The following is a 115,343-nucleotide window of genomic DNA, read 5'->3' on the forward strand; positions in this document are numbered from 1 at the left end:
CATATATTCATTTGCCCCTTCATTATAAATTCCATTGATTCGTTTAAATCGTTTGTATATCTGCATAAGAATACATTATCCTTTCAGTATTTTGCCGAACTCTTTGAATGGATATTCTCTTTTTAGTAATTCTACTTGCTCGACATAACATGTTAAATTTTTTTTGTTGATTAAACCTTTATAAACGCGTTTGTTAACCAAAATTAAATTAGGCTGAATTAAACAAAAGGAGCGACTGAAAATACCCTTCTAAAATAAAGTGACACTTGAATCAGTGGTTCTTTTACAGGCAGCCGCTTTCACTTAATTTTGAGGTGGTGTCTTATGCCCACAAATAGCGGGATAAATATGACCACACACCCATTCCTTTCAATACAGGCTTGTAAATCTAGATATGTAACCATCCATAAAAAGGAATATTACATAGGCTAAGTCTAACATTACATTTTTAAAGTGAGGGGAATAAGCTTATGCACCAATATTGGTATTTGAATTCAAATGGAAACGGGGAGCAATATAATAACCAAATTTCAATGTCATCATTATATTCACAACCTCAAATAATTAAAGCTCAGGGAATGGATGGTCTGAAGGTTCCTGAGAATTGGAGTTGTCGAGTCTATCCATTTGGTTGGGATTCACCAGCCAATTATACGGGTTTCAATCCCGAGCCCCCTCCCTTCTCTTTAGGTCAGCCAATCCATTATGCAGGGATGATGCCCCATGGATATCCTGCTAATTGGGCTCCATTACAAGGTCATGCAGGTTTTAATTTTCAAAAACCTCCCCTCCCCTGGGCTCAACCATTCAATCATACAGGGATGTTCGCACAAGGTCATCTTGCCGCTTTACTATCGCCGCCAGCCAAGCCTTTTCATTTTAATACCAATAATAACTGGGGTATTTTGGGGAATTCTCCAGGATGGGGAGGACAGATAAGTCCCATGGGATGGGGGAATAACGGAGGTAACGGTCAGCCAGGAATGCTTGGAAACTTATTGACAGTAGGAAAAGGCACCATGAATGGAATCGGGATGCTTAGTAGTCTAATCGGTATGGGAAAATTCTTCTTTTAGTTAATTAGAACGGGAGGATAGGTCCATAGCTCAAACATGCCCCCTCAATGTATTTATTGTACGCTTCCCATACTCCCTCCAAGTTCGTTCCCTCTCCTTTCAAATTATAAAAACATCTATTACCTTGTATGTGATAACTTGATAGAGGTGTGGTGACATCAACAAAACGCAAATTTCATCCGATAAGCAAAACGCTACAAAAAAAACCGGTTCCTTTACGAAAGAACCGGTTTTTTGTAGCGTTTATTTATTTGAAAAGTATTCAAATCTTTTTTCACTAGTTAACACTTTGAACACGGCCAATTTGTCCATCTTGTAATCGAACTTTAATTCCGTACGGATGTGTTTCACTATGCGTCAAAATGTCTTTCACAACACCACTTACAGTTTTACTATAGTCATTATCCAATTGAATAACTACATGTGAACCAACTGAAATTTGTGATCTTGTTGGTTTCCCACCTGTTGCTTGTGTTGTTTTTTCTTGTTTTTGTGTTCTCTCTTGTTGTATAGACTGTTGTTGCTGAGTCTTCTGCTTTTCTTGTTTACGTTTTTCTTCTACTCTTTGTTGCTCTTCTTGCTTACGTTTTTCTTCCTCTGCTCTTTGTTGCTCTTCTTGCTTACGTTTTTCTTCCTCTGCTCTTTGTTGCTCTTCTTGCTTACGCTTCTCTTCTTCTACTCTTTGTTGTTCTTCTTGTTTACGCTTTTCTTCCTCTACTCTTTGTTGTTCCTCTTGTTTACGCTTTTCTTCCTCTGCTCTTTGTTGCTCTTCTTGCTTACGTTTTTCTTCCTCCGCTACTTTTTTATCTTCATCTATTTTTTGCTCATCCTCTGCTACTTTTAATTTTTCTTCATCACCTTTACAAGCACTTAAAGCCATTACACACAAGCTCATAAGTACACATAATAACAATTTCTTTAACATTAAAAAAATCCTCCTATATATACATTACAAATTAATAACTTTCATAGCATAACAAAAATATATGTATTTATTTGTCAAAATTTGTCGTAAATATTTAATTTCTACTAAAAGACTGACACTACAATAAAAGCGGAAATTATTATATCGATTCGTGCACAGGAATTACGTTCGTTTGCTAGTCAATTAAACTTAATTAATGAAATACAAAGAAAAACCTTCATCTTATGTATAAAAGGATCTTTCAATTAAAGATCCTTTTATATCGCTCATTCAACTAAATAAATTGGTTAATTGCATAACGCTTTTCTAACTTTCCTTGCGAAGCTTAGCGGATCATCAACGTCTTCGATATTAACGTAAATTAAATTCGGCTCATCACATAACCACTCATTGTGTATAGACGAAACGATTATTCCTTGTTTAATAATTGTAGCAACAAACCCATTGACTTCTCTTTGCAAGAGCGCTACCCTGCCTAAACATAATGCTCGTCCAGTTTTATTATCTCGTGATTCGAATGAGAAGGAAGTTGTTACTCTAAAACGTTTTCCTAAGATAGTTGCTTGTATTTCATCCCGATTTATTGTAGCCACGCATTTTCCACCGGCGAACCCTTCTTGGCCACCTATAATTCTCGCAAACTGTTGACAGATTAATTCATCATAAAACGCCATACCTTGAATCATCCCCCCTTTTACTGTTAGGTTATGAATGAATACTTAGGTCTGAAACGGTAATGAATCTATTCTATTACAAAAAATATTATCGAAATCTAACGAAGTCTATTATATGGTAAGGCATTTTTAGAGAGCACAAAAAAACACCCTAAGGTGCCATCCTCCGACTTGAGAATCATATCTATGTATGGAGAAATTTAGAAAAGAGAAGGTTCTAACTATAATTTATAGAGCTCTTATACCATGAATTACTTACATACATATTTCCTTATTTACTCGAAGAAGAATCCCGTTATATTACTTTCTGATCAGTCTCGTTAAAGCCATCCCAATAAATCCAGCACCCATCCCTATTAGCCATCCAGCATGAGTATCACCTAATATAGATCCCACTCCTCCGCCAAGAAACATGCAGCCAACAAATACTAATCCTCCAATTCCCCAATTCGGCCTTTCCATAATTCAATCACATCCTTTCAATAAAACATATGCTTTTAGCTATCTAAACTTTCTTGCATAGGATGGTTAATTTTTTTGCTTAAGTTTAGTACTTTCAGGGAATTCATAAGATGCGAAGATTGAACCCTTTGAATGAATTACAGAAGGAGAATTTCATTTTTTCATATTAAATAACTTAAGAATGTGTTCCACAATTTATGACTCACCCCACCGCCATCCAGCTCAGAAAAGAAAGCAAAAACGAAAATTATATGCATCATTGACTACTGTTAATGAGACGTTATGTTAACCTCACATGAAGATCCTATTCATCCAAATTTACACAAAGTTGTCCTTGCTGATGGTACAATTAAAATTATGGAGGGATATTATGGGAATTTTTTTGTAATAACACTACTTCTTATAAACGGCACTGCAATATTCTTATTTTTCTTGTCTGTTTCACCAAAAATTAAGGCTAAAAACCTATCTTCAATAATGATCTGTTTAGGGATAAATCTAATCATAAGTCCAGCGGCTTTTCTTATAGGTGGGATAGCTGATTATGCAGGTGTAGCGGCTAATTATGGGGCTTATTTTGCGGGTGAGTCGGCAACAGCCCCTCCTCTAGTTAGTCGTGCACTTTATTTTTTGGGAGGATTTCTCTTTATTCAGGGAATTCCACTGCTCATACTACTTGCAGCTTTTTGGAAGTTTGCTAGAGCAAAGAAAATAAAACAAGTATAGAAGGATGAGTGGATGCTTTTTAGAGTAGGGATCCGCTTTTTTTTCGCTACCAATAATAGGATTTCATGTCATACAATGGAGTTAATATTAGAAAACTGTGAGGATGATTAACGTTGATGAAATTTGTAATTAGTTATGCTGCAAGTCTGTTTGCTTTTATTTTTGGATGGTTCTTGATTTCATATATTTCTCATCCTAGCTTTATTCACCCGAACGTTGTATTAGGATTCATTAAAACGATCGTCACTTATGGTAGTATACCGGCTCTTGTAGCCTGTCTAATTGGGGAAGTGTTATATAGGAAAATCAAACGATGTAGAGAATTTCAATTTGGAATTCCTGTATTTATAGGACAAGCAGTTATCTATACACTTATACCATTTCTTTTTCTTTTTCCTTTTAATTTTCCCCATTTCTTTGATTTCGTTGCACCTGTTATTATGGGGGCCTTATCTTTTTATTTAGTACGTAGAAAAATATAATTAACTTCAAGAGTGTGACAGAAAGAAGCCGGAGTGAGTAAAACCACACTGTATAACCATACAGAACTCAAAGAACGCATCAATTCTTGCGAAATCAACAAGAAAAATTATTTGTGGACTCTAGGTTTAAATAAAACGAGAACAATCAAAATGCCTTCATTGCTTCTCTTAAAAGAAGAATTGAAAAGAGAGAGAAAAAAGAATAAAGGGCTTGAAGAAAAAAATAAGTAATTGCGTGAAAAAGAAAATGTAAAACTTACTGATTACTTCATGAAGTTATAAAATTAGGACCGTACATATTAGACATATCTAAAATGTACGGTCCTTTTGTTTACTAGTCGTTCACTTATCTAACCTAAAGATAAGTATGTGGTCCTTTTACAAATTGAATTTCTTTTTAAGCTTCTTATATTTTCTATACGAACGTCTAACAATGTTTAACATAAAATACGGTATTTTAATAGGGAAAGGAAAATTATAAATGAAAGGCAAATAAAATATAAAATATGCCTTTTCTAGGTCTCTCCACTTACTATCTTCTTTTGTTTTTAAGAAATCAGATACATCGACTACATATCCCCTTCCGTTTTCCATCATCACATTTTTCCCGTGAACGTCACAAGGAGTTAATCCTTGTTCCCTTGCATACTCTAAAGCTTCATTGATATCAAAGATCACCTGCTTAGGAATTTTAATCCCCTTATGAAGGGCATCGTATAAAGTAATTTCTTTTAAACGTTTCAATACTATGAAATTTTCTCCTTTATATATAAGCTTCGAATAAGAAGGATGGTTTCCAATTCTTCGGTATACTTCTGATTCTTTTTCAATTCCTTCTCCTTCTCGTGCGTAAACTTTCACTACCCAATCTTTGTATTCTTTGTGCATAAATACTGCGGCATAATTACCTATCCCTAAACACTTCCAAAGTCTAGGAATATCTTTAACTACTACAGGCTCAAATTCATCCTCACTTCTTATGCTTACCTCTTTTAATAATTCATCCTTTATCAATCTCACAAAACTGTTTATACTCATCATTTCCACTCCGGTTTTGCTAAAAGGGGCCCACCCACATTTTAACGAAAATATACACTAAGTGAATTTTAGCATAAAATGAGTCATCTTTTTTCTTAAAATAAAAAGATGACTCGTTTTATTTGAACTGTTGAATACTTAATATTTATTCCACTATTCATAGCCAAAAACCGTACAACATAAAAATATCCCCAACTATTTTTACGTATTTTCATTTTTTCAGAGGCAGCCGTATAAGAGCTTTTCTTAGTGCAAGTTCTCTTCGTTCATTGGTCATGCAAATCCATGTTTCCCCATAAGCATAACCTAACTTTTCATCTGGATCGGCAAAACAAAATGATCCTCCTGCGCCTGGGTGACAAAAAGAATTTTCACTTCCATAAAAATTATGATTCAGGGATGTCTGCTTTCAAATCGGATGCTTAGTACTCTATTTTATAATCTAAAACATTGTTTATGTTGTTAACACCACATGTCTATAAACCTAACAAAAAAGGTTTCCTCAAAACGTTAAAAATGAACCTCGGTGCTGTACAAAACACAAAATTATCGTTCTGGGGGTATTTACTTTTCTTAGCTTGATAGCGATATGGTAGGGCCCTATATTTGACTCTTTTTCTACACCTAGATATTCTAGAGTTCGTTCTAACATAAGTGCAGCCTGTTGACGTGTGAGTGTGCCATATGGCGTAAACTTAGTAGCTGAAACACCTCCGATAATTCCTGTATCGTATAGGGCTTGTACATCATAATACCGGCTGCGAACGTATTTACATCAAGAAGATTAATGGAGCAAATGATGATTGCCCTGAATTAGTATGATAGCTGTTTTTGCAGAGTTTGAGCGTGATATTATTCGTTGAAATTCTCTTCTTAAAGATAATACGTAAATACAAACAAAACCAGCAAAACACCGTTCCTATGTCGTACTGGTTTTGTTGAAGTCCATCTTGAATTGTAGCTAGTTCAACGTAATTGCAAATTCTGAATTCGGTGCCCCAGCAATTACAACCGTTCCATTCTTCGGCAGTTTTACTTTGTTATTGCCGCTCACGATGGTAAAGTTGACGCATACTCCATTCTCATCATACACCGCGAACGCACCCTTCGATGGCAATGTCACGGTCATCATTTTTCCTACTGCCGCTTGCGGGATCGTAAACCATTTAGCATGCCCATTTGCTTGCAGCGTAACTTTGGATGATTGGCCAGCATCGAGTGGTTTTACGTTGGCTCCACTTACGTATAACAACCCGGCCATTTCCATATATTCATTACCGCCTTCTGTATAGAAATGCGTTTCCATCGTATCACGGCCATTCATCACGGGGATCTGGAGCTGATGCGTCGCGATGTTCGGACCTGTAATTTTTCTGCCCTCCCAATAGCCCGCCAGGCCTTCCTTACGAGTAATTTGTGTGGTAATAAGTTTCGGTTGTACGAGATATTCAATAGAACTAAATTTCTCATTCACCAGATAGAACTTGACACCTTCCCGCTTCGCCCATGCGGCAGCGGTTTTCTTCGATAGCACATTGTCTTCTAGTTTCTCGGCTAAATAGTGAGTCATCGCACCTTGCCCTAAGTCTGGTGTCGATTTATATGTGCTCTCCCTCAAATAAGTTCTTCCATTCTTCTCGGTGACAAAGTTGAGCTTAGAAGTACCCTTCTCATTAATAAAGCTTCCATCCGCAGTATATACATATTTTTCTTCTCGATTAGATGGTAAGAACAGTTCTCCATTCTTCGTAATTTCAATTTTGAAATGAGTTTCGCTATTGCCATAAAAGCCCGCTTTCTTTGCCACGTCTTGAGGCATCTTGACCTTGACCGGCTTGCCAAAAGATTTGTTCGGCTTGATGTTCTTAATTGTACCCTTCTCTTTAAGCACGGCGAGCAGCAATTCTGTTGCCAGCAGTTGATTTGTAGAGCTTCGTCCACCGGATGACAACACAGCCGCTGCCATTTTCTGTTCTGGAAGCACAACCAGTATAGCATGTTGCAGTGCCGTGTCGCCGCCTTTAGCCAAGCCTCTTATCCCATATTCACTGAATGGGTATAGTTTCACACTATCCCAGCCAAGACCATAGTTAAAAATATTATCTCCATCCCCCGGCCACATTCCTTTTTTATATTCCTCTTGCTCCATCGCCTTGACTACCTTATCAGAGAGGATCCCTTTTCCCTGTCCCATAAATAATTGTGAGAATCGTACCATATCTTCTGCTGTGGAAGAGACCCCTCCCGTACCAATCACATTCACCGATTCAATTGGAAGCTGCCCTTGGTACGCCGGAAAATAAAGTCCAGCCCGCTTTTCGTCTCTCCATTTGTCCTGTGGCGTTTTTGTATGATTCATCTTTAAGGGTTCTGTAAACCGTTGATGTAGAAATTCGGTAAAGCTCATACCGCTGACTCTTTCCACCAAAATTTCGGCCAGCGTAAAGCCATCGTTGCAGTATACCGAGAACGCACCAGGGTCTGCTTTCAGGCTCTGGTTGGACAATTGCTGCAACAAGAAATCATGGGAATAGGTATCATTATCGTTAAATAAAAATGCATTACTTAACGTGGAACCTTGCAAGCCGGAGGAGTGATTCAACAACATACGCGGAGTAATGCGTTTGTACCGCCCATCTTTCATCTTAAAATCAGGAACATATTTGACCACAGGAGCATCCAAATCGACTTTTCCTTCGTCGACCAATTTCATTACAGCCGCTGTTGCATACATTTTACTGACTGAACCAATCCCGTATAGAGTATCTTTGGTTAGTGGCTGTTCCCCTTCCATATCGTTCTTTCCAGCCTGCCCCGACAAAGTAAGCTTGCCATTATCAATTAGCGCATACTGCACGCTAGTCGTCCCATGGGACTTCGTGAGTAGCGCAGCCTTCTCTGCTGCAAATTTCTTCAGCTCTTGGCTAGCTACTTCTGCGTTAGATACAACTGTAGTCTTACTGTCAGAAAATGCTTTCGCCCCTGTTGGTAGAATCATAGTTAGCGCTAATGTAGCGGCTAATACACCAGTTAGTTTATTTTTCATGAGGGAATTGCCTCCTTAGATAAGTAATCAATTTCATCATTTATTTGTTTAACTATGAAAATATGATAAAAATTATCCGTTCTTTCTTTTGGCCTACTTGCTAAATTCAGCAAGTAAAATATTTTTAAAAGGATCAGGACTATCAGCTTTAAGGCTGTTCAAATTCACGGCCAATGTATGCTTGCCTCCAAGTGTGCCCCCAGCAAAAGTTAAAAATCCAGGAATGGTTCCTCCATGCCCCCATATCGATACACCATTTGAAAGCTTCATTTTGAAAATTCCAAGCCCGGAATCGCCAAGTTCATCTATTCCTGTAGGGACTGTTGTAAGCATTTGCTTTAGTTCCTGTTCTTTCAGTAATTTACCCCCAAGTAAATAAGAGAAGAATTTGTTTAAATCATCAGCTGTAGAAATCATATCTCCGGCCGAGCTCCCCATACTTGGGTTATAATCAGTAACATCTTTTGGCTCACTTGCTCTGTCTAATTGGATATATCCACGGGCATGTTTGGTTCCTGGAATAACGCTTGAATTTCCGGGTAAGAATGTATTCGATAATTCAAGTGGTTCAATAATTCGATTTTCAATTTCTTCCGCATAGCTGTTACCAGTTACTTTTTCAATAAGAATCCCTAGTAATACGTATCCTGTATTTGAATACGACCAGCTCTTTCCTGGAGCAAAATCTGGAGGCATGGATATTCCCATCTTTACTAATTCTTCAGCAGTATAAGATTTTTTTGTATCCATGATATTAAAATCCTTTGACCCTGTGTAATTAGCGATACCACTTGTGTGGTTCAATAATTGCCGGATAGTAATCTGTTTATCATCATATCCATTTCCTTGAATGACACTAGGCAACCATTTTTCAATAGAATCGTCTAGATTCAAGCGGTTTTCTCCTGCTAATTGAAGTATAACTGTTGCAGTGAACGTCTTTGTCAAGCTGCCAATTCGGAATCGAAAATCTGTTTTCATTGGTTTCTTGGTACTTAGATCCGCTACCCCAGCTGCATAACTCCATGTTTTTCCACCCTTAGAAACTTTAGCAAGTATCCCTGGATATCCAAGTTTCAATGTATCCCACATTGCCTCTTTGACGGAATTTTGATCTCTTTGGTTGCTTGTTTGTAACGAACTAGATACATTTTGAATAGACTCCGCTTTTACACTTGAGGTTGGTGTTGTATAAAACAGGGAACCTCCAGCTACTAAAAGGGCAAGACTTGCAAATGTAATTTGACTACGTGTTTTCATTGGGCATTCCTCTCCTCTATTCATATTGTATAGGTGGTTTCTTGCTATTTCGTATTAACCACACAGCTATCATCTCCACCAAAGAAAAAAAGTCAACATTGAATTCGTAATCATCTTCATAATTATTATTTTTACAAACGCCATTCTGTCCTGGATAAATCCCTCTTTTTCTACATATATGTTAACCACATAAATTACTTCTTTTCCTTGAAACAGTCTTGTTACTGGTCTGTTTTTCATATATAAGTCATATCTGTTCCGCCTTTCACGCCTCTTTATATTTTTATCATACACAATGAAAATTTCTTTTTTCTTACCCATTTCTTACAAATTACTTACTTTCAAAATCGCTTTTATAATAGGATAGAAGGAGCATCTGTGCCGGAAAGTTCAGTAAATATATTAATCAAAAAGAAACACAGAAGTTTTTACTTCTGTGTTTCTTTTTTCCATCCTTTTAAATATTAAGATTCGATTTACCCTTAACAGGATGTATTCTGGCTCTTTTCTAATGTAATTTTTCTTCTTGCAATACAAAACAAATGACATTGTGCTGCATGAAACACTCCTAACGTTGTTAAAATCACTTGTTTTTAAGTCAAAATTTATTTAACTTAGGGCGGATACTCCATATCCATCAGCTTAAGAAAAATAAACTACCTTCTCAAAGTAACTACCTGTAGAAAAAGAAAATGTTCATTTAGGAGATATATTAATACCTTAGCTTGATAGTAATGTGGTGCTACCCCACATCCATCAACTTAAGGAGAATAAACGCCACCAAAACAAAAAAGCCCCAAATTTGTCTTGAAAATAAGTTGGGGCTTTTGAACCAGAAAAGTATATTTTTAACTATGAAAACTACGATAAATTTCTTCCTTTTTTCCTACTTGCTAAATTCAGCAAGTAAAATATTTTTAAAAGGATTAGGACTATCAGTTCTACCCAAACTATTCCAATTGACGACCAACGTATGCTTGCCTCCAAGTTTACCTCCAACAAGAGTAGTAAATCCTAGAATGCCACCTGTGTGTCCCCATATCGAGACACCGCTTGGAAGCTTAGTTTCATAGATTCCAAGACCATATCCATCGATTCCTTCTTTTCCTGTAGGAACTGTAGTAAGCATTTGTTTTAGTTGCTGTTCTTTCAGTAATTTGCCACCGAGCAAGTAAGAGAAGAATTTGTTTAAGTCGTCAGCAGTAGAAATCATATCTCCAGCAGAGCTACCTGCACTTGGGTTATAATAAGTAACGTCTTTTAGCTCACTTGCTCTGTCTGGTTGGTCATATCCACGGGCATGGTTGGTGCCTGGAATAACACTTGAATTCCCAGGTAGGAATGTATTCGACAATTCAAGTGGCTCAATAATCCGATTTTCAATCTCTTCCGCATAGCTGTTTTTGGTTACTTTTTCAATAAGCATACCCAGTAATACGTATCCTGTGTTTGAATAAGACCAGCCCTTTCCTGGTTCAAAGTCTGGGGGGAGAGAAATCCCCATCTTCACTAACTCTTCAGCCGTATACGATTTTTTTGTATCCGTAAAATCAGCGTCTTTTGACCTTGAGTATTCAGCGATACCACTTGTATGGTTCAATATATGCCGGATAGTAATCTTGTTACCATCATATCCATTTCCTTGAATGACACCAGGCAACCAGTCTTCGATGTAGTCGTTTAGATTCAGGCGATTCTCTCCAGCTAATTGAAGTACAACTGTTGCAGTGAACGTCTTCGTCACACTCCCAATGCGAAAGCGAAAATCTGTTTTCATCGGTTTCTTGGTTCTCAGATCCGCTATTCCAGCGGCATACCCCCACGTTTTTCCACCCTCAGAAGTTTTAGCAAGTATCCCTGGGTATCCAAGTTGCAATGTATCCCGCATTGCTTGCTTGACGGAAGTACGATCTCGTTGAGTATTTGTTTGTAACGAACTAGATACATTTTGCGTGGGCTCTGCTTTTACAATTGAGGTTGGTGTTGTATATAACAGGGAACTTCCAGCTATTAAAAGGGCCAGACTTGCACATGTAATTTGACTACGTATTTTCATAAGGCATTCCTCTCCTCTATTCATATTGTATAAGTGTTTGCCTACTGTTCCTTACTTCCTGACAAGACTTAGGGAAAGGCCCTCACGCATATAGATAAAGCCCCAGTACAAAGGTATCTATCAATACCAACAATTTGAGCCATTTAAATCTCCATCCCTCCTATAACAAAATTATTCAAAGGTATGAAAGCATATTATGTACCCTTAGTTATTGTTAGGATTAACACAACATGAGACATAACCCCAAACCATATTTTACTTTATTTATCCATAATATGTATTGAGAAAGAATGTAATTTCGAATCCTTTCCGTAACCCAACTATTGATCGTTTTTTCACCTATTATAATTAGTTATTTAGAATTTCATAATAAAAAACTGTAAAAAAATAACGAGTCCCTTAACGTACAGGAAGCGGTTGAAAAATATGTCTATACGCACAATTTTCTTTTTTTGATATGGTGACCCCATCGCAATCAAGCTAAGGTTTTGAAGTACCTACTAAATGAAATTTTTCTTTCTCTACAGTTAGTTATTCTGAGAAGTCAGTTCATTTTTTTGTTTTAGGGGTGTTTACTTTTCTTAAGTTGATGGGTATGGGTGGGACCCCAAACAGTGCAATTTTATTTCAAAGACACAACGATCTTACTACACACTTTTTATTTATCCCACACTCTCATCTGCTAGTATTACTATTTTTTATTACTAATGTTGCCGTTTCACTCGGATGGCTAAGAGGAAAATGATGGCCATATGGAACAAAATCAACCTTACCAAGATGCGATGGAGCAGAATAGCCTCTGTCATAATCCCCCCAAATAATGTGAAGATTATACTTTGTTATTTCATTGAAATCACCTTGATCGTTTTTAAGTAGTAAACTGTTAAGCTGAACCGTAGTATTTAAAATTCTAGGAGAAGTAAAACTGTTAATTATTTTTTCAATATAATGTCCAGGGATGCTCTCCGTACTTTCAAACAAACCATTACTTAATAAATAACGCTCTATCAAATTAGCAGTTGCCAATTTTAATGTCCATTTGTTCATAAATCGAGGAACATTTAGCGATTTAGCATTTTTTTTAGCAACAGGTGGCTGAAGTAAAGTGATTGAATATTTCTTATCTATGTACTCTTGTACCAATGCTTCCAGAAGAATAAACGCACCGAATGAATGGCCAATTAGATGTGCACCATTAGTAGCTTTCTCCAATAACTTTTTCACTACATTCAAATAGATATCTAGAAGATTTTTCTCTCGTTTAAAAGGAGAACGTCCCAAACCTGGAAGATCCAAGATCCATACAGGTTGACCAGTTTTTTCATGAAGCTCTTGTGCTAAAGGAAATAAATCCTCTCCATCACTCAATAAACCATGTAATAAAATAAACGGTTTACCCTCTCCTTGTAATTGGTAAAGGGTAGTGTTATCGCATAATGTTCGTTTAAATAAATGATTATGCTGGCCATTTTGATACATCATTCGATAATCCAGATCAGCTACTACGGCAGGGAAAAATTTCATTACACTCGTCTTCTTAAACCAATCTCCTCCCATAATTTTTTTCGCTGAAACATTTGAAAATTTTCGTTTTGTAATAAAATTTAGTCCATCAGAAGGAATTTTTGTTATTTTACTTACTCCACTATTCATAATTGCTTTCATAAGTGGCATTGGGACAGAGATTTTTGGTGCCCTCATATTCATACTTTCCGACATAATACTTAATAATTCAGCAATGTTCTGATCGTGCTGTTTGTCTTCAACAAGTGTAAATGTTTGAATAGTCGGTTGCTCCAATCTGAAAACCTGCACAATAAACTTCGCAAGCTCATCGTTTGAAATAAGTGGTAACCTATATCCCTTACCTCCAGGAATCACTGGCATGAGCCCTCTTCGCATACTCATCACAAGCAAACCTAATCCTGCTATCTGCTCTGTACTCCCTGTTTTACTACTACCTACTACAGTTGGCGGATTAATTACAGAAAGCGGATAACCTACTGCTGATGCCTGGTGACGGATATAAAGATCTGCTAAAAATTTTGTTCTCTCATATGGATTTTTTATTTTCAAATAATTGTTTCCTTCTTTAAACACATCAATTGCAATCTTGCTATTTTTATCATCAAAGGGACTCATATAACCTACAACATGAATAAATTGTTGCAAGCCCTTCAATTGATGAATACTTTTAGCTAATTCACTAATATGTTTGGCACCATTTAAAAATACGGACGCTGCATCTTTACTTGTCACTTGAATATCCATGGGGCCTCCTGCGTGAATAATCACATCCGTTTTCAATATCCTCTCCTTATCTTCAGCACTTAGGCCTAAATCTATTTTCGTCAAATCACCTTCAATAAAGTGCATAACTGCCTTTTTTAAGATGCCTCTTTCTTGAAAAATGCGTGTTGCTTTACTTTTCGACCTCACTAAAAGAAGAATTTTAACATCCTCTTTGGCTAATTCTTTCACTAATTGCTTTCCAATAAAGCCTGTTCCACCAATTAAAAATACTGTTCTCATATAAAATCTCCTTTTTAGTACTATTTAGTACTAATTTGATGTAAAAAAAAAGCTTCTTTTATCGAAGCAAGTTTAAAAAATCATCTGCTGTTTTCGTGATTACAGTTGCATCCTTCAATGTTTCTGAAATAAATAACGCTCCTTCAAGATTTGTAATAAAAAGTGATGCAACCTCATCAATATTAATCGTATTTCTGAATTCCCCATTCTCTACCCCTTGTTTAATTAATAGAGAAACTTTCTTTTGTAATTCTGTAAAAAAAAGACCTATTTTTTCTTTTATTTGCGTGGCCTGTGTAGGACTTTGAATATAAAGAGTAATAAATGGACAGCTCCCCTTATACTCTCTCGACTGAACTCCTTGTGATAATTGCTTTAAAAACAGTTGGATACGATCTTCAACTAAAAATTGGTTCTGAGAAAGTACGTCATCAATTGCAGATTGATACATTTCAATCCAATAATCAACGACCCCTTCTAATAATACTTCCTTATTAGAAAAGTGATAATACACATTAGACTTTGAAACTTTGCTTACACGTACTAATTCATCCATACTTGTATAAGCAAACCCTTTTTCTAAAAATAATGTTGCAGCTACTTCAATCACACGTTTTTGATTCATTAATTTTACCTTTGTCATAACTAGAACTATATAGTACTAATTTAAATGTTGCAAGTATTTATGTTAATTTAGAAAAAAGTTTGATTAAAAAAGTTCCACTAACATTGATTTTACTGCAAAAAATTCTTATTTTGAATAAAGTTGAACTGAACCCCGAAATTGTTAATTCACTATCGTCTAATAGGGGGCACCATACATGCCCATCAACTTAAGAAAAAGAAATTCCCCCAAAACGAAAAAATGAGCTGCTTCTCAGAATAACTATCTGTAGAGATAGAAAATTTTAATTTAAGAGGATATGAAAATATTAGCTTGATGGTGATGGGGTACCGCCAGAATTTCGGAAAAAACAACACTAAGAGTATACAAGATTTTATACAGTTTTTTGGTTAATCCAATAACAGACAAGAAACCTAAAACCGCGGCAGGATAGAAATGTATAAGAAAATGCATAGATCCATAGAACAAAAAAAAGACGATTCCCTTGTGAAATTAGGGATTCGTCTTTTTCTTCGCTACCGATAACAAGTATTGTGTAAATAAGCTGTCCATATGGGCAGCTTATTTTATTTTTGCTTAGCCTGAATTTTTTCAAATATACGATATTTTATTTGTCGATATTTTTTTAATCTTCTTTATCGATTTCTATTGTACCTGTTCTAGCACTAACCTTTAAAATATTTAACAAATTATCAGGTGTCTTAATTTCCATTTCATATTCAAATGTAGATTGTGCTAAGTTGTCATCTTCTAATTCGAATTCTTTTTTCACATTAATAATTTCTCCCTTTGTATGAGCTAAAGAAATTTCACGAACTTGTTTCTCTGTGTAGTTTTCATTCTTTTTCGCATAATTGTAACCCATACCATAATATCCACCAACAATAGCAATACCACTTACTAAAATAGCAATTACACTTATCATTATTTTCTTTTTATGTTTTAACATTTTCATCCACTCCTTCATGATTAATCATCTATTCCAAATCTTGTTTCAAGTGCATTTTCTGCTTGCTCTAATTGATCTTCCAATATATCGTGTTCTCTTTCTTGCGTTTCATATTGTTCAACAGTTATCGTTCCAGCGTGATAATCTGCTTCTAGCTGATTATCAGATAGATCTATCTTGTCATCTAATTGATCAATTTCTTTTTTTGCTGCTAAGTACGTATTTAAGTTTTCTTCTTTTGCTCCAACTGGTTTCGTGTTATTTGCCTTTTCAACGATAGATGTGACTTCGTTTTTGAAATCTTGTATTTGCTTCGTGTCATTCGTAGCAGGCCCTGTTTTGTTTGGTTCTTGTTGTAGTTGAGCACTTTCTTTTTGCAATGTATCATTTTCCACTTTCAGTTGTTGTACTTCTGTATTGTTATCAGCTTGAGTAGAACAAGCTGTTAAGAATAAACAAGACATTGCTCCAATCAACATCCACTTTCTCATTCTGTTTTCCTCCCTTTACATGTGCACCTTATCCTTGCCTTTATATTACTGAACAAACATTAAAGGAAGATTAATGTACAAAAAAATAAAATGATATAATTAAATAGTTTCTAATCTTTCTTTAATGTTTTGGAATTATACTGATACATATTAATAAGAAGAAAAGGAGAATGTTAATGCGAGTTCTTATTGTCGAAGATGAACAAGACTTACAAAATATATTAGTAAAACGATTAAATGCAGAACATTATAGTGTCGATGCATGCGGGAATGGCGAAGATGCCTTGGATTATATAAATATGGCTACGTACGATTTGATTGTGCTTGACATTATGATTCCTGGAATAGATGGTTTACAAGTATTACAAAGATTACGCGCGGATAATCATACAACTCCTGTCTTGCTTCTTACAGCTAAAGATACAATTGATGATCGCGTAACAGGACTCGACTTAGGTGCGGATGATTATTTAGTAAAGCCGTTTGCTTTTGATGAACTGTTAGCAAGAATTCGAGTGTTAATGCGAAGAAATACAGGAAACACATCTAATGTGTTTGAAATCGCTGACCTAGTGGTAGATTGCAATATGCATAAAGTAACAAGAGGAGATCAGATTATCACTCTTTCCAGTAAAGAATTTGCTATTTTAGAATATATGATTCGTAATAAAGAAGTTGTGCTCACACGAGATAAAATTGAGCAACATGTGTGGAATTACGACTATGAAGGTGGCTCGAATATTATTGATGTTTACGTCCGCTATCTTCGTAAAAAAATTGATAGCCAGTTTGAAACGAAGTTAATTCATACAGTACGAGGAACTGGTTACGTATTGCGAGTAGAATCATGAAAAGACTATCAATCAAAATGAGAGTAACCCTGTGGTATACAGGGCTAATTGTAATTATTATGGCACTCGTGTTAGCTTTTATTTTAACTTCTTCAGATAAAGTTTTGCTTTTTAATATGAAAGATCAATTGAAGAGTACAGTAAAAGAAAGTATTGAAGATATCGAATATAAGCATGGACAATTAAAGATGGACGATGATTTTGAACCCATAGAAGATGGAGTAAATATCATCATTTATAATAAACAAGGTGAGCTGCTGGCAGGAAATAGTCCAACAAGCTTTAATAAAAAGATATCGCTTAAATCCGATGAAATACAAACCATTAAAGACGGTAATAAAGAATGGATAGTCTATGATTTTCTCCATAATGCAGGCGGCGATGAGCAAGTCTGGGTTCGTGGAATAATGACTATGAACCAATTATCATCAACGATGAATACGCTTATTGTGGTAACACTCATCTCATTTCCATTACTTATTCTCATTGCCGCAGTGGGAGGATATTTTATTACGCAAAGAGCGTTTCGACCTGTACAACAAATGAGTGATTCAGCTAGTAAAATTGGTGATGGTAAAGACCTTTCGAAGAGAATTCATTTACAAGGTTCACCGAAAGACGAAATGTATCATTTAGCACAAACCTTTGACAAAATGTTTGAGCGATTAGAGACATCATTTGAAAGTGAAAAACAATTTACATCTGACGCATCTCATGAATTAAGAACACCAACATCTGTTATTATTTCGCAATGCGAATACGCTTTATCACAGAGGAATAATCCGAAAGAAATGGAAGAATCGTTAGAAGTAATTTTAAAGCAATCACGTAAAATGTCCACGCTTCTATCCCAACTCTTATTATTAGCAAGAGCTGACCAAGGAAACCATAATACTTTCCAATTTGAATGTATCAATATGAGTGAATTAACGGAAATCGTTGTAGAAGAGCTTTCATTAATGGTTCAAGAAGCTTCGATTGATATCACAACTCATATAGAGGAAGACTTGTTTATGAAAGCAGATCAAACATTGATGATGCGTTTATTAATGAATTTACTAACGAATGCGATTGCTTATAGCAAAGCGAACGGCACTGTGCATATGCAACTGTTCCGTGATGAAACCAACATAATAGGTAAAGTCTCCGATAATGGCATAGGCATCAGCGAGCAACATATTACGAAAATATGGGACCGCTTCTATCGAGTTGACGCGGCACGAACATCTTCAAACATCGGAAATACAGGTTTAGGATTGTCGATGGTAAAATGGATTGTCGAACTACACGGAGGAGAAATTACAGTTGAAAGTAAATTAGGAGAAGGCAGTACTTTTACCTTTAAACTACCAATTGAAAAACGAGCATAATGTATGAATGTTTATAGCTCCAGAATAAAGATTCTTCAATCCTTATATAAAAGTAACCGACGCATTTTAAACAGCATTGATTTTATCATTTTTGACAACCCGTTCTGTTAAGTTGATATGCATATGGAAAAGATATCGAAATAAAACCCCAGAAATCCAAAGGTCTCTGGGGTTTTATTATATATTTAGCTCTTTTTGCTTTTTGTTTTGTTTATGTTTATGCAGCAATTTTCGGCTTATGAGAGAAATCAGTAATAAGATCAGTATTAGTACGAAAAGTTGCATAAATGATAAATCAAAATATTTAGCACCTGTAACAATTAAAAGTGTAGAAATCGTACCTTTTACAATGAAAAAAATAATAATCCATAATCCGCCTTTTTTCCAGTTCATTTTTATATTACCCTTTCCTACGTTTAAATTCTTAAATGGGACACCTTATTAAAAATCTATTATATTAATAAAAAAGTCATGTCTAATTAAATGCAATGATTACATAATAAGTGAAAATGATATTCAATGTCAATTTTATTGACTGTTTGAATATCTGTTTCTTCACTTCAACCTCTTCCTACTTTGTTTCTTACAGGCAATGAACTCTTGTTTCCAAACAAAAAACACCTCCATTGAATTTACATACTTCGCATGCGAATTCAAGAGGTGTTTTTTCATATACCATCAAGTAAAATTTCCTGCCTTATTTCTTGATACGTACCTATTTTCTAGTACACAATAACTGGATCATACGTGTTCAAACTATCATATACAGTTTTTGCAACGTTAGGCAGAAGGTTTACACACCCACCTGATCCCCCTGTTAAATAAGCATTATTTCCCCAGTCTTTTCGCCAGCCTGCATCATGGAATCCTTGACCACTATTTGTGAATGGAACCCAGTAATCTACTTTAACTGCATAATCAGCTTTCCCTACTGCGCTTCCTTTCAGCGTGTATGGTGTTCGTTTATATAGAACGTACCACACACCTGGTGATGTATCTTCACTCGTGCTATGTTTACCCGTTACTACATTTGTTGTGACGACTAATTTCCCATCTTTATAAATCCAAATTTGCTGATCTGCAATGGAAACTTCTGCATATGTATCTCCGATGCCATTATTCGATGTTGTTTTATAGCCGATTCCTTCCTTCTCCCAACCATTCCCGTGAATATTAGAAGCAGAAAGCGATTTTTCGCCTTTCTCAAAGGCTTGTTGAACTTGTTTTGTTTCTTTTTCCACATCTAGTGCCCAGCCGTATCCTTGTCCTTTTACTGATATAACCGAACCCGAATGTGTTTTAAAAGCGAAGTCTTTATGTAATGTAGATTTAGCCTTATTAATTTCAGCAACCTTATTTTTAATGTCGCTCGCATCGATTGTCACTTTCATATCCTTTGACATAGAGGCATTTTGAATTAAATCTTTCGCTTTTAATGAGTACACTTCATCCTGCACTTTATAATCAACAGACTGCTGAAGAAGATTTTGTAATGCTTTCTCTTCTTTTTTGATAATCGGATCGTCTTCTTTAATAGGCTGTATGTATGTAGACTTTAGATGAATTTCGCTTTTATGCTTCTGCTTGTCGTAATCTTTTAGTAGATTCTTAACGTCATACTGTTTTCCATCAACGCTCTTCGAAATAACAACTTTTCCTTGTTCGAGCTTCGCCATAGCATCTTGAGGCGCTTTTAATTTTTCATTCATAGAAACAAGCTTTTCTTCTACAAGTTTTTTCATCGTTTCACTACGATACTGATCCGCTTCTTTCGGTAGCAATGAATAATCTTTGTCCTTTGCGGAAGGGAAAAATGTCCACTGGCTTTTTAATAGTTTCTTAACCTGTGGCAAATCGTTTTCTGTCAGTTCCGTTTTTGTATCTTGTTCATCTAAAATTTGTTGTTGATCAATATAGACTTTATTTGCTAGTCCCGATGTTTTTAACTTCTGTATTGCCTGATCAGCGCTCAAACCACCGACTTTTGTATCGTTAATCGTAACATTCGAATTGAAGTGAGTTGCCTGATAATAACTCATTCCTCCAATAAGAAGTGCAATTACACCGCCACCCGCAGCGATTAGCTTCCAATTTGTAAAACGTTTTCTCGATCTTACCCGTTTTTTCTCAACTTCTTCCACAGATTCATTTACTGTATTGTTGTTCATCAATCTTTCCCCCGTATACATAAACGTCAATTGATTTTAAACCAAAACCATTGATTAGTGTACCTTATTTTCCCTGAAATTTCATTGTTTTTTACCAGTTTCATCTAACTTTAATCGATTAAAGTTAGATTTTTTAATAGAAAGATATATAAAGATGGTAGATAAAGTGAAAAAAGGACCATATCAATCGAGTTATTACGCCCCCCTCGCATTTCCCTAATGTTAAAGGGTAATCCTCTCTATAAATATTTTAACCTAGTGAAATAATTTTGAGAAGTTTCAAGTTAGAGGAAGGCAACATAGAATGCCTTTTATTTGTGAATAATTTAATGTCGCATATTTTATAAATTTAAATGTAAACTATGCTTCCCACATTTCACCAGGTTTCACAACCTCTACTATCGGCCTAACGAATTTCACCTTATGACCTTATCATCAACAATTTCAAGTTTCTTTAAAACTATTATATATGTTTGTACCACGCTTTATTAATACGATTAATCTTTTCAGGTGTTGAATTTTCAGACTCATTCTTTGGTGTAATCCTAGTATTAGAACATCCTGCAATAGCGAGACAGTATGTAACCAATAAAACTAATAATATTAATTTCTTCAAATAGCCACTCCTATATAAGGAAAATATTATATTGAGAAAATTAAACATAACATCGAATCTTTGTAAAAACAATATATTTCCTAGTATTATTATGTAATGGCGGATTAATGCACACCTTAAGGTTCATTAATCCGCTTATAAGCGTAGAACCTCATGCTCATCAAGTAAATGTTCAATTTACATTTTATCCGATTCTCAATGTTTATTCCAATATAAAAAAATAGCTATTTTTGTTGAAAACTAAGTGTCTCCCAAAATGATAAATACGAATTGAATTCCTATAACCATATATATTTATTCAGCTAACTTCTCCCCTGTAACAATCCGAAATAAAGTAGCTGCATGTTTTCCTTCTAATTGAGCGTACAGATGATTCCCCGACTTAATTTCCAATTTCTCCTTATTAGTACTTACCCAAATTTGATACAACACAGCTTTCGCCTCTATTTTCGGATTTTTAAATTGAAAAATAAAGTGATAAGCCGCTGGATGAGACATTTCCACTTTTTTATTTTCAAAATTAATATCATTTAATATTTTCTTTACTTGCAACACTTCATTATTATCTGTCACTACCTTAAAATCTTTATATTCATTATCACCAATATGTTTTTGCACTTGAATTCTTTGATCTTCATTTCCTACTATATTTGAACAGCCGGTTACTATGAATATACATATGGTAATAAAAACTAGAGACAAATTTCTAACTCTCATATTCATCAACCTCTTTTCAATACAAAATATCTCACATTGTAAAATAAAGGTAATTATTTTGCGCTTAGAAATATAAATAATAAAGAGAAAGGAGTGTCGTTCTATGCAGTTACAAACATACACTTGGAAAAGTTATATGTTTCTCATTGTAAGTATATTCGTTACTATTAATCTCTTTCTCTTCGCACCTATTTTAGACAGAGTTGGAGTAGAATATGTCGTGCCTTTCGCCTACTTCATATTAGCTTCCGCTGTTATAGCGATCATCTCTTTTTGTAGCCGAGCTGAGAAGAAAATTTTAGCGATTATCGGTTTATGTTTTACTCTATTTAACACAGCGATCATTTTATTTTTCCTTTGGTTTGGTTACCACTTCACTTAAGTGAAATATAAATACACTCCATAAGTCACAAATAAAATTAGTAAAATAGCAATGCCGAGTACCGTGTATATAATCCATTGTAAGTTCGAACTCATATACTCCCTCCTCTTGCCTCCTAACAATTCCAGTATATAACAAAAAGCATTGGATACCCAATGCTTTTTCATACTTACGCAAATAAAGACGTATTCGCATATAAAGCTGGTGAACCACCTGAATGTACGAATAAAATGTTGTCTTCTTTATTAAATGTACCTTTTTTAATTAAGTCGATTAATCCCGCTACCGCTTTCCCTGTATACACTGGATCCAGTAAAATACCTTCTGTTTTCGCAAGTAATTGAACTGCTTCCACCATTTCTGGCGTTGGTAACGCGTAACCTGGTCCTACATATTCATCAAAGCATGTAACAGCTTCGCGCGGGATAAAGTTCGGAATACCAACGTGAGCTGAAGTTTCCTCTACAAGTTTTGCTACTTTCTCTTCTTGTACTGCTTTTCCTCTACTTACGTTGATTCCAATTACAGGAATGTGACTTTGTGTTCCAGCAAAACCAGTAATTAAACCAGCGTGCATACCAGCGCTACCGCTTACGCAAACGACTGTACTGAAATCAATTCCTTGGTCAAATGATTGTGCCATAATTTCTTGCGCACAAGCAACGTATCCCATTGCACCAGTAGGATTTGATCCACCAACTGGTATGACATATGGTGTATTACCTTTTTCACTAACTTCTTTCGCTACTTTATGCATCTCTTCCATAAGATCTGCCCCGTTTGGTACAACAATTACATTTTCAGCACCTAGTAAATGATATAAGAAATAGTTTCCGTTAAAGTCTGGCTTCTCTTCTGGCTCAAGCCCTTCTTCTAATACAAGGATACATTTCATTTTTTCTTTTACCGCAGCTGCCAGTGTTAGACGGCAATGGTTTGACTGAATACCACCAGCTGTAATTAACGTATCTGCACCTTTTGCCTGTGCATCCGCAACTAGAAACTCTAACTTTCTCGTCTTATTACCACCAGCTGTTAAACCAAGTAAATCATCTCGTTTAAAATAAATAGTCGGCCCACCAAGTGCTTCAGAAAAATTGTTTAATTTTTCAATTGGTGTATATGACTCTGTATATTTTTTTCTCGGGAATTTAGCTAAATTCATAAATAACGCTCCTTTTGTACTTTTTTCACAATGTATGTAACGATACTATTATTACATGTAAAAATGATGAAGTCATCTTTCCGGGTGAAAAATGTGTTGGAATTCGGTGTTGGTGAATGAAATTGTATTAACACTTCGGCTCTTAATACGATACATGAAATTTATATCGGCGCAACTCGAATTATATCAGCGATTTTTCAAATATATCAACTTACCGAAAAGAACAAACAACACCAAAAGGCACACTCGATGAAAAGTGGGCCCTCTTCCAATCACTTATTTGCCGAAAATCGAAGAAGCTGCGTTAATCCTGGTTCTACATTCATTTCGCCTTTATGGCGTACGTATACAGTCTTGTTCCCATCAAATTTTGGAGGGTTCGCTTTACTGTATGTGTACCACTCATTCGTTCCTTCTACATTGTACTCCATATACTCTGTTGCACCGACAATTACATTTTTACTATCATCAGCTGTTACATCTGGCGCCATTTGTGCAACTTTCGAATCACTAATTAATAATTTTTTTATATCCTTATCACGTTTGTAATCGTAAGCTGTTACCATTACATCGTTACCATATGCTTTCACTTGTAATCCTTGTTTAAATGAATAGCCATCAGGAGCAGTCTTCTCTCCGCCATTTGGCCCAGCCGACATCCAGCCCGTTTCAATCCCGCCTGTATTTACAACAGTAAATCCTTTATTATCTCCGCCTGTAATTTTCTTTTTACCGGCCCAGTCTGGTAGGTTTAAATCCCAATGCGTGTGGCTTGTGAAGAAAACAACTTGCGGATAGTCTTTTAATATATCGTACAACTTATCAACGTTTAAATAATCTTGTAAATACGGATTTTGTCTTGATCCAGATACTGTATCAGGTAAAACGTGATGAGAGAAAATGAAAATCGGCTTATTTTTATCTTTTTGGCTATATTCTTCTAAATTTTGTTTTAACCAACCTAATTGCTCATCACTCATAAATACTTCATCCCACATTTTTGAATCGTGGTATTTCATATATTTTTCAGTTCCTAAAAATAAAAGCGGATAACCGTCTAATTCTTTTTTATGATATACCTTTTCTTGCCCGCTAAATTGTAAGTAGCGGTTGAATAGCGTTTCTTCCGTTACACCATTTGGCCATGTACTTTGAGAGAGCTTCCCATCAGCTGTCCATTTACCAGCATAAAACTCATGATTCCCAACAGTTGACCATATATTCTCTGGATGCTTATTTTTGTTTAACACACGCTTCACATCATCATATTGTGACTGTTGTCCCGTTGGCGTTATATCCCCATTCATAATAAGCGCTCTAGAAAGTGGTGTCACTTTTTTCATATCTTTTAATACGTGATCAAAATCCCCCAAATCCCCTTGAATATCACTAATAACGTTAAAAGTGGTAGCTGATTTTCGAACTTGTTCTTTCCCTTCCGCATGTGCTGAAAACGTCGGTAATAATGCCGTCATAACTGCTAACGAAGCAACTGTCTTTTTCATACAAATTCTCCCCCTAATCATAGAATGTATAAACTGACATGTTCTGCTTTCTCTAAGGTGCTTGTCCAATTCACATTATAAGGAGGGATTGTAAAGATAGATGACGTTAAAAGTTAAGTGTTTCTTAAGAGATTTTGTCGTTTTTTGCAAACCACAATTAGCGATTCACGCCAATCTAGCTTTCTAGCCTTTAACATTACATACATGTAAATTTTGATGTTAAATCTTTTAGTCTCATACGTTGTTTTTTATTACTTCTAATTTTCGGGAAAAATCCACTAATTAATAATGTTATAATCCATACCATTATTAGAATAAAGTTTATTGTATTACCGGAATTCAAGCTGAAAACTCTCCACAAATAGGCAGCAGAAAAAACGAGAATAGCAGTAATAATAAGTAAAAATGTCCTAACTACTAATCCGATGTAGGGTTTCTTCTCTTGCTTAAAAATGAAAGTTCTTCTACCTTTGTACAATCTAATTACAAATAGCAGCAAATATACACTAAGTGTGGCTCCAATAACAATTGATGTAATGGAATTGCTTTTTCTCTGCTCAGCTAGAGAGAAGTAACTTTCAGGTAATTTTCCAGTTTCATATTCCATCCATGCGTGGTAAATATCCTGTCGTAAATCTATACCACCTTCACCATTTGTAAGGATTACCAATCCATCTTTTGTATTAGGAATGAAACCATAAAAAGAGTGCCAGCCTCGATTGTCACCAGAATGATAAATTAATTCCCATTGATTAGATATTTTTTTTTCAAATATACCTAAACCATTCTCCCCTAATACTGGCTTTTGCATTTCCTCAACACGTTCACTTTTGATGACACCATTCCCTTTATTATTTGCATCCATGCTTGCAAGTATTAATGTCATCATATCCGTAACATTTGTCTTGAGACCTGCAGCAGCTTGTTCAGTAAATTGGTAACTAGGAAGTTCCTCTCCAAAATATCCATAAGCTTTCGAAAGGTTATAGTTTTCAGGACGTTGTAAGAATGAACTAGATTTCATTCCTAAAGGTTTCATAATTTGTTCTTCCATATAACGATTAAACGGTATTCCGGTAACCTCTTCAATTACAAGTTGTAAAATTGTATATCCGCCACCAGAGTAAATTGTTTCTGAACCTGGTTTATTGGTAACCTCCACTGGTTCATTAAGCCATCCTTTTCCAGACAGAGACTCCTCGATAGAATTAAGATTTTTCACTGGTACAACCCCAAGGTATCCTTTATGTGCAGACAGTCCTGCTGTATGACTTAATAATCTTCTTATCGTAACTTCATTATTATTAAACTCTGAATTAGGTAATTTCCATTTGGTCAGATATTTTCCAACGGGATCATCTAGTGATAAACGACCTTCATCTACAAGATGTAGGATTCCCCACGCTGTAAGGCTTTTAGATATGGAACCAGCTTGAAACAAAGTATCATCACTCACCGCTTTTTTTGTCTTTTTATCTACATAACCGTAGTTTAGTGTATAAGCAATACGCCCCTCATGTACAATCCCTATTGCAATCCCTGGTACCTCATAATTCCCCTGCCATTTTGGTACCTGTTCATCCAACTTTTTTTTGAAATCCTCTATACTCCTATCAGTCAACATACCCGATTCTGCCCTCATCACATTTGTAAAACACGCTTCATTCGTAATAAATATGCAAATAATTAAACATAGAATACTTTTGCATATTATCGATGCTTTTTGCCTATTCTTCATTTGTTCCACCCCTTTTTTCAGAATATTCTACCCATCAATCAGAGTATCCCATTCTAATATCCCGTTCTATCGATTTTTATTACTTAACCTTACATAATTGTAATAAAAATCAAAGATTTACATGCTTAGGGGTTTTACTGTTCTTTATTCAAGGGCAGGAAATTTAATAAAAAAAGACACAGAGATTTCTCCCCATGCCTACTAATCCTCTACCTCTTCACCGCATGCACATAATGCACCGTCTCAAAAGCTTCTAAATAATCATTTCGTCCTTCAAAGTATAACTTATCAATATCCTCTGGTGATAAGTGCTCATAAATGAGTAAGCCCGCCTTCTCTAATAGTGCTTCCATTTCTGTATAAGAAAAACACGATTTCATCGGTTCTCCGCCTACTGCAGCAATTTTCACCATATTTTCAACTCGATTGGACAGTCCTTTTTCCGTAAATAAATTTTCATCCGGATAATCAAAAACGATAGAACTTCCCTCTGGAACCATCGCAAATAAACGTTCTATTAAACTAGATAGTTCCTCTTTCGTTAAATAGTACGTAACACCTAATAGGCTAAAAAACGTCTTTTTATTTTCAAATCCTTCATTTACTAATGTTTGCTTCGAGAAATCTTTAGTGAAATCCATCGAAACAAAATGAAGATTGTTTGGAATTTCATACTTTGCTTCTTTCACTCTTTGTATTTTAAACGCTTGCGTAGAAGGATGATCCACTTCAAATATTTCTATTTTATTCTCTAACTCTCGGTGTCTAAAACTAAATGTGTCTAAGCCAGCACCGAGTATGACGTGTTGTTTTGCGCCTAATGTAATTTCATGTAGTAATACTCTTTCACAATATGCCGCGCGTGCCAAAGGTGTTGGTGATAATTGAACTTGTGTAATCCATTTTAATATTTCTTGTGGATTGTCTTGAAACTGCTGTGCAATGTCTGTATTGAAAAAATGTATCCCTTGAACCATATTCGTTTCAATATCGTTACGTTCTTTTGGTGAAATGAAATCTTTAGCTACATAATCATCAAAGATTTTAGGACGATCAAATTCACTATGATACGCTCTTCCGAAAGCTGATACTAGCGACGTTACACTCGCTTCACCTTTTTTCACGCACATACACTCCTTCATTTTTACAACAAAAATAGGGTTCCCCTGGCCAGGAGAACCCTATTATACACTTTATTTATATATTGGTAAATTATAGCATAAATAAGTTTTTTTGTCAAGTTTCTAGCCTGCTATCAAACCAACAATTTGTATATTCTCTGGCAGGAAAATTGTCGATTCACACAGAATGTTCCAAATTATAACAATACATATGGAGGCCAATATGAAACGATTAGTCATTATTACCGTAGGAAAAACACACAGCGGAAAAACTACATTTGCTAAAGAACTAGAAAAAGAGTTACCCAACTCTTTCGTTATGGATCAAGATAACCAAGCTGAATTTATCAACACACATTACGAAAAATTACAGCCGGATGAAGGCACTAATACATTTAAGCACGGTCTTTCGAAATTCATTGTTGATTATGCAAAAGAACATACGAGTTTACACCTTATTATTTGCAACTCAAATAGAAGTCGAAACGGCAGGATGTATTTACTCAATGAATTGTTTCAGAAAGATGACTATGTACGCATACTCGTTCATTTTGATATTCCAGATGATGTCCTTTACGAAAGAGTAGCTCGAAGCACGCGAAGTACAAATATTTTTAGAGGTGATTATTCTAGTTTCAAAGAAGTACTCGATCGACAACATTCTGAATCACTTCACGAAGATGTGGTAGATCCTATAGAAAACGAGGCTGATTATTTGTTTGTTATTCGCAATAGCAAGGATATAAACTCTACTATAGAAGAAATTGTGCATCTTGCTAAAGATTTGTCCCCTACCCAAAAATAAGAGACTATAAAAATTACATAATCATAGATTATTATGCAAATACTTCCTCTAGACATCGTACATGGTATATAATGATAAGATAATCTACTTCTATATGCTCAATTTTACACAAAACAGCTCATGCATATGAAAGAAAAGAGGTACAATAATATGAAAACAAAACAAACAATTGCTGCGTCTACACTAGCTTTAGCAATGATTGCTGGCGCAAACTCTGCTCATGCGGAAGTAACTGATGCTACTCCTCAGCAAAGTACGGGAGATCGATTAGCTGAAATTAAGCAACATAGACAAGAGTTAGATGCGAAATTGCAGCAGCACAAAGAAAACGTGGATCAAACATTGAATGAACTTAACCAAGTTAAGGAAAATGTTGATACGAAGGTTAATGAACTACATGAGCGTAAACAAGTTGCTGATGAAAAAATTAACGAAATGAAACAACGTAAACAAGAGTTAGATGCAAAACTTCAGCAAGACAAGCAAATCGCCGAAGATAAAATCGCTGAAATTAAAGAGCATAAAAAACAAGTAGAAGACAAAGTTGCTGAAGTTAAAGAACATAAGCAAAATATCGATAATAAGGTTAATGAGATTAAAGAACATAAACAAACTGTCGATGAAAAAGTGAATGAAATTAAGCAACATAAAGAAAATATCGATCAAAAGGTTAATGAACTTAAGGAAGTTAAAAAACAGGTAGATGAAAAATTAGCTGAGTTAAAGAAAGCAAAACAAACTGCTGAGGACAAACTTGCTGAGCTAAAAGAAAATAAGCCGAATACTGGGAACACGTTAGAGGAACTTAAGAAAATTAAAGGCAATTTAGATAGTCTTTCCGCTAACTTAGAACTAGCTAAACAAGATGTAAAAAACAAACTTGCTGAATTACAAAAAGCTAGAGAAGATTTACTAAATAAAATTAACGAAATAAAACAAGCGAAACAAACTGTTTCAGACGATTTAACAAAGAAAAAACAAGACTTAGATATTAAAATCAACGACTTTAAACATACTGAGAAAAAAATTGATGACAAATTAGCTGAGGTACATACAACGAAGCAAAATGTCGATAACAAAATTAATGAAGTATCTCAATCGAAACAAACAGAAACAAAGACTGGTACTACAAATGTAGACAATAATACTAGAGAACTTCCTAACGCCGGTAGTGAGCAATCAAATAATATGGCTTTAGGTATGTTATCTGTATTAGGCGGCGTTTTATTAGTAACACGAAATAAAATTAAAGCGTTATTCTCAAAGTAAAGCAATTATACCTATTTTAAAATAATTATACGAAAGACAACCGCACATTTATGTGTGATTGTCTTTTTTCTTTATATTAACTTCCCATCTCTAAGCGTCAATATACGATCACATACATCAAGCATTCTTTCATCATGCGTAATCATAATTGCTGCTTTTTGGCTCTCTTTCACTTCACGTTTCATCATTTCAACGACTTCACGTGCGCGTTTTGAGTCTAAACTTGCTGTTGGTTCATCCGCTAATATTAAGTCGGGGTTGTTCATAAACGCACGAGCGATTGCTACCCTTTGTTTTTCCCCGCCAGATAGTTGATTTGGATAATGATTTTTTCTTTCTCCTAATCCAAATGCCGCTAATAAATGATCCGCACGCTTTTCTGAGTCTTGTTTGTTTTCTTTTTTTAGCTTTGCAATATAAAGCAATTGTTCTTTAACATTTAAATATGGAACAAGATTTGCAAACTGGAAAATGAAGCCGATTTTTTTCAAACGAATGTCTGTCATTTCCTTTTCTGATAACTGTGTAATATTTTGCTCACGAATGTAAATATCCCCTTTTGAAGGTGATAATAATGCACCCGCGATTGATAATAACGTACTTTTCCCTGATCCAGAAGGACCAACGATTCCGATAAATTCTCCAGCTTTCACATCAAGCGACATCGGATGAAGGGCTGTTACTTCCGTATTCCCTTCTCCGTACACTTTACTTACTTTGTCTAATTTCAATAATGAAGTCATTACATCCCGCCTCCAATTGCTTCTAATGCATCAACTTTTAATACTTGGTATAACGAAATAAGTGTTCCTAAAATACTAATTACGATAAAGATTGCTGCATATTGTGCAATCATCGGTGTTGTTAATAAGAACGGCATACCTGCTGGTAAAATTTGTTCTAATCCTTGTACAAGGACAATACTAATTACCATCGCAACGACTGATAAGAATAACGCCTGCACGACTAAGCTATTTGCTAAATAAGAATTCTTTGTACCGATTGCTTTTAATACACCTAATTGTTGTGTTTTTTGCAGTGTAATGACGTAGAAGAATACACCGATTAGTAACGCAGCGATAACAAGTAAGAACGCAATGATCATCGTTAATGTTCCTTGCTCTTCTTTAAATCCTGGAATACTTTGTAATACTTCTTTTTTGTCGATAACATGTGCATTTTTAATTTCTTTATCTGTATGCAGCGCAATTGCACTATAATCTTTTTGGTTTGGTTGTGAAATAGAGCCCCATACGTCTTCATTTACATACACGACTGGTGTATGGCTAAACATTTGGGCTTTCGTAAATCCAACGATTGTAAATTCTTTCTTTGAAACAGGATCAATAATTGTATCGCCAATATCGATTCCTTTTTCTTTAATTGATTCATCAGCAACCATTTCGTTATTTGCTGTACCTAATTTCTTACCTTTTACAATTTTCGGTTCTAAAAATGAATCACGTTCACTGGAGAAAATAGCAACATCCACTTTTTTCGAACTATCTTTCTTTTCATACGTTGAAACTTTCACACGAAACGGAACGGCCTCTTTCTCGCCTACTTGATTTACTACGTTATCTACATCATCTTTCTTAATTTGTGAACGAAGTAATTTATTTTCCGCATCATCTGCTAAAACAAACTTGTTTGTCTCCATATTTTGAATCGATGAAGCATTATCATATGATAGTCCATTTGCTAATCCTGAAATAACAAGAACTAAAAATGATAATAACACCATAATCAGTCCGATTAATCCGTATCTTAATTTTGATTGTTTCAATTCACGCAGAGCTAAAAACATTTCGCTCGCTCCTTCCTCTTTTTTTCTATGCACTAATCATAAAAAAGAAATATGAACGGAATATGAACAGAAGATTACAGAGGGAAAGATTTAATTTTCAGAAAGTATTGAAAATAACTAGAATCCTTGATACAATTCAGTCAAATAATCTTGACCGAGTAATTTTATTTAAGGAGTTGATCATTTTGAAGCCCATGTTAACACTCACTACTTATAGCCAACTAAAAGCAATAAGCGATCCACTACGTGTCGAAATGATGATGCGTCTATGCGAACGTCCTTATACAGGACAACTACTATCTGAGAAATTCGGCATTCCAAGGGCGAAAATTCATTATCATTTAAAAGAATTAGAAAAGAATGGTTTTATAGAAATTGTTTATACAGAAGAAAAGAATGGCATCATTCAAAAGTTTTATCAATCTGTCGCTAAAGGCTTCACCCCTGCCGCGAACCTATTACCTCATTTAGAAATATTAAGCGAATCCGGTCGCCAAATCTTTTTACAAATGACGGAAATGACGAAAAGCCATATTCTCGCTGCACCTGAAGAAGCTTTTACATTACGGAAAATCAGCGAAGATCCAGCTGAGTGGAATTACGTTTCATCTTGCTGGGAGTTTGATGCTACGCCAGAACAATTTCAAGTGTGGGTGAAAAAGTTTTATGAAGTGATGTCTGAATTAAACGAGATCACAAAAGATGCAGATAAGGATCCAAATAGTAAATCTTATTACATTTCTACTACTGCACTACAAATCGACGAACGAGCGATGCAGCGCTTTGTGAAAAAAGAAGAAAAATCGTAATACGATTTTTTTTACATAAACGGTCAAATTTATTTTACCGAATAAATTTATTATAAAGGAGTAGATTAAATGGACATATTGAAAAACCGGAATTTCCTCTTATTGTTTTTAGGGAGAATTTTTACAAACATAGGAGATAGTTTGTATTATGTAGCGGCGATGTGGCTCGTATATAAACTGAGTGGTAATCCTTTTTATTCTGGATTGGCTGGTTTCCTTACATTATTACCTTCTGCACTTCAATTTCTTACCGGTCCATTCGTTGATAGATGGTCAATCAAAAACACCCTCGTCATTACACAAGTTTTGCAATGTATTCTTATATTAATCATTCCTATTACACACTACTTCGACCTATTAACTGTTCAACTACTACTCATCATTATGCCCATCGTAGCCTTTATCGAACAATTCACCTATCCCGCACAATCAAAAGCTTTACCACTTCTATTGAATAAAACACAATTATTAAAAGGAAATTCACTCTTTTCATTTGCATATCAAGGCATTGATTTAATTTGCACGACGCTTTCTGGCATATTAGTAGCACTACTTGGCGCAATCACTTTATATGTAATCGACTCTTTCACATTCGCGATTACTGCCCTTTTGTTCTTTTCATTGAAAATGCCAAAGCAAGCGGAAAACAATACATCACTTTCAACTAAACAATATTTCTCTGATTTAAAAGAAGGCTTTTCGATCGTCTTCCGTTCATTAATGGGCGCCTTCTTAATCGGTTCAGTTGTCGCTAATTTTTCAATCGGTATGACAATGGCGATACTCCCTTCTTACGCTGATTCTGTTGGAGGCGTGAAATCATATGGCTTCTTCTTAGCTGCTATATCAGCAGGTAGTCTCATCGGTGCATTATTCAGTTCATGGGTTGGCAAACGTAATGTTGGCCGTGTCTCCATTATTAGCTTTGCGACTGGCGCTATCTTTTGGTTTCTCTCTACGATTGTACCGTTTCAATGGCTATCTATTCTCTTATTCGGCCTAGCTTGGATACCAATCGGTGCCACCAACATATTATTTGCGACAATTAGTCAAATTGCAATTCCAAATCAATATCTTGGACGCATTAACTCAGTCATGCGAAGTATGGGCACAATTGCTATGCCGTTCGGTTCTTTAATTGGCGGATACACCGCAAATGTATTTAGTAGCCAACTCATTTTTGCGCTCGCTAGCATCGGTATTTTATTTATTTCTCTCATATGGCTGCTTCATCCGAAATTACGAGCATTGCCGAAAGCTGATGAAATTACAGCGGATACTTTTGGAGTTCATTTTAGGGAAGAGCGCGGGAAAGGTACAGCTTTATAGCAGGAACAAACATAACCCCGTTCTAGATTTGGGACGGGGTTAAAATGTAGTTATTTAATTTTGGATGTAAAATACTTCACTAAAAATATAACAATAGCACCAACTAAAACGTTCAATTAACGATTTGATGGCCAAGACCCCTGCATTTTCCTTAATTGAATAATTTGGCCTGTATGATAAGCATTATGAAGCATGATGTCCAGTAATTTCTTCTCAAGTGAATTTTGTTCAAGCTCTTTTTCGGAAATTGCGCTCAATACCTGTCTTAAATTACGCTGAGCATTTTCAGAACGTTCAACGACTTCCTTCCATTCCGTGTCATCATTAGATTGCTTAGTAAGATAAAAAGTGTCATTACCGTCAAGATTATGTGTCCATTCACGGCCTTCCAAGTTTGCAGCAAGCCTCTCTTTGTAATAAATGAGATGATTAACGCTCTCCCAAATGGTATTCGTTGCCTCACCATATGGTTTCCACATAGCCTGTTCGGCTGTAAGTCCTTCTATAGCATGTTTAAACGGTGCATACCAACTCTCTTTATCGAATGTTGAATCTAGTACGTTTAATAACAAGTCAATTCGTTTCAAAGTAATTTCCTCCCTACACGGTTCAAGTTTTAATACAATCCTTATAACTCTGTAGAGATTCTACATGTTTAAATAAACTTCCTCCTGAGCTCACTCCACAAACTCGTCCGATTATGTAATGAAAATGACTCACATTTTTTCACTTTACACGTATACTAGAAACCAAAAAAGAAGAGGCCCTTCCGTAGCAGCCTCTTTCATCTATTTCGGAAGCTCCACCTGAACAGTAGTCCCTTCCCCTTTCGTACTATACACTGAAACGTTTCCGTTATGCAGTTCTACAATCTTCTGTACAATCGATAATCCTAAACCGCTACCTTCTACGTTTCTTGCTCTTGCTGTATCTACTTTGTAAAAACGATCAAATATACGATCCATTTCTTCTTTTTCCATACCAATTCCGTTGTCTGATATATAGATCATCACACTTGATTCTAATTCTTCTACAACAAATTCAATCGTTCCGCCGTCGTTTGAAAACTTAATACTATTCGTAAAGATGTTACTCCATACTTGATGAAGTAAGTTTTCATCGCCTTGTATTGTAATGTCTGGCACATCAAATTCAACAGCGATATCTTTTTCACGCCATTTCCATTCGAGCATAAAAATGACGTCTTTAATTTGCTTCTGCAGATTAAATTCTTTTATTTGCAATACTTTCTCTTCTTTGTCTAAAGAAGCGAGCGTAAGTAACTGTTTACATAAACTAGACATTCGCTTACTTTCGCCCTCAATAATTTGTAAGTAATGGTTTCTTTCTTCTTCACTCATCTTTTCTGTTTGCAATGTTTTCGAAAAACCTTGTATGGATGAAAGTGGCGATTGAAATTCATGTGAAACGTTCGAAACGAATTCTTGTCTCATTTCATCTAACTCTTTTATACTTTTCGTCATCTTTTGGAAGCTTGTAGATAACGTACCAATTTCATCTTTTCGTTTTACATCTAATTCAATTTCATATTTACCACTCGCAATTTTTTGCGTAGCCCTCGTGAACTTACGAATTGGGCGAATGATATACCCTGCTGCAATCGCAATAAAAATAATACTTAATAAAACGATAAACCCTAGTAATACCGCTAGAAAAATTCGCATCTCACCAAATTGTTGCTGAATGTCAGGACGAATGAATAAAGCGTACTGTTTATCACCATGTTTTACCGGCACACCGACACTATTAATTAATTCATTATCGAAAAACCCCGTAATAAAGAGGCGTGTTGGATATGTAGAAACGCCGTTAAACGTTTCCCCTTGCAATACTTTACGAACGGTGTCATCACTAATTGTCGTCTTACGAAACGCATTGCCAATACGCTTTCCGTTCTTTTGATCATCGACAATATAAATTTCATATCCTAATTTCGCGATAGACTGTAAGTACGCCTCTTGATTTTCTTCACTTTGCTTTTCATATAACGATTTTACTTCTTCCGCATACATTAAAATCTTTTCACTATTGTACGGTTTTAACTTCACTTGATAGTATACATTTGTTAATAAAAAACCGATAATACTGCTAAGTAGCATGATTCCAACCGTCATAAAAACAAATCTAGAGTATAATGATTTCATCTTATTTCAACTCCAACTTATAACCGAGTCCGCGTACTGTCGTAATTTGAAAATCATCCGTTCGTTTTGAGAAACGATCTCTCAGTCGCTTCACATGAACATCAACTGTTCGTTCGTCCCCTTCAAAATCCATTCCCCATACTAATTCAATTAATTCTTCTCTTGAAAATGTCCTTCCCGGATAACTAGCAAGTTGTGATAATAACTCAAATTCCTTTAATGGAAGCAGAATCGTTTGACCATTACACTTTACTTCGATACCTTTACGATCAATTGTTGTTCCATGAAGTGTAATAATATCAGCACTCAGCATTTGATAACGACGCAGTAATGCCTTCATACGGAAAATGACTTCAGCTGGTTCAAATGGCTTTACAATATAATCGTCCGTACCAGAAATGAATCCTTTTTCTTTATCAACTAACTGATCTTTCGCAGTTAATAAAATAACCGGTATATCATGATACTTCCGGATTTCTTCACATAACGTATAGCCATCAACAAACGGCATCATAATGTCTACTATCGCAAGGTGAATATTCTCTTTCTCTAATACGTCTTGTGCTACCTTTCCATCTTCTGCTTCAAAAACTTTAAACCCCTCTTTTTGCAAATGGTAATGTAACAATTCTCTAATATGCTTATCATCATCAGCTAATAAAATATGTATCATCTTCATTAAACCCTCTCTTGTTCATCCTTCTACATCCTTACCTTAAGAAACAATTGGATTTTTTGCAAGAAAAAGAAAAACAAACCAACATTTTAAGATAAATAAAAAGAATCTATTTTGAAAAAAGATTATTCAAAATAGATTCTTACGTTTTAGTATTAAGATTATTTTAATGAAAAGTAATTTCTATGCTTTAGAAATATCTACGAATCCTTCTCCAAATACGTCACGAACATCGTGTATAGCAATGAACGCAGCCGGATCTGTAGTTTGAACAATCCGTTTTAGCTTGACTACTTCTTGCTTATTAATAACAACATAAAGAATTTCCTTCGGAGTTTTCGTGTAATAGCCATGACCTGAGTACACAGTAACCCCTCTGCCCATTAAGGTAGTTACCTTCCCAGCAATTTCATTCGGGTTATCAGAAATAATCGTAATGGCTTTCTTCGGATTTAAACCTTCAATTACAAACTCCATCACTTTCGTTGCTACATATAGCATAATAATTGTTATCATCAGTTTTTCTGCACCAATGATGAAATAAGATGAAAACGCAACAATTAAATCGAAGAACAGTAGACCGTAGCTAATGCTCCATCCTAAATATTTATGCGTCATCCTTGCTAAAATGGTAGTACCTGCTGTTGTTCCGCCAACGCGAATAATAAGACCAATCCCGCACCCAATAAATATTCCTCCGAAAATGGCATTTACAAGCATTTCATCCGAAGCAATCGTCCAACCTCCTGTCAAATGAAGGAATAGCGAATTCGTAACTACAGCGATAATCGTATAAATTGTTGTAATCTTATTCAAAAATTTATAACCAGCTATTAACAAAATCGCATTTAAAATTAAGTTAACTAAGCCTGGTGACCATTCAAATAAATAATACGTAATAATCGTGATACCAGTTACTCCACCCTCACCAAACTCGTTCGGGATAACAAACAAATTGACACCTAACGCAAATAGAAATGCACCAATAATAATAAAAATAATGTCTGTCGTTCTTTTTTTCATACAGTACCTCACTTCTTATGTAAATATTTATTCTGTCATAAACTCTCACCATTATATCGTGGAATATTCAAATCGAACAGTGGTTTATTTTTATTTTAATATAGGATGATAAAACAACTTTATCCTATATCCACATGTAATTTAAAAAGTAAAACAACTGTATTTATTATGTACTACAAGTAAAGTTTTGATTTCACATGCAGTTGATGCTAAAAAATGAATATGAACACTCACTCGCACAAACTTCGAATACAAAACAAATAGGCGAAGCTATAGAATAGACTTCGCATCAAACATTTGATCCCAGAGATTTATATTCATACATTCCAGAAATAAATTTACTTATCTTTCTCCATATATTCTTTAATCTTTCGTTCTTCCCACTCTTTTCCGAATATCCCAACTGGAAAAGTTGTCAAACCGTGTATAACGATACCGATCCCCCAACCTGCAAGTGGATATACAAACCATAATTTACTTGAATCAGAGCTTATATTTATAATAAAAAGCATTAAGTTCACTAGTATATAGACCGTTAAATGAATATAAAACGCTTGTAAATTCTCTACCCTTTTTTTAGCTCGTAAATAAACCTCATCTCGCTCCACCCTTAAACACCTCTTTTCATATTGTTTTTTTCACCTTCGCTCCAGTATTAACATCATATTCTAATCAGAAATCCGTTATTCTCAAAAAAACATAAAACAAAAAAGTACCCATCGAATTATCATACATATGATGATTCGATGGATACTGCATGATACATTTGTTATTTACAAGCGTCTAATTAAGACCAAATCCAAACATCATCATTATTTTCAACGTCGCTCTTTACCTCATGAACTTTTTCAATGTTGTCCGTTGTGTTCCAGTTAATAGAACTTCCGCCCCATCCTACAAACTTCATATCAATTTTTACTTTCTCACCCGTATGAAATACTTGTCCCTTCGTTAAGAAAACATCAATAATAACTTTCTTCCCGTTTAGTGATGGATACTCAACTACGACATATTTAGTAGAACCTTCTCCTTCCTCTTCCCTCGTTCCTACTTTTGATACTTCCCCAATCACATAATCAGGAGAACCATCTTCTTTCATGTGCATACCTAATTTATGTGACGTATTTTCAACTGAATTTGCAATCATATATTCCGTGAAATTACGCATCATAGATCCAGTAACTTTTACTTCATCTCCTACTTTCACATTTGAAAGGGAATCCATATACACACTAACAGGTTCCTCATATTGCTTAGATTTTACGACAATTACACCGTTATCTACTTCTATTACTCGTCCTTCTAACGTCGAGAAATTGGATTCCATAGAAGCGGCACTCGCTTTTGACAGTTCTAATCCTGGTAAATTCGTTCCTGATAATGCTGCGATTCCTAAAGCACCTGCTAAAATTATTTTTTTCATACCCATATGTAACCTCTCCATTCATGATGATTATATTTTTTGATTGGATACGACCAACCTGTAACCATTATAGTTACAGGTTGTACAAAATAGCAACTATCTTTCTTATGCAATGTTGCATACTGTAACTTTTAAATATACTCAACACTAAGACTGAATTCTTAAATACTGGCAGGTAAACGGATTAATGATGAAGAAAATAATGTGATGCATCATATTTTTTCAATGCTACAGTTTGTATAATCGTAGTCCATTACATTATGTAGGAGCGGAGTTAATATGTTAAAGAAACCAAAGAGATTACAGGCAGGAGATATTGTGGCAACAGTAAGTCCTTCATGGGGAGGCGCAGGCGATTCTGAGATAAGATGGCGTTATGAACAAGGAGTAAAAAGATTAGAAGAAGTTTTCGGTCTTACGGTTATCCCAATGCCAAATAGTTTAAAAGGTAGCGAATTCATTTATAACAATCCACAGGCTCGTGCGGAAGATTTAATGACAGCTTTTAAGGATACGCGCGTGAAAGCAATTATTGCGAATATTGGCGGTGAAGATAGCATCCGCTTACTTCCTTATATAGATTTTAATGTAATACGTGAAAATCCGAAAATTTTTATGGGGTACTCTGACGTTACCGTTTCACACTTGTTTTGTCATAAAGCAGGAGTTTCCTCTTTTTACGGTCCAGCCATTTTAACTGATTTTGCCGAAAATGTAGAGATGGATCCATATACAGTTGAAATGGTAAATCGGACTCTCTTTTCAAATGAGACAATTGGCGAGATTCAACCAGCTCCTGAATGGACAAGTGAGCGTTTAGAATGGATAGAGGTAAATAAAGATACAAGGCGTACGATGCAACAAAACAATGGCTATGAACTACTTCAAGGCTCTACTACCGTACAAGGACGCTTAATTGGTGGTTGTATAGAAGTATTGGAATTTGCAAAAGGTACGGAGCTTTGGCCTGAGAAAAAATATTGGGAGAATCGTATCCTTTTCTTTGAAACTTCTGAAGACCATCCAGAACCAAGCTATATAAAGTATTGGTTACGAAATTATGCAGCACAAGGCATTCTGCAAAAAGCAAGGGGCATCATTTTTGGTAAACCAAAAGACGAAATGTATTATGAAGAATATAAACATGAAATACTGCAAGTTATGAAAGAACATAATTTAGAAGATTTGCCGATTCTTTATAATTTAAATTTCGGCCATACCGAGCCAAAGTTTATTTTACCTTACGGCGCAATGGCAGAAATTGATTGTGAAAATGGATCTTTCTCTATTTTAGAGAGTGGCGTGGAATAAAGGAAAACTTTAAATAAGTATAGCCATTTTCCTGATCCTACAGAAAAAATAGCGTGTTTTTTCATTTTAGAGAGTATTTTATTTTGGTTAGCTTGATAGCGCCATGAAAGGACCCCAATAAATAAAATCACTCCTATGAGATATAACTGTGAATTAATACTTTTTAAAAGTATATAATTGGAGGGAGATTACGTGTATGGAAGTAACATTTACAGTAAGTAAATGGGATGAAAAACTAATCGATGATACTAGAAAAGATTTCCCTATCAATATTGCCCATGTTGAATATGATATTGATGGTGAATTAAAAGGAAAAGCTTTTGTTGAATACTTGTTATATTATTTAGACTCAAATATAAATGATGGTCACTTGGCTACTGCTAAAATTTCTGGATTTTTACACTTTGAAGGAATTTATAAGGGGCAACAAGGGACATTTACAGCTATAGAGCAAGGAATATTTGATAAAGGAAATCTAGATTCCCCAGGAACAATTATTAAAGCTACTGGTAACTTAGAAAATCTGAGAGGGTCCTACCATTATCAGTTTACAGGTCAAACTAGTAAACTGATTTTAGAGTTTGAATTTTAGCAAAATATCCTATAATTTAGTGGAAAGGACATTTCTTGTAATACTAGGAATGTCCTTTTTTTGTTGACGAGCTTATTCAACTATTCTTCTATTAGTTAAGAAAAGAACAGAGTATATTACATAACGTCTTATTATCAGTATTCAACGATGCATAAAATTTTCGTTATGGTGGAATTAAAAATCTAAGCTCGAGAGGCATGTGGCCCCCACCTATTCATTACTTTTCCTACTAACTAAAGAATAATCCCAGAAAAACTCCCCTTCATAACTTCTTTTTCAAGTTGATTCCTACATACAAACATCGCAATAATCTTTGTACGATTTTTTTCATCAGGCTCAAATTGTTCAATGGTTACGTCACAACGAATCGTATCACCGCTAAACACAGGACGTAAAAATTCAAAATCCATCTTGCGAGCTAATACGTTATAATCACCGCCAATTTTTGTAGGCAATGTTGATGTTAACAGTCCTTGTACAACGAATCTCCCCTGCTCATCTGTTGTAACATGATGAACACCTTCATCTTTCGATACTTCCGTAAATAACGCAACATCTTCTTTTGTAAAAGCTCGTTCAAAGGTGATTTTTTCTCCTACTTTCAATTCCATCCATACCCCTCCTCAAAAACACTTTTAACATAAGAAAAACCGAAACTATAATCATTTCGGTTTTTCAATCTAACAAAGTCTATATTTACTTTAAAGAATGTACAAACAACCCACTACGCAGTTTCGGTTCAAACCACGTTGATTTCGGCGGCATAACTTCTCCAGCGTCTGCGATTGCTAATAAAGATTCCATTGATGTCGGATATAGTGAGAACGCTGCTTTATATTCACCGCTATTTACAAGGCGTTCTAGTTCTTCTAATCCGCGGATTCCTCCTACAAAATCGATACGTGAATCAGATCGCGGATCATGTATTTCAAGTACTTGGCTTAATAAATGATCTTGCAGAATAGATACATCTAAACCTTTCACGAGATCATTCGCATCAAATGTTTCCTCTTTCACATTGAGCTTATACCATTTCTCGTTTACATACATTCCAAATGTTTTTGGCTCATTTGGTTTATACGGAGAAACAGCTGCTTCTTCTACATAAAAGTATTGTGCAATTTGCTTTAAAAACTGTTCTTCTGATAAGCCGTTTAAATCTTTCACAACTCGGTTATAGTCCCAAATGGATAATTCATCGTGAGGGAATAATACAGATAGGAAGAAATTAAACTCTTCTTCTCCTGTGTAATTCGGATATTGTTCTCTTCGCATGATCCCTACTTTTGCAGCTGATGCAGAGCGGTGATGTCCATCTGCAATATAAAGATTAGAAATATCTTCAAATGCGTTTACTAAAGTAGCAATTACATCCTCATCAACTATTTTCCAGGCAACATGCTCCACGCCATCTTCTGCTGTAAATGTATAGATTGGCGCATGTTCTTCTTTCCAGCTGGCAATGAAACGCTTTATCTCTTCTTTTGTACGATACGTTAAAAAGATAGGACCCGTATTTGCATCACACACATCTACGTGACGAATACGATCTAGCTCTTTTTCATGACGCGTTCTCTCATGTTTTTTAATTGTATCATCTTCATACTCATCAATAGATGTACAAACGACAAGGCCTGACTGCGTTCTTCCCTGCATCGTCAGTTCATAAATGTATAACGCTGGCTCTTCGTCTTGAATGAACACTTCTTCTCGTATAAATCGATTTAAATTTTCACCCGCTTTTTCATATACACGATCATCGTACGGTGAAAGTGCTGGGTCTAAATCAATTTCTGCTTTATCAACGTGTAAGAAAGAATACGGATTCCCTTTTACAACCTCTCTTGCCTCTTTACTATTTAATACGTCATACGGTAAAGCTGCAACTTCCGCTGCTTTTTCTTCTACTGGACGAATGGCCCGAAACGGTCGGATTTTTGCCAAGTTTTCCTCTCTCCTTTACACAATCATTCGAACGGCTACAACACCTGTAATTTTGCTTATATTTTCCACAATATTCTCTTTTATTATATCATCAATTCCGTTATCAATATCAATCATTGTATACGCCCAAGAATGTTTACTACGATTAATCATATCCGCAATATTAATATGATGTTCTGCTAAACATCCTGTAATTTGTCCTACCATGTTCGGAACGTTTTGATGCATAATCGTAATTCGTTTTTTCCCGATATACGGCAGTTCGACGTTTGGATAGTTTACTGAATTACGAATATTTCCTGTCTCTAAATATTCACGTAATTGGCGCGCTGCCATGATCGCACAATTTTCTTCCGATTCAGACGTAGATGCACCAAGATGAGGCGTCGCTGTTACATTTTTCATCTTTATCACATTTTCATTCGGGAAGTCTGTTACGTAATGCGTAATAACATCTTCTTCTAACGCTTTTTGAAGAACATTTTCATCTACAAGTTCTCCTCTAGAGAAATTGAATAAACGCATACCTTTTTTCATCTTCTCTACAGCGTGTTCACCAATAATTCCCTTCGTTTGATTCGTAAGAGGAATATGAAGTGTAATATAATCACATGTTGCAAAAATTTCATCTAAACTAAATGCTCTTTGCACATGTGTTGAAAGGCGCCATGCAGTTTCAACTGAAATGTAAGGATCATATCCGACAACGTCCATTCCTAAAGCTAACGCATCGTTCGCAACTAAAGCACCGATTGCACCAAGGCCAATTACACCTAGACGTTTCCCTGCAATTTCTGATCCAACGAATTGTTTTTTTCCTGATTCAACAAGCTGCGGTACTTCTTCACCCTCTAAATTTTTCGTCCAGCTTACACCGTTAATAATGTTACGTGAAGACATAATAAGGCTGGCGATAATAAGTTCCTTTACTGCATTGGCATTCGCTCCTGGTGTATTAAATACTACAATCCCTTTTTCTGTACATCTCTCGACAGGAATATTATTTACACCAGCACCAGCTCTTGCAATCGCCTTTAAGTCTTTTGAAAATTCTTCTTGGTGTAAAGAATAGCTGCGAAGTAAAATACCGTCTGGGTGGTCCATTCTATCCCCTACTTCATAACGCTCTCCGTCAAGAACTTGCAAACCCTTTTTCGCAATTTGATTTAACGTTTGAACACGAAACATATCCCCATCTCCCTATCTATTCTCAAGCTCAAATTCCTTCATATAATTTACTAATTGCTGTACACCGTGTACTGGCATCGCATTGTAAATACTTGCACGCATACCACCGACTGAGCGATGTCCTTTTAACGTAACAAGGCCGTGTTCTTTCGCTTTTTGTAAAAACTCATTGTTCAGCTCTTCTGACTGTGTTGTAAACGGAATATTCATAAGTGATCGATACGTAGGATCAACTGGTGAAGTAAACAATTTTGATTCATCTAAGAAATTGTAAAGAAGTGAAGATTTCATTCTATTCTGTTCTTCAATCGCAGATACCCCGCCTTGCTCTTTCAACCACTCTAATACAAGTTTCGTTACGTAAATACTAAAGGACGGCGGTGTATTATATAAGGAGTTATTTTTGCTGTAAGTTTCATAGTTTAACATTGTAGGACAAGAGCGTTCTGCTCCCCCAATTAAATCTCTTTTTATAATAGCAATCGTTAAGCCCGCTGGCCCTAAATTCTTTTGCGCTCCCGCATATATAAGACCAAACTTCGTAACATCATATTGTTCTGATAAAATATTTGAGGACATATCCGCAACGAGCGGTACTGTATCTAAACGTGGAATGTCCACATATTTCGTACCCTCAATTGTATTGTTTGTTGTAATATGTACATAATCTAGTTTTTCATCGCCTAGTAAACCATCCAGTTTAGGAATTGTAGTAAACTTCTCTTTTTCAGAAGAAGCAAGCACTTGTACTTCTCCTACTTTTTCAGCTTCTTGCAGTGCCTTTTTAGACCATGAACCAGTCAATACGTACCCTGCTTTTTTGTACGTATTCATTACATTTAACGGTATCATAGAGAATTGTAATGACGCACCGCCTTGTAAAAACAGTACTTCATACTCATCAGGAATGTTCATTAATTCACGAAGTAGTTTACTCGCTTCATCTATAATACTTTGAAAATAAGAAGATCGATGACTCATTTCCATAATAGACATGCCTGTCCCGTTATAATTTACAAGCTCCTTTTGCACTTTCTCTAAAACTGGCAAAGGGAGTATTGATGGTCCAGCTGAAAAATTATATACTCTCTCCATCACCTTAATAACCTCCCTATTTCTCATTTTTATTAATTTTTAAACTTTCTGAATTATAACCCGAAATATAATACGTGGTCAATTTGTTTTCCACTATTACGGCGCAAGACGCAATGGAATCGCTTGCAATTGCAAACTATTTTTTATAAACATACAAAAAAGTGTTAAGTACATAATCGTACTTAACACTCTAGTAATAAAGTATAATTGCTAATTGTCCGTGAAGAACCTATCAAAAATTTGATAAATAGCAGAAAGACCAAAGAGCCAATAAATAGTGTCCACAAGCGCCGGCATAGAACCAAACCATTTCTCAACTACATTGTAATCTAACGCTACAAATAACCAATTCAAACCGCCAAGAATCACCAAAATTACTGTAAGGTAAGACAAAAATTTCATTATGATTGCCCCCTAGGTGATAAGATGGTGAAAGGCCTTTCTCTAGAAATATATGTGGTAAAATTCAAAACTTACCTATTTAATAAAAATTATTTTTGATACCAGCCATTAATAACCGTTTCGGCTTCTTTACTATGTATTTGATACGCATGTGTACTATCATTAGAGCCAATAAACCAAATAGAAAAACCTTTAAAATACGGTTTCGTTTCTAATACTTCTCGGTAAGCGCGCCATCCGTTTAATTGTACGTCCTTTGAAAACATATTAGAAACATCTGGATTCCACGGATTTTGTAATCCAAGCTCACGCGCCGGAACGTTAAATCCACCAAAATAAACGGGCTTTCCTGTTGCTTTATGTAATTGTTCCAATTGCTGCCCAACATTTTGCCCACGATTATACACTGTCGTCGCAAATAAACTTTGCTTTACTTCTTCGTATGTTGGATTTCTTTTTCCCGAAACTTCAAACCAACTATCGATACTTACAATATCAACCTTTTTTAAATACGGACGATTGATTTTCTCCTTAAACTTTGCTTCATACGAAAGATCAAAGCTTGCTGTTAACCACCAATTCATTTGATACAAAACATTTCCTTTATACTGCTTACGAACAAAATCAATCGTATCGTTCCAGTATCCTTCTGCATATTCCATGTTCACGAAATTAGAGGCAATCTTAAGTCCGTACACATTGTATTTACTCGTAATCGAATGAAAGATGTCTTGCAGAATAACCGTTTTCCAATTCCAGAAGAAATCATTAATATTACTCGGATTCCATTCCGTTTCCCCAACATTTCCTTGCTGAATATATGGGAACGGTTCCACAATAACTTGAATATTACGCTTTGATAATTCTTGAATTAAAATAATAGCCTGTTGCTTTTGCGCTTGATTAATTACCATGTTCGTAGAAGTCACGTTCGGAATATCTACCTGAATCGGTACATTTACTGTATTTAAATTTAAGCGCTCTACATCCGCTAACACTTTCGATACATTTCCAACTTCCCACACCGTTACGTTTCCTGACTTTATCTTTCCTGATTGAACAGTATTCACATCTGCCTGTACATTTCCTTGGAAACAAAAAGTAAACAACATCATACACACTCCTAAAAAACTTACTAAACTCTTATTTTTCTTCACAACTTTCCTCCTATAATTTTTGGCATTCTTGCTTATTCTATACAACGTTTCACATATATTCCATTAAAAAAAGAGTGGAATTTTCATCCATAAAAATGCTATTCATCCTTTATTCATACTAACCTCCTAAAAATAGTAAGGTAAATAAAAAGGAGCTTATTTCCGCTCCTTTTTTGTCCTTATACAATTGAAATTGTCGCCTTCCTTCTAACGGCCTAATTAAATTATATTTTTCATATAAATAAATTTTTATAATCATAAATGTATCAAAAAAATTTTATCTATATTCGCTTTTTATTTGTATTACTTTTATATTTACTTCATTCGTATTACTTTCATTTCTTTAAATATTCATGATTACACATTCATTATATTTATATATAACATCTGCCTAATTATGCTATTTGGTAAAATTCATTATTCGAGACATAATTATTGCAGTAATTAAGATAATACTAGCGGTTATCAAGCCAGATTCTCCAATCCAAATCTCAGTTTGATATCCTGTACTTGCACGTGCGAAAGGTCCTTGTATAATGGCATTCCAAGTGGTATGGATGATAACCGAAGGCCAAACGCTACCTGTGATAAGTCGTAAATAAGCTGTAATATAACTGAAGGGCACAATACAAAAATAGATGCCAAGTACTGAAAGTAGGATAGATGATCCCTCTACATATAGACCAGCAATAACAATTGGAACATGCCACGTTGCCCAAATCAATCCACTAATAAGGATAGGCCGTGAAAACTCTGCATCGACTAGCCTTGTGAGCATATAACCTCGCCAACCCATTTCTTCTCCTAAAACTGGGATTAAGTTAAGCAAACTTCCTAAAATGCCGCTCAATATTACTAGATAAATGAAACTGAATGGTTCCGGTAGATACTGAAGTCCAAGTATATTGTAGATCGGTTCTAACATACCACCTTCGGGATGCTGAAACTCCGCAATTCCGCTCAACCAGGCGATAGAATAAGTAATTCCACAAATAATCATAGGTATTAGCAGAGCAAACCCAATCCCCTTCCATATCTTTAAGTTACCGAGACTAAAAGATACATCTTTAAACCCTTCTTTCAGTATTATGCGAGTCAAAATAGAAGAAAATGCTGGGGTAAACATATATACCACAATAAGCGGCATACTTTTAGTAATTATTACTACTACATTTAAGATAATAGAAGTAATGATTAAGATACTCAGAAAGAGTTGAAGTCCTATTTTAGCACGTTGGATTTTATCTTTATTGTGAAACGATTTTGCGTGTAATATCATTGTAATCCGCCCTTCCCCTTTAATTCACTTGTTTATCGAATTTACTTCTTCTCATTTCCACAGACACAACTTAGCATAAAAATATTTTGGCATACAGATTCATTCATCTTTAAAATCCCTCCCAAATTTATAATCTAGTCTTACTTGCGACTCATCAATGTAATTATTATTTATAAGTTGTCATAGCCGATAGTACAAAAGTGTAATGATTAGTCTATGACCTGTGTCAATTAACCTTATGACAATATGTAACTAGAAAATATGATATGGGATAGATAACAATTGAATGAAGGCAATTGATACGTGCAAGTACATGAATCAATCTTGCTTTTAAAAATAATTCAATTGGGGTGGAAAAAAATGAATAAGAAAAGAATAATTGCAATGGTTAGTACAGCTTTATTAGTCACAGGATGTGGGGAAGTAGGAAACGCTCAAACGGTAGCAGTCGAAAATTCAGGTCAATCAATCCAAAAAAATATAGTTAAATCAATACAATCACAGGCTTATCCATTAAAAACGATAGAGCCGTCAAAATCATTTGAGGATTTAAAACCACTTAAGAAAATGATTGGGAGTGCACAATATGTAGGATTAGGAGAGAATACTCATGGAAGCTCTGAAATTTTCACTATGAAGTTTCGACTTGTGAAATATTTGGTTACTGAGATGGGTTTTACAAATTTTACAATGGAAGAAGATTGGGGAAACGGCTTAAAGCTAAATGAATATATCCAAACAGGAAAAGGAAACCCTAGGGAGTTTTTAAACTTGTTATATCCTACTGATGAAATTATAGCCATGATTGAGTGGATGAAAGATTATAATGCTGATTCATCCAATAAAAAAAAGATCCAATTTATTGGGCTCGACTTAAAAACGTTGGACCAAGGTAGCTTTAATAAAGTAATTGATTATGTAAGGGTACATCGACCAGATTTGCTGGCAGAAGTAGAAGAAAATTATAAAGAATTATCGTCTTTTACTGGAAGTGTACAGGAATATATGAAACTTACTCCTGAATTGAAAGAGCAGTTCAAAGCAAACGCTGAGAGAGTAGCCCGATTACTAAAAGATGAGAATGTGCAAGCCAACACAGAAATAGTTTCACCTGAGTACATCTGGGTTAAAGCAACGGCAAGTGCAATAGAGAAATTTACCACAATGCTACTGCCTAACGACTATCCAAGTATGATAAAGCTACATGAGCAATACTTGGCCGATCATGCAATGTGGGCACAAGAGACATTTGGTGGTAAAACGATGGTTTGGGCACACAATATTCATATTGCTAAAGGCATTATCGATGAGGAATTATACCCTGATGTTGCGGGGCAGTTTTTAAAGGAACGTTTAGACAATAATTACGTCACAATTGGTAGTACAACTACGGAGGGGAATTTCACCTTATACAGCGAATATAATCCTTCCACCGGGGGTAAGATTACAACGGATACGATTCCACAAAATGTAAATAGTTTTAACTATACCCTCGGAAAAGTACCATATAACATGTTTTTATTGGATAACCGTCACCTTAAAGGACAAGCAGAGAAATGGGTTAAAGCAAAAAGACCATTACTAAGTTTAGGGGGACAAATCCTCCCGAACAGTTCGTTATACTTTGATACTTCATTGCTTGAGCAATTTGATATTATTTTTCACATTCGAAAAACAAGTCCATCTCATATTAAATAAAAGTACAAAACAATCCCTTCTTGCATCTGCCAGAAGGGATTGTTTTATGGAGATTAATATAAGCATCTTTTTTAACCAGAAGTAGGTTACTCTCCCCTTTTTAGCATCATTTAGAACTGTCATATGACACTTTTACACTAGTGAGAATGACAAAAAAAGCAGTACAATTCGGTTATTACATAGATAGGAGCGATGAACTTTATGAAATCAAGATTCATCCAGAATGGTTATTTTTTATTGCTAACTTTCGTTACAGGCTTGTTTTATTTTTGTTTTTATCTAATAGCTCTGCTATTCAGCTTCACCCTTTCATTCACGGTAATTGGGATTCCACTAGTTATACGCGTACTACAGACTACTACACCTTTTATCCAATTCGAGCGCATACAGACGAAAATTTATACAGACATTTCAACAGACTCTTACGATAGAAGGATAACAATGGATACATCGAACTGGGCTCAGATGAAATTAGTGCTTACAGATCGTCGCACTTGGTCTGCTGTCTATTGGTTAATGCAGAAATTTGCGATTGGCATTATTAGTCTCATTAGTGCAACCATTTTTTATGTAATGCCACTTATGTTGCTGTTGGCACCACTACTGTATCGATACATCGAAATGAACATTATATTCATACAGATAGATACTTTTACCAAGTCACTCTTTGTAATGTTTATGGGTATAGTATGTATCGCCATAAGTATTAGAATAGTAGATGGTTTGACAAAGAAAATTGGAGGCTATACACGTAGTATGATTCGGCAACTAAATCAATAGAAATTTGCAGTCTGTGAGTAGTATCGCCGTTTTAAAATAAAAAGTATAATAAGGCAGGAAGGATTAAATTATAATATAGGAAGTAAAAAGGTAGGCTATTTAGGGGGTAAATGACTTGTTTGATATGGTTAAATATTGGTTTTGGTATGATTGGATTATGTTAGGAATCCGTCTACTTGCTAGTGTGTCTATCATTCTAGCTACATTAAATTTTCAGGATGGTTTAACATTACCACTTTGGATTATTATTCTTTGGGAAATTATTGCCTTCTCTGTTCCATGGGTAGCCTTACTATTCAATTATAAATATTATTTATTCACAGAAATATTGCTTTATGGTGGACTATGTATATATTTAACCTCTTTATTTCCAGAGGCTTACAATATTTTTCTTATATCAGTGTTTCTTATCGCAGCAAATAGTAAGCATTTGTCCTATTATTGGACAGCTCCAACAACAGTTTTTATAACAACTGGAATTTTCTATGCGGTTGCGCCAAGTAATAGCTATTGGGTTATGGTCATCTATTATGGATTCGCTTATGTAATGGGATTCGCCTTTCATTTATTAATTGTCAATCATAAGCAAAATGAAGCAATTCGTAAACAAAACGCGGTACTTGAGCAGTATATGTCTCAGATTGAACGCATTACACTGGCAGAGGAACGAAACAGACTGTCGAATGAGCTTCATGATACAGTTGGTCACGCTTATACTTCTATTATTATGGGAATGGAAACGTTGCGTACCGAAATTTCTACTGAAATGGGTATACAGAGGCTAGACTCTCTGCTTGAAATGGGACGGAAAAGCATCGAGGACGTGAGAGGTTACCTACATCAAATGGATTCTCCGTGTCAATCGCCTTCCTTGATTCAATCTCTACAAAATCTTGGAGCCGAATTTCAGGAGCACGCCCAGGTAAATGTAAGTTTTCGGACATTCGGAGAGGAATATCAATTGTCTCGGCAAGCGAAGATCGCATTCATTCGTTGCTTACAAGAGTCTCTTACGAATGCAGTACGTCATGGTCAGGGAACTGAAATTATAGTTTCATTGCAGTTTGAACAACAATATACGAGGTTAGAAGTTCAAGATAATGGAAAAGGAAATGTAGAATGGCAGGAAGGCTTCGGTATGAATGCGATGAAAGAGCGGGCAATGAACTTGCAAGGTCAATTGTCTGTATATACAAAGCCAGAGGAAGGAATGCTTGTTACATGTACCATACCACGACAAACTGAAATAAAAGATGGACTTATTCGTTTGTTAATTGTAGACGATCAGCCATTTGTTCGAGAAAGTTTGAGGACATTACTCGATAGATATGAAGATTTAAATGTAGTCGGTTTGGCTGAGGATGGCAATCAAGCCATCGATTTGTGTGGGCGCCTTCAACCCCATGTTATACTTATGGATTTAGATATGCAGCACATGGATGGAATCAAAGCAACCAAAAAGATTAAGCAACAATGGCCACATATCCGCGTATTGATTTTTACAACGTTTCAAGATACCGAACAGGCGTTGGAATCGCTTCGCAACGGTGCGGATGGTTTTTTACTCAAATCTATTGAAACGTTGGAGCTAGCTAATACGATCCGACTTATTCACAAAGGTGGGACACTAATTGATCAGGAAATGTCTCACAAAATATTTGAGAAGTTTGATGAGCAAAAAGAGACACCACAATCAAAAGCAACCGCTTATGAGCTAACAGCTAGGGAGATAGAAATATTGCAGCTAGTAGCAAAAGGACTTCGTTACACTACCATAGCATCAAGGTTATATTTATCGAATGGTACGGTCAGAAATTATGCTTCCACAGCTTATACAAAGCTAGGAGTTCGTAACAAAGAAGAAGCTGTTCAAAAGGCTCTAGAAATTGGAATTATTGAATAACAAAATGTTTTGCGGTGTATAAAAATGAGTAACAAAAAAAGAACGCTTTCTGTGGTTTCTTTTGTAACAGAGTAAATAAGGCCCGTTATCGTATAAGTAAATGTTAAAACACTTACTGTTTTGTCATAATAAAATCATTGAATCTTATCCTCTAAAATACAATAGCCTACTATCAATTTATCTGATAGTAGGCTTTTAAAATTATTTAAGAACTTGGTTATGTTCTAATTTAACAGTTTTCATCAGTGGAAATATTATCACTTCGGCTCTAAAGTTAACACCTTCCCCTCTATCCCCTCCGTATTCAATGAAGTCGTATGATACGTTCCGTTTACCCAATCATCTATTTGATCATGGTACCAATCGCTTCTAAAATGTCCCGATTGTCCTGGTCCTACGATATGATAACCGTTTGACATATCTTTCGTATCAATCACGAATCGCCAAGAAGCTCCGTGATTGACAATACCGTTTTCTCCGTAACTCGCTGCTTGAACGGTAACTTGGCTGCCGCCGATTGGAATTGGTTTTTCACGATTAAATGCAAGTAGTGCTAGCATACTAGATGATTTTGAAATTGGATGTGTGAACGCCAGTTGATGGTAATCGCCCCACTTCCACTCCGCAACATCAGGGCCATATTCCTTCTGTAATTTCTTCATTACATTTTCGTACGATGTATGCACAACTTTCGTGAAACCTCCGTACTTCGTAAACCAAGCGCTATTTTCTCCTGCCACTTCTTTTCGAATCAATTCATCAACTACTTGTGACTTCCCTTCAAATAACTCCATCACATCTTTCGGTATTTCTTTTGAAAATAACGTATTCGAAATCTCTTTCATTAATAAATGGAATAGTAATGGTGCTGCTTCATCTTTACTATCGTTAAAATTCCACTTTGTTAATTGTTTTACGCCTTCTTTCTCTACTTCATTTAAAGATGCTTTATTTAACTCTTTTAACAATATAGGAGCAAATTCTTTCCCGTATAAATTTTTTTGATCCATCTGTAGCTCTTCTAAATCTTTCACCGTATACTTTTCTTTCTCTTGTAAAAATTCTTGAATACGCATTTGTCTATATGGCTGCGCCCACGTATTACTAATATGGTACGGATAATTATCATCCACAATTTTATTATTTGCAGTTGAAATAAACCCTTGTTTTGGATTTATTACTTTTGGAAGTTGATTATATGGGATATACCCTTCCCATTCATATTCATCTGTCCACCCTGGCACTGGCAAACTCCCGTCACCTTTTTTACGCACTGGTATATTTCCATTCGCTTTATAAGCAATTGTGCCGTCATTTGATGCAAATACAAAGTTTTGAGTTGGTGTATGAAAGTCTTGAAGTGCCGTTTCAAACTCATTCCAATCTTTCGCTTTGTTCATATTTAATACGGCCTTTAATTCAGCAGAAGGCTCCAAAGCAGTCCATTTCAAAGCGAATACCGTTTTCGTTTTCTCTTTTCCTTTATCCGCAAACTCTGAAATAACTGGTCCATGCCTCGTAACCGTCACATTATACGGAACTGTTTTCCCGCCTTTTACTTTAATAGATTCATCAACAACAGTAGCTTTTTCCCACTTATCGTTATACAAAAATTCATTTTCATTATTAGGATTTCGCTTCTCAATATATAAATCTTGCACATCAGGACCAGTATTCGTAACACCCCATGCTATTTTGTCATTGTGACCTAAAATAACACCTGGTACTCCTGCGAAAATAACGCCACTCACATTCAAACCTTTCATTTCAAGTTTCGATTGATACCAAATAGAAGGCGTCGCAAGAGATAAATGAGGATCATCCGCTAAAATTGGCTTACCAGACGCACTCTTCTCACCGCTTATGACCCAATTATTACTACCATTAAACTCTGGCGGAATGACCGCTTTTGCAAAACTTTGTGCTACGTCCACATTTGTATTTTTCAGTTCAGCTAACAATCTAGGTGCATCTTTCGGATATGTAGGAAATAGCTCATTTGCTTGCTCTTTCGGTAAATTTTTTAGCGCCCAATATCGAAACGCCTGTCCGTGCCAATGTCCACCTAAGTCAAATGCCATATACTTTCCAATCGTTAACGTATCAACAATGGACCATTCAGTAGGCTCATAACCTAATATAGTAAACTCAACTGGCAATTTCTTTTCCTCTTTTGCCTCGCGTATAAAAGCGTTCACCCCATCAGCAAATGACTGCAGGGCATATTTCGATTCCCCATCATATTGACTAACAGACGCTTCGGCTGCTCGTCGTAAACCAAGTGTTCGAAACAATTTATCTCGATCAACAGCTGCTTCCCCTACAACTTCACTCAACATCCCAGAAGCTTGCCTTCTACTTAAATCCATTTGAAACAAACGATCTTGCGCTTGTACATACCCTTGCGAAAAATATAAATCATGTGCATTTTCCGCTTTAATATGCGGTACCCCTTTACTATCCCTCTTTACCTGAACAGCATATTGTAAATCCTCTAGCTTTATCGTTCCATCTATCTTTGGCACAGAACTAAGCGTATATATGTTCAAAAAAATCACTGTACAAATAACTAACAAAAGAACGATACTACTAGACCAAATGAAAATTTTCTTACCTCTAGTTCGTTTCTTCTTTATGACGACTTCCATATAACCCCTCCTTTCCCAAACTATTCGCTTCTATTTAATGAAGAACCTTTTAGAAAAGTTGAAAAACCCATACTTTCTCATACTACGGATCATACAAACTACATACCTCTCTCTTATGTACACCTTCCTTTCTTTCAATGAAATCTACTCGCCCTTTCTTACACCAATTCCTCAAAATCCCCTTCACATAAGCAAGCGTTCGCTTATTATGTTCAAACGCAATTTTAAGTGCCTTTCGTACTGTCTCTCCTGAAACCTTTTGTATCCACTCTTTCAATTCTTTCACGATATATGGAGATAGATTACTTATATGTCGTTCGTAAAACTTATAAACTTCACTATGCAACGTATCCTCTTCTATCTCTTCTTCCTTCTCCTCAACAACTTCTTGTAAACTACTATTATCCTCTTCTTTTGGCATACCAAAATGCTGCAATAACAATGGAATCTTCCATTCTTCTTCAAGACATTTACATAAAAACATATGTATGAACTCTTTATTTTTTACAGTCTTTAACTCACGTAACACACACTTCTCTACATTTGTATTTAAAATAGGGTTATAGTGTAGCCAATTTAGTATGTATAACTCTTTCGTTTCCGCATCGTATAAAATCTTTCCGTATTCAACAAATCTATTTAACAGCTTCTCAACAGTTTCCATACTGTAGCCTGTTTCCAGTTCTGCCACACGCTTCGGTAATACGTAAATTCCACATTGCTTCGTTTTCGTACCAGTTAACAAATATATGTAAAAATAACGCTCCTCTGGCGTTAAATCTAATATGAATTCATCTTGCCAAAAGCTCACCTGCACATTACGGTACACCGCCATATATTTACCTCCTCCTTTTATTCATAAAAAGGCAGAATTCAATCTTTCAATATACATATAGGAATAAGGGCTTTGTTTTTGCATTTGAATTCCAAACTTTTTTAACTACTACAACGCCGGTTTTATTTTTTCGCGCTTTGTTGTTCTTGTAGTTGTTTTTGTTTTTGTTTTGTTTTTTTAGTGATTTATTACTTGGTAGGTGCTTATGAGGGGCTTGGAAGGGGCTTCATAGGGGCTAAAATAAAAAGGAGCTGTTCCAAATTTTCATTTTGGATAGCTCCTTTACCATTCTTTCTATTTTTGACTTGCATCTAACATCTTCACTAAAAAGGCAGCTGCCTCACCACGAGTTGTTGTACCTTTAGGATTAAACTCATTATTTCCAACGCCAGTAACTACCTGCAAGCTGTATAATCGTTGAACAGGCTGTTTGTATGTGATCAAATGTGTATCCCTAAATGGTAATGCGACTAATTCACCTGTAACACCTTTATACTGTAATGCGTTATCAATCATAATCGATGCTTCTTCACGAATGATTGGTGCATTCGGGTCAAAAACCCCTCCGCCACGACCGCTAATAATCCCTGCACTTGCACTACGTTTAATACCGCTATGAAGTGATGAATGCGCTTTGTTAATATCTATAAATGACTTATTTCCTTCTGGTAGTTTAAGAGCATTTGCGATTAATGTCGCAAACTCAGCTCTCGTTACATTACGGTAAGGCGCAAATACACCATTTCCTTCCCCATGCATAATACCTAGACTGTGAAGTTTACGAATATGTCCCTCAAACCATCCACCTGTAATATCATCTTTTGGCTTTTGTACTTCTTCTTTTGGTACATTGTAGTTAATTTTAATCCAACTTGGATTATAAAAAATCCATTCTCCATTTCCTACTTTGTACCAACCGTCTTTAACTGCTAACACTTTGTAACGGTCTCCGTTTGAAGCTTTACGAACAGTTTGATGTTCAATTCCTGCACCGCTACGTACGTTTATACCGTCACCATTAACGACTAGCTCCATGCTAGGTTCCGCTGGATTAAATTCATTTGAATCAAATAACTCGTTTCTTTCTTGTAAAGGCGAGTCAATTTGCGCATTAACATTTGCATACCATTGAATACCTTGTACGAAGCCAGTCCAATTCCCACGAGAAATTAAAATATCAGGACATTTTTTTCCGCTCCATTGTTGATGCCTGTAAATGTGATCCGCGCTAATTCCTTCTTTATTCATTAAGTAACCTGCAAGTCGCTTCGCATTCTCTAACGCTTTATTGTAATCTCCGTCTTGGTTAACTGAAATTTCAATACCGATAGATTCTCTGTTTCCTGAGCCATCACCATCTCCTGCATGCCAACCATTTTCATTTGTTGGTAGGTGCTGATAGATTTGTTTATCGTCTACTGTAAAATGCCATGAAGCTGTTCGGAACGTACCTTCCGTTGCTTGTTTATACAAATATTTCGCATGATTTTCAGCATTCGCACCGCGAGCTGTGTTTGCAGTCTCATGAATTGTAATGTAACGTGCTTTCATCAGATTGGCCGGGCGAATATCAGGATTTCCTGCTGGAACAATCCACTCTACAAACGGGGCACCTGCAAGTGTTCCATATTTCTTTGTAGTCATCGATGCACTATACTGAATAGCTCTTGGCTTTTCAACCGGCTTCATTTCGCGAGGAGAACCATCATTTCGACCATCTACATGTTCAAATGCCTTTTCAATGTTTGAAATAGCTTCATCTTCTGCTACTTGACCTGTTTTAGCTTCTTTCATTTTATTTAGTTCTTCTGTTTCAGAATGTTTATGCTTATATTCTTCTAGAAGTATTTTCTCGTTTTCTGATACTTCTGTTTCGTTAATTTGCATGTGATCTGGGGTTTCTAGATTGAAATCAGAATAACTTAATCCGCTCGTTCCACTCTCCCCTTGTGCAATACGAAGTTGATCAGTTTGAAGGTTTTTACTCTCTTCTGCTGATATCACTAAAGGTGCGCTCCCTAACATTACTAAACTTGTTGATAGTGCAATTACTCTTTTTTTTATAATTGTATTCATTGCTATATGTAATATTTACACAGCTCGTGTAAATATCTTAACCTCCCTTTATCTTCTCATTAGTGAAAGACTATGAATCTACTATGTACTTCTAATATAACTTTTTCATCACTTATGTATGTATAAAAATATGTTTATTATATCCTTTTATAAATACTTTCTATCCTCAGCAGGCAAATCATAGTTTCTAAGTCAAATTTCTATAAAACCCCTTAACGAACATTATTTTACAACTAATTATAAGTACCGTCAAAAACACTCACAAAAGGGATAATTAATAAAGTAAACTTACATTTTTTCATTTTAACTTTTATTACAAATTCCCTTTAACGTTTTCGACAATCTCATTTATCGTATTTCGATCAAACTTATCACTAATTTCATATGGATCACGATCTCCTACTAGTTGTACGCCTACGATATCGTTGCGGTCCTTACCAAATTGCACTTCAATAATAGCTCCCCGCTCTACTTGTTTCCAAATGTAACTTGCTTCATCTTTATTATCTAAAATAATACAGTCCTCGATATTTTCATCAATCCCTATTAACTTGTTATCATCTATAAACCCAACCTCGTATTGTTGACGCTCTTTCGCTTTGCCACTTACTAATATACCTTTGCTACCATATGAATAATCCATATAGTCCTTTTTCTCAGATTGTACCACTTTCGGCTCTTTTGCTTTAGTTTTTTCATCGTTCTCACAACCCATAATGAAACTGATTGGCATCACCGTAGTTAGTACCACTCTAGTAAATTTCTTTATCATTTAGAATCGACCTCACATATTTAATATAAAACCCCATTTATTACCTTATTAAAGGATAACATGATACTACAGCAAACGCGTCAAAGAGAAAGCATTATTTACATCCCCTCACTATGCGGAGAGCCATACATCCATATTGTTTCTCCCCCCTTTTATCTTCATGTTGTATCTTCACAACAATAAACAACTAACTAAATTATCGATAAATTACACAAAGTGGACATCCTACTCACATAAGACTTAAAATTGAGATGTATGGAAGACATGATAAAAAATATAGGCTAGTTGTTCGCAGTTAAAATGGTCTTTATATTAAGGAAGGAAGTGCACAGCAATGGATTTTAATACAGTTATGCAAGAGCTTGAGGCCCTTGGTAAAGAAAGAACAAAAAAAATATACATATCTAACGGCGCACACGAGCCAGTTTTCGGCGTAGCCATAGGTGCTATGAAACCAATCGCTAAAAAAATAAAATTAAATCAAGAATTAGCTGAAGAACTTTATGCCACAGGCAACTACGATGCTATGTACTTTGCAGGCATTATTGCCGATCCAAAAGCTATGAGTGAATCGGATTTTAATCGGTGGATGGATGGGGCGTATTTTTATATGCTATCTGATTATGTTGTAGCAGTAACTTTATCAGAGTCAAATATGGCACAAGACGTTGCTGATACATGGATTGCAAGTGGAGACGAGCTACGAATGTCTGCAGGCTGGAGTTGCTACTGCTGGCTTTTAGGCAATCGTAAAGACAATGAATTTTCCGAAAGCAAAATTTCCAATATGCTTGAAATGGTGAAAAATACGATTCATGATTCGCCAGAACGAACAAAATCCGCTATGAATACTTTTCTAAACACAGTAGCGATTTCATATGTGCCACTACACGAAAAGGCAGTCGAAATCGCAAAAGAAGTTGGTATAGTCGAAGTAAAACGTGAAAATAAAAAGAGCAGTTTGCTAAATGCTACAGAAAGTATTCAGAAAGAACTTGATAGAGGAAGACTTGGTTTCAAACGTAAGTATGTTAGATGTTAAATGATCAAAAAGGTGTCAATCTAAGCAAGATTGACACCTTTTTGATGAGAAAAACGAATGAACTTCCCCTGGAAATTATTCATCCCCTCTTGTACACCTTATGCGTTAAACATTTCTTCATTCAATTTATAAACCCTATCTCTTTTCTCATCACTTTTGACAAAAATAAGCTTTCCTTCTTTAACAAAACCTTCTAATAGTAAGCATACTTCTCCATATGCTTTAGGCTTATTCGTTGTGAATCTTTCATCTGATATTTTTCCAGCTCGTATTAATTGTTCACATAGCTCAAGTGCACTTATTTCTTCAGAATCCATTAATTCCAATATATCTTTTTGCAGTGGTGATAAAGGTACTGGTATTTCAGTCACCTCCACCTTTCCTTTCTCGTTTTCTTCTTCAAATAAATCTTCAAATGAAATTTGATTCATTACTTCTTTTCCTTTCTAACGATCGATTTGTATAACATGAACTGAATCCTATAGCGTAGTTATTGTTATGTATTCCTTACTTTATTACATAAATATCAAACTCATGTACATCGTTTCATATAGTATGTTTTGATTATACCAAATATATGTTCTATCTTCTATCGTAGATTGAAAAAAGGAACGTTTTACTGTTCACAAATAGCGAAAAGGGATTTAAATAATTTCGTTGAATGGATTTATAGAAATAACTTCAAAATCAACTTTTATTGTATATTTTTGAGTTACTTTACATTTCACTCTATATACCATTTTTAAATAGAGATGAATATTTATAGATACTATGATTAAGTTTCATGCAGATTAGCAAAATAGATATTTATTCCATAGAAATTTATGGTAAACATTTATCATTTATATGTTATAATCTCGATGTAAACATTTAAGTATATTAAATGTTTACTAAGGTTATTCAATACGTTTACTTTAACAAGGGGGCACACAAATGAGCAGAAAAACAAGTAAAGTTAAAAAGTTTTTTGGATTCGTACTAACCGCAGCACTAGCAACTACAACGATGGTAGGCACAGTAAATGCAGAAACAACTACGAAAACAAATGGTAATGCAAATAGCTATAAGGTAGTTAGCAATAATGACACTGTATTTACAGATGTACCAAAGGACCACTGGTCAAAAATTGCTATTGATTACTTAGCATCAGCAGGGATTTATAAGGGATACGGAAATGGGAAATTTGGTTTTGGGGACAATGTTACTAGAGGACAGGTAGCTTCTTTAGTCAATCGACATTTAGGTTTAATAGCAGACGATAAACAGGCGAATATGTTTAGTGACATTACAAATCATATGTTTGAAAAGGATATTAAAGCCATTGCGCAAGCTGGAATTATGACAGGTGATGGATCAGGTACATTTCGTCCAGATGATGTATTAACTCGGTATGAGATGGCAGTAGTGTTACAAAAAGCATTTCATCTAGAATCAAAAGGACAAGGGAGCTTTAAAGATGTACCAAAAGGTCATTGGGCCTATGAATCTGTAAATGCAGTGCGTAGTAACCGTATAGCACAAGGTGACGAATCAGGTAATTTTAATGGCAACATGATTGTGAAGCGTGAGCAATACGCACAATTTTTCTATAATGCAATAGCCAAGAACAGATCTTATAATTTCAACATCAACTCAAAAGAAGAACTGAAACAAATGTTAACAACAGCTTTACAGAATGGGACGTTTGGTCCATTTAAATTAGATGCACTAGGTAAAGATATATCTGAGGTAAAAAAAGAATTTGGAGCGCCTGATGTTTGGAAGCAAGCACCATGTACAGAATGTGATGCCCCTAATACAGCGGTATACGGAGATTATAATATTGATATGTACCCTTCAGACGCTAGATATATATGGGTGAAAATGGATATCTCTATCAACGAATTAAAAGAGTGGTTTGGTGAACCAGATGGAATCGGTGAGGATATGACTAGTGAAGGCTTTATATATAATCGAGGAAGCTATTCTCTTTATTTCAGCTTCTCTGATGGTTATATTCAACGCGCTGAAATATCTAAAGCTGAAGATCGTTATTAAGTTACAAACAATATAAATATATAAAGTATAAAAAGATCCTTCAAGAACACGCTTTTTCTTGAGGGATCTTTTTGTATTCCTATCTATTTTACATAGTACAAATCTATAAAGCTCCCACTGATTAAACTTTATTTTTCTTGATGCTCAGCATCCCATTCACTTAAATACGTTGCATATTCTAATTCATCTGGATCATCATATAACATGGAAATAAACTCTAATTTATTTCCATCACAATCTAGAAAATATACGCTTGCAGCTGGCATCCATCTTTGGACAATCGGTTCTCGATTTCCTTTTCCCTGACTCCCTACTACCTTTATTCCACGTTTCTCTAACCATAATTTTGAAGCATTTAAAAACTCTAAATCTACACGAAAGGCGAAGTGTTTCGTCTCAAACTCTTCATTCGTATGCATTTCCCATAACCCGAGCATTTGCTCTTTACTTTCTCCTATCCAAAAGAATGCAACTCGTCTTTTCGATAGTCTTTTTGCTACTGTTAAGCCTAACTTATTTTGATAGAAATCTATCGCCTTTTCTAAATTCCTTGCATGTAAATGTGTTTCATATATGCTTTGTATCATTATATATTTCCCCCTCCCCTACATTCTGATTTTTAAAAATATGTTTTGTTTTTATCATACAAATTAATATATTTTTAAGCATCCTACTTTTGTATAATTGTTCTTTCCTACAAAGGTATAGATATCCAGCTTTCGCTAATATCCCAACACCGGAATTCAATACAATGAAACTAGTGAGGTTTTATTCCCACACACTAATCATGCTTTTATGGACAATTGGCTCTCACCTACTTTCCTCTCCTTAGAAGCTTTGCTGCCCACAAATAGCAGGATAAAAATTCTATTTACATTCATAAATTTTTATAATGTAATAAGATTAACATCTTAATAATAGAGGAGGAACCATTCTGGATAAAACCAAAGTTATGGCTTATTTTAGTGCAACGGGTGATATATTCCCTGTTGAAGCAATTACTGACGCCCTAAGTATCGAGCCTACAAGAACTTATAAAAAAGGTGATGTTGTTGCAAGACGTGATAATCCGAATCTTGTATCCACCAAAATCATATATAGAAAAGAGACGGATTGGACTTTAAGCACTGGATACGAAGAATCATACGATATAAATAATCAGTTGCATGTTATTCTAAAATCCCTTGAAAGAAAAACAGAACAATTAAAACATCTTAAGAAGAAATATAGTTTAGAGTTTCTTCTTATGATAGTAATTCAAGTGGAGAATAACGAATCACCCGCGATGTATTTACAAAAAGATATAATTGATTTTGCTAGTTCCATTCAAGCAGAAATTCATTTTGACCTATATATTTTGTAACAATAAAAAACGCTATTGATATTGGAATCAACAGCGTTTTTTATGTGACTATATGTTTTATCTTGCTTGTACCCAAATGCACATTCTTTTTATATAACTTATTACTTCAATTTTCCCTCAAAAACAATTTTCCTACCGCACGGTTCAACTTCTGTTTTGCCGTTTTTCTTCACTTCATGAAAGATTGGCTCTTCCATGCGACGTGATGGCGCATAGCCTTCTCGTTCCATACGTGCTAAGCAGTCTGTAATTGTTTCGTTTTCGAGTACTTCAAATTTCTTTTTATTAGGTTGTTTTGTCATGCCCTAACCTACTTTCTATTTTTCTTGATGCGAATTGATTCTTCATGTAGACCATATATACCATTGCGAGAATTCCCATTATAATCATAACCGCAATAAAAAAGCTTGTATACTGTATTTTTTCTATAAATACGCCTCCTAATACAGGTCCCATAATACTACCTAAACTAAAGGCGATTCCAGATAATATATTACCTGCTGGTAGTAAGTGCCTCGGTAATAAATCTGTCATAAATCCAAGACCTAATGAGAAACACGATCCAATGACCATACCAGCTAACAGCATACAGACAAAAACGATCCAGTAATATTGATCAAATACTGCTGTAAGTAGGAAAATTCCCGTACTTACGCTGAACGTCCACGTTAAAATACGATCTCTTCCGTATTTATCACTTAATATACCGAGTGGAATTTGTGTAATAATGCCCCCAACTGCGAACGCTGGTAATAAGAAGGATACATCTGAAACAGACCATCCTTTACGAAGTGCGTATACTGGTAAGTTACTATTTAACATCGCTTCCAGTACACCATATGCAAGCGGTCCTAGTAATGCAATCCATCCTAATCCAACAACTTGTTTATAACGAGAAAATGATGATTCACCCTTCACTTCTCTTTCATCTTGCGCCGGGAATGCATTTTTCGTTGGGAGTAATAAAAGCCAACCTATTAAGCAAAGTATCGTAGATATAATAAATGGCGTTGCAAGACCGTACTGCACAGTGCTTGCTAAATACGGACCAACCGCAAAACCAATTCCGAAGAATACACCGTATATCGATACTTGTCTACCAATTTTACTCGGGTCTGATGTTGTCGTAATCCATGTTTGTGTTCCGACATGAAGCATATGATCTCCGACTCCAACTAGAAATCTAAGAATAAACCATACCCAAAATGAAAAAGTTTGTGTAAAAAAGAATAATGAAATAATAACGAGAAACCCACCAATAACGATAATTGGCTTCATTCCAAACTTTTGCATCGGTTTTTCAAGAAACGGTGAAATAACTAATATCCCAATGTATAATGCCGTCGCATGAATACCGTTAATACTTGAACTAACCCCTTCTTGTTCAAAAATCATTGCAATGGCAGGTAAGAGCATCCCTTGTGACAAACCCGAGATTGCTACAATTCCAACCATAATCCAAAATGTAAAACGCATTGACATCCCTTTCCCTCTCCTTCTCACGCTGTCCACCTTTTATTATAAACTGTTTCTTCAAATGCGTGTACGAATATTCGCAATAAAAAAGAAGCTAAAAGAATGAATCTTTTAGCTTCTTATCCTTCCCATACTTGCGCTTTCACATTGTGGTGAAAGTGCTTGAAATATGGATTTCCATAAAATGATGAGCCATATAAGTATTGCTGTGCACTAGCAATTGGTGGCTGCGGGTATTGCATTTGTAATGGAACTACAGATGGTGAAACTTGCATATACATCGGATCAATAATAAATTTTATATGTTGGTGATGGTTATATGGAGAATGATATATTAAAAGCGGATTATGCATTGACTCTCTCCCCTTATACATACAAATGTTATAGTATATGCAACACTTCTCATTTCGGGGATTATTTCTATTCTAACCAATCTTCTACATGTTTTATAAATACATCTAAACAATCAATAAAAGGCGAATGACCGCAATCCTCTAACACTTTTAACTCTGCATTTGGCAAATGTTTTGCTAATTCCTCACCGACTACTTGCGGTACGACGTAATCTCTGTCACCTTGTATGACGAGTGTCGGAGCTTTAATATGATGAATTTCTTTATTTCCCTCTACAACTCCGTTATGTTCATCCGAAATATTAAATGTAATGAGCGCATAATTCACATCTACGAAATTACGCTGCGTTAACATATCGTCTAAATACTTGTCATAACGGTCCGGTTCAGGTTGATTATGTGTATATATTAATAGATTCCATACTGTACGGTAATATAATTTATTCATATTTTTTATCGCATCTAGCACTGGAGCAATTTGTACGGGATCTTGTGCAACCTCTTCTTTCGTCTTTACTAAACTTGATACGATTGGCTGCCCGTTTATATCTTTTTTAAAAATTGGATATCCCTTCATGCCTACTGATTCTACTAAAATTAACTTTTCAACAAATGTTGGATGATTCGCTGTAAATTGCATCGCAACACCACCGCCCATTGACCAGCCCATTAATGAAAATTTCTCTAGTTTTAATTGATCGATAAATAGTTTTACATCTCTTGCAAAGTCTTGTAATGAATCTATCGATTGATTATATGTTGATTGACCAAATCCTCTTAAATCAAGAGCGTAAATATGGTATCGATCTTGCAGCTTTTCAATTACTAAATCCCAATGTTGTGACGATGTCATGTTTCCGTGAATGAGTACAAGAATTTCTGTATTTTGCCTTCCAACTTCCTGATACGCAATCGTTTCTCCGTTCGATAGTGAAACAAACTCCATTGTTGCAGGCTTAATCATCACAAGTTCCCCCATTCTAATTAATAGAAAGAAAATTCTTTACTTACTTAAAGAATAACATACAGAATGTACGTTCTCAACATAAAGCCTATACGAAATTTTTACATAACTCAACATGTCTATTACTAGACAATTATAATAAAAAAGTATATAGTTAGCTAGGTAACTAATTTGAAAGGATCAAAATACATGGACGAAAAACAACATTTTTTTCACATTGTCAGCCAGACTTCTCGAAAATTCACAAAGAAATTTAATGAACGCGTATCTCCAACTGGGCTATTCAGTGCGCAATGGGCTGTTATTTTCCGCATTAATCAAACCGGTTCTTGTACGCAAACAGAATTGTGCCAATACTTAAATGTTGAATCACCAACGATGACTCGTACGTTAACACGTATGGAAACGATGGGTTGGATTATTCGTACAGAAGGAAAAGATCGTCGTGAGAAGCTCATTTCTTTATCAGAAACAGCGATAAAAATGATTCCGGTATGGCAAGAAGAAGTTGATACTTTCGAAGAAAAAACACTAGAAGATATTAACGAAGATGATTTACATCAAGCATTTGAAGTGTTACAAAAAATCATTAAAAATTTAGATTAAATTGGAGGGATGACGATGCAAAGTGAGAAACTTTGGACAAAGGATTTCCTCGGAACTTGTTTTAGTAGTCTATTTCTCTTCTTAACATTCTATATGCTTATGACTACTCTGCCTGTCTATGTAATAGACGGCCTAAAAGGAAAACCTGAGGAAATTGGTTTAGTTGCAACTGTTTTTCTTATTTCATCTGTTTTATGTAGACCATTTACAGGAAAATGGCTCGATGAATTAGGGAGAAAGAAAATTTTATTTATTTCACTTTCATTATTTTTAGCTGCTACCGTTATGTATTTCGGTGCACAAAGTTTATTTTTATTACTTGCCCTTCGCTTCTTACATGGTATTGGGTTCGGTATGGCAACAACAGCCACAGGAACAATTGTAACTGATGTTGCGCCAGCTCATAGACGAGGCGAAGCACTTGCATATTTCGGCGTATTCATGAGTCTGCCTATGGTAATTGGTCCTTTTTTAGGTTTAACAATTATTTCTCATTTTTCATTTACTGTACTATTTATCGTTTGTTCCGTATTTTCATTACTTGCATTTTTATTAGGACTACTTGTAAATATTCCGCATGAAGTACCAGTGAGCAAACAAAAACGAGAAAAAATGAAATGGAAAGACTTAATTGAACCATCCTCTATTCCGATTGCTCTGACAGGATTTGTTTTAGCCTTTTCTTATAGTGGTATTTTATCCTTTATTCCTATTTATGCGAAAGAAATCGGTTTAGGAGAAGTTGCTAGTTACTTCTTTATTGTATACGCACTCGTTGTTGTAATTTCTCGTCCATTTACAGGAAAGATTTTTGATCGCTTCGGTGAAAATGTACTTGTTTACCCAGCTATTATTATTTTCACAATTGGGATGTTCATTTTAAGTCAAGCACAAACTCCGTTTTGGTTCCTTGGCGCAGGTATGTTAATCGGTTTAGGTTACGGAACATTAATTCCAAGTTTCCAAACGATTGCGATCTCTGCCGCTGCAAACCATCGACGTGGTTCTGCGACAGCTACGTACTTCTCATTCTTTGATAGCGGTCTCGGTTTTGGTTCTTTCATTTTAGGTATCGTCGCAGCGAAATCAAGTTACCATAATATGTATTTTATCGCAGCTATTATCGTTGCTTTCACTTTACTTCTCTATTATGGATTACACGGACGAAAACAAAAATTCAAGAAACAACATACAGACGGAAAAGTTTCCGCTTAACACGAATAAGGAAAGTAAACGGGGAAGTTTACTTTCCTTATTTTGTATTTCTTTCACTAGAAGCGTATACTTATAATAATAGAAATAAAAAGGAGGGACCGATATGAAACTTAAAAAATCTCCCCTACACTTACTCATAATTACATTTATATTTGTAATTACAGGGCTCGGTTTTACATACTTCAAACATAATAAAACAATCCCATCGAAAAATAACGTGACGAAGAAAAATTGGTTAGATGATCCGTACTTACGTTGGTCGTACACACATATGAAAGAATTCACTTTAATTAACGAGGTAAAACATAACCCGGATCACGTTTCTAATTTCTCTACCACATCGCAAAACTTAGACGATTTTGCTGTGGAGCGTAGATTTGGAAATACAACTCCTCTAAAAAAACTTTTAGACGATAACAAAACGGATGCTTTTGTCGTGGTACACAATGGACAACTTGTTTATGAACGATATTTCAATGGATATAACGAGAGTGAACCTCATGGCATGGCATCATTAGCGAAGGTCTTTACTGGTGCAATTATACAATCTCTCGCTGAAGAAAATCGTATTGACTTAGAAAAAACAGCTGACGCATATATAAAAGAATTAAAAAATACACCGTTCGGTAATGCCACACTTCAGCAATTAATGGACATGCAAGTTTCTGTAGAATATCCTACTCACGGATACGAACATCCAGCGTTAGAAAATCAAGATGCACAACTATATTTAGCGAGCAATATTTTACCTAGAGGTAAAAACTACGACGGTCCGATGAAAATTTATGATATGTTACGAGAAGCAGAAGAAACTGCATCGCCTGGTTCCGATTTTTCTTACGATAACGGATCAGCGGAAACACTCGCTTGGGTTATTCGAACGATCACTGGTAAATCATTAGCGGATAATGTTAACGAGCGCATATGGTCTCAAATTGGTATGGAAGAAAATGCTTATTACGTCACCGATGAAACAAAAGTTGAACAAGCTAGCGCTGGTTTAAATGCAACTGCTAGAGATATGGCTAGATTCGGGCAATTACTATTAAACAACGGGGAATATAACGGAAAACAAATTCTCCCTTCTTCTATTACTGAAGATATAAAAAATGTCCAAGAAGGTGAACTTGCAGTTGGCCCTGGAGCTTCCATTTCTTATCATAATCAATGGTGGATTCCGCACAATGAACAAGGTGCTTTCGAAGTGTTAGGCAGTTACGGACAAACACTTTACATCGATCCGAAAGCAAATATGGTCATTGTCCACTTCTCTTCTAACGCTACGCCAAGTAATGAAATACATTCAGTTTACTCAAATATGTATATTGATATTGCACATCATTTAGAGAAGCTTCCACAGTAGTGGAAGCTTTTTCTTATTGGGGTGTTTATTTTAATAAATCTCCTCATCACGATTATTCTTTTCTTATTCATACGTGAATTTTTTATTAACAATCCAATAATTTGTTAAGAAGAGTGTCAATAAGATCCAAATAATCGTTAGTAGTACATTGACCACTGCGGTTGCATTCACTCCCCCCGTGACTAACATTTCCATTGCATGTTTACTCATACTGGCTGGATTAACCTGATCTATTATTGGATTCAAACCGACAATTATTCTACAAGCTAAAAGAAAAACAATTGAAATTAGCGCAATAATACCTTGAGTTTGAAAAATAGCACTTATCATTATTGTGAAAGATACGATAAAAAGAACCCAAATTAAATAAAATAGTAATCCAGTAATCATGTGCAAAAACGGAACAGCAGTAAAAAGGTAGTTTATATATAGATAAGAAGTAAAGTACCCAATCATTACACTGAACGCTACTATTACATAATTTGATACTATTTTCCCCGCTATATATGAAGTAACCGTAACAGGTCTTGTTAAAATAAAGGCCAACATACCGTTGGCTTTATCTGTTTGAATGGCACCCATCATAGAAATTACTAGAATCATAAGTCCGAGCTGATCAAACTGAGACCCCAAAGTACTTGCTAGTACTTCGCCTCCTTGTTGTGCTGTCATACTCGGATCGATGGTAATCCCCTGCCCTCCACCTAATGATCCTAAAATGGATGGCAAGTAATGCGTTACTATTGGCTGTGTTGCCCCTAAAAATATAAAAACAATTGGTAGCCAAATCATCTTAAAATCACGTATCATTTGAACACATTCTTTTTTTATCAACACCATTAGATTATTCATTTTTGCACCACCAATTTCAAGAAAATTTCTTCTAAAGTATCGTTGTTTATTTCAAATTTAACGATGTCCACTTTATGCTCGAGTGCATTTTGCAGTAACATATTTTTATTCATTTCGATACTTTCAACCTTCACTTTGACTTTAAGCCCAATCACTTCTACGTCCTTCACATAGGGCAACTTTTTTACAACGTCAATCCACTTTCGATCTTTAGCTGTGATTTCAATGATTAACTTATTTTCGCTATTACGGTGTAAAAGCTCAGTAATTGTTGTATCTTCTATTTTTGTACCATCTTTAATCATGACAAATCGTTCACAGATTTCTTCTGCATCACTTAATATATGGGTTGATAATAAAATGGTTGTATCTTTTTTTATTTCTTCAATGAGATTTAATACTTCCCTTCTGCCAATTGGATCTAATGCAGATACTGGTTCATCCATGACAATAAGCGAAGGCTTATGTAATAATGCTTGTGCAATACCAAGTCTCTGTTTCATTCCCCCAGAAAAGGTACTCACCTTTGAACCATCTGCCCCACTTAATCCAACTTTCTCCAAAATTTTTGGTATCGACTTTGACAATGCTTCTTTTTTCATCCCTGAAAGTTGCCCCATAAACATTAGGGTTTCTCGCGCCGTCATCCAATGAAAGAAATTAGGGTATTGCGGTAAGTAGCCAATTTCCCTTTTCATTTTTGATATTTTTATCCCATTCAATAACACTTCACCAACATCTGGATTAATAATATCCGAAATCACTTTTATTAATGTGGATTTCCCTGCTCCATTTGGTCCAATTAATCCTACACATTCCCCCGATTGCAGTTCCATCGAGAAATCATTGACAGCAATTTTTCCTTTAAATGATTTTGTTACATTTCTAATCTCTAATTTCATAACTTCTCACTGTCCTTTCTCCCTATAACAAAGTACAAAATAGGTCCCAATACGTTAACAAAAAGAATAATTAGCGTCCATACAAGTACATTTTTTCTTGTTTTTCTATGTCGGTATAAATCAATTAGTGCAATGAAAACTAAAATTGCCCCCACTGCAATAACCGGCAATATGATTGGGAGAAAAGCCATAATATCAACGTCTTTAAGATCATTCCATCCATAATGTAGTTGCATTTTTATCATTCCTTCCTAAACTCATTATCATTATTGATAATAATAATGATAAAACAAGAGCAGATGCATTGCAAACATTATTCTCATTATTTATAATGAGAATAAATAATGAATAAGGTGATATAGTGAGTAATAAAGTTGAAATTTTAATGCATCCGGTAAGAATGAAAATTTGCCAAGTGTTAATGAGAAATAAGGAAGATGGGCTAACACCATTAGAAATGGTAAAAATCATTAAAAATGTACCACAAGCAACACTATATAGACAGCTACAAACTATGGTTGATTCTGGTATCGTCCATGTAATTAACGAAAAAAAGGTGAAATCTGTTTCTGAAAAATATTACGCAATCAATGAAGAAGATGCAAAAATTGAAGGAAGTGAGTGGAAAGGATTATCTGATGATGACAAGTTAAACTACATTTCTTATTACCAGTTATCACTTATGACACAATATCAAAGTTACCTTAAGAAATTAGAGGAACAAAACAGTCAAGAAGATAAGGCTACTTTTTCTGTAGTAGAATTAAAGCTAGATGAGGAACACTTTGGAAAATTTCAAAACGAACTTAACGAATTAATGATTAAGTACTATAATAGCCAAAGTAAAGACAACGAAATAGAGGCTCCGGTTCGGACTGTCGCTATTACAATTATTCCAGAAACGTAAACTAACTCAATATAAATAATACAAGCCGATGTTTCCTATGTTAAGGAAACATCGGCTATCTTCATTTCAAAAATTGTTTAGCTTCTGTTTTAACTTCTGCTGTAAGGCTAGCGAAAAAACTGATTTAGAATTCGAATGTGCTTAAAGCCCTTGTCTTTCTTTTATTAAATGAACTCTTTTCTTTCTTTTTTCATGTTACTCTCTTACCATCCACACTCTCTCCAAACACTTTTAAAAAAGAAGCATGGGTAAACTAATAAATATAAATTAGGAATCCACCAAGAAATATCGGAATCTAAACGGATTGTCCAAAATGCTAGAGCTTGTAATCCTGAACAAAAAGTTAAAATTAATGATAAGAATGCAAAGTGACTCCAAATATGTTTTTGTTTAGAATGTAAATACATGAGCATAGCCCTGTTGTTCCCTCTTATTAAAGGAGGAACTATTATGGGATTTGGTGGTAGTTGCGATTTTACTGAAGGTTTTACTTTATTAGTTGTATTGTTTATTTTATTAATCATCGTCGGAGCTGCTTGCTTCTGCTAAAAAACTATAAGAAAAGACACTCTTATCATAGTGTCTTTTCTATTCTCTTTAAAGAATGTATATCGACCTCATAATTATTCCCATATGGTCTAAGCGCCGAAAGTTCTTCCTTTGGCCCATAAAATAATACTTTCAAATCATCATCTTTATACTGAACTACAAAGAAGTCATCAAATTGGTCAAATGTGTTTTGATTGATCGTGATAAACCCTTTTTCTTGGGCAGTTGTTTTAACACTTATTCTTCTCCCATCTTTAATGACATCATATCCATGCTGATTAGTCACTTTGGATAGCTCACCATTTGTGTAAAGAACAAAAAAAAATTCACCTAGACGACCTATAAGATGCCTTAATTCAGTCGCCTTACAACCAAGAACATTCATCTCAAATCGTAACATTTCAAAGTATGCCTCATATAACTTTTTGATTTGTGAGATTCCTATTTTATCCTTATCCTTATAAAAAAGAAGTTTACCATTATCCCACTCACCTACAACAGATTCACAATCTGCCCCTTTAGGTTTGTGAAAAACTAATCCTGTATAAGGATAATTTTCACCTACATATCTATAAGTTTTTTTATTTATATATATAAACAGATTTTTATTAAACACTCTCCCTTTGTTATAACGGTTATAACAATAATCAGCAGGATTAATACTCCCCGGTTTCGTATTAAATTTTGTTATTAATCTGTCCTTTATCTCTGCAAATGTTACAGTATCGCCTATTTTTTCTTTAAGAGCCTCTATAAATTGCTCATAAATAGTCAATGTAATCCTCTCCTCATGCTTATCAATATTTTTAGCCATAGTACAACCTTTACTCTATAATTTGACCCGATTGTAGAATAACGTAACCGATGTTTTTAACTTTTTTATATAACCATCTATATAAATTTTACATTTAATTACTTAAATTTCATAGCCTAATAGAGTAAAATATAAATTGGAGAATTTTATTAAAAATAAAGATAATACTCCATTAAGAGCTCTTTTTATTTAGGAAACGCGTCTTTTTTATATTGGCTTTTTAAATAAGGTAAACGTGAAGAAGCATTATAAAAAACAGGACAATAATATTAAATTGACTTCCATTCGAAGGAGTTTAAGCTTTGCATGTATGACTATTTGGTTGAGCAATCGATATGTTGTGCTGAAACGTCAATATATAAAAAAGGATCTCTCTTGATAAAGAGAGATCCTTTTTTTACTTCTTCTTCTTTTCTGTCGGTTGGCTTTGTTTAGCGAAATTAGATGAATCATCGAAATTCGGTTGCTTTTTACCAGCATTATTACTTCTACCTTTTCCCATATGTAATGCACCTCCTCTCATCCTTACTATTCCCTATAAAAAAATCCTCTTGCATCCAGGAGGATTTTTTTATTGTCTCTTATTAATCATACCCAACTGTTCTCGTAGTACTTCCAACACTCCCGGTTCTGCCATACCATTTTGGATAGTTTTAACCATAGCGTTGATGGTAATTATCATATTCAGCTTGATAAAGAACAGCTTACGAATGAATTTGATATTGGCCATGAATTAGCATGTATCATCCTTTCTAAAAAACAAAAAAAAACACTATCCCTCCTCATGTTTTTACAGAAAGAATAGCGTTTTTTTTCATTTTAATGGTATTACTTGATAGTAATGTATATCCCTATGAAAACTAATATAGAAATAACATCAATAAACTTGTAACAATCCCGACCCAAATGCAGAGAATGAAACAATAACCCATAATATCTTTAATTTTCAATCCCAGTACTCCTAAAAGAGGTAGTGCCCAGAACGGCTGAATTAAATTTGTCCATGCGTCCCCCCATCCTACCGCCATAGCGATAGTAGCCGGATCTACACCTAACTTCAATCCTGCAGGGACCTGCAGTGGCCCTTGCAAAGCCCATTGCCCCCCGCCAGATGGTGCCAATAAGTTCACCAATCCCGCTGACCAATATGTAAATATATCAAATGTATCCTTTGACGCAATAGATGCCATCCATTGAATGATTGAGCTCCCCAATCCTGAACTACCTAAAACAGCGATAATCCCCGCATAAAATGGAAACTGTAAGATAATTGGAGAAATGGATTGCGCAGATTCTTTGAATCCTTGCGCAAAGTTGCCAAGAGAACCATGCAAGAGTAAACCAAGTGATAAGAAAAACAAATTAATGATATTTAAATCTAAACTATGGCTGTTCATGAATTCATAAACACAATACAACGTGCCAATTCCGCCTAATAATATTCCTAGAACCGGTGTCCATTCCAGTTTTTCCGCAGCAGTTAAATTCTTTTGAGGAGGTTTTACAAAAGAATTTGTATCTGTTTCGATTGCTTTATAGCTGATAATCCCACTTTTTGGAGCCATAAGGACAATAATAATTGGCATCGTGATGAATAAAATGAAGAAAATAATTAAAGTAGAGTAACTAAAAATTGTTTGTGAGGTAGGAATAATTCCAATCATATCTACAAGAAAATGATCCTTTGTGGCAATTGTCAGGCCAATAGAACTGGAGAGACCTGCGCTATATAAGGCTGTCGGAGCGTAAGCAGCAGCTACAAGTAATGGAAAATGTGCATTCGGATTCTTTTTCGCTACTTCCTTCGCAATGATCGCTCCCACAACTACGGCTAGTCCCCAATTAATATAGTATGCAATTGCACTGATCAAAAATGTCATCGTATAAGCCTTTTGGGGTGTATCGGCTAACTTTGCAACGGACTGCAAGCCTCTATTAATAAAAGGGACAGAAGCTAGCGTCATCCCTGTAACCATTAATAATACCATTTGCATAGTAAACGTTAAATAAGTCCAAAACCCATCCCCCCAAGATTTTACGATTTTGTACGGATTTGAGGGATTCATCAATAAAGCTATAATGAAAGTAAATAAAGTTAGCAACACAGCAATAACAAAGGCATCTGGAACATATTTCTGAGACCATCTCGAAAATACAGTTGCACATCGTGTAAGCAATGATTCTTTCTTTCCTGGTTCTGGATTTGTCTCCAATAAAGAATGTTTCATAAATATTCTCCTTTCTAAACTTTAATAAGGTAAATATAAATAAGATTCCACAAAAGAAAATAAAATCCTTTTGCACTTGCTGCATACTAATCAACTAGAGTTACACTCAGATGCCGTTACTTTCACCCTCTCATTAACGATTGATTCCCACGGACGTGGTACCCTCGTATTAATAAATATCATTTTATGTTCATTTCCAATTAACTTTATAAACGAAACAAGTTGTTCAGTAGTAAAGGCTCCATTTGTATCTAATCCAACAATGAAATAGTTTCCTACATTCGCTTCATTTTTTAACTCTTTAACTACAGGAATTATTATTTTAAATCCACAGGAATAACCAATTTCAAAACAAAATTAACAATACTAGTTGGCGGACAACCATTTACAATTCTTCAGGGATGGTTGTCTATCGAAGTTAGCGCAAACGGACGTAACTTTCAGATAATCAATACGCATTTAGAGCCGTTTTCTCCCCCTGTTCAAGTTGCTCAAGGGAACGAATCACTAACAGGACCAGCCAATACAAATCTACCGCTAATCCTTCTAGAAAATTCAAATTCAAGTGCTAACGGAACCAGTTCACCAACATATAGAAATTTCATCACGATATTGTATTAATTCAGCTTTTTATCTTAATAAAAAAATGTATTTCAATTTATAATTTTAATAGAAGGCATAGATTAAGTAGGAGGAGGTACTTTGAGGATAGCGCCTTTTCTTTATAAAAACTCAAAATGCTGGCATTGTTAATATTTTCGTTCCATCTGGTGGCGGTCAATGGGCTGTGCAAGCACCAATTATGATTCCAGCTGGCGCTGAACTTGGTGTACCTGCTGCAAAAACAGCAATGGCCATTGCGTGGGGCGATGCTTGGACGAACTTGATTCAACCGTTCTGGGCATTACCGGCATTAGCGATAGCTGGTTTAGGTGCTCGTGATATTATGGGATTTTACGTCGTTAACTTACTATATGCAGGATTTATCATTGTCTATGTTTCTTATTTATTTAAAACAAAAAGCTAGTTTTATACTAGCTTTTTTACATAATAAATCACTTATTTCCCACGCAATTTATTACGGTCTCCCACTCCATCTCCGTAAGATGTAACGCCTCAAATGAAAAAAAGTCTTCACATACTTTTTCAATTACATGTGGATTTTTCTTAAGGAAATTCCACTGTAACGCTTTAGGAAGAAAATACGTTTCATATTCTTTACTTCCTCTTACTACCTCATCCACTTCTCTTTCACAAATTCCTCTTATTAAATAATCATTCCTTAATTGAATCTGTATTTGTTGAAACATTTCACTACATTTCTTCAATTGGATTAAACAATTAATATATGTACGAAAAAGTTCATTATCATACTGACAATACTTTATAATACGTTCCATTTCATTCATAATGAACGAGCCTTTTCTTCTATGTGTAATAACCACTTTTCCCGCTTCTCTACTTTACTCGTTTTCACAGATTGAAAAACAGATCGTTTTATATCGCGAATGCCGCAAAAACGTAACACACCTCGCTTCATCATAATCCAATCGGCTGATCGATATAATAGTGCGACGTACCATAATGGCGAGTCTAACGTATTAATTACCCATGCCTTCTTCCCTTTCAATAAGCCTTTCGGCAGGGCTCCTTCATATTTATAAGCAAATCCAGCTACGAAAATGCGATCAATAAACCCCTTTAAAATAGCAGGCATCCCCCACCACCATATCGGATATATAAAGAGAAGCATATCCGCTTCTTCCACTAACGTTCTGTACCGAGCTGTCTCTTCTTCATGTACTAAATCACGTCTTTTCTTCTCTTCATTAAATACAAGGACTGGATCAAATTGTTCCTTATATAAATCAAGTACCGTAACCGAATGATCTGTTTCTTGTAATCCTTTTTGTACATGCTTTAATATCGCCGCGTTAAAACTGGAAGGACTAGGATGAGCGTATACAATTAGTACGTTCACTACAAAACAACTCCCTCTATAAGTTACAGTTTCCCCTTCTTTAACATCTTTTCTACAATTTGCACGTTTTTCGAACTTTGTAATAAACGATTTAATAATGTAAGTAACTCTTCCTTTTCTAAATCTTTCAGTTTCTCTTTAAGCGTACTTTCACCAGCACCTTGAATATCATAAACAACTGCCGCCATATGCTTACAATAATTCTCATATGGACACTCGCAGCTACTTTCTGTAAAATTTTCAAGATCAATCATTACTTCATAGTTTCCTGCATTTCCAGTAACAAAAGCAAATATTTTCTTGTCTTGTATTTCAACATCTTCTACATGTCCTTCTTCATAATATTCATAACCTTTATCCATAATGTACTTAGGAATCCATTTCGTTATATCATTTAGTAAGTAAGCGTACATAACAACACCTCTTCCTTTAATTCCCTTTTGACTTCCAAAACCCTGCATGTTATTCTAATAACTGTCAAATAGCAAGTCTATATGACAAAACGACTGACACCTATTCGGCGGAGGTGTCTCTTTTCATTTGCAGCCGATATGAAGTGCCTCTTTCAGGCACATTCAATCTTTGACACTACACACTCAACACCATTCCCTTGTATCAGGCTGCTTAAGCAGTCTTTTACTCTACATACTTCAAAAAAAAGAGAGCTTAGCTCCCTTTTCCTGCCTTATAAAATACCCCTTTTTCAGTATAGAGATATTCATCAGCTAATGTAATTTTCCCATCCAGTTTCAGTTCATCTAATAGTCTTGATAAATAAAATTGATGTAACATCTTTTTCGTGAATTTTCCTTCATGATGCGAAACGATATGTTCTTGAATATCTAACAATGATATTGGCTTATCTTGCTCTATCATATATTCATAAACTGTACTACGCAGTTTTACGTATTTTTCGAGTGTCACAGTACTTCGCAACCCCTTTCTTCTTAATATAAATTTTCGTAATCGGTTTTTTTGCAACAAAAAAACCTCTCCGATAAGAAGAAGTTACGTATATATCTTCGTCTTATCTCCCAGAACAAATATGTTCTGCTGGAATTAGCACCTGCATCGCGGTTGCTGGGTTTCATCGGGCCAGTCCCTCCACCTCTCTGGATAAGAAAATATTCACTTAATTCCTACTATACGTAATTTCATTCTAATTGTCAAACAAATATAACAAATTATATTTTGTTCCTTACTGTTCATACTATACATATATGAATATGCAAGGAGGATTATGAAATGCACGAAAATGCTCGCGGATATGTCCAAAATTCTTTTCAATCATTACAAGAAGCAAAACATTGTTTAGAAGAAGCGCTACAGACTGTTGAAAAAGATTTTAATCGCGCTCGTATTGAACAATCACTTTATGCGATCGAACAAGCTATTCAACGCTGTGATTACACGGTTCATATTTTAGAACAAGATTGAAAAAGCTTCCCATCATAAGGTGGGAAGCTTTTTCAAATGGCATACTTCATAATTATTGCCGTTATAATTAAAAAATATACAGAATTAGCAATTTCTAAAACCCCTACTTTTATAATAGAAATTTTTTTGCCATACAACATAATTGCTCGAATGACACTCGGTATAAAAATAAGAGAACACCACGGATTCATTGAAAATACAATGATTGTTAATACAATATGATACCCCCATGATATAAGGCGATACTTCGGGTTATTTTTCTCGCGAATCATCGTTTTTACATAAAATGTACTTCCTAAAAAATATAAAAATGAAATAAGCGCAATAAATAATGCTGTTTTATCTATAAGTTTCATTGAAAAATAATAACTAACTAAACCACCAATACAAAAAACAATAATCGCACTAATGTCATTTAGTAACGCTCTTTCATTCTTTTGACGGGCGTAATACATATTTACTATAAATAATGGAATCATTACTGCTACGAATAAAAGAATGCGCCATTCATATAATAGAGAAATCATCCCAAATACGAAAGCGATGATAAAATATACAATTGCTGCATGTAAAAACTCTTTTTTTCGTTTTTGCTTTATGTACGTAAGAAATGGATACGTAGCTAAATAGATAAAGAACCAAGCTAAAAACAATGGAATATGATAAATAGTAGGTTTCCCAAGTATGACACTTAATAGAAATGGTATAACGAGCATGGCCCATGCACCATGTTGCTTCGGAATAACTAACTTCATTAACTATACACCTCCCTTTTGAAAATAGTTCTCACCTACTATTATACAAATAATTTTATATAGTAACGGATATATATTGGACTATTTTTTGACAATAAAAAATGCTCCTTACAATATGTAAGAAGCATGAAAGAGGCAAACGAATATGTAAGTCGCGACCCTACCTTATATGAGTATGCTTTTCTATGCCATGTTATGCTTATCTAATATGCCAAATTTCTTTTTGAATCTCGTAAGAATCGTAATCCAAGACGTACTAAATAATAGTAAGAAAACAACATTCGAAATCGCATGGCTCAAATCGAAATAAAAACTTGCGATATAATACGAAATGACAGCTTCCCACGTTGCCTCACGTATGAAACCGAGAAGCCCCCAGAAGTTCATAATCCAGCCAAATAAAAATCCAACAAACAATCCGTATAGAAGTCTTCCCCATAGCTTTCTCATTAAAAATGTATTACGTAATAATCCAGCTATAAAACCAATCATACCCCAGGAAAACATTTGCCACGGCGTCCACGGACCTTGCCCTAAAAAGATGTTAGATACGATAGCCGCTGTTGCACCGATCATAAAACCAGTTTCACTCCCAAACACAATTGCAGAAACGATAATGACAAATGAAGTCGGTTGTACACTTGGCAATATCGAAAATGGCACGCGGCTAACTGCTGCAATTGCCGCTAACACAGCAACGAGCACAATTTCACGTGAAACAAAAGCCTTTCTTTCAAAGCGGATATAGAAAGGTAACATAATAATAACTAATAAAAACAAACTACTTAACATGTAATAACCGTCCATGATAAGTGTAGTAAAGAGTAATGTGCCTATTATTACTGCAAAAATACATATTATGAATGCAACATATCGTTTGGACACGCTTCGTACACATCCTCCCACGTTAATGCATATGGCAATTCTTTTCGAATGAATCGATTGATAGATGTTGTATAAAAGAAGTTTCCACTAAAAAATTCCTTCGGTGCATCATTCATAATAACTGCTCCGTCAAATAACATCATGCATTGATCAACGTATTTCGCTGCAAACTCAATATCATGCGTTGCCATTACAATTGTTGTACCTTCTTTTTGTAGCTTTCTAAATAGCTCTCCTACTCTTTCTTTTTTCCACGGATCTAATCCCTTTGTCGGTTCATCAAGTAACAATAAAGTCGGCTTTGATAATAACGTTGTACATAACGCAAGTAGTTGTTGCTCTCCCCCGCTACAATCATGCGGATGGCGTTCTTTAAGCGAATGTAACCAAAACTGTTTTAGCATATCTTCTGCTATTTCTTTTCCTTGTTCTCCATATAACTCACGTGCACGTTCATACACTTCTTCCCACACTGTATCAAATGTAAAATGATAATACGGATGTTGTGATACATACCCGATCCTTTTAAATCGTTCTTTCGAATCAATTTTATGTATCACTTTCCCATTCCACTTTACTTTCCCTCTTCTCGCTTTTTGCAATCCCGCTAAAATCGTTAACAGTGTAGATTTACCTGTACCATTTTTCCCAACGAGAGCTACCCATTTTCCTTTTTCAATCGATACGGTTAAATCTCGTAAAATAAGCGGACTATTTTTTTCATATTGGAACGAAATATGCTCTGCGCTTAAAATGACTTCTCGCTTTTCACTTTGTGCTATTGGCTCATTCACATATGATATATCTGAAAAGTTATTCAGTTTCATTTGTGCTTCTCGCACTGTAAACGGAATATCTTCCACGTCCCATTCTAAAAACAATCTTGGAATTTGCGGAATAAATGGACGGAACTTTTCAACTTCCCACATGTTCGCTATAACCGTTTTAGGACTGCCATCATAAACGATGCGGCCGTTATCCATACAAATAACGCGTGTTGCAAGTGGTATCACTTCATCTAAACGATGTTCACTTAAAACGATCGTAATTCCAAGTTCTTCGTTAATACGTTTTAACAATCCTAAAAACTCTTTCGCAGCGATTGGATCTAACTGCGCCGTTGGTTCATCTAATAATAATAATTTCGGCTGCATAACTAATACCGCAGCTAAATTGACAAGCTGCTTTTGCCCGCCAGATAACGTATGAACAGATTGATGCAATAAATCTTGAAACCCTAAAAAGCTAATGAGCTCTGCTATTCGTTTTTGAATAATCTGTGATGGTAACCCGATATTTTCTAAAGAAAATGCTAATTCTTGAATGACCGTATCCATTACGAGCTGATTCTCTGGATTTTGAAATACCATACCAATTTCTTGCGCAGATAATAAATCCGGTACTTCCTCTAATAAAACGTCATCATAAAAAATTTCTCCTGAACGTGTACCAATTGGAAGTAATTCCTTTTTAAAATGTTTTAATAATGTCGTCTTTCCAGAACCTGACCCTCCAGCAAGTGCAATAAACTCTCCTTTTTGAATAGAAAGAGAAATATGCTGTAACGCATATTCGTTTTCATCAGCATATACAAATGATAAATTGTTTATTTCTGCATGCGCCACCATATCCATTCCCTTCCTTCCATTATAATTGGTAAACTAATAAACATCGTAAGTACGACAAACATCATTCCATCGTATTGCTGAAATAGAATAGACTCGACTTTTGGATAAATGATTAACTTTCCTCCGCCATACGTACTACATATAATAGCAATGATAAGTAGAATACTTAAATAACTGAGCATATACCAATCGCGTCTTTCCATTCTATACCGAATATATGTCGTACGCTTCGTTACACCAAACCCACGAGCTTGCATAGAATCTGCTGTTTGCAGCGCATCTTCTAATGAACAAATTAATAATACTTGCAGCAATTGCATACCGTTTTTCACCCGTTCAACAATTGAGCCTGCATCTACTTGTACACCTTTTGTCTTTTGGACGAGTGTTATTTTCTGTAATCGCCTCATAAACAAAGGAACAAACCTCACTGTAATCATCGTTAACAATACTACTTTCGGTGAAATTCTAGAAAATAAATATAAAAATTTATGACTCGAAATAATATCATTATACGAAGCAAACGTAAACATAATCGCAACTAATAATAACCCCATTACTACTCCATACATAATTGCCTCAAGCTTAATACGGCTATCCCCTAACCAAAATAACGTAGTTCGGCCTCTATGCGTTAATAATGAATTAAATAAAATGACCATAAAAAAGAAAACAATTGTGCTCGGTAACATCTTTCTTATCTTTTCGCTATTCCCTTGCATCACATTAATTATAACGATTAATAGAATTGCTCCAATTAAAAAAAGAGGATGAAGACACATCATACATAGTATCATCACCCCGATATAATAGAAAAAATTCACAAAAGGATGTAAAGAAGAAAAACTTATTTTCATAGCCCTTTACCGAATGCCTTTCTTATTTTAATACAAACACCCACTCAATTGTATCTCCTGGTTTAACCGTTACTACACCAGCACTATAGTTTGGAAAAGCACCATTCACACGATATTTCCACCCACTAGTAGTAGTAATATCTTTTTCATATAAATCATTAATACCTTTTACATAAATATCACCTTTAGAACCCATCACATCAAGCTCTAATCCTGTGTTCTTTAGCACATTATAGACCGTGTCACCTTCTTGTACATCAACCTTTTTCGCGCCTAATATGTATCCTTCATGTCCTTTTACGGAAATAGTAACTTGTTTTGCTTTAGGTTCTGGTGGTACTGGGTTTGGTGGTGGTACCGGTGTTGGCGGAGTTGGTACACTATTGTTCTCTTCTGGATTTTTCTTTTGCTCCTGCTTCGGTGTTTCTTTCGGCTGATTCACAACCTTCGCTTCTTCTTTTACTTCTGGTGCTTTCGGCTGTTGCTGTTGTTTCTCTTCTTGTGCTTTTTGTTGTTCTGGTTGCTTAGTAGCAGGCTGTTCCTTAGGTTTTTCTTCCTTTTTTATTTCTGGTTGTGCCTGCGTCTTTTCTTCTTTCGGCTTCTCTTCTACTTTTTGTTCTTGCTTCTCTTTCTGTTCTTCTTGCTTATTTTGCTCTTGTTCAGCTTGTTTTTCCTCCGGTTTTTCTTCATCTTTTTTCTCTTCTTGTTTTGCAACCTCTTCTTGCTTTGGTTCTACTTTCTTCTCAGGCTTAACAGCTGCCTCTTCACATCCGGCAAGTAGCCCAAGTGAAAGCATTAAAGAAATAAACCACTTCATCTTACTCATGTTGTCTCTCACCTTTCATAATAAAATTAGGAGCAAATGATTGCTCCTAATTTTTGTTAAGCTGCTTTACGTCTCCATAATACATATGCAGCAGCAATACATATTACACCCATACCTACTTCTGTAGCTGCACTATGAGAAGATGCTCCTGTTTTTGGTAACGTGCTACCATTTCCGGATTTTTTATTTTTAACCGGCTCATTATCGACAACAACTTTTAGCGTGTCATCTTTCGTTTCTTCTTGTACTTGCTTTTGTTCTTCTGGTTGTTCAGTAACTTCTTTTTCTACTACAACATTTTCTGAATCCACATTCGGTTTCTTATCGATTTCAGGAACAGATACATTTGACCAATCATAAATCGATTTTCCAAGATCCTCAAACTGAAGTAAAGCTAAAAATGCTTGCTCTGTAGCCATTCCGCTACCGTTTTGATCACTTGGTAACCATTTGAATTCACCATTTGGAAGTTGGTATGATAGTAGATTTTGCATTGCCTTATGTAGACGATTTTGATCTACATCTTTCACAAGTGATAGTCCAATAATTGCTTGCGCAGCACTATTAGAATTTTCTTGTCCATCAGCAGAAAAACCACCATTTTCTAACTGTTCATTATATAAGTAAGCAACAGCTTTTTCTACAGCTGGCTTCACATCTGGTCGATCTTGATAAGGAGCTAATGCTGATAAAACCATACCTGTTACATCAACGCTACTAGCACTGTCTTTACTGCTTGCACTATCGTAAGTCCAGCCGCCATCTGTATGTTGCGCGTTTAAAAGCGCATCTACTAAAGCAACTCGATTCCATTTTGAATTCACTGGAACTTCATATTTCTTCGTATCAAATGCAAGTAAAGCAAATGTATAACCTGTAACAGAATTCACTTTATCTGATTCGTACAATTTTTGAACTAAATTATGTTCGCCAACCTTTGTAGGGTCTGCTTGCATTGCATTCATCATAATAATCGTTCTAGCTAAATCTGTCGCTGAAAAACGGTTAATGCGCTTTTCTACTTTTTCAGTTACTGACTTAACATAATTTAATTTCGCCTCAATTGGAACATTCTTTCCAGAACGAGAAAGGCCTAAAGCTACCCAATCACTTTCAATTCCATCTTGTAACATCTTTTCAGATGTCTTAGAGATCGCGTCATTTACTTGCGCTGCTGGAACTTGAATGTTCTCTTGCTTTGGTTGCTCTGGTTTTTCTTGTTTTGGATCATCTGTTTTTGGTTCTTCTGGTTTTTCTTGTTTTGGATCATCCGTTTTTGGTTCTTCTGGTTTTTCTTGTTTTGGATCATCTGTCTTTGGTTCTTCTGGTTTTTCTTGTTTTGGATCATCTGTCTTTGGTTCTTCTGGTTTTTCTTGTTTTGGATCATCTGTCTTTGGTTCTTCTACAGTTTTACAAGTACCAAATTTATCTAATGTTTGCTGTAATGTTTCCTGGCTCATATTACTCCAGTCTGCAACAAAACGAAAGACAACAACATCTCCAGCATTTAATTTATAACTATCTGCTCCAACTTCTGCAGATTTATCATTTACATCATATAACCAGCCACTTGTGTCCCCAGCCATTAAACCGTCAATGCCTTTAACATACGTTCCAAAAGACATCGTCTCTGCTGTTACTTTGTCCCCCATGACTTTTTGCAGCAAACTTAAAGCTGTTTCCCCATCTTTAATTTGCTCTTCTTTCGGACATAACATAATACCCTTTTGTGATTCACCAATAATTGCAAGTTTTGCTGTATCTCCTTCAGCAAACGTAATATGTACTGTATTCGCAAAAGAAACAAATACAAGTGTAACTGCCATTAACGACGTAAGCAGCCATTTTTTTAACATTGCCATCCCAAAATTTCCTCCCTTACTACTATTTACACAAAAAAAGGCCCTTCAAGGGCGTGCAATTGACACTCTTTTTTTGTAAGTGTCGAACAAACTGTACAACACCTCCGACCCGCATCATTCGCGGCTATATTTGTATAGGAAAAATAATTTTGTTTATGAACGTATCATTGTGATAACATTCACTTTTCTAGGCACAACTGACTTCCATTCAAGTTATCGTAAAACGATAAACCTATACATTCTGTTAATTTTAAATTTCTGTATTATTTTACTATTGACAAAGAATTTTGTCCATGCTTTATCGGATTTATTTTCTAAGAATAGTAACTTACTAACCTTTAACGATGCAAACTCTTTTCACTAATAATGACGCCATCTTCATCCGCATACACATATTCATTCGGCTTCCATTCTACTTGTCCAAATTGCAATGAAATATTCCGCTCTCCTTTTCCTTCTTTTACACTTCTATTTGGCATCGTCCCTAACGCTAAAATACCAATATTAATATTCTTTAGTTCACTAGAATCACGAACATATCCATTTACAATAATCCCTGCCAGCTTCCTTTCCTCTGCAATAGCTGCCAAATTATCACCAAGTAACGCACAATTCGTAGATGCTCCGCCATCCACAACTAATATCGTTCCTTCTGGTAGTGTTTGCAATCCTTCCTTCACTAGTACATTATCATCCTTCACCTTTACCGTTGCAATTTTCCCGTGAAATTGTTCTTTCTTCCCAAAAGACCGAAATGACTGGCGACATATTTGTAATTCTTTTTCAAACTCATCACATAGATCCGTAGTTTTCCACATCTTTTTCCCCTCTTTTCCTTATTCCTTCTATATAACATATTCTTGGGTTATTTTCGTTTCCCTGTCTAACGTTTCAATAATTTGTATGTGCAGGAAAAGCATAGAAAAACTATTGCCTTAAGAAGCCACCTTTATTATAATCTATTTCACAGATAAATTTCAGAATATTAAAAATTAACCAAGTGAAAAAGGAGGGGTTTTATGCAATTACATACCGAGGCAAAAAAACAGCCGAGTAAACGAAAGTTTAAAATGCCTGACGCGTACGTACTACTATTTTTTATTGCTTTACTTTGTGCAATAGCTACATATTTCGTTCCTGCTGGAGAATTTAAAAGAGTTACAAACGGTACTGTTACAACGACAATACCAGGAAGTTATCATTCTGTTCCACAATCGCCAGTAGGGTTTGTTTCTTTTTTTACCGCTATTGAAAAAGGAATGACACTTGCTGCTCCGATCATCTTTTTAATTTTATTTACAGGTGGAGCCATCGCCATTCTTGAAAAGACAGGTGCCCTTGACGGTTTAATCTATCATGTTATTAATAAATTTCGCAATCAGCAATTACTCTTCATTTGTATTGTCGCTGCACTCTTTTCTATTCTCGGAACGACTGGTATTATCGTTAACTCAGTTATTGGCTTTATCCCCATCGGCATCATCGTTGCACGCACATTAAAATGGGACGCTATCGTCGGCGTAGCAATTATTTATTTAGGCACTTATGCTGGTTTTAATGCTACTATATTATCTCCCTCACCTTTAGGCATTTCACAAAAGATCGCAGAACTTCCGATGTTTTCAGGGATTGGTTTACGTACAGCAATCTATATCTCTTTTTTAATTGCTACCATTTTATATATTAATTGGTACGTAAAACGTTTGAAGAAATCGAATAAAGGAAGCATTCTCGGTGACAACTGGTTTCCAAGTAACGCTCTTTCAAACGAAAAAGAAATAAAGAAAACAGAAGTTCCTTGGACAATACGCGACAAATTAATTTTACTCGTTTCAGCTTTATCGTTAATTGCATTTTTAATAGGCGCTTTTCGTCTACATTGGACGGACGCAGAAATGACCGCTACTTTTATTTTCATAGCAATTACAGCGGGAATAATAGGTGGTATGAAAGCAAACGATATCGCTTCTACTTTTCTAGCAGGCTGCCAAAATCTCATATACGGTGCTTTGATCGTCGGAATGGCTCGTTGTATTTCAGTCATTTTAGAACAAGGGAAATTACTTGATACAATCGTTAACCAACTCGCACAGTCTCTCGAAGGGCATAGCCCTGTATTTGGCGTTATCGGTATGTATGTAAGTAGTGCAGCATTACATTTCCTCATTTCATCCGGGACAGGAGAATCTGTTATTTTCATTCCGATATTAGCTCCATTAGCCGATTTCATGCACATTACACGCCAAGTTACAGTACAAGCTGTTATGCTTGGAGAAGGTGTAGTGAACTGTCTCAACCCAACTTCCGGTGTTTTAATGGGCGTTCTCGCAGCGAGCGGCATTTCTTACGGAAAATGGATTCGATTTATGGCTCCACTTGCATTCATTTGGTTTATCATTGGACTTATTTTTCTTATTATTGGCGTGAATATTGAATGGGGACCGTATTAAAAGACTCATATTATACTTAACTTAATAAAATATCTATTCTATTCTCCAATCCTATAAAAATCATTTATTCTAGTATAGATATAAATAGGGATTGATCACTATGATCAATCCCTTCTCTCAAAGTAAAAATACCTTTAAATATTTTAATTCCAAATTTTATTTACCCATTCCGGATGATCAATAAAAGGATTACGGTTATGTTGATATTTCGTAAAAATCACTTCATTACGCTTTCGCTCTAAATCATCTACCGGGTCTTGTTCATTCCATTTTAGTAAAACGGATAGTTTGCCCATGTATGGATCTTTATTGTTATTCACCTTTTCATTTAATTCTAAGTCTATTTCCCCATTGTCTCCTTCATAACGAACAGCCATGTAAAATAGCATTCTAGCGATATCTCCTTTTACACTATCACGAGGTTCCCAAGAATCACTATCGTATTTACATTCTGTCGCTTCCGAATGATTCACACCACCATTATCAAAATCCAGATTTCCACGTGAACTATTTACAGATACATCCGTCGCTCTTAAATGATGCAAATCTGTTCCAGCTCCTGCAGTCGTTCCAAAATCACCGTGAGATTTTGCCCAAACATGCTCTCGGTTCCAATTATCAACTCCTGAACCATTCGTAAGTTTCCCTTGCGAACGCCCAGTATATAAGAGTATCACATTGTTTTTATTATTTGGATCTTCATCAGTATCTCTTAGTGCTCCCCAAACCGCACTGTATGATAACTTTGTATGATTATCAATAATATTATGAAGTTCCTTCTTTAATTCTAAACCCGTTTTTCCTATTGCATTATTATAATATGTATCGTCATAGCTTTTTACAGTAATCTCTTGTGGTGATGCAGAAGCTACTTCACCGTGTATGATATCTGTGAATGATAGAGATGCCGTACTTAAAATAAAAAATGAAGATAGTGTAACCATAGCAAGCTTTGTATTTCGAAACTTCATATACCCATTTCCCCTTTAACATATAATTTGAAGCTATTAACTAAAAAGTGCTTTCTAACCCCCAAAAACTTTTAGAAAGCCATACCCACCCTTTTCTTTTTATTTAATACAAAAACTCTATTGAGTCTGTATCATTTCCACACTTTTGGTTTATCTACTTTTCAAGCAATTTCACTTTTCACAAGGAATATCCTTCTCTAGTAAAGATTATTAAAATATTCCTTACAATTAAAAAGTAGTTTAATGTTAACTCATAAATTTCAATTTTTTTATGCAATTATGCATATTTGATAAATCGACTTTTCCTTTTTCTATAACTGTCTTTATTTTTTATGTAAAACCCTTCTTCCTCTGAAGAATAAGTACAAAAATAGATTGGATACCATGTAAGGCACCAACCTATTTTAATTAAAGAAACTGTGTCAATTCTGAGTTCACAACACGTTGTGCAGTAATGATAACACTTTCAGCTGTTAGTCCATAAACACTATATAGTCCACCAGGTTGATTAGGAACAATTTGAACTTCATATTCAAATGCTTGTCCAAAAGCAGGATGAACTAAACTTAGAGTTGCAAAAGTAGAAGCATTAGAATTCACATTGAAGTTTATCTGTTCAATTAATGCTAATGAACCGTCAAGTCTAAAAACTCTAGCTACTCCAGTAAGTGGGCCCGCAGTACGGTTAAGGATCTTCACCCTAACTCTATTTGCATTAGCAGGTTGATTTCCTACATTTTCAATTGGTCCTGTAGTAAGAGCCATATAACATCACCTCCATTATATTATTATGATATTCAACGATAAACATTGACGTTATAGTTTAATTACCCAATTTATTTTAAATAAAAAAGCTTGTTTCTTATATTTTTTATAAGAAACAAGCTTTTCTTTTTCAACTACCATTCCTAAGACAAGTTTATCCATCTCGAAAACATTTACAGTTACTTGACGTTTATACTGGGACAGAACTACTACTATTTACTTTGCATTGAATCTATATATTTTTTAACTACTTCATAAACATATTCTTGATTTGCCGCTGCTGTGTTTGGATTATATTTTCCGCCGTTTGTTTTATTGTTAGATAACACTCGAATTCCTAAAAATGGTACGTCATACGCTTTTGCGATTTGCGCTGCTGCAGCGCCTTCCATTTCCTCAACAAATGTACCGTATTTTGTATGGAACCATTTAATTCTATCAACTTCATTATTCCAAACATCTGCTGAACCAATCGTACCTTCCACTACTTTACCTTTTGTATATTTATCTTTTACCGCATTAGCTGCTGCAAGTAAATCCTTATCTCCCTCGTAGTATCGGATTTTCTCAGCATTTGGATCTTCTCCTGCACTTCCTTCCGAAGCCATTAAGTCCATAGAAATCCATTTTGTCGGCTCAATTCCTTGATTCTCATCCATATTTGTTGTTTTTAATGAACCTATGTTTGCTACTTGTTTTCCTAAAACAATATCAAATACGTTTAAATTTGGATCGTGTCCACCTGATGTTCCTTGGTTAATAATCGCCTTAGGCTTATATTTTTCAATAGCCACTGCTGTAGCGGCTGCTGTATTTTCCATTCCTTTACCTGTTTTCGCTACGATTACAGGATAATTGTCGACAGTGCCTTTATAAAATACGAAAGTTCCAGACTTTTCTTCTTTCACATTTTTTAATCTTTTTGCAAACTTCTCAGCCTCTATCGGCATTGGCCCTTGAATTAAAAGAGGTTGTTGATTACTTTTTGCCTCAACTTGTTTTGGACCCGCATTACATCCCGCAAGTATTGAGAATGACAATGCAACAGTAGTTACTAGGGCAGCACATTTTTTCAACGTATTCTTCTTCATAAATAATCTCCTCTTTCTCTTGTTGTTTTCTATACTCGATGCTTTTGGTCCAAACAAAAAAGTTCTAGAAATTGTAGAAGAATCTCTACTTTCTAGAACTACGGTAGTCAAAGTTAATTGAGCAAAAGATAAAACAAATGCCAAATTATAGACGGTAGCGCTCATAAAATAGCACGGCCGAATACTTTAACCCGTAGTCCAGTTCTTTCATTGGGAACTAGGTAGAAACGCTCGGACCATATTACCGAGTATATACGAGTGATGATGTGTAAAATTATTATATTGGTAATATATCAAACTTTTAGTGTGCACGCAATATATATATGAACATTTTTATCAGAATCATCCCTAACGTTCGTTTTTAAAGGTTAAAATAATAGTATTTTTCATTCATCAATGAATAACAACCAGAAAAAACTTACAATCCAAACTCTAAACTACATTCACCTACAACAACCGATCTTTTACCAACAATTAATCTTCCTCACTTTGAGCTATAAGTCTTATTCCCCTCATATAGTGAAATAAAATATGGATTTAAAGTCGACTTTCGTTAACAAAATCAACCGTTAGGAAGCATTCATCTAAAATAAAAAAAAGCTCCAAATTATATTATATTTAAGTCATAGATATTAAACTTAATAAAATTAAAGGCAGGAACATATTTGAAATGTTCCTGCCTTTTTATTGTGGGATACCGATACATAGCCATCTAGCTAAGATTTTGAAGTGCTGTAAAATCAAAAATTTCATCTCACCACAGTTTTCTATGAGAATCCAGTGATTAGCTTATTTACATCATTTTCGAAAGTGGAAGTTAAAAGTTTTTAGTTTCTTGCGCAATTAAAGCACTACATTAATCTAGAAATTTAAGTGATTCCAATTTTCCAATTATCATTGACTTATATTTGATAGCTTCATACTGTGAATTATCAATTTTTGTCTTTTTTATATTTAACATATCAAATATTTCTCTTTCAATATCTCTTCTTGCTTCTAAAACTTTAATTGTTCCGTCTAAACCGTGATAGCCTTTCATCTTCCCATACCCTTGATTTGTATAATACTCAATAAATCCAGCAGACCATTCTTTATCTCTTTCATTAAATACCTTTCTGAATGAGAATTCCAAATCATCTTGTTCTATATAAAACAATACTGGATTTAATTTCTCTATAATTTTCTCTAATGCATTAATATAACTTATAACTTTCTCTTTTTTTGCACCATATTTAACCATCCCGATTGTTAATGGATTTTGTATGAAGCAACATTCAAAAATATAAATTTTATTTTCGTTGTTGGCTATTTCAACAAAATCCCTCCATTTTTCAGTTATTAATTCAATATTCCTCTCTAGCGGTAATTCATATATATCATTTTTGAAAATGGCATTTAATAAATTTTCAGGAAAATTAGAGCTGTATTCATTTTTAATTTTTTTATATGGCAATAAATAATTGTTTTCTCGCTTCGTGACTCTATCACTAATTACTTCCTTAAAATTACCACTATTCACTAACAAACTTTCGAATTCACTTTTATCAAAACAAGATACCCCATCATAATCAGCAGGGTGGTCTGGATTCCCTTCAAGAAATAACTCAGCGTCAATATTTTTTTCAATTAGAATATCGTAAAGCAAGCTTGCAGTGGTGGATTTCCCAAAGCCAGGAAGCCCTTCTACTATGATTAATTTCGTATTCAAAAAATCTACACCTTTCAAAGACAAAACGGACTAATTATCCTATAAATCTTTATCTAAATTTAATAAAACTAGAACTTCTTTTCCTATGTATCATTATTTCGTTATTTCACCAAACTGCGCTCTCGTTACTTTCGCTAAGTCATCCACTTTCAGCTCGATTTGTATACCAATCTTCCCGCCGCTTACAATGATTGTTTCAAGCGATTGAGCAGTCGCATCAATGCATGTAGAAAATAACTTCTTCATTCCTACTGGTGAACAACCACCGCGAATGTATCCTGATACTTTCGTAATATCTTTTACAGGAATCATTTCAATCTTCTTTTCGCTGACCGCTTTTGCGGCAGCTTTTAAATTTAGTTCCTCATCTACCGGGATGATAAACACATGATAATTTTTACTATTCCCTTGAGCGATTAACGTTTTATATACTTCTCTCACTTCTCGTCCAATTTTCTCAGCTACTGATACGCCATCAATTTTTCCATCGTCCGGATCATATGACATCATCGAATATTCGATCTTTTCTTTATCTAATATTCGCATCGCATTTGTTTTATCTTTTTTCATGGGTTTCTCCTTAAAAGGTTATTTCATATTATTAAGTTTTATTATACACCTTTTTCCATTTATCCTACATAACTTCACCTATATTTCAAAACTAAAAATATTGATAATTCAAAAATCATCTGATATAATTTGGAAAAACTTATGTTAAGGAGAGATTTGTCATGCGAAATATTAATACTTCTTTCCAACTTCATCATCATACGTAATGCCGTGTATCCGAAGAAAAATTTTTCTTCGTGGGTACAGGGCTTTTCCTGTTGACCCACGAAGCGTTCATAAAGCTATGTGGGTATTTTTATACCTGCATAGCTTTTTTAAATTTAAAAAGGAGAGATTACAATGGAAATGAAAAATGTAAAAGGAACGAAAGACTATTTACCAGAGGAACAAGTGTTGCGAAATAAAATTAAAAGAGCTTGTGAAGATACGTTTGAACGATACGGATGTAAACCGTTAGAAACACCTACGTTAAATATGTATGAGCTTATGTCTTACAAGTACGGCGGTGGCGATGAAATTTTAAAAGAAATTTATACGCTTCAAGATCAAGGAAAACGTGACCTTGCCTTACGCTACGATTTAACCATTCCATTCGCAAAAGTCGTAGCGATGAATCCGAACATCCGCCTCCCTTTTAAACGGTATGAAATTGGGAAAGTATTTCGAGATGGTCCAATTAAACAAGGGCGATTTCGTGAGTTCATTCAATGTGATGTTGATATAGTCGGTGTAGAATCAGTCATGGCAGAAGCTGAACTTATGAGTATGGCGTTTGAGCTGTTCCGAACGTTAAACTTAGAAGTAACGATCCAATATAATAACCGAAAATTGTTAAACGGCATTCTCGAGTCCATTAACATCCCTACTGAACGAACGAGTGACGTCATTTTATCATTAGACAAAATCGAAAAGATTGGGATTGATGGTGTACGAAAAGATGTATTAGAGCGCGGAATTTCTGAAGAAATGGCTGATACGATATGTAATACCGTTTTATCTTGTCTAAAGCTTTCAATTGCTGACTTTAAAGACACTTTTAATAATCCACTCGTTGCCGATGGAGTAAACGAATTACAACAATTACAACAATATTTAATCGCTCTTGGAATAAATGAAAATGCTATATTCAATCCATTTTTAGCACGAGGACTTACAATGTATACAGGTACCGTGTATGAAATCTTTTTAAAAGATAGCTCGATTACATCCAGCATCGGTAGCGGTGGTCGATACGATAATATTATCGGAGCATTCCGTGGTGATAACATGAACTATCCAACAGTCGGTATTTCATTCGGTTTAGACGTTATTTATACAGCACTCTCACAGAAAGAAACGATATCATCTACAGCGGATGTATTTATCATCCCACTCGGGACAGAATTACAATGCTTACAAATTGCCCAGCAATTACGTTCTACAACTTCCTTAAAAGTCGAACTCGAACTAGCAGGCCGCAAATTAAAACGTGCCCTTAATTACGCAAATAAAGAGAATATCCCTTATGTGCTTATTATTGGTGAAGAAGAACTTAGTACAGAAACCGTTATGCTGCGGAATATGAAGGAAGGTAGTGAGGTGAAGGTTCCCCTTTCTTCTTTAAGTAGTTATTTATAATACGAATCACCCTCGTTTGGGTGGTTTTTCTATTTTATAGATAACGAAACAATTAGTTAACATAAAATAATTATATTCCACTAAAAACCACAAGTATTTAATATCCAATCACCTATTATTTTTGGTAATATATAGATATTGATTGTTTTAGGAGGATTTACTTTGAAAACTTACATACAAGCAATAAAGTGGACTACAGGAATCTATCATCTTTTATTACTTCCTTGCTATTATATATTTCCAAGTCTTGTTAACCTAGATGGGATACCTTTACTACTATTGATTGCTTTACATATCACTACTATTTTATTAGCTAAAAAAGCAGGCATGAATACGTACGCTCATTATATAGGTATTATCGTTACTCTAGTTGCCTTCTTTCCTTATATAAACATCGTTCTACATATTATAGCAGCCATTTTCCTTTTATTAGATGCTGCTTCCACAAATAAAAAAGAAGTGTATGATTCATAGCTGGATAATATAAAACTTTAATCAGTAAAGTTTTGAATTAGGTTAGCAAATCACAAAATCATCTCACAAACTAAGCTTATTACTAACACCCAAAAAGGATTTACTTTTTAAGTAAATCCTTTTTTATTTAAACTTGCATTTCTTACTCCAGACAAATAAAAGAATATTCTGTTTCATTTTTATAAAATTCTAAATATTTACAATAAACTCCGATTAACATACATTTTAGTTATGCAAAAAATCTAAGTTTAAAGGAGATGAATTCATGTTTAAAAAATTAATAGTAGGTGCAGCAGTAGCCATTACAGCATTAACTGGCGGAATGGGTTCAGTATCAGCTAGTACCGAAAAGGATTATTCGATTAGCTCTTTTGAATATGTAACTGTAGATGAAAAGACTGTAGATTCGTTTAACAAATTGGATGCTCCATCTAAGGAAGACGTAAAAATAACTGTAGTTCTACCGAAACAAAATCAAAATGGAGACTGGTTATCTTATGGATTTTCGAACAAAGAAAGTTTAGATTCTTTTATTGAAAAAGACAAACAAAGGTTGAATAATACAATCAATCCCCTTGGTGTTGGAGGGAGCGGACCTAATAGTACAGATTTCTATGAACATGCAAATAAAGGTGGCGAGTATTTTTCTCTTAGTAGCGGTTTTAAAAATTTGCCTCCTAATTGGCAAAATAGAATTTCTTCTGTAAGTACAGCATCCCCTACTGCTAGCTATTCGACAACGCTATGGGATCGTACTTCAACTGAAGAATATGGTAAAGGTATCGTCTTCAAACACTCTGATTGGTATGGTAAAACTGTAAACTTGAATGACTTTGCAATTTCAGCAGTTGAAGTTAAAAAGTAAAAAATATAGAAATAAAAGGTGTCTTCACCTATGGAAAACACCTTTTATTTCTACAACTCTTAACTATTATTTTTCGTATTCCTACTCTCCAAAACTTTCTCCATATTATGAGTTGCCCATTCCATCATTAATAGAATCATTGGACGTAGTGATTCACCAAGCTCAGTTAACGAATATTCTACTTTCGGAGGAACTTCACGGTATACTTCACGATGGATGATGCCATCTGCTTCAAGTTCTCTCAGCTGCAGTGTTAACATTCTTTGTGTGATATTAGGTTTTAATCTTTTTAATTCATTAAACCTCTTTGTACCATCTAATAAATGATACAAAATAACCCCTTTCCATTTTCCACCAATAACCTCAACCATAGCTTCAACTGGACAAGAATATTTATTTAGAAATGGGTAATTTATATTATTTTCATTCGAACAATCCATCATAACTCCCTTCCCTTACCAATAGTATCTTTTTTGATACTATAACACAAAAATGTGCGTACTTGTTTCTACGTTACTTCAAAAATATAATTTACTTACAAAAACAAATTAATGAAAAGAGGTACTTTTATGACAAATACAAAACAAATTACAAAAGAAAAAATTATGGAGGCTTTCCATTTCAGACATGCATGTAAAGAGTTTGATCCTATGCACAAAATTTCAGAAGAGGATTTTAAATTCATTTTAGAAACAGGCAGATTATCTCCTTCTTCTTTTGGTTATGAACCATGGAAATTTATTGTCGTACAAAATAAAGAAGTAAGAGAAAAACTACAACCGTATTCATGGGGCGCTGGTGGGCAACTTGCAACAGCAAGTCACTTTGTCATTGTTCTTTCAAGAAACATTAAAGATATGCATTATGATGCAGAGTATATTAAATATATGATGAACGATATTATTGGATTACCTGAAGACACTCAAAAAATTAGATATGAATTCTTCAAAAAGTTCCAGGAATCCGATTTTAACTTGTTACAATCGGATCGTGCTGTATTTGATTGGGCGTCTAAGCAATCTTATATTGCTTTAGGTAATATGATGACGAGTGCAGCTCAAATCGGCATTGATTCTTGTCCAATAGAAGGATTTGATAAAGAGAAAGTAGATTCTTTACTTCGTCAAGAAGGTATTATAAAAGATGATAATCTTGAAGTATCTGTTATGGTTGCCTTTGGTTACCGTAAAGAAGAGCCAAAGCGTGATAAAACAAGACAGACTATAGATACAATTGTTGAATGGATTTAGTAATATAGCACTCACAAATAAAACTTCTCCTAGCTAAATACTTATTCTATTGAAGAATCAGTTGTTTTTCTTATGTATGAAATTGATTTTTCATGGAAAGATATGTTAGTATGTATACAGTTTGAGCGCTCTATTTTTTAGAGTCGAACAGGAGGAGAATGGATATGTCTGATATTGAAGTTGGCGAAGTGTTTACTCTCAGTGATGAGAATAATGAGGATCAGGAAGTAGAAGTACTCGGAGCGATGGATGTCGAAGGCGCAGAATATATTGCGGTTGCCTTCGTAGAAGACATTCAAACAGAATCTGAGGAAGACATTGATATTTTCTTTTTAAAAGTAGAAGAAGATAATGAGTTTTCATACATTGAAAATGATGAAGAGTTTGATAAAGTATCTGCTGCTTTTGATAAAATTTTGGATGAGCAAGAGCAAGAATAATATGAATGAAAAACACGAGGGTGGATGCATATCCGCCCTCTTTTTATTTATCCCGCTATTCGCCGGGCAGTAAGAGCCCGATTGATGAGGGCTGATAATCAGTGGGGGGTGGACAAAACCCCCACTGATTAAAGTTTCACTTTATCACTCATCCAAAGACTTATGCAGCAATTCCAATACATCTTTCATCACAAAAGGACCGTCTTTTTTCACATGCTCAGCGAATTCAGAAACGAGACGTAATGTTTTTACACTTTCAATCGGATGCTCGCCTGATGCACTTTCAGCAGAAAGCATAACTGCATTCGTTCCGTCCAGTACAGCTTGAAACACATCAGTTACCTCAGCCCTTGTTGGAATAGAATGATCTACCATTGATTGAAGCATTTGTGTCGCTGTAATAACATATGTATTCGTTCGATTACATTCCTGAATCATCATTTTCTGCAAGAGCGGAATAAATTGATACGGCAACTCTACTCCTAAATCGCCCCTTGCAATCATAATTCCGTCTGCTTCTTTACATATATCTTGAAAATTCTCGATCGCTTCCATCGTTTCTATTTTGGCAATTACATTCAGTGAAGTTTCTTTGTACTGTTGTATAAAATCTCGTATTTCTTTTATATGACTAGGTTTTCTTACGAAAGAACATGCGATAAAATCAACATCCTCTTCTAGAAGAAACTGAATGTCTTTTTTATCTTTTTCTGTAATAGCTGGTAAACTAACGATTGCCCCTGGTAAGTTCACCCCTTTATGAGATGAGATATTACCACTTGTTTTCACCTTTGTTTCTATTTTATCCGTACTTATCTTTTCAACGATTAATTCAACTTCGCCATCATTAATTAAAATTCTACTGCCAACTTTCACGGCATTCGCGATTCCTGCATAATCAACACTTGCTTCTCTATTGCTCCCTGTAACTGGTTGCGTATGTAAAATAAAAGAATCTCCCGCCTGAAGTGTAATTTGTTCTCCTTTTATTTCACCTAACCTTATTTTAGGACCTTGTACATCGCCTAAAATTTTAATAGAATCGTCTAACGATTTTACTAAACGAATAATATCTTTATGACTTTCATGTGTGCCGTGTGATAAATTCAACCGCACTATTTTCATACCATTGTTTATTAACTGCGCTAACGTTTCTTTATTATTACTTGCTGGCCCAATTGTACAAACCCGATCGATTGTCATTTTTATCACCATCCTTTTTTAGATAAGTTTCCCATATAACCTTAAAAATAACAGAGATCATGAAATGAATAGATTAAAATTTACACGAATTTCATAAAGTTAAACCTGTTTCCCTTGCTGGCTAAGCATTAGAAGAGATATTCGATTTTTTACAAATGAAGAAATGTTGAATCAAAAGTAAAAGGTAAGTTAAGTATGGGACAAGTTATTGAGAGTTTCAAAATTTTCATATATTGTTTGAATTGAGTTCGAACTCAAAAATTTAAAAAGGTGGGAAAATTAGTGAATATGAAAAAATCTTTAGCGGTGACAACTTTAGGGTTAGCGGTTTTAGGTTTTGGTTTTACTAATAACGCAAGTGCCTCAGAGGTGGGTGCTGCAGACAGGCAGCCTGTTTTAGTTGACTATGATACAGTTCAATCAGCAAAAACATCTAGTGTTCCTAGTTTGACTGTTGCAGCTGCACCAAAGAATGACTCTAATATTAGCGTGTATACTCCCTTTTTTGGTAACCCATATGCAGTTGCTAAATCGAAATCAACTACGACCGAAGACTATATTTATGCAAAAGCAAGAACTTTCAATGGCGATGGCTCATTAGTGAATACGAAAAGTAATAGTACCAAAAAATCAACTTATGTAAGTGCTACAGCGACCCACACAAGTGTTTATTATGGAGATGATTACGCTATTGGTAATCATACCTATAAATTAAATGGTTATAATGATGTAAATCATGAAACAAAAGCTTCCTGGTAAGAAAGAGAAAAAAGATATGCATCTTGCATATCTTTTTTCTCTTATATTTTAAATATATTGAGGTGCTATTTATGAAACAAATGTATATTATTATCAGTGTTATACTTATTTCGTTAATTATCATTTATGTTTTGTTCCCTACTTCAATCATACAACCACATACATCTCCTACAGAAAATAAGCGAGAGCAACAAACCAATACTATTTCTTACGGATTGAAGAATACTAAAGGTCAACATATTAATAATGGTAGTGAAATTACTATGGAGAATAATAAAATAAATGTATCGTTATCATTCATACATAATGTTGATGAAGACCGAAAATATGGATTAATTGTCCTAGAAGATTACGAACAAAAGCCTTTTAAAATAGAAGAAGCTGCTAATGAAGTATTACACTATTCTTTTGATATGAAACCAAATAGTTCAATTACTACGAGAATCACTTTACACACTTCTCCTAATGCAAGTGAATTAACCTTTTTATAATTAAAAAACCTGAATATAAATTAAAAGATAATGACTTAAATAAAGCGGTTATATTAGAAGAGATTTTAAGTATGCGATACTCCATAAATTCCTCTCAGGAGAGAAGCAAAAAAATAAAACTCACCTTTATACAACCAAATGCTATTTTAAAAGATGGTCTTTATGAAGCATTATTTGTTACGAAAACTGAAGGAAAATTACAAACTGTCTTCTCTGAAAAAGAAGGCAGACAATTAACCTTATCAAACGGTAATGAAACAAAAGATGAAATGACTTACGCAATCGTGGCCTTTAAAGATTGGGAACAAGTTGAAATATTTAATGATAAAAAAATCGTTTATACTGCGGTCGCACCTGAAACGAGACAAATTTTCAATTTCACATTGCCTTCAGTGGATCAGGAAAGTAGTTTTCAGTTCGTCGCTTTTCCATTTCCTTATAAAACTAGTGAAGAAGATTATGTCAGTCAACAAGCATTCGGTTCATTTCGTATCGTAATTGAAAATAATTAGGCTTTTACAAAAAAATAAAAAAGCCTACTTCCACAGTAGGCTTTTGAAACTACGAAAGTTTCGTTATTAGCTGATTTAAATCTTTTTTCGTTTTCGTCGTTAAAGACTTCATTTTAGTAATATCTATCTTTTCTTTCTCCGCTCCTACAATTAACGGATACATACTTTGCCCAATTGTTTTATATTCAGCTGGATGTGATGCTTCTAACTCTTTCTCAATCACATCCCACTTTTCATTAATTTGTTTTCCAAGTTTATTTACTGTTTCTAATTTCGGATTCGCTGCTAATTGCTTGTCTAAGCTTTCAATTAATGCAGCAACTTCTTTTACATTTGTTTTCACGGCTACGCTTTTCTTCGGATCTTTCGTTGTTTTTCCGTTTGAGTTTGTACTTGTACTTTGATCTGTCGTTTTTCCGCTAGTCGTTTCGTCATTCGTTTTTCCTGTCGTCTCTTTTTCTTTTGTTTTTACATTCTCATTTTGAGATGACGTTTTACCGTTACTTTCTGTTCCTGATGATTCTTTCGTATTTTTTGCATCTTTATCGTTTTTTTCATTTGAAGAAGTATTTGTATCTTTTTCAGTATCTTTCGTTGTTTTTGACGTCTCATCTACACTTGTCGTTTTTGCTTCTCCTTCATTTTGCGCTGTTACTTGTTCTTTCTTTTCTGTCTCTTTCTCTGCTGAAGGACTACAAGCTGCCATAGTAAGCATTGTACCAATTGTTATCGATGCGATAGCGACCTTTTTCATTTTCATATAAATCCCCCTATGTTTACTTTATTTATCCTCCCCTTTACGATTCGATTTCCCCTTAAAAAATCCCTTTTCATACGAATCACCATCTTTCCGACAGTAATCTTCATAATAATACGTACAAAAACTGATAAACCAATTTGAATATTCGAGTTTCTTCTACTTCATTTTTCTTCTCTGTAGTAAAAGAAAAAGAGTATATTGTCACATGAAGAATTACTATCTTCATATGACAATGTACTCTCCTATCAAATTTTTATCTTTCTTGACATTTTATTTATACAAAAAAATAAAATTTTCTTTCATTTTTTGTTTCTCAATAATTGTTAACATAATATATTTATGAGTAACCACCGTTCGAATGAATGACTTGCCCCGTAATCCATTTTGCTTCTTCACTTACTAAAAAAGAAATTAAGCGCGCTGCATCTGACGGTTCTCCTACTTTACCTTGCGGGAACTTCCATGCTAAATGATGCTTCAGGTCCTCTGTAATCCATCCTGTATTCGTCGGCCCTGGATCAACTGCATTCACTGTAATCCCCTTCTCCATCGCAACTGGTGCTACTGATTTTGTAAATGCTTCAATTGCTCCTTTCGTTGCTGCGTATACTAATTCATCTGGCATCGGACCTAATGACTGTCCTGAAGTAAGATTAATAATACTGCCACTCGTTTTCAGTGCATAATGTTTTATAAATAATGAACTTAATAACATAGTAGCGCGAACATTCACTGTATAATGTTTATCTAACTGTTCTACATTTAATTCTTCAATTCTCGTATGAGTAGCATACGCTGCATTATTAATTAAAATAGATGGATCACCTAAACGTTCTGAGGCCATATAAAACAAACGATTTGGTGAATACGAATGCGATAAATTGATTTCTGCCATTTCACAGCGAACACCTAAACTTTCAATCTCCTCTTTCAACAAAAAGGGCTCTTTGTCATGCATTCCCCACGGCATCGCTTTATCATACTGAGACCAGTACGTGAAAAAAATGTCTATCCCTTCTTGAGCAAGCACCTTGCATACAGCTGCACCGATTCCATTCAGACGAGTTGCCCCTGTTACAATTGCTATTTTCTTCACCTTTTCTCCTCCATCTATGGATAAATCCCCTGCACGAATACAGAGGATCTATCTTTTTATTCAATATTTGACAATATGCGTTCTGCACCTAATTTTAAAATTTTAATGAAGATATAATTTACAATCGTAAACATTACAAATAAAACGATAAACATAACCCATAGTCCTACTTGAAGGAAGAAGTATAATAAACTTACTCCCGCTACAATAACTAAAGCTATAAAAATATTAGCTAAAAAATTCCACAAAGTTGTATATCGGCTCTTAAATAATTTCTGCTCTGTATCCCAATGTATATCTGCAGTTTGTGCATCCCAACGTGTACCGATTAAATTAATTAACAATAACCCGTTCGCACTTAGTAAAAACCACAGTAACATGAACACAGGAGAAATCCCTGCTACAACTGCCATCGTAATACCGAATACTGCTAAAATAATTACATTAATTAACCAAGCAGTGATTGCTTTCGCAAAAAAGATATCCGAAGCTTTTACTGGTAAATATCGATTCACAAACCATGAACTTCCATCTCGTGAAAATGACGTTGTTGCGATGACGTTACTTCCCATTAAAAATAACGATGCACAAAGACCAACGCCAATTGCAAGTCCTGCTGATTTTGGATTATCAATATACCCTGTGATCCACTTTAAATTCCCATCTTGCACGAATAAAACAAAGAATAACATAATCGGCATAACAAAAGTTTGTACGATACAATTTAAGAAAAATTGTGGTGTACGGAATAACGTTTTAAATTCTTTTTTCACATACGCTTTCAAATGTGAACTTTGTACCGTTGATTTCTGTAAACCTTCTGCTGAAATGACCTCTTTTTTTGCTGTACTCGTTGAAAGTCCAATAACCCCTTTTAAATATGTACGCTCTGCAATGTAATAAAACAACACAAAAAATACAAATGAAATAAGTGCAAAGATGATTACGTATAAAGGACCCTTCCAATTTGCATTTTCTACTAATGCCACTGCCCCAAAATATGTAGTTGGAAAATAATTTGTCATTTGTACTAGAAGAGAAGATTCGTTGTTCGCAAGATAATTCGTAAGTGCATCTTCAGAAAACGAACTTTTATTTTTCCACTGTAAAAACACATTAATTCCTACAATAAATAGTATACTTACGATTCCAATAAATATATTGCCTCGATCTTTATTTTTCGCTATATTTGTATACCTCATAATAACTGTCATTAGTAATGAAGCTAATACTAACGGCACAATCGGGAAGAGTAAGTAAATGAAAATCATGTATATGTAATATGTAATAAATGCACTACTTTTTAACCCGTACGTAATAAAGATTGGTAATAAAATAAATGAACTCATTACGTATTGTGTAATTAATACCGTTAAAAACTTTGCCGAAATAATCTGCGCTGGCTTCAATGGTAACGGCAATAACATTTCAATGTCATTACTATAGTAAAATACAGTTAAAATGTTCGTTATACTCATTAAAAATACCCATATACTCGCAATCGCAAGTCCCATTGCGATAATCATTCCTGGGTCTTGCCCTAAATGTTTCATCCCTTCATACAATCCGTGCGTCATCGAACCAAATATTAAAAAGCCAACAAATAAAATGGCTGCAAATGAAAATACATACGCCCATCGCTTCTTCTTATCTGTTATAAAATCTGCATAATTTAATTTTAATAATACTTTCGTTAACGTCCAAATTTTACTCATTGCCCGTCATCTCCAAGAACATTTTTTCAAGTGATTCATTGGATTTAAAATGATCTCTCATTTCACCTAAATTCCCTTTAAACTGAAGATTTCCCTTATTAATAATCGCGACGCGGTCACATATTTTTTCTGCCACCTCTAATACGTGTGTAGAGAAAAATACAATCTTTCCTTTATCCGCATGTTCTCTCATCATTTCTTTTAAAATATATGCAGATTTCGGATCAAGCCCCGTTAACGGTTCATCTAAAATCCATACATCTGGCTCATGCACGAGCACACCAATAATAACGATTTTTTGTCTCATACCGTGCGAGTAACTTTGAATTTGATCCGATAACGCATTGTAAAGATCAAATTTCTTCGCTAAAGACTCGATTCGCTCTTGTCGTACTTCTTTCGGCACTTCATACATATCTGCCATAAAGTTTAAATATTCAATTCCCTTTAATCGCAAAAACATATCTGGGCTATCTGGAACATAACCAAACGTCTTTTTCGCTTCCATCGGATTTTTCATAATATCTTTACCGTTAATCGTAATCGTCCCTTTGTCCACTCCATGAATACCAGTAATCATCTTAATTGTCGTTGATTTTCCCGCACCATTTGGCCCTAAAAATCCAAAAATTTCTCCGCTAGGCACAGATAAACTTAAATCTTTTACTGCATAGGTAGACCCATTATAACTTTTTGACACATTCGTAATTTCAATCATTCCATCCAATCCTTTCCTTAATTACCAAATAACTATATCAATATTATAGCATACTTCTATTTTTAGATTTTTATATTTTTTCAGTTTTTTTAGCCTTTAAAATATATATACACACCTAATCCAACGATTAAAAAGACAGCTAGTATAATATAAATCATTGTCAGCCGTTTAATATTCCCTTTTGTCGCTTTACTATAATTCGCATCACCATTCCGCCCAATTAACACCGTTGCCACTACAGTAATCACTACAAGTAATACAACGATCATGATCCAAGTTAGCATTCCTTCCTCCCCCTCCTTACAACCATTTTACAATATTATCCTCTTTATTTCGCATTATATTTCCTCTTTTTACTATTATTATGAAAAGAATTGGAAAACTATTATTACTATACATTTCCACATGTGATGTATTTATAACATAACGTGAATTATTTCTAACATTGTAAGGAGGACCTATTATGAAAACAACTTGGATAAAATATTTAGGATTTCTCGGTTTCTTCGGTTTCCTCGTTTTTTTTTATGAAAAAGGGTTGTTTACTATGTTCTGTTTCTTCTCCTTTTTCACAACGTATAGAACGGTTCAACACGATGAACTATTTGAACAAATCGTCAATAAATCATGCCGCAATGCCTTTATCGTTACATTACTAACTACCGCTGTCATTATGTTTATTGAAATGTTATTTCCAAACCCGGTGCTACAAGAGATTGATATCGCTCTTATTTTCAGCACACTCATTCTTACGTTCGGCTTCTCTATGTTCTTTTACGATAAACCAGTTGATGAATTGGAAGATGCACCATGGCGTTCGTAACGAAAATAAAAGAATACCGCGCCAAATCGAACATGACACAAGAAGATTTAGCGAAAACTGTTGGTGTACGCCGTGAAACAATTAGTCATCTCGAAAAAGGAAAATATAACCCTTCCTTACAGCTTGCTCACGATATTGCGAAGGCTCTTCATAGTACCATTGATGAAATTTTTATTTTTGAGGATTAATTGAGGACACAAAATCATATAAAAATACCGGCATTCTTTTCACAAAGAATACCGGTATTTTTCATTTATCACCCATACAAAACAGCATGAAATACGCCTAATAGTAAGTATTGATCCTCTATATACCCCTCATCATATACATTCATCTCAATGTAATACATATCTTCCTCAAGACGAATATTCCAATCTGCAATTACATAGCCGTTTCGTAATAACTTTCCAAGCCCAATTGTAGTTTTGTGAACAACATATTCTTCCGTCTTATATGTAAAGGTAAATAAGAAGTTTGCATCTAGTAACTTTCCGTCACATACAAGTATTTCATGCTCTGTATCATTATGATCGATGTACGTTACTAAAATCCTTCTTTGACGCTGCCTACTTACATCCTTTGCAATAACGCGAATATTGTCCTTACTATCCTTTATTTCATAAATGATATTACTACCGACTTTCGGAATAAAGTCTAGCACTCTCATCAACGTATTTTTATAATAGCCCCGTACTGCGCCTACTCCTTTGCTTCCATTGTAAACCTCTATCGAAGTCGTATCCGCTTTACTATCACACAGTCGTTTATAAGAAAGCTGCATCATTCGCTCTCCTCTTAAGTACTGATCAAACGTCACAGGATATTCTATCGCGCGCAGTTCCTTATTGAGCTCATTCAAATAACGTTGAACGCTCTCTACTAATGTTGTAGTTGATATACGCTCTTGAAGTTCAAATTGTTGCCAACTTGAAAAAACTCTCCACTGATCTTCCTCTTCATATACGAATCCGAGAATTACTTCCTCACGGTCACTCGTTTCATAATTCAATTGTTCTTTCTGCCCATGTTGCACTTGTTCCATCCACTGTCCTAAATAAATGCCAAGCTCTGCAACCTTCATGCATGGCTTCTGAAAAAATACGCTGTCACTCGCGCGAATTGTTAAATCCCCTTCAATAAAGCCATTTGCATAAGCGGCATACCGTGGCTCATCCTTCTGCGGAATACTCTTGTCTAACTCAAATAAAAACGTTAACATCTTTCACTCACCTCTAGTTATTACACCGATCTTACCTATAAATTGAACGCAACTCAAATTATATCGACGATTTTTCCAACATATCTACCGTAACTCAAAATATATCAACACGATTAAAATGAAACTACCTTTTCTTCCGCCACTTCCACAATTCCTAAAATTTGTAGCAGACTCTCCACCTCATAAGTCGGCTTAACACCTGTCATATTTTCTTTCAAACTCGGATTATACCAACACGTATCAATGCCGTAATCTTCTCCGCCTTTCATATCAGAAGTTAGCGAATCTCCAACCATTAATACACTTGATTTATCAGTAATTCCAAACTTCTCAAATGCATAATCAAAAATCTCACGTGCTGGTTTTTGATGACCAACCTCTTCTGAAATAATAATATGATCAAAGAAATTACATAAAGGCGAATTTCCAATTCTAGATTGTTGCACCTTCGTATATCCATTTGTAATAATACCTAACTTGCAATCTTGTAGATTCTCACATAATTGCACTGCACCTTCTATAAGGTGTACTTCTTTCCCTAAGTTTTCAAGGTATACATCACTAAATTGCTGCGCATCTACTTCTATATTATGAACGGCAAATAATTGTCTAAATCGATCTACTGCTAATTCACTTAGCGTAATCATTTTATTTTCTAAATCTCTCCATAATCCATTACTAATCTCTTTATAACTTGCAAGATAATCATTATACCCTGTAGGCATCCCGAACTGTACAAACGCGTTATACAAAGCATTTCTTTCCGTTTCAGGAAAATCTAATAATGTATCATCTACGTCGAATAATATAACTTTATATTTCATTATGCTCTCCTCAACTAGTACGTTATTTACAACTTGTATTTTCTCATTAATTGACTCTTAAGTCGAACTTTTTCCCTTTACAAATAGTATCTGTACAGAGAACTTAAAGTTGCTTTTAGGCACACGAGTTATGTTATTCAAAAATAATTAATTGTGAAAACACTATAAATTTGAGATAATTTGGATAATGAATCCAATTTTTAAAAGGGTAATACAGGAATAGAAAGGGGGCGGAACAACATAGTAAATTCATGGGGAAGACCGAAAATACAAATCCCAAAAACAAAAAGTGAATGGGTTGGAGATATCATTGGATATTCATTGTTCTTTGGATCAATCATTTTTTTGATTATTATTTGGGGAAGATTACCCGAGGAAGTACCCGCACATTATAACGCATATGGGGATGTAGATCGCTGGGGATCAAAGTGGCAACTTTTGCTTCTGCCATTAATAGGAGCTTTCATACTCCTATTAATGCAAACTTTAGAAAAGTTTCCAGAAGTTCATAACTACCCACAAAGATTGAATGAATCAAATGCTAAGCAGTTTTATTTGAATAGTAGAAAAATGCTAAATCAATTAAAAAATGTCTGTTTACTTATCTTTGCTTTCATCCAATTTGAAACAATTTCAATCGCTTTAAATTGGAGCGGCGGTTTTGGAAAATTATTTTTACCGATATTGTTAATTGGTACAGTTATTCCAATTGTAATAGGAATAATAAGGCAACGAAAAATTTCATAATAGAAACAGGAGGCTAATCCAATTAGCCTCCCTCCTCATTATTTATCTTCTAGCAATAATGCTTTCATTTCCTCTAACGACTCTTTCGTAAAGCCAAGTGCTTTTTCAGCATACGCTTCAACTGAACCGTATTGCTTTTTCACTTCATCAATCGCAGCTTGTAAATATTCAGCGCGCGCTTCAAACATCGCACCTAATATCGCTCTACTTTCATCGTTTTGAAGTTTTGCACCTAAAAAGGCCATCATTTTTTCATTTAACTTTTCACGGAAACCGTTACTTAGTAAATAGTCTTCCATTACTGTTTTTTCCGGTACACCTAGTAAAAGTAATAATAGTGCTGATCCGAATCCAGTACGGTCTTTTCCAGCTGTACAGTGGTTTACTAACGGTAAGTTTTCTGGGTTTTGCGCTAAGTTTAAGAAGCTCACGAATGCTTCATTACCACTTACGAAATCTTGATTCATTTTCACAAGGTACTCGCCTGGTTTCCCTAACATAGAAAGGTCACCAACTTGGAAAAATTCATTTATGTTCAAGTCTTTCGCCAAGTCTTGCATAACTGGTAAGCATACTTGACGAGCACCTGTAATTTCTGGATTCGGCTTATGCTTCACTTCAAAGTCTGTACGGTAGTCACAAATTAACTTTAAGCCAGACTTTTGTAAATAGTCTATATCCCACTCTATTAGTCCTGCTAATTCTTCAGAACGGTACAACTTGCCCCATTTTACTTTACGACCTTCAGTCGTTTCATATCCTCCCATATCACGGAAGTTAAACGCGCCTTTTAATGGTAATCTACGCTCAGCTACTGTCACTGCTTGTCCATTACTTCCAACTAGTCTAAAATATGGACGCTCATTTTCACTCGGGTTTACAATTGTATATGATGATTCTCCATTTACCGTTGCAAGTAATTCTCCATTTTCCTCAATATGCTCTGGTGAAGTACTCCAATAAATGCGAACTTCTTCTATATTATTTTCCCATTTTATATGTAACGTATTGTCTTCATTTCTTTCTACAGTTGCTTGTAACCAATTTCTTTGCTGCTCCATTCTTTCACCAACGCTTTCTCATATAATCGAATCTTTCTCTATTGTATTATAGGAATATCTATTTTGTCGTTCTCATTTTTCTTTTTATCTTACAAATAGGCAAGAAGTTCTTTTACTTGTTCATAAGTTGTACACGGATTCCCGCTAAATAAGTTCAAGATAGTACTCCTAAAACTTCCTCACATATCGCTCAGTGGAACTAAGCAGCTGACATCCATTCTTCCCAAAAACATCCTTCATCCACTCATTTTGTACATTTGTCTCGCCAATATAATAAGATGCACCTATTTCTTTTAAGACAAACATTGCCCCTGTAAAGAATGCTGCTTCATACCCTTTATTTCGCATATTTGGAGCCACTGCGAAATACATTAGTTTTCCTTCTTCTAACGTCCCCTTTTCAATATGCGGGATTACAATCCCTATCGGCTCTTCATCGATACTCGCTGTTAAACAATGTTCTTTCCATTGCTCACCAATTTCTTGTAGCATCATATTTACAAATTGATCATAAGTGACTTGTTCTTCTGTCATCTCGTTCCAAAGAGAATAAAAAGCTTCTTCTCCTACTTCTTCAATAAGCTTAAAATTAATATCACTTTCTACATCTTCTACTTCATATATATCCTTAAACACAATCATGTTTTCAGTAGCATATTCAAATGAATACGTTTCGAAACATTTCTTATACACATCATAATTTGGGCTTTTTGAAGAAATTTCAAAATGCAAGTTTTCTATTCCCTCTTTTTCAGCCTCAGCAACGCAATATTGCATGATTTCCTTTAATTTCTCTTCTGTAAAAGGCTCTGCATTATTTTCTTTTATTATTATAGAAGAAGCATTTCTTCTTATTTTAAAATGTTTTTCTAACTGTTCTATAGTCATCATATACTTCCCTCATCTATATCATACTAGAATTTCTACTTGTTCTCCTTGCATGAGCAGGATTGTCCTTGAATATATAGAATACTAGAAAACATTGCATCTTTAAAGTGCGGAGGAGGTTCTCCATTGGATATTACAGCATTGCAACAACAGTTAGAGCTTATACAACAAAATGACTATACGCAACTGCAACATATAGATTTGAATGAGTTAACGCTCAATATGCTTCAGTATATCGGAACAACTGATAGTTACGTTCGTTACCAACTTATATATAAATGTTTTGCACATTTCATTCATCATGAATTCCTTATGGATGATCAACTGAAATTACTTCTACAAACTTGTTTAAGTGATGAGTATTTATATTATGACATTTACTCCCCACATACAGATGGGGTTTTCACACGTTCTTACACTGTTTCATTAATTGCGCTAATACTCCAATTCGCTAACTCGCACTACTTTTTCACAGAGGAGGACATTGAAGAAATAAAAAACAAACTCATTTCATATACAAACTTAGAAACGGATTTTCGAGGCTATATTGAAAATAAAGGATGGGCTCATTGTATTGCCCACGTATCAGATGCCTTTACTGAAATTGTTCACAATTCCTATACGACCTTTGAGTGGTATGAAGAATTAATTCATTGTTTATTAAATAAAATTTTTATCCCATCGGATCTATTTCATAATAATGAAGATGAACGAATTGTTACACCGTTACTATCGATGCTATATCATGATTTTCCGCAAGATGAGTTAATTTCAATTATTTATAAAAAAATAAAAAGGCTTCCTCAAATTAGAAAACGCCTTTCACTTAATGAGTATTGTATATTATGTGCCAACATTAAAACCTTTTTACGCACATTATTTTTCAGAACGAAAGATGATCATAACTTAGCCTATACAGCACGTAAAACAGAAAGAATGTTAAAAGAACTTCCTAACTATTATTAAAAGCAAGGAGAAATAACATGGGTTATATTGAAGACATGAGAAATTTAGTAGGAAATCATCCACTTATTTTAATAGGTTCACACGCCATTATATTAAATGAGAACAATGAAATATTACTGCAGCTCCGTACAGATTTTAACCGCTGGGGTATTATTGGAGGAGCCTTAGAATATAACGAAACGTTAGAAGACGCTTTAAAGCGAGAAGTATATGAGGAAACTGAACTTTTCATCAAAAATCCAGAACTATTCCGTACATACTCAGGACCAGATTTCTTTCAAATCTATCCAAACGGCGATTAAGTACACGGTGTACTCGTTGTTTATATTTGCCGCGAATTCAATGGTGAACTTGTATGCGACCAAACAGAATCGAAAGAACTACGCTTCTTTCCGCTAGATGCGTTACCTAGTAATCTTCCTCCTGTTATTGATAGAATTATTAAGGAGTTTCAGCACTCCAATTAAAAAACATTACATAGTGTATATAGAAATAAAACAACCTCATTTCCCGTCATGATAACGCGAAATGAGGTTGTTATCGTTCACCGTAAATCCCTATTCCCCCAAAAATAACCAAATGATATTAACGTTCACTTTCTACAGCTGTATATCCCCTTACAAATAAGAGTGTTATATAAGAAGTAATGAATGAAAAAATAGTATACATGCCCACCCAAAAGAAAAATGATGGATCATACAATGTAACATTTAACATAAGAAAAATAAGAAATATTACCATTGGCATCACATAAAATGCACCTAATTTATATGTCCCAGCTATTGAAAAAATACAAATAAGCAATGGATATATACAGAAAATAAAAATGAATTCACTCACTGTTATGTCCCCCTTTCTGAAGAAATAATAGGTTTCTCGTAAACATTTGGGGGAACAACAAAGTTTTATTTTTTATCAGTTATTAATAAATATAATGTTAGATTGTTATCTCAATCTGGTTTCCTTCAAGGTCACTTACTACACTTTCATAGTAACCATCCCCTGTAGTACGCGGGCCATTTAACACAGCGTACCCTGCTTCACTTAATGTATTGGTTAATTCATTCACTTTTTCTTTACTACCTACAGAAAAAGCAATATGCGCATATCCTATTGTTTGTGTTTGTGTATTATCGTCTATCCCTACTTGCCTCATAAGTTCTAGACGCGCTCCACCTTCAAAAGTTATAAAATAAGATTCAAACTGCTTTTTCGGATTGTGATATAAGCTATTTTCTTCACCACCGAAGTACTGTTTATAGAAATCACGCATACCTTCTAAATCATTTACCCAAATTGCTACATGTTCAATTTTCATAATCGACACCTTTTCTTTCACAGGATTCAACCAACAATTTGATATTTAATTTTCTTTGCTTGCTCTTATAATCATCAGATCAAGTCCAAGGCTTTTTAATCCATATAAATAATCTTCTTTCCAATCGCTCACTGTTATTTTCGGAATATGTTCCGCTGGAATGTACTTCGGACAAGTTTTTACAATTTGATCTATTACAAATTGGTTCACTTCATCATCACAAAAGATAAAGGCATGCGGGTTAATAATAGCTATACATGTAGCTATTAAACGAGTAATAGCATCTATATTATATTGCTCTGGATTATTTGAATCTCTTACTGCATCTTCACTTCTCAAAGATTGTAAGAAGTTTTTATTATCATACTGTGGAACGAAAGATATCTCCCCTGAGAAAAAGGTACTCCCTCGTACCACATCTCCATTTATCATAATTCCCGCCCCTGGGCCGTTTTGACCTGAATACAAATATACAAGAGATGATTTATCATTATTTCCAGTATTTTTATAATAGCCAAGGACTGCGGCATTCATATCATTTTCTATTACTACAGGTATAGAAAACAGATTCTCCAAATGACTTTTCAAATTAAAATTTTGGAACTTTTCATAACCAGGTATATAAAAAATACGACCATTATCAACCGAACCAGGCACACCAATTGATATAGAGCTTATTTTCGGGAATGTAGCTATAAGACTTTCAATATGTTTAGATAATAGATTTATGCCAGTATCAATTAATACACTTGAAGTACTTCCTTGTTCTTTTACTTCCCCTAAACAGTTAAAAATGGTATAGTTTGTTTCATTTTTCTCTAAAAATATCGCTAATCCTAACATATATTCCGGATTATACGCATATCTTTTCGCTCTTCTTCCGCCACTTGAATCATCTAAACCGACTAAAGTGACTTCACCATCTTGTTTCATATTTTCTATAAATTTACTTATCGTTGGAAAACTAATTTCTAATGTATTACTAAGTTCAACTTTCGTCGCACTTCCTTGCTCTAGAAGAGCCGTACGAATGCCTCGAAGGATCGTCTCTTTAATCGATTTTTGAGTAACAAATTGTTCACTCAAATCGCTCACCACCTTAATCAACATACTTATTAAACACTTTTAATAAGTTGCGTTGACAATATATCATACATCATTTTCTAAAGCAATAGAGATGATATATTTCCGCTGCATGCAATCCTTATTTAGCTCGGTGTATTCTCTCTTGTAATAGACGATACAATTCCAGACAAAAGAACAAATAATAAAACAGCTAGCAAGGCATTACGTATTCCGAATGCTTCCCCAAGTATCCCTAAAAATGGTGGTCCGACTAAAAAGGCTGTATAACCAATGATAGAAACTGCAGCAACATTAGAAGTCGCATTTTCACGGTCATCTCCAGCAGCTGACAGACCAATTGGGAACCCTAGCGCTGCACCAATCCCCCACAGTACTACGCCAAATGCTAGAAAATACGAATTACTCCCAAATATTACGATTGAAATTCCTAGAATCGCCATCATAATAGTGGCACGTACGACAGCGACACGACCGAATCGATCAAGGAAATAGCTGCTACACATACGAGTTAACGTCATTGCTAATACAAAAATTGCGTACATAATAGAACCTGCCACTATACTTTGCTCATGTCCATCTACCATCACGATAGGTAGCCAATCATTTGCACTACCTTCTGCAAATGCCATTCCAAGCACAAAAAGACCAATTAAAAGCACCTTTTTTTCCATACGTAAGGAAGTACGCTTCTCTCTCCTTTTGTTCCGCGATTTCTCCTTCTTTCCTGTTCCGTGCGGAAGAAAACGATACACCATACATACAAGTAATAGAAACACGACCGAAATCACAAGAAACTGATACAGAATCGGGATGTGAAGCGACGCTGCGACAGAACCACTGAGCGCGCCTACTAAAGTTCCTACACTAAAAAAGCCATGGAATTTCGGAAGAAGAGTTGTTCCTAATTTCTGCTCAATGGAAGAACCTTCTACATTCAATGCGACTTCCGCCAATCCGTAGCCTACTCCAAATACTAGTAAGCTACTAAAAGCCCCCATACTAGAAACAAAATAAATATTTATACCTAAACAAATCAATCCAACAATCATAAAAAACATACTGCCTATAATAACGTCTCTAGCTCCCTTACAGT

The 115,343-nt window shown here is 35.0% G+C and carries 116 protein-coding genes, 6 pseudogenes and 2 riboswitches (2 of these 124 only partly in view); of the genes and pseudogenes, 39 read left to right on the forward strand and 83 right to left on the reverse strand.

The window, feature by feature from the left end; genetic code table 11:
* Positions 1-3: the start of a DHA2 family efflux MFS transporter permease subunit gene (locus tag MKX31_RS13740; RefSeq protein WP_064475783.1), read on the reverse strand. Its footprint begins 1,476 nt before the window's first position; the window shows 3 of its 1,479 coding nt (coding positions 1-3); its start codon is at positions 1-3; its stop codon lies off the left edge, out of view.
* A gap of 467 nt (positions 4-470) precedes the next feature.
* Between MKX31_RS13740 and MKX31_RS13745 the strand changes: the two genes are divergently transcribed.
* Positions 471-1,076 carry a hypothetical protein gene (locus tag MKX31_RS13745; protein ID WP_064475784.1) on the forward strand — a complete coding sequence of 202 codons (606 nt, stop codon included), beginning with the start codon at positions 471-473 and terminating at the stop codon, positions 1,074-1,076.
* Between the two features lie 277 nt (positions 1,077-1,353).
* Here the strand turns inward: MKX31_RS13745 and MKX31_RS13750 are convergent, their stop codons facing one another.
* The 3 genes from MKX31_RS13750 to MKX31_RS13760 form a co-directional block, all read right to left on the reverse strand.
* Positions 1,354-2,001, reverse strand: coding sequence for a YwbE family protein (locus MKX31_RS13750; RefSeq protein WP_340980989.1), 648 nt, complete (start codon positions 1,999-2,001; stop codon positions 1,354-1,356).
* Positions 2,002-2,288: 287 nt separating this feature from the next.
* Positions 2,289-2,675 carry a DUF1259 domain-containing protein gene (locus MKX31_RS13755; RefSeq protein WP_141669126.1) on the reverse strand — a complete coding sequence of 129 codons (387 nt, stop codon included), beginning with the start codon at positions 2,673-2,675 and terminating at the stop codon, positions 2,289-2,291.
* A gap of 300 nt (positions 2,676-2,975) precedes the next feature.
* Positions 2,976-3,137, reverse strand: coding sequence for a hypothetical protein (locus tag MKX31_RS13760; RefSeq protein ID WP_000441003.1), 162 nt, complete (start codon positions 3,135-3,137; stop codon positions 2,976-2,978).
* 357 nt (positions 3,138-3,494) lie between these two features.
* Here MKX31_RS13760 and MKX31_RS13765 point away from each other — a divergent pair, with 357 nt between their 5' ends.
* The 3 genes from MKX31_RS13765 (at position 3,495) to MKX31_RS13775 (ending at position 4,576) form a co-directional block, all read left to right on the forward strand.
* A complete protein-coding gene (locus tag MKX31_RS13765) occupies positions 3,495-3,863 on the forward strand; it encodes a hypothetical protein (protein ID WP_098103030.1) in 369 nt (122 codons plus the stop codon).
* A 116-nt stretch (positions 3,864-3,979) separates the two neighbouring features.
* The gene (locus MKX31_RS13770; protein ID WP_340981559.1) at positions 3,980-4,345 is read left to right on the forward strand and encodes a hypothetical protein; all 366 of its coding nucleotides are present in this window, start codon (positions 3,980-3,982) and stop codon (positions 4,343-4,345) included.
* A gap of 33 nt (positions 4,346-4,378) precedes the next feature.
* The gene (locus tag MKX31_RS13775; protein WP_241753413.1) at positions 4,379-4,576 is read left to right on the forward strand and encodes a hypothetical protein; all 198 of its coding nucleotides are present in this window, start codon (positions 4,379-4,381) and stop codon (positions 4,574-4,576) included.
* A gap of 147 nt (positions 4,577-4,723) precedes the next feature.
* Here MKX31_RS13775 and MKX31_RS13780 read toward each other — a convergent pair whose 3' ends face one another.
* The 9 genes and pseudogenes from MKX31_RS13780 to MKX31_RS13815 form a co-directional block, all read right to left on the reverse strand.
* Positions 4,724-5,383 (reverse strand): serine/threonine protein kinase, encoded by a 660-nt coding sequence (locus tag MKX31_RS13780; protein ID WP_142315078.1) that lies wholly within the window; start codon positions 5,381-5,383, stop codon positions 4,724-4,726.
* A gap of 502 nt (positions 5,384-5,885) precedes the next feature.
* A pseudogene (locus MKX31_RS29300) lies at positions 5,886-6,122 on the reverse strand (hypothetical protein); the annotation flags it as partial.
* Between the two features lie 222 nt (positions 6,123-6,344).
* Positions 6,345-8,429 (reverse strand): serine hydrolase domain-containing protein, encoded by a 2,085-nt coding sequence (locus MKX31_RS13785; RefSeq protein WP_340980990.1) that lies wholly within the window; start codon positions 8,427-8,429, stop codon positions 6,345-6,347.
* Positions 8,430-8,522: 93 nt separating this feature from the next.
* The gene (locus MKX31_RS13790; RefSeq protein ID WP_088047440.1) at positions 8,523-9,689 is read right to left on the reverse strand and encodes a serine hydrolase domain-containing protein; all 1,167 of its coding nucleotides are present in this window, start codon (positions 9,687-9,689) and stop codon (positions 8,523-8,525) included.
* A gap of 886 nt (positions 9,690-10,575) precedes the next feature.
* Positions 10,576-11,745 carry a serine hydrolase domain-containing protein gene (locus tag MKX31_RS13795; RefSeq protein WP_222659995.1) on the reverse strand — a complete coding sequence of 390 codons (1,170 nt, stop codon included), beginning with the start codon at positions 11,743-11,745 and terminating at the stop codon, positions 10,576-10,578.
* A gap of 675 nt (positions 11,746-12,420) precedes the next feature.
* On the reverse strand, positions 12,421-14,277 hold the full coding sequence (locus tag MKX31_RS13800) for an alpha/beta fold hydrolase (protein ID WP_088047175.1): 1,857 nt from the start codon (positions 14,275-14,277) through the stop codon (positions 12,421-12,423).
* A gap of 58 nt (positions 14,278-14,335) precedes the next feature.
* Positions 14,336-14,902, reverse strand: a complete 567-nt coding sequence (locus MKX31_RS13805; RefSeq protein ID WP_340980992.1) for a TetR/AcrR family transcriptional regulator — start codon at positions 14,900-14,902, stop codon at positions 14,336-14,338.
* A 625-nt stretch (positions 14,903-15,527) separates the two neighbouring features.
* Positions 15,528-15,851: a PepSY domain-containing protein gene (locus tag MKX31_RS13810; RefSeq protein ID WP_064475795.1), complete on the reverse strand. Its 324-nt coding sequence runs from the start codon at positions 15,849-15,851 to the stop codon at positions 15,528-15,530.
* Positions 15,852-15,871: 20 nt separating this feature from the next.
* The gene (locus MKX31_RS13815; protein ID WP_001233665.1) at positions 15,872-16,342 is read right to left on the reverse strand and encodes a hypothetical protein; all 471 of its coding nucleotides are present in this window, start codon (positions 16,340-16,342) and stop codon (positions 15,872-15,874) included.
* Positions 16,343-16,518: 176 nt separating this feature from the next.
* Between MKX31_RS13815 and MKX31_RS13820 the strand changes: the two genes are divergently transcribed.
* Both MKX31_RS13820 and MKX31_RS13825 read left to right on the forward strand, forming a co-directional pair.
* Positions 16,519-17,193, forward strand: a complete 675-nt coding sequence (locus tag MKX31_RS13820) for a response regulator transcription factor (RefSeq protein WP_001264519.1) — start codon at positions 16,519-16,521, stop codon at positions 17,191-17,193.
* Complete coding sequence (locus MKX31_RS13825; protein ID WP_088047174.1) at positions 17,190-18,563, forward strand: sensor histidine kinase; 1,374 nt, start codon at positions 17,190-17,192, stop codon at positions 18,561-18,563. Before MKX31_RS13820 ends, MKX31_RS13825 begins: the two co-directional genes overlap by 4 nt.
* Before the next feature lie 177 nt (positions 18,564-18,740).
* On the opposite strand, the gene MKX31_RS13830 is transcribed toward MKX31_RS13825, so the two are convergent.
* The 3 genes from MKX31_RS13830 to MKX31_RS13840 all read right to left on the reverse strand — a co-directional run bounded on the left by MKX31_RS13830 (position 18,741) and on the right by MKX31_RS13840 (position 22,064).
* Positions 18,741-18,956, reverse strand: coding sequence for a hypothetical protein (locus tag MKX31_RS13830; protein ID WP_064475798.1), 216 nt, complete (start codon positions 18,954-18,956; stop codon positions 18,741-18,743).
* A gap of 329 nt (positions 18,957-19,285) precedes the next feature.
* Positions 19,286-20,731, reverse strand: coding sequence for a L,D-transpeptidase family protein (locus tag MKX31_RS13835; protein ID WP_064475799.1), 1,446 nt, complete (start codon positions 20,729-20,731; stop codon positions 19,286-19,288).
* A 910-nt stretch (positions 20,732-21,641) separates the two neighbouring features.
* Positions 21,642-22,064 carry a hypothetical protein gene (locus MKX31_RS13840; RefSeq protein ID WP_340980994.1) on the reverse strand — a complete coding sequence of 141 codons (423 nt, stop codon included), beginning with the start codon at positions 22,062-22,064 and terminating at the stop codon, positions 21,642-21,644.
* A gap of 103 nt (positions 22,065-22,167) precedes the next feature.
* Between MKX31_RS13840 and MKX31_RS13845 the strand changes: the two genes are divergently transcribed.
* Positions 22,168-22,446: a hypothetical protein gene (locus MKX31_RS13845; protein ID WP_258126289.1), complete on the forward strand. Its 279-nt coding sequence runs from the start codon at positions 22,168-22,170 to the stop codon at positions 22,444-22,446.
* Between the two features lie 169 nt (positions 22,447-22,615).
* Here MKX31_RS13845 and MKX31_RS13850 read toward each other — a convergent pair whose 3' ends face one another.
* From MKX31_RS13850 to MKX31_RS13865, 4 genes are all read right to left on the reverse strand, one after another.
* A complete protein-coding gene (locus tag MKX31_RS13850; protein ID WP_258126290.1) occupies positions 22,616-23,611 on the reverse strand; it encodes a D-cysteine desulfhydrase in 996 nt (331 codons plus the stop codon).
* Positions 23,612-23,883: 272 nt separating this feature from the next.
* Entirely contained in the window at positions 23,884-25,116 is a 1,233-nt protein-coding gene (locus tag MKX31_RS13855; RefSeq protein WP_340980997.1) for a DUF4073 domain-containing protein, read from the reverse strand.
* Between the two features lie 196 nt (positions 25,117-25,312).
* Positions 25,313-26,854: a serine hydrolase domain-containing protein gene (locus tag MKX31_RS13860; protein WP_340980998.1), complete on the reverse strand. Its 1,542-nt coding sequence runs from the start codon at positions 26,852-26,854 to the stop codon at positions 25,313-25,315.
* Positions 26,855-27,063: 209 nt separating this feature from the next.
* Positions 27,064-27,984: a class I SAM-dependent methyltransferase gene (locus MKX31_RS13865; RefSeq protein ID WP_149174085.1), complete on the reverse strand. Its 921-nt coding sequence runs from the start codon at positions 27,982-27,984 to the stop codon at positions 27,064-27,066.
* Between the two features lie 202 nt (positions 27,985-28,186).
* On the opposite strand from MKX31_RS13865, the gene MKX31_RS13870 reads away from it, so the two are divergent.
* Together MKX31_RS13870 and MKX31_RS13875 are read left to right on the forward strand one after the other, a co-directional pair.
* The gene (locus MKX31_RS13870) at positions 28,187-28,780 is read left to right on the forward strand and encodes an ATP-binding protein (protein ID WP_098102907.1); all 594 of its coding nucleotides are present in this window, start codon (positions 28,187-28,189) and stop codon (positions 28,778-28,780) included.
* Positions 28,781-28,930: 150 nt separating this feature from the next.
* Positions 28,931-30,049, forward strand: a complete 1,119-nt coding sequence (locus MKX31_RS13875; protein WP_340981000.1) for an LPXTG cell wall anchor domain-containing protein — start codon at positions 28,931-28,933, stop codon at positions 30,047-30,049.
* Between the two features lie 71 nt (positions 30,050-30,120).
* On the opposite strand, the gene MKX31_RS13880 is transcribed toward MKX31_RS13875, so the two are convergent.
* Both MKX31_RS13880 and MKX31_RS13885 read right to left on the reverse strand, forming a co-directional pair.
* Positions 30,121-30,792 (reverse strand): ABC transporter ATP-binding protein, encoded by a 672-nt coding sequence (locus tag MKX31_RS13880; protein ID WP_064475806.1) that lies wholly within the window; start codon positions 30,790-30,792, stop codon positions 30,121-30,123.
* Positions 30,792-31,856 (reverse strand): ABC transporter permease, encoded by a 1,065-nt coding sequence (locus tag MKX31_RS13885; protein WP_340981002.1) that lies wholly within the window; start codon positions 31,854-31,856, stop codon positions 30,792-30,794. Before MKX31_RS13885 ends, MKX31_RS13880 begins: the two co-directional genes overlap by 1 nt.
* A 185-nt stretch (positions 31,857-32,041) precedes the next feature.
* Between MKX31_RS13885 and MKX31_RS13890 the strand changes: the two genes are divergently transcribed.
* Together MKX31_RS13890 and MKX31_RS13895 are read left to right on the forward strand one after the other, a co-directional pair.
* Positions 32,042-32,665 carry an ArsR/SmtB family transcription factor gene (locus MKX31_RS13890; protein ID WP_048559929.1) on the forward strand — a complete coding sequence of 208 codons (624 nt, stop codon included), beginning with the start codon at positions 32,042-32,044 and terminating at the stop codon, positions 32,663-32,665.
* 69 nt (positions 32,666-32,734) lie between these two features.
* On the forward strand, positions 32,735-33,994 hold the full coding sequence (locus MKX31_RS13895; RefSeq protein WP_149174088.1) for an MFS transporter: 1,260 nt from the start codon (positions 32,735-32,737) through the stop codon (positions 33,992-33,994).
* Between the two features lie 116 nt (positions 33,995-34,110).
* Here MKX31_RS13895 and MKX31_RS13900 read toward each other — a convergent pair whose 3' ends face one another.
* The 6 genes from MKX31_RS13900 to MKX31_RS13925 form a co-directional block, all read right to left on the reverse strand.
* Entirely contained in the window at positions 34,111-34,581 is a 471-nt protein-coding gene (locus tag MKX31_RS13900) for a DinB family protein (RefSeq protein ID WP_340981003.1), read from the reverse strand.
* A 201-nt stretch (positions 34,582-34,782) separates the two neighbouring features.
* Complete coding sequence (locus MKX31_RS13905; protein WP_098102896.1) at positions 34,783-36,159, reverse strand: sensor histidine kinase; 1,377 nt, start codon at positions 36,157-36,159, stop codon at positions 34,783-34,785.
* 1 nt (position 36,160) lies between these two features.
* Positions 36,161-36,838 carry a response regulator transcription factor gene (locus tag MKX31_RS13910; RefSeq protein WP_081257291.1) on the reverse strand — a complete coding sequence of 226 codons (678 nt, stop codon included), beginning with the start codon at positions 36,836-36,838 and terminating at the stop codon, positions 36,161-36,163.
* A gap of 180 nt (positions 36,839-37,018) precedes the next feature.
* Positions 37,019-37,858 (reverse strand): YitT family protein, encoded by an 840-nt coding sequence (locus MKX31_RS13915; RefSeq protein WP_340981004.1) that lies wholly within the window; start codon positions 37,856-37,858, stop codon positions 37,019-37,021.
* A gap of 338 nt (positions 37,859-38,196) precedes the next feature.
* On the reverse strand, positions 38,197-38,466 hold the full coding sequence (locus MKX31_RS13920) for a 2TM domain-containing protein (RefSeq protein ID WP_000438999.1): 270 nt from the start codon (positions 38,464-38,466) through the stop codon (positions 38,197-38,199).
* A gap of 179 nt (positions 38,467-38,645) precedes the next feature.
* Positions 38,646-39,287: an ATP F0F1 synthase subunit alpha gene (locus MKX31_RS13925; protein ID WP_064475812.1), complete on the reverse strand. Its 642-nt coding sequence runs from the start codon at positions 39,285-39,287 to the stop codon at positions 38,646-38,648.
* Between the two features lie 273 nt (positions 39,288-39,560).
* Between MKX31_RS13925 and MKX31_RS13930 the strand changes: the two genes are divergently transcribed.
* Together MKX31_RS13930 and MKX31_RS13935 are read left to right on the forward strand one after the other, a co-directional pair.
* On the forward strand, positions 39,561-40,592 hold the full coding sequence (locus MKX31_RS13930; protein ID WP_064475813.1) for a S66 family peptidase: 1,032 nt from the start codon (positions 39,561-39,563) through the stop codon (positions 40,590-40,592).
* 196 nt (positions 40,593-40,788) lie between these two features.
* Positions 40,789-41,184, forward strand: a complete 396-nt coding sequence (locus tag MKX31_RS13935) for a DUF3224 domain-containing protein (RefSeq protein WP_000454078.1) — start codon at positions 40,789-40,791, stop codon at positions 41,182-41,184.
* Between the two features lie 233 nt (positions 41,185-41,417).
* Here MKX31_RS13935 and MKX31_RS13940 read toward each other — a convergent pair whose 3' ends face one another.
* The 7 genes from MKX31_RS13940 to MKX31_RS13970 form a co-directional block, all read right to left on the reverse strand.
* Entirely contained in the window at positions 41,418-41,795 is a 378-nt protein-coding gene (locus MKX31_RS13940) for an enoyl-CoA hydratase (RefSeq protein ID WP_340981005.1), read from the reverse strand.
* A gap of 85 nt (positions 41,796-41,880) precedes the next feature.
* On the reverse strand, positions 41,881-43,128 hold the full coding sequence (locus tag MKX31_RS13945; RefSeq protein ID WP_098111616.1) for a DUF1015 domain-containing protein: 1,248 nt from the start codon (positions 43,126-43,128) through the stop codon (positions 41,881-41,883).
* A gap of 15 nt (positions 43,129-43,143) precedes the next feature.
* Positions 43,144-44,316, reverse strand: a complete 1,173-nt coding sequence (locus tag MKX31_RS13950; RefSeq protein WP_340981006.1) for a 3-phosphoglycerate dehydrogenase family protein — start codon at positions 44,314-44,316, stop codon at positions 43,144-43,146.
* A 12-nt stretch (positions 44,317-44,328) separates the two neighbouring features.
* Complete coding sequence (gene serC, locus MKX31_RS13955) at positions 44,329-45,411, reverse strand: 3-phosphoserine/phosphohydroxythreonine transaminase (RefSeq protein ID WP_064475979.1); 1,083 nt, start codon at positions 45,409-45,411, stop codon at positions 44,329-44,331.
* 210 nt (positions 45,412-45,621) lie between these two features.
* Complete coding sequence (locus tag MKX31_RS13960) at positions 45,622-45,813, reverse strand: DUF378 domain-containing protein (protein WP_000670800.1); 192 nt, start codon at positions 45,811-45,813, stop codon at positions 45,622-45,624.
* An 89-nt stretch (positions 45,814-45,902) separates the two neighbouring features.
* The gene (locus MKX31_RS13965) at positions 45,903-46,970 is read right to left on the reverse strand and encodes a glycoside hydrolase family 113 (protein ID WP_340981007.1); all 1,068 of its coding nucleotides are present in this window, start codon (positions 46,968-46,970) and stop codon (positions 45,903-45,905) included.
* Positions 46,971-47,370: 400 nt separating this feature from the next.
* Positions 47,371-48,249: a CPBP family intramembrane glutamic endopeptidase gene (locus tag MKX31_RS13970; RefSeq protein WP_340981008.1), complete on the reverse strand. Its 879-nt coding sequence runs from the start codon at positions 48,247-48,249 to the stop codon at positions 47,371-47,373.
* Positions 48,250-48,609: 360 nt separating this feature from the next.
* Between MKX31_RS13970 and MKX31_RS13975 the strand changes: the two genes are divergently transcribed.
* The 3 genes from MKX31_RS13975 to MKX31_RS13985 all read left to right on the forward strand — a co-directional run bounded on the left by MKX31_RS13975 (position 48,610) and on the right by MKX31_RS13985 (position 52,630).
* Positions 48,610-49,947, forward strand: a complete 1,338-nt coding sequence (locus MKX31_RS13975; RefSeq protein WP_064475821.1) for an erythromycin esterase family protein — start codon at positions 48,610-48,612, stop codon at positions 49,945-49,947.
* Between the two features lie 201 nt (positions 49,948-50,148).
* A complete protein-coding gene (locus tag MKX31_RS13980) occupies positions 50,149-50,727 on the forward strand; it encodes a sensor domain-containing protein (protein WP_088047160.1) in 579 nt (192 codons plus the stop codon).
* Positions 50,728-50,842: 115 nt separating this feature from the next.
* Positions 50,843-52,630 (forward strand): helix-turn-helix transcriptional regulator, encoded by a 1,788-nt coding sequence (locus tag MKX31_RS13985; RefSeq protein WP_064475823.1) that lies wholly within the window; start codon positions 50,843-50,845, stop codon positions 52,628-52,630.
* A 257-nt stretch (positions 52,631-52,887) separates the two neighbouring features.
* Here MKX31_RS13985 and MKX31_RS13990 read toward each other — a convergent pair whose 3' ends face one another.
* The 4 genes from MKX31_RS13990 to MKX31_RS14005 form a co-directional block, all read right to left on the reverse strand.
* A complete protein-coding gene (locus MKX31_RS13990) occupies positions 52,888-55,278 on the reverse strand; it encodes a penicillin acylase family protein (RefSeq protein WP_064475824.1) in 2,391 nt (796 codons plus the stop codon).
* An 82-nt stretch (positions 55,279-55,360) separates the two neighbouring features.
* Positions 55,361-56,113, reverse strand: coding sequence for a DnaD domain-containing protein (locus MKX31_RS13995; protein ID WP_064475825.1), 753 nt, complete (start codon positions 56,111-56,113; stop codon positions 55,361-55,363).
* 294 nt (positions 56,114-56,407) lie between these two features.
* Complete coding sequence (locus tag MKX31_RS14000) at positions 56,408-58,189, reverse strand: S-layer homology domain-containing protein (protein ID WP_340981010.1); 1,782 nt, start codon at positions 58,187-58,189, stop codon at positions 56,408-56,410.
* Positions 58,190-58,502: 313 nt separating this feature from the next.
* Positions 58,503-58,961 (reverse strand): hypothetical protein, encoded by a 459-nt coding sequence (locus MKX31_RS14005; RefSeq protein ID WP_064475827.1) that lies wholly within the window; start codon positions 58,959-58,961, stop codon positions 58,503-58,505.
* A gap of 334 nt (positions 58,962-59,295) precedes the next feature.
* Here MKX31_RS14005 and MKX31_RS14010 point away from each other — a divergent pair, with 334 nt between their 5' ends.
* Positions 59,296-60,003: a DNA alkylation repair protein gene (locus MKX31_RS14010; protein ID WP_088047157.1), complete on the forward strand. Its 708-nt coding sequence runs from the start codon at positions 59,296-59,298 to the stop codon at positions 60,001-60,003.
* Between the two features lie 98 nt (positions 60,004-60,101).
* Here MKX31_RS14010 and MKX31_RS14015 read toward each other — a convergent pair whose 3' ends face one another.
* Positions 60,102-60,434, reverse strand: a complete 333-nt coding sequence (locus tag MKX31_RS14015; RefSeq protein WP_064475829.1) for a DUF3895 domain-containing protein — start codon at positions 60,432-60,434, stop codon at positions 60,102-60,104.
* Positions 60,435-60,936: 502 nt separating this feature from the next.
* Between MKX31_RS14015 and MKX31_RS14020 the strand changes: the two genes are divergently transcribed.
* Positions 60,937-62,040: an S-layer homology domain-containing protein gene (locus MKX31_RS14020; RefSeq protein WP_064475830.1), complete on the forward strand. Its 1,104-nt coding sequence runs from the start codon at positions 60,937-60,939 to the stop codon at positions 62,038-62,040.
* Positions 62,041-62,168: 128 nt separating this feature from the next.
* Here MKX31_RS14020 and MKX31_RS14025 read toward each other — a convergent pair whose 3' ends face one another.
* A complete protein-coding gene (locus MKX31_RS14025) occupies positions 62,169-62,627 on the reverse strand; it encodes a VOC family protein (RefSeq protein ID WP_103655728.1) in 459 nt (152 codons plus the stop codon).
* A gap of 365 nt (positions 62,628-62,992) precedes the next feature.
* On the opposite strand from MKX31_RS14025, the gene MKX31_RS14030 reads away from it, so the two are divergent.
* A complete protein-coding gene (locus MKX31_RS14030; RefSeq protein ID WP_340981011.1) occupies positions 62,993-63,403 on the forward strand; it encodes a DUF4279 domain-containing protein in 411 nt (136 codons plus the stop codon).
* Between the two features lie 101 nt (positions 63,404-63,504).
* Here the strand turns inward: MKX31_RS14030 and MKX31_RS14035 are convergent, their stop codons facing one another.
* The 4 genes from MKX31_RS14035 to phaZ form a co-directional block, all read right to left on the reverse strand.
* A complete protein-coding gene (locus tag MKX31_RS14035) occupies positions 63,505-63,705 on the reverse strand; it encodes an NETI motif-containing protein (RefSeq protein WP_064475833.1) in 201 nt (66 codons plus the stop codon).
* Positions 63,689-64,885 (reverse strand): MFS transporter, encoded by a 1,197-nt coding sequence (locus MKX31_RS14040; protein ID WP_064475834.1) that lies wholly within the window; start codon positions 64,883-64,885, stop codon positions 63,689-63,691. Before MKX31_RS14040 ends, MKX31_RS14035 begins: the two co-directional genes overlap by 17 nt.
* 113 nt (positions 64,886-64,998) lie before the next feature.
* Complete coding sequence (locus MKX31_RS14045) at positions 64,999-65,232, reverse strand: hypothetical protein (RefSeq protein WP_064475835.1); 234 nt, start codon at positions 65,230-65,232, stop codon at positions 64,999-65,001.
* A gap of 67 nt (positions 65,233-65,299) precedes the next feature.
* On the reverse strand, positions 65,300-66,211 hold the full coding sequence (phaZ, locus tag MKX31_RS14050) for an intracellular short-chain-length polyhydroxyalkanoate depolymerase (RefSeq protein ID WP_141669121.1): 912 nt from the start codon (positions 66,209-66,211) through the stop codon (positions 65,300-65,302).
* Between the two features lie 174 nt (positions 66,212-66,385).
* On the opposite strand from phaZ, the gene MKX31_RS14055 reads away from it, so the two are divergent.
* The 3 genes from MKX31_RS14055 (at position 66,386) to MKX31_RS14065 (ending at position 69,380) form a co-directional block, all read left to right on the forward strand.
* Complete coding sequence (locus tag MKX31_RS14055; RefSeq protein WP_064475837.1) at positions 66,386-66,802, forward strand: MarR family winged helix-turn-helix transcriptional regulator; 417 nt, start codon at positions 66,386-66,388, stop codon at positions 66,800-66,802.
* A gap of 15 nt (positions 66,803-66,817) precedes the next feature.
* On the forward strand, positions 66,818-68,017 hold the full coding sequence (locus tag MKX31_RS14060; protein ID WP_001190340.1) for an MFS transporter: 1,200 nt from the start codon (positions 66,818-66,820) through the stop codon (positions 68,015-68,017).
* 103 nt (positions 68,018-68,120) lie between these two features.
* Positions 68,121-69,380 carry a serine hydrolase domain-containing protein gene (locus tag MKX31_RS14065; protein WP_222660018.1) on the forward strand — a complete coding sequence of 420 codons (1,260 nt, stop codon included), beginning with the start codon at positions 68,121-68,123 and terminating at the stop codon, positions 69,378-69,380.
* 63 nt (positions 69,381-69,443) lie between these two features.
* Here MKX31_RS14065 and MKX31_RS14070 read toward each other — a convergent pair whose 3' ends face one another.
* The 3 genes from MKX31_RS14070 to MKX31_RS14080 are packed head-to-tail and all read right to left on the reverse strand — an operon-like array spanning position 69,444 to position 71,370.
* Complete coding sequence (locus MKX31_RS14070; protein WP_149174092.1) at positions 69,444-70,232, reverse strand: ABC transporter permease subunit; 789 nt, start codon at positions 70,230-70,232, stop codon at positions 69,444-69,446.
* A complete protein-coding gene (locus tag MKX31_RS14075) occupies positions 70,229-71,134 on the reverse strand; it encodes an ABC transporter ATP-binding protein (RefSeq protein WP_088047154.1) in 906 nt (301 codons plus the stop codon). The genes MKX31_RS14070 and MKX31_RS14075 overlap by 4 nt, the downstream gene beginning before the upstream one ends.
* Positions 71,131-71,370: a PLD nuclease N-terminal domain-containing protein gene (locus tag MKX31_RS14080; RefSeq protein WP_088047153.1), complete on the reverse strand. Its 240-nt coding sequence runs from the start codon at positions 71,368-71,370 to the stop codon at positions 71,131-71,133. Before MKX31_RS14080 ends, MKX31_RS14075 begins: the two co-directional genes overlap by 4 nt.
* Positions 71,371-71,495: 125 nt before the next feature.
* Between MKX31_RS14080 and MKX31_RS14085 the strand changes: the two genes are divergently transcribed.
* Positions 71,496-72,041, forward strand: a complete 546-nt coding sequence (locus MKX31_RS14085) for a transcriptional regulator (protein ID WP_064475842.1) — start codon at positions 71,496-71,498, stop codon at positions 72,039-72,041.
* A 203-nt stretch (positions 72,042-72,244) separates the two neighbouring features.
* On the opposite strand, the pseudogene MKX31_RS14090 reads toward MKX31_RS14085, so the two are convergent.
* Positions 72,245-72,448 (reverse strand): annotated as a pseudogene (locus tag MKX31_RS14090) (DUF5360 family protein); the annotation flags it as partial.
* Positions 72,449-72,491: 43 nt separating this feature from the next.
* Here MKX31_RS14090 and MKX31_RS14095 point away from each other — a divergent pair.
* Entirely contained in the window at positions 72,492-72,590 is a 99-nt protein-coding gene (locus tag MKX31_RS14095; RefSeq protein WP_081257294.1) for a YjcZ family sporulation protein, read from the forward strand.
* Between the two features lie 25 nt (positions 72,591-72,615).
* On the opposite strand, the gene MKX31_RS14100 is transcribed toward MKX31_RS14095, so the two are convergent.
* The 3 genes and pseudogenes from MKX31_RS14100 to MKX31_RS14110 form a co-directional block, all read right to left on the reverse strand.
* Positions 72,616-73,365, reverse strand: coding sequence for a DUF7225 domain-containing protein (locus MKX31_RS14100; protein WP_340981561.1), 750 nt, complete (start codon positions 73,363-73,365; stop codon positions 72,616-72,618).
* An 899-nt stretch (positions 73,366-74,264) separates the two neighbouring features.
* Positions 74,265-75,632 carry a short-chain fatty acid transporter gene (locus MKX31_RS14105; RefSeq protein WP_081257295.1) on the reverse strand — a complete coding sequence of 456 codons (1,368 nt, stop codon included), beginning with the start codon at positions 75,630-75,632 and terminating at the stop codon, positions 74,265-74,267.
* 105 nt (positions 75,633-75,737) lie between these two features.
* A pseudogene (locus MKX31_RS14110) lies at positions 75,738-75,947 on the reverse strand (acyltransferase family protein); the annotation flags it as partial.
* Between the two features lie 421 nt (positions 75,948-76,368).
* On the opposite strand from MKX31_RS14110, the pseudogene MKX31_RS14115 reads away from it, so the two are divergent.
* Positions 76,369-76,646, forward strand: a pseudogene (locus tag MKX31_RS14115) (TIGR00366 family protein); the annotation flags it as partial.
* Positions 76,647-76,687: 41 nt separating this feature from the next.
* On the opposite strand, the gene MKX31_RS14120 reads toward MKX31_RS14115, so the two are convergent.
* The 4 genes from MKX31_RS14120 to MKX31_RS14135 form a co-directional block, all read right to left on the reverse strand.
* Entirely contained in the window at positions 76,688-77,041 is a 354-nt protein-coding gene (locus MKX31_RS14120; protein ID WP_064475843.1) for a hypothetical protein, read from the reverse strand.
* Positions 77,038-77,613 carry an NAD(P)H-dependent oxidoreductase gene (locus tag MKX31_RS14125; protein WP_064475844.1) on the reverse strand — a complete coding sequence of 192 codons (576 nt, stop codon included), beginning with the start codon at positions 77,611-77,613 and terminating at the stop codon, positions 77,038-77,040. Before MKX31_RS14125 ends, MKX31_RS14120 begins: the two co-directional genes overlap by 4 nt.
* A 23-nt stretch (positions 77,614-77,636) precedes the next feature.
* Entirely contained in the window at positions 77,637-78,026 is a 390-nt protein-coding gene (locus tag MKX31_RS14130; protein WP_088047150.1) for an SWIM zinc finger family protein, read from the reverse strand.
* A gap of 253 nt (positions 78,027-78,279) precedes the next feature.
* Positions 78,280-78,597 (reverse strand): hypothetical protein, encoded by a 318-nt coding sequence (locus tag MKX31_RS14135; protein WP_002096439.1) that lies wholly within the window; start codon positions 78,595-78,597, stop codon positions 78,280-78,282.
* 40 nt (positions 78,598-78,637) lie between these two features.
* Positions 78,638-78,736, reverse strand: a riboswitch (SAM riboswitch).
* Between the two features lie 122 nt (positions 78,737-78,858).
* Between MKX31_RS14135 and MKX31_RS14140 the strand changes: the two genes are divergently transcribed.
* Positions 78,859-79,050: a hypothetical protein gene (locus MKX31_RS14140; RefSeq protein ID WP_000545003.1), complete on the forward strand. Its 192-nt coding sequence runs from the start codon at positions 78,859-78,861 to the stop codon at positions 79,048-79,050.
* A gap of 32 nt (positions 79,051-79,082) precedes the next feature.
* Here the strand turns inward: MKX31_RS14140 and MKX31_RS14145 are convergent, their stop codons facing one another.
* From MKX31_RS14145 to rraA, 7 genes are all read right to left on the reverse strand, one after another.
* Positions 79,083-79,805, reverse strand: a complete 723-nt coding sequence (locus tag MKX31_RS14145) for a YwiC-like family protein (RefSeq protein WP_098111982.1) — start codon at positions 79,803-79,805, stop codon at positions 79,083-79,085.
* 183 nt (positions 79,806-79,988) lie between these two features.
* A complete protein-coding gene (locus tag MKX31_RS14150) occupies positions 79,989-80,690 on the reverse strand; it encodes an ECF transporter S component (RefSeq protein ID WP_088047148.1) in 702 nt (233 codons plus the stop codon).
* Positions 80,663-82,324, reverse strand: coding sequence for an ABC transporter ATP-binding protein (locus MKX31_RS14155; RefSeq protein WP_064475848.1), 1,662 nt, complete (start codon positions 82,322-82,324; stop codon positions 80,663-80,665). Before MKX31_RS14155 ends, MKX31_RS14150 begins: the two co-directional genes overlap by 28 nt.
* Positions 82,297-83,175: an energy-coupling factor transporter transmembrane component T gene (locus MKX31_RS14160; RefSeq protein ID WP_064475849.1), complete on the reverse strand. Its 879-nt coding sequence runs from the start codon at positions 83,173-83,175 to the stop codon at positions 82,297-82,299. Before MKX31_RS14160 ends, MKX31_RS14155 begins: the two co-directional genes overlap by 28 nt.
* Before the next feature lie 22 nt (positions 83,176-83,197).
* The gene (locus MKX31_RS14165; RefSeq protein WP_154131370.1) at positions 83,198-84,001 is read right to left on the reverse strand and encodes a DUF4430 domain-containing protein; all 804 of its coding nucleotides are present in this window, start codon (positions 83,999-84,001) and stop codon (positions 83,198-83,200) included.
* A 56-nt stretch (positions 84,002-84,057) separates the two neighbouring features.
* Positions 84,058-85,863, reverse strand: coding sequence for a DUF4430 domain-containing protein (locus MKX31_RS14170; RefSeq protein WP_340981014.1), 1,806 nt, complete (start codon positions 85,861-85,863; stop codon positions 84,058-84,060).
* 338 nt (positions 85,864-86,201) lie between these two features.
* Entirely contained in the window at positions 86,202-86,681 is a 480-nt protein-coding gene (gene rraA / locus MKX31_RS14175) for a ribonuclease E activity regulator RraA (RefSeq protein ID WP_064475852.1), read from the reverse strand.
* Between the two features lie 201 nt (positions 86,682-86,882).
* Here rraA and MKX31_RS14180 point away from each other — a divergent pair, with 201 nt between their 5' ends.
* On the forward strand, positions 86,883-88,313 hold the full coding sequence (locus MKX31_RS14180; protein WP_340981015.1) for a YfcC family protein: 1,431 nt from the start codon (positions 86,883-86,885) through the stop codon (positions 88,311-88,313).
* A 143-nt stretch (positions 88,314-88,456) separates the two neighbouring features.
* Here MKX31_RS14180 and MKX31_RS14185 read toward each other — a convergent pair whose 3' ends face one another.
* The 5 genes from MKX31_RS14185 to ybaK all read right to left on the reverse strand — a co-directional run bounded on the left by MKX31_RS14185 (position 88,457) and on the right by ybaK (position 93,418).
* Positions 88,457-89,284: an endonuclease I family protein gene (locus MKX31_RS14185; protein ID WP_340981016.1), complete on the reverse strand. Its 828-nt coding sequence runs from the start codon at positions 89,282-89,284 to the stop codon at positions 88,457-88,459.
* A 408-nt stretch (positions 89,285-89,692) separates the two neighbouring features.
* Positions 89,693-90,049 (reverse strand): hypothetical protein, encoded by a 357-nt coding sequence (locus tag MKX31_RS14190; RefSeq protein ID WP_016129918.1) that lies wholly within the window; start codon positions 90,047-90,049, stop codon positions 89,693-89,695.
* 212 nt (positions 90,050-90,261) lie between these two features.
* A complete protein-coding gene (locus MKX31_RS14195; RefSeq protein ID WP_340981017.1) occupies positions 90,262-91,140 on the reverse strand; it encodes a 5'-methylthioadenosine/S-adenosylhomocysteine nucleosidase in 879 nt (292 codons plus the stop codon).
* 174 nt (positions 91,141-91,314) lie between these two features.
* A riboswitch (purine riboswitch) is annotated at positions 91,315-91,418 on the reverse strand.
* 578 nt (positions 91,419-91,996) lie between these two features.
* On the reverse strand, positions 91,997-92,848 hold the full coding sequence (locus MKX31_RS14200; RefSeq protein WP_088047143.1) for a hypothetical protein: 852 nt from the start codon (positions 92,846-92,848) through the stop codon (positions 91,997-91,999).
* Positions 92,849-92,941: 93 nt separating this feature from the next.
* Positions 92,942-93,418: a Cys-tRNA(Pro) deacylase gene (ybaK, locus tag MKX31_RS14205; protein ID WP_064475857.1), complete on the reverse strand. Its 477-nt coding sequence runs from the start codon at positions 93,416-93,418 to the stop codon at positions 92,942-92,944.
* Positions 93,419-93,757: 339 nt separating this feature from the next.
* On the opposite strand from ybaK, the gene MKX31_RS14210 reads away from it, so the two are divergent.
* The 3 genes from MKX31_RS14210 (at position 93,758) to MKX31_RS14220 (ending at position 96,374) form a co-directional block, all read left to right on the forward strand.
* Positions 93,758-95,035, forward strand: a complete 1,278-nt coding sequence (locus tag MKX31_RS14210) for a histidine--tRNA ligase (protein ID WP_340981018.1) — start codon at positions 93,758-93,760, stop codon at positions 95,033-95,035.
* Positions 95,036-95,197: 162 nt separating this feature from the next.
* On the forward strand, positions 95,198-95,509 hold the full coding sequence (locus MKX31_RS14215; RefSeq protein ID WP_340981019.1) for a hypothetical protein: 312 nt from the start codon (positions 95,198-95,200) through the stop codon (positions 95,507-95,509).
* Positions 95,510-95,774: 265 nt separating this feature from the next.
* On the forward strand, positions 95,775-96,374 hold the full coding sequence (locus tag MKX31_RS14220) for a hypothetical protein (RefSeq protein WP_064475859.1): 600 nt from the start codon (positions 95,775-95,777) through the stop codon (positions 96,372-96,374).
* A 59-nt stretch (positions 96,375-96,433) separates the two neighbouring features.
* On the opposite strand, the gene MKX31_RS14225 is transcribed toward MKX31_RS14220, so the two are convergent.
* On the reverse strand, positions 96,434-96,814 hold the full coding sequence (locus MKX31_RS14225) for a winged helix-turn-helix transcriptional regulator (protein WP_000340656.1): 381 nt from the start codon (positions 96,812-96,814) through the stop codon (positions 96,434-96,436).
* 129 nt (positions 96,815-96,943) lie between these two features.
* Here MKX31_RS14225 and MKX31_RS14230 point away from each other — a divergent pair, with 129 nt between their 5' ends.
* Both MKX31_RS14230 and MKX31_RS14235 read left to right on the forward strand, forming a co-directional pair.
* Positions 96,944-97,624, forward strand: a complete 681-nt coding sequence (locus MKX31_RS14230) for an NAD(P)H-dependent oxidoreductase (protein ID WP_340981020.1) — start codon at positions 96,944-96,946, stop codon at positions 97,622-97,624.
* Positions 97,625-97,782: 158 nt separating this feature from the next.
* Positions 97,783-98,064, forward strand: coding sequence for a DUF1292 domain-containing protein (locus tag MKX31_RS14235; protein ID WP_002008111.1), 282 nt, complete (start codon positions 97,783-97,785; stop codon positions 98,062-98,064).
* Between the two features lie 144 nt (positions 98,065-98,208).
* Here MKX31_RS14235 and MKX31_RS14240 read toward each other — a convergent pair whose 3' ends face one another.
* Entirely contained in the window at positions 98,209-99,279 is a 1,071-nt protein-coding gene (locus MKX31_RS14240; RefSeq protein WP_340981021.1) for a pyruvate kinase, read from the reverse strand.
* 270 nt (positions 99,280-99,549) lie between these two features.
* Between MKX31_RS14240 and MKX31_RS14245 the strand changes: the two genes are divergently transcribed.
* Both MKX31_RS14245 and MKX31_RS14250 read left to right on the forward strand, forming a co-directional pair.
* Positions 99,550-100,026, forward strand: a complete 477-nt coding sequence (locus tag MKX31_RS14245) for a XoxI protein (protein ID WP_340981022.1) — start codon at positions 99,550-99,552, stop codon at positions 100,024-100,026.
* Positions 100,027-100,097: 71 nt separating this feature from the next.
* A pseudogene (locus tag MKX31_RS14250) lies at positions 100,098-101,029 on the forward strand (hypothetical protein).
* Between the two features lie 49 nt (positions 101,030-101,078).
* Here the strand turns inward: MKX31_RS14250 and MKX31_RS14255 are convergent.
* The 5 genes from MKX31_RS14255 to MKX31_RS14275 all read right to left on the reverse strand — a co-directional run bounded on the left by MKX31_RS14255 (position 101,079) and on the right by MKX31_RS14275 (position 105,602).
* On the reverse strand, positions 101,079-101,789 hold the full coding sequence (locus tag MKX31_RS14255; RefSeq protein ID WP_154131375.1) for a hypothetical protein: 711 nt from the start codon (positions 101,787-101,789) through the stop codon (positions 101,079-101,081).
* 337 nt (positions 101,790-102,126) lie between these two features.
* Entirely contained in the window at positions 102,127-102,885 is a 759-nt protein-coding gene (locus tag MKX31_RS14260) for an SDR family oxidoreductase (RefSeq protein ID WP_098111766.1), read from the reverse strand.
* 56 nt (positions 102,886-102,941) lie between these two features.
* Positions 102,942-104,600 (reverse strand): putative ABC transporter permease subunit, encoded by a 1,659-nt coding sequence (locus MKX31_RS14265; RefSeq protein WP_000036858.1) that lies wholly within the window; start codon positions 104,598-104,600, stop codon positions 102,942-102,944.
* Positions 104,593-105,318, reverse strand: coding sequence for an ABC transporter ATP-binding protein (locus MKX31_RS14270; RefSeq protein WP_046957932.1), 726 nt, complete (start codon positions 105,316-105,318; stop codon positions 104,593-104,595). Before MKX31_RS14270 ends, MKX31_RS14265 begins: the two co-directional genes overlap by 8 nt.
* An 89-nt stretch (positions 105,319-105,407) precedes the next feature.
* The gene (locus MKX31_RS14275; RefSeq protein ID WP_222655244.1) at positions 105,408-105,602 is read right to left on the reverse strand and encodes a hypothetical protein; all 195 of its coding nucleotides are present in this window, start codon (positions 105,600-105,602) and stop codon (positions 105,408-105,410) included.
* A 179-nt stretch (positions 105,603-105,781) separates the two neighbouring features.
* Between MKX31_RS14275 and MKX31_RS14280 the strand changes: the two genes are divergently transcribed.
* Together MKX31_RS14280 and MKX31_RS14285 are read left to right on the forward strand one after the other, a co-directional pair.
* Positions 105,782-106,141 (forward strand): DUF3796 domain-containing protein, encoded by a 360-nt coding sequence (locus MKX31_RS14280; RefSeq protein WP_340981023.1) that lies wholly within the window; start codon positions 105,782-105,784, stop codon positions 106,139-106,141.
* Positions 106,129-106,329, forward strand: coding sequence for a helix-turn-helix transcriptional regulator (locus MKX31_RS14285; RefSeq protein WP_061678929.1), 201 nt, complete (start codon positions 106,129-106,131; stop codon positions 106,327-106,329). The genes MKX31_RS14280 and MKX31_RS14285 overlap by 13 nt, the downstream gene beginning before the upstream one ends.
* Before the next feature lie 68 nt (positions 106,330-106,397).
* Here MKX31_RS14285 and MKX31_RS14290 read toward each other — a convergent pair whose 3' ends face one another.
* Positions 106,398-107,360: a tubby C-terminal domain-like protein gene (locus MKX31_RS14290; protein ID WP_088047138.1), complete on the reverse strand. Its 963-nt coding sequence runs from the start codon at positions 107,358-107,360 to the stop codon at positions 106,398-106,400.
* 113 nt (positions 107,361-107,473) lie between these two features.
* Entirely contained in the window at positions 107,474-108,184 is a 711-nt protein-coding gene (locus tag MKX31_RS14295; RefSeq protein WP_088047137.1) for a YjjG family noncanonical pyrimidine nucleotidase, read from the reverse strand.
* Positions 108,185-108,505: 321 nt separating this feature from the next.
* Here MKX31_RS14295 and MKX31_RS14300 point away from each other — a divergent pair, with 321 nt between their 5' ends.
* On the forward strand, positions 108,506-108,931 hold the full coding sequence (locus MKX31_RS14300) for a DUF1648 domain-containing protein (protein ID WP_000464977.1): 426 nt from the start codon (positions 108,506-108,508) through the stop codon (positions 108,929-108,931).
* Between the two features lie 38 nt (positions 108,932-108,969).
* Here MKX31_RS14300 and MKX31_RS14305 read toward each other — a convergent pair whose 3' ends face one another.
* Together MKX31_RS14305 and MKX31_RS14310 are read right to left on the reverse strand one after the other, a co-directional pair.
* Positions 108,970-109,992: a tyrosine-protein phosphatase gene (locus tag MKX31_RS14305; RefSeq protein ID WP_340981025.1), complete on the reverse strand. Its 1,023-nt coding sequence runs from the start codon at positions 109,990-109,992 to the stop codon at positions 108,970-108,972.
* Positions 109,993-110,160: 168 nt separating this feature from the next.
* A complete protein-coding gene (locus MKX31_RS14310; protein WP_000988268.1) occupies positions 110,161-110,883 on the reverse strand; it encodes a GNAT family N-acetyltransferase in 723 nt (240 codons plus the stop codon).
* A gap of 123 nt (positions 110,884-111,006) precedes the next feature.
* On the opposite strand from MKX31_RS14310, the gene MKX31_RS14315 reads away from it, so the two are divergent.
* Positions 111,007-111,846 carry a DUF2785 domain-containing protein gene (locus tag MKX31_RS14315; RefSeq protein ID WP_088059234.1) on the forward strand — a complete coding sequence of 280 codons (840 nt, stop codon included), beginning with the start codon at positions 111,007-111,009 and terminating at the stop codon, positions 111,844-111,846.
* A 17-nt stretch (positions 111,847-111,863) separates the two neighbouring features.
* Positions 111,864-112,313 (forward strand): annotated as a pseudogene (locus MKX31_RS14320) (NUDIX hydrolase).
* A gap of 118 nt (positions 112,314-112,431) precedes the next feature.
* Here the strand turns inward: MKX31_RS14320 and MKX31_RS14325 are convergent.
* From MKX31_RS14325 to MKX31_RS14340, 4 genes are all read right to left on the reverse strand, one after another.
* On the reverse strand, positions 112,432-112,686 hold the full coding sequence (locus MKX31_RS14325) for a YbeF family protein (RefSeq protein WP_001288566.1): 255 nt from the start codon (positions 112,684-112,686) through the stop codon (positions 112,432-112,434).
* 97 nt (positions 112,687-112,783) lie between these two features.
* Positions 112,784-113,164 carry a VOC family protein gene (locus MKX31_RS14330; RefSeq protein WP_064475867.1) on the reverse strand — a complete coding sequence of 127 codons (381 nt, stop codon included), beginning with the start codon at positions 113,162-113,164 and terminating at the stop codon, positions 112,784-112,786.
* A 45-nt stretch (positions 113,165-113,209) separates the two neighbouring features.
* On the reverse strand, positions 113,210-114,250 hold the full coding sequence (locus tag MKX31_RS14335) for an ROK family transcriptional regulator (protein ID WP_142289336.1): 1,041 nt from the start codon (positions 114,248-114,250) through the stop codon (positions 113,210-113,212).
* A 122-nt stretch (positions 114,251-114,372) separates the two neighbouring features.
* On the reverse strand, positions 114,373-115,343 hold the 3' portion of the coding sequence (locus tag MKX31_RS14340) for an MFS transporter (RefSeq protein WP_088047132.1). It continues 223 nt past the right edge of the window; the window shows 971 of its 1,194 coding nt (coding positions 224-1,194); the start codon falls outside the window, past its right edge — the gene reads right to left on this strand; it ends in the stop codon at positions 114,373-114,375.

Origin of the sequence: Bacillus sp. FSL M8-0063, assembly GCF_038005545.1 — a bacterium.
Lineage (GTDB): Bacteria > Bacillota > Bacilli > Bacillales > Bacillaceae_G > Bacillus_A > Bacillus_A wiedmannii.

Bases quoted from the DNA above. Each gene is read 5' to 3' on its own strand.
- phaZ (WP_141669121.1), bottom strand. From the start codon at position 66,211: ATGGGGGAACTTGTGATGATTAAGCCTGCAACAATGGAGTTTGTTTCA.
- MKX31_RS14105 (WP_081257295.1), bottom strand. From the start codon at position 75,632: ATGAAACATTCTTTATTGGAGACAAATCCAGAACCAGGAAAGAAAGAA.
- MKX31_RS14065 (WP_222660018.1), top strand. From the start codon at position 68,121: ATGAAACTTAAAAAATCTCCCCTACACTTACTCATAATTACATTTATA.
- MKX31_RS13925 (WP_064475812.1), bottom strand. From the start codon at position 39,287: ATGGGTATGAAAAAAATAATTTTAGCAGGTGCTTTAGGAATCGCAGCA.
- MKX31_RS13820 (WP_001264519.1), top strand. From the start codon at position 16,519: ATGCGAGTTCTTATTGTCGAAGATGAACAAGACTTACAAAATATATTA.
- MKX31_RS14265 (WP_000036858.1), bottom strand. From the start codon at position 104,600: ATGAGTAAAATTTGGACGTTAACGAAAGTATTATTAAAATTAAATTAT.
- MKX31_RS13850 (WP_258126290.1), bottom strand. From the start codon at position 23,611: ATGAATTTAGCTAAATTCCCGAGAAAAAAATATACAGAGTCATATACA.
- MKX31_RS14210 (WP_340981018.1), top strand. From the start codon at position 93,758: ATGGAAATGAAAAATGTAAAAGGAACGAAAGACTATTTACCAGAGGAA.
- MKX31_RS13930 (WP_064475813.1), top strand. From the start codon at position 39,561: ATGTTAAAGAAACCAAAGAGATTACAGGCAGGAGATATTGTGGCAACA.
- MKX31_RS14025 (WP_103655728.1), bottom strand. From the start codon at position 62,627: ATGATACAAAGCATATATGAAACACATTTACATGCAAGGAATTTAGAA.
- MKX31_RS13830 (WP_064475798.1), bottom strand. From the start codon at position 18,956: ATGAACTGGAAAAAAGGCGGATTATGGATTATTATTTTTTTCATTGTA.
- MKX31_RS14225 (WP_000340656.1), bottom strand. From the start codon at position 96,814: ATGGATTGTTCGAATGAAAATAATATAAATTACCCATTTCTAAATAAA.
- MKX31_RS14285 (WP_061678929.1), top strand. From the start codon at position 106,129: ATGGCGTTCGTAACGAAAATAAAAGAATACCGCGCCAAATCGAACATG.
- MKX31_RS13880 (WP_064475806.1), bottom strand. From the start codon at position 30,792: ATGACTTCATTATTGAAATTAGACAAAGTAAGTAAAGTGTACGGAGAA.
- MKX31_RS14015 (WP_064475829.1), bottom strand. From the start codon at position 60,434: ATGAATCAAATTTCATTTGAAGATTTATTTGAAGAAGAAAACGAGAAA.
- MKX31_RS14290 (WP_088047138.1), bottom strand. From the start codon at position 107,360: ATGTTAACGTTTTTATTTGAGTTAGACAAGAGTATTCCGCAGAAGGAT.
- MKX31_RS14270 (WP_046957932.1), bottom strand. From the start codon at position 105,318: ATGATTGAAATTACGAATGTGTCAAAAAGTTATAATGGGTCTACCTAT.
- MKX31_RS14130 (WP_088047150.1), bottom strand. From the start codon at position 78,026: ATGTACGCTTACTTACTAAATGATATAACGAAATGGATTCCTAAGTAC.
- MKX31_RS14075 (WP_088047154.1), bottom strand. From the start codon at position 71,134: ATGAAATTAGAGATTAGAAATGTAACAAAATCATTTAAAGGAAAAATT.
- MKX31_RS13800 (WP_088047175.1), bottom strand. From the start codon at position 14,277: ATGAGAACAGTATTTTTAATTGGTGGAACAGGCTTTATTGGAAAGCAA.
- MKX31_RS14160 (WP_064475849.1), bottom strand. From the start codon at position 83,175: ATGAAAATAAGTTTTTCTTCTTTACATCCTTTTGTGAATTTTTTCTAT.
- MKX31_RS14230 (WP_340981020.1), top strand. From the start codon at position 96,944: ATGACAAATACAAAACAAATTACAAAAGAAAAAATTATGGAGGCTTTC.
- MKX31_RS13940 (WP_340981005.1), bottom strand. From the start codon at position 41,795: ATGGAATTGAAAGTAGGAGAAAAAATCACCTTTGAACGAGCTTTTACA.
- MKX31_RS14220 (WP_064475859.1), top strand. From the start codon at position 95,775: ATGTTTAAAAAATTAATAGTAGGTGCAGCAGTAGCCATTACAGCATTA.
- MKX31_RS14010 (WP_088047157.1), top strand. From the start codon at position 59,296: ATGGATTTTAATACAGTTATGCAAGAGCTTGAGGCCCTTGGTAAAGAA.
- MKX31_RS13960 (WP_000670800.1), bottom strand. From the start codon at position 45,813: ATGAAATTTTTGTCTTACCTTACAGTAATTTTGGTGATTCTTGGCGGT.
- MKX31_RS13935 (WP_000454078.1), top strand. From the start codon at position 40,789: ATGGAAGTAACATTTACAGTAAGTAAATGGGATGAAAAACTAATCGAT.
- MKX31_RS14040 (WP_064475834.1), bottom strand. From the start codon at position 64,885: ATGTCAATGCGTTTTACATTTTGGATTATGGTTGGAATTGTAGCAATC.
- MKX31_RS14275 (WP_222655244.1), bottom strand. From the start codon at position 105,602: ATGCTAACTTGGATCATGATCGTTGTATTACTTGTAGTGATTACTGTA.
- MKX31_RS14055 (WP_064475837.1), top strand. From the start codon at position 66,386: ATGGACGAAAAACAACATTTTTTTCACATTGTCAGCCAGACTTCTCGA.
- ybaK (WP_064475857.1), bottom strand. From the start codon at position 93,418: ATGAAAAAAGATAAAACAAATGCGATGCGAATATTAGATAAAGAAAAG.
- MKX31_RS13770 (WP_340981559.1), top strand. From the start codon at position 3,980: ATGAAATTTGTAATTAGTTATGCTGCAAGTCTGTTTGCTTTTATTTTT.
- MKX31_RS14145 (WP_098111982.1), bottom strand. From the start codon at position 79,805: ATGAAGTTAGTTATTCCGAAGCAACATGGTGCATGGGCCATGCTCGTT.
- MKX31_RS14035 (WP_064475833.1), bottom strand. From the start codon at position 63,705: ATGACAAAACAACCTAATAAAAAGAAATTTGAAGTACTCGAAAACGAA.
- MKX31_RS14280 (WP_340981023.1), top strand. From the start codon at position 105,782: ATGAAAACAACTTGGATAAAATATTTAGGATTTCTCGGTTTCTTCGGT.
- MKX31_RS14240 (WP_340981021.1), bottom strand. From the start codon at position 99,279: ATGGTGATAAAAATGACAATCGATCGGGTTTGTACAATTGGGCCAGCA.
- MKX31_RS13845 (WP_258126289.1), top strand. From the start codon at position 22,168: ATGCAGTTACAAACATACACTTGGAAAAGTTATATGTTTCTCATTGTA.
- MKX31_RS13745 (WP_064475784.1), top strand. From the start codon at position 471: ATGCACCAATATTGGTATTTGAATTCAAATGGAAACGGGGAGCAATAT.
- MKX31_RS14080 (WP_088047153.1), bottom strand. From the start codon at position 71,370: ATGCAACTACATTATGGATGGAATGATCTTAAAGACGTTGATATTATG.
- MKX31_RS14165 (WP_154131370.1), bottom strand. From the start codon at position 84,001: ATGAGTAAGATGAAGTGGTTTATTTCTTTAATGCTTTCACTTGGGCTA.
- MKX31_RS14000 (WP_340981010.1), bottom strand. From the start codon at position 58,189: ATGAATACAATTATAAAAAAAAGAGTAATTGCACTATCAACAAGTTTA.
- MKX31_RS13865 (WP_149174085.1), bottom strand. From the start codon at position 27,984: ATGTGCGTGAAAAAAGGTGAAGCGAGTGTAACGTCGCTAGTATCAGCT.
- MKX31_RS13885 (WP_340981002.1), bottom strand. From the start codon at position 31,856: ATGTTTTTAGCTCTGCGTGAATTGAAACAATCAAAATTAAGATACGGA.
- MKX31_RS14170 (WP_340981014.1), bottom strand. From the start codon at position 85,863: ATGGCAATGTTAAAAAAATGGCTGCTTACGTCGTTAATGGCAGTTACA.
- MKX31_RS13785 (WP_340980990.1), bottom strand. From the start codon at position 8,429: ATGAAAAATAAACTAACTGGTGTATTAGCCGCTACATTAGCGCTAACT.
- MKX31_RS14030 (WP_340981011.1), top strand. From the start codon at position 62,993: ATGGCTTATTTTAGTGCAACGGGTGATATATTCCCTGTTGAAGCAATT.
- MKX31_RS13855 (WP_340980997.1), bottom strand. From the start codon at position 25,116: ATGAAAAAGACAGTTGCTTCGTTAGCAGTTATGACGGCATTATTACCG.
- MKX31_RS13750 (WP_340980989.1), bottom strand. From the start codon at position 2,001: ATGTTAAAGAAATTGTTATTATGTGTACTTATGAGCTTGTGTGTAATG.
- MKX31_RS13760 (WP_000441003.1), bottom strand. From the start codon at position 3,137: ATGGAAAGGCCGAATTGGGGAATTGGAGGATTAGTATTTGTTGGCTGC.
- MKX31_RS14305 (WP_340981025.1), bottom strand. From the start codon at position 109,992: ATGGAGCAGCAAAGAAATTGGTTACAAGCAACTGTAGAAAGAAATGAA.
- MKX31_RS14070 (WP_149174092.1), bottom strand. From the start codon at position 70,232: ATGAATAATCTAATGGTGTTGATAAAAAAAGAATGTGTTCAAATGATA.
- MKX31_RS13950 (WP_340981006.1), bottom strand. From the start codon at position 44,316: ATGTTTCGTGTTCAAACGTTAAATCAAATTGCGAAAAAGGGTTTGCAA.
- MKX31_RS13790 (WP_088047440.1), bottom strand. From the start codon at position 9,689: ATGAAAACACGTAGTCAAATTACATTTGCAAGTCTTGCCCTTTTAGTA.
- MKX31_RS13970 (WP_340981008.1), bottom strand. From the start codon at position 48,249: ATGATATTACACGCAAAATCGTTTCACAATAAAGATAAAATCCAACGT.
- MKX31_RS13980 (WP_088047160.1), top strand. From the start codon at position 50,149: ATGAAATCAAGATTCATCCAGAATGGTTATTTTTTATTGCTAACTTTC.
- MKX31_RS13870 (WP_098102907.1), top strand. From the start codon at position 28,187: ATGGAGGCCAATATGAAACGATTAGTCATTATTACCGTAGGAAAAACA.
- MKX31_RS14155 (WP_064475848.1), bottom strand. From the start codon at position 82,324: ATGGATATGGTGGCGCATGCAGAAATAAACAATTTATCATTTGTATAT.
- MKX31_RS14045 (WP_064475835.1), bottom strand. From the start codon at position 65,232: ATGCATAATCCGCTTTTAATATATCATTCTCCATATAACCATCACCAA.
- MKX31_RS13835 (WP_064475799.1), bottom strand. From the start codon at position 20,731: ATGAACAACAATACAGTAAATGAATCTGTGGAAGAAGTTGAGAAAAAA.
- MKX31_RS13810 (WP_064475795.1), bottom strand. From the start codon at position 15,851: ATGTTAAAACATAAAAAGAAAATAATGATAAGTGTAATTGCTATTTTA.
- MKX31_RS14180 (WP_340981015.1), top strand. From the start codon at position 86,883: ATGCAATTACATACCGAGGCAAAAAAACAGCCGAGTAAACGAAAGTTT.
- rraA (WP_064475852.1), bottom strand. From the start codon at position 86,681: ATGTGGAAAACTACGGATCTATGTGATGAGTTTGAAAAAGAATTACAA.
- MKX31_RS13795 (WP_222659995.1), bottom strand. From the start codon at position 11,745: ATGAAAATACGTAGTCAAATTACATGTGCAAGTCTGGCCCTTTTAATA.
- MKX31_RS14020 (WP_064475830.1), top strand. From the start codon at position 60,937: ATGAGCAGAAAAACAAGTAAAGTTAAAAAGTTTTTTGGATTCGTACTA.
- MKX31_RS14295 (WP_088047137.1), bottom strand. From the start codon at position 108,184: ATGAAATATAAAGTTATATTATTCGACGTAGATGATACATTATTAGAT.
- MKX31_RS14310 (WP_000988268.1), bottom strand. From the start codon at position 110,883: ATGATGACTATAGAACAGTTAGAAAAACATTTTAAAATAAGAAGAAAT.
- MKX31_RS13840 (WP_340980994.1), bottom strand. From the start codon at position 22,064: ATGAGAGTTAGAAATTTGTCTCTAGTTTTTATTACCATATGTATATTC.
- MKX31_RS13860 (WP_340980998.1), bottom strand. From the start codon at position 26,854: ATGAAGAATAGGCAAAAAGCATCGATAATATGCAAAAGTATTCTATGT.
- MKX31_RS14235 (WP_002008111.1), top strand. From the start codon at position 97,783: ATGGATATGTCTGATATTGAAGTTGGCGAAGTGTTTACTCTCAGTGAT.
- MKX31_RS13805 (WP_340980992.1), bottom strand. From the start codon at position 14,902: ATGAATCAAAAACGTGTGATTGAAGTAGCTGCAACATTATTTTTAGAA.
- serC (WP_064475979.1), bottom strand. From the start codon at position 45,411: ATGGAGAGAGTATATAATTTTTCAGCTGGACCATCAATACTCCCTTTG.
- MKX31_RS13895 (WP_149174088.1), top strand. From the start codon at position 32,735: ATGGACATATTGAAAAACCGGAATTTCCTCTTATTGTTTTTAGGGAGA.
- MKX31_RS14140 (WP_000545003.1), top strand. From the start codon at position 78,859: ATGCACGAAAATGCTCGCGGATATGTCCAAAATTCTTTTCAATCATTA.
- MKX31_RS14190 (WP_016129918.1), bottom strand. From the start codon at position 90,049: ATGGCTCTTACTACAGGACCAATTGAAAATGTAGGAAATCAACCTGCT.
- MKX31_RS13780 (WP_142315078.1), bottom strand. From the start codon at position 5,383: ATGAGTATAAACAGTTTTGTGAGATTGATAAAGGATGAATTATTAAAA.
- MKX31_RS14330 (WP_064475867.1), bottom strand. From the start codon at position 113,164: ATGAAAATTGAACATGTAGCAATTTGGGTAAATGATTTAGAAGGTATG.
- MKX31_RS13765 (WP_098103030.1), top strand. From the start codon at position 3,495: ATGGAGGGATATTATGGGAATTTTTTTGTAATAACACTACTTCTTATA.
- MKX31_RS14195 (WP_340981017.1), bottom strand. From the start codon at position 91,140: ATGAAGAAGAATACGTTGAAAAAATGTGCTGCCCTAGTAACTACTGTT.
- MKX31_RS13915 (WP_340981004.1), bottom strand. From the start codon at position 37,858: ATGAAAAAAAGAACGACAGACATTATTTTTATTATTATTGGTGCATTT.
- MKX31_RS14060 (WP_001190340.1), top strand. From the start codon at position 66,818: ATGCAAAGTGAGAAACTTTGGACAAAGGATTTCCTCGGAACTTGTTTT.
- MKX31_RS13825 (WP_088047174.1), top strand. From the start codon at position 17,190: ATGAAAAGACTATCAATCAAAATGAGAGTAACCCTGTGGTATACAGGG.
- MKX31_RS14120 (WP_064475843.1), bottom strand. From the start codon at position 77,041: ATGAATGAAATGGAACGTATTATAAAGTATTGTCAGTATGATAATGAA.
- MKX31_RS13990 (WP_064475824.1), bottom strand. From the start codon at position 55,278: ATGGAAGTCGTCATAAAGAAGAAACGAACTAGAGGTAAGAAAATTTTC.
- MKX31_RS13875 (WP_340981000.1), top strand. From the start codon at position 28,931: ATGAAAACAAAACAAACAATTGCTGCGTCTACACTAGCTTTAGCAATG.
- MKX31_RS13975 (WP_064475821.1), top strand. From the start codon at position 48,610: ATGAATAAGAAAAGAATAATTGCAATGGTTAGTACAGCTTTATTAGTC.
- MKX31_RS14185 (WP_340981016.1), bottom strand. From the start codon at position 89,284: ATGAAGTTTCGAAATACAAAGCTTGCTATGGTTACACTATCTTCATTT.
- MKX31_RS14255 (WP_154131375.1), bottom strand. From the start codon at position 101,789: ATGAAAATGAAAAAGGTCGCTATCGCATCGATAACAATTGGTACAATG.
- MKX31_RS13995 (WP_064475825.1), bottom strand. From the start codon at position 56,113: ATGGCGGTGTACCGTAATGTGCAGGTGAGCTTTTGGCAAGATGAATTC.
- MKX31_RS14005 (WP_064475827.1), bottom strand. From the start codon at position 58,961: ATGATAAAGAAATTTACTAGAGTGGTACTAACTACGGTGATGCCAATC.
- MKX31_RS13905 (WP_098102896.1), bottom strand. From the start codon at position 36,159: ATGAAATCATTATACTCTAGATTTGTTTTTATGACGGTTGGAATCATG.
- MKX31_RS13815 (WP_001233665.1), bottom strand. From the start codon at position 16,342: ATGAGAAAGTGGATGTTGATTGGAGCAATGTCTTGTTTATTCTTAACA.
- MKX31_RS13755 (WP_141669126.1), bottom strand. From the start codon at position 2,675: ATGGCGTTTTATGATGAATTAATCTGTCAACAGTTTGCGAGAATTATA.
- MKX31_RS13910 (WP_081257291.1), bottom strand. From the start codon at position 36,838: ATGAAGATGATACATATTTTATTAGCTGATGATGATAAGCATATTAGA.
- MKX31_RS14095 (WP_081257294.1), top strand. From the start codon at position 72,492: ATGGGATTTGGTGGTAGTTGCGATTTTACTGAAGGTTTTACTTTATTA.